The following is a 115,343-nucleotide window of genomic DNA, read 5'->3' on the forward strand; positions in this document are numbered from 1 at the left end:
AAAGGTTTCATCCTATTTTACCTTTTTTGGTCTACCCCCTTGACAATTTGCACTTTTTCTTAACTTGTCACAAATGAGCAGCGGTTTAATCACCGAGTCTTATCTTGCCCAATCGCCCTTATTTAATTTAAATAGCCACCAGATAGAATTTGCATTGTGCGATCGACTTGTGCCATAACTAAGTCAACGGAAAAAAGTAGAAAATTTGTAGCTGCTTGTTGAGCGCGATCGCAAAAATGCGATCGCCACCCAATTTAAACCAGAAAACCCCATTCCATTCTCCCATGAAAATTGCACCAACTCGCATCGCGAATTTTCAACACCAGCGACGCTTTTTAAGTGCGGTAAGTGCTGTTTTAACCAGTAGCTTCATCAGCCAGCTTGTTTGGCCGTTTATCGGAAATCAACCAGCTTTTGCCCAAACATCAGCCTATTGTCAATTATCCCAAGAACAGGTCAATCAAAAAGAAGACTTGCGCCGCGCAGCGCTGTCGGGAAAACGGGAATCTCAGCAAGCATATTTTGCTGTTTTGAACAAACACGCGCGGGAAATAGCAGAATGCCGCCAAAAAACTTGGCCCGAAACCCAAGCAGTTTGGCTGCGTTTGTATCCCTGCGATGTCAGACCCGGAGAACTCGATCGAGTATTGGACAAAGTTGTGAATAAAGGCTACAACCAAGTCTATGTCGAAGTGTTTTACGATGGTCAAGTGCTACTACCAGTCGCAGACAATCCTACGGCTTGGCCTTCTGTTGTGAGAAATCGCGGTTACGAGAAATACGATTTGTTAGAAAAGGCGATCGCCAAAGGCAAACAGCGAGGTTTAAAAGTTTACGCCTGGTTATTTACCATGAACTTTGGCTATAACTATGCTCAGCGTCCCGACAGACAGCAAACCCTCGCTATCAACGGTAAAAATCAGACAAGTTTAACAGTAAGTGAATACGCAGCGATTAACGAGGACTTCGGAGAAGTTCCGGGCAATCAAGCCTTTATCGATCCGTACAACCCACAAGCACGGCAAGACTATACTTTGTTAGTAAATCAAATAGTCAAGCGCAAGCCGCAAGGAATGTTATTCGACTACATTCGCTATCTACGGGGCATCGGACCCGCTTCAGTTGCTACCAAAGTTCAAGACTTGTGGATTTACGGCCCAGCATCGCAGCAAGTTCTTTTGCAGCGCGCTAGCAATCAGCAAGGGCGAGATTTAATTCAGCGATATTTGACTAAGGGATTTATCAATCCTAATGACGTTCAAGCAGTAGTCAAACAGTATCCAACTGAGCGAGAACCTCTTTGGCAGGGCCGAATTCCGCAGGCGATGTCAGTAACAACTCCACCTTCTAGAAGAGAGAATGCCACATCGAGATCAGCCTCAACAACTCCCGCCGCTAACAAGCCAAACCCTGCAACTCCAACATCAAAACCTACCCCGCCACTTCCCGATACTGGCATTCTGCAAAAAGACCTGTGGAAACTGAGCGTTGCTCACGCAGTTCAAGGGATTTTAGATTTTTTGGGAATAGCAATTCAACCAGCTCAAAGGATGGGAATTCCTGTAGGAGCGGTGTTTTTTCCCACTGCAAATCAAGCGATAAATCAAGGGGGATATGATTCAAGATTGCAGCCTTGGGACACCTTTCCGGCTGCTGTGGAATTCCACGCCATGTCTTACGGAAATTGCGGGGATGTAAGCTGCATTGTGCCACAAGTGCAGCGGACAGTGAGTTTAGCGCCTGCGGGAGCAAAAATTATTCCTGCCATTGCTGGAGATTGGGGAAAACCTCTGAAAAATCGGCCGTCTTTGGAGATTCAAATGCGGGCAATTCGCTCGGCGACTCCGCAAATTAATGCGGTGAGTCATTTTGCTTTTGGGTGGCAAGAACCGGAGGATGAAAGGGCACGGCAAACTTGCCGGTTGTAAGGAGATTATTTGTAGAGATGCAGTTCGTGGCGTCTCTACAAGAAAGAATTTGTGCGATAATATTTGAAAATGTTCTTATCTGCTAGGAGTGACATCCAAGTTTTAATAGGACAATACCGAATCATAATAAATATTAATACAAAGGAGTATTCCTTATGGTAGCTCAGCCTGAACCCTACAACCAAGTATCTAACGAAGATACGACGTTTGATGAACTAAATTTTATGCAAGAGGAAGAAGATAACGATGCTGAACTTTATCAAACAGACAAATTGATATACGATCCTGATGAAATTAATATTTTCACCAGAGAACCAACCATCGAGCAACTTCTAAGAAGAATCAATGAGGAAGCTCTTGACTTAGCACCGGACTTTCAGCGCCATGCAAACATCTGGAAAGATGACGCTAAAAGTAGACTGATTGAGTCGCTCCTAATTCGGATTCCATTACCAGCTTTTTATATAGATGCAACTGATGAAGATAAATGGTTAGTTGTGGATGGATTGCAACGGCTATCTGCTCTCAAGCAATTTATGAGCGATAAAACACTTAGGTTATGCGGACTAGAATACTTAACCAATTTAGAAGGTAAAACTTATGATGAAATTGAACGCAGATACCAGCGTCGAATAGAGGAAACTCAGGTTACAGTTTATTTAATTGAAAAAGGTACACCTCCTGAAGTTAAATATAACATTTTTAAACGGATTAATACAGGAGGATTGCCAATGACTCCCCAAGAGCTTCGCCATGCTCTCAACCCCGGTAAGGCAACAAAGTTTTTAGCTAAACTTGCTACATCTAATGAATTCCAGCAAGTTACTAAGCTGAGTAAGTTGCGTAAAATGCGGATGGACGATCGGGAATTTATACTCGGTTTTTTAGCCTTTACGCTTACATCTTATAAAAATTCTCAATCTGAAAAGAGAAATTTATTTTTAAGTAAAGCATTATCTAAGGTTAATAATATGTCTGAACAGGAATTACAAGTAATAGAAAATAATTTTACAAAAGCTATGATTGCTGCATGGCAAATTTTTGGGAAAAATGCCTTTCGTAAAATCTCCCAATACCAAACAAAAATGTTTCCAATAAATAAAGCATTGTTTGAAGTTTGGTCTGTTAATCTCAGTTTACTTAGCGACGAGCAACTTAATATATTGAAGCAGCACAAGGAGCAATTGATTGAAAAATTTAGAAAATATGTAGATAGCGATCGAGAGTTTCTGACTTCTATCTCTCAGGCAGCGGAAAAAATTGAGTACAGATTTAAGATAATTGAAAAAATAATTCAGGAGGTTCTAGCATGATTACTTCGCTGCAATTGCTCAATTTTAAACCTTTTGCAAATCAGTTATTGGAATTTAAAAAGCTCACGCTATTTTCTGGTTTAAACAGCACTGGTAAATCTTCTGTTATGCAATCTCTGTTGCTCCTGCGTCAATCTTATCAACAGGGTTTATTGCCAGAAAAAGGGTTGGCGCTTAATGGCGATTTCGTGAATGTGGGTACTGCTAGAGACGCACTTTTTGAGGGAGCAAAAGAGGACTTAATTGGTTTTGACATTGTTTGGGAAAACAACAGCGAAGGGCTATGGCGTTTCAAATATGACCAAGAGGTAGATGTGTTGAACATTGTCTCGAAACCAGTTACTTCGGAAGTGTATAAATCGAATCTTTTTGGCAATAATTTTCATTACCTTCAGGCAGAACGGCTCGGACCGCGCCCATTTAATGAAATGTCAGATTACCAAGTACGACAGCTCGGTCAACTGGGTATCAAAGGCGAATATGCTGCTCATTTTCTTGCTATTAATGGGCGTGAGGTTATCCCTAATAGTAACCTCAGCCATCCAGAGGTAAAATTCAAAAGGCAAAACCTGGAACAAACCCGTAATAAATCAATGGATTTAATCGACCAAGTTGAAGCATGGATGGGAGAAATTAGTCCGGGTACGCGCCTCAAAATAGACGCCAAATCCGATGTCGATTTGATGAGTTTTCAATATTCCTATGGAGATAGCAATCCTTACCGTGCAACTAATGTGGGATTTGGAATTAGCTACACTTTACCGATTATTGTAGCGGCACTTGCATCAACACCTGGTACAATCATTTTAATTGAAAATCCTGAAGCGCATCTCCATCCAAAAGGACAAGTTAAAATGGGTCGATTATTAGCTTTGGCGGCTAGCGGTGGCGTTCAAGTTGTGATAGAAACTCACAGCGATCATGTTTTAAATGGGATTCGCCTTGCGGTTCACGGGGGCAAAATTGACCCGAAAGATGTTCAGTTGCACTACTTCCACCGTGACAATAAAGAAAAGGAAAGACAAGCTGTGACTGAGGTAATATCGCCAAAAATTGATCGCAACGGACGAATTGATCGCTGGCCGGATGGTTTTTTTGATGAGTGGGACAACAGTTTGGAGATTTTGTTGGAACCTGCGGTGGAAGGAGAATAAGCGATGGATTTGGAGATGGTGTTTAATGAACTGTCCGCGCGAACTCTTGCTCCTGATATTTCTACAGCACAACAATGGATGTCTGAATTGATTAGTACGATGCGTGAAGCTAAACGCTGCGGACTGAAAGGAATCCGCACTCAAGCAGATTTTAATGCTATGTTTCTTGCAGAAAACTATCCTCTTTCTCGTTGGCGCAACGATCCTCAAGTTAATAGAGAAGAGCAGACTTTTCTGAGAACTCTGGCAACTAAAAATCCTTTATCCGTTGATATTCCCGATCTAGATATTAAAATAAAAGTTGAAGCTCCAGATTGTGAGTTGATTTTACAGGGTAGCCAAGCAGAAGGATTTAAAGTTGCTCACTACCTTGAAACATTGGCAATTAGTCTGAATTCAGAATCGCTGTGGAATAGCAGTAGCCTCAATTTAGAACTAATACAAATTGACGACAATGGGGAGCTGATAGAAGAAAGTGTAGAGGTTCTTCATGCTAGTCAGAAAAACCACGTTCTCGAACACGCTGATTGGATTAAGAAACGTCAGCAAACAGCGGTGGTTGATGGTTTGGAGCTTTGGAAACGTCGAGCTGAGTTATTCTCCAGCCTGGAATTTTGCGATCGCGTCAGCCAACAGATAGAAAGCCTTGTCGATCCGAAAATGTTACGACAAGTTGTCAGAAAGTTATTTGAGCTTGATGAATTATCTAAAAGCTGGACAGACGGAGCGCTAAATTTGGATAATCTTCCTAGTAAGGCATCTCCAGAGAGTGAGTCAAGACTTAAGCAGCTTAGAGAGCAACTAAATATTCAGTGTCTTGACGGGAAAAAGCGTATTTTCAGTTTGCACATCCGCATGACACCGGGAGCTTGGCGACTCCATTTCTGCACAGAATTAGGCCCCGGAAAGATAATCATTGGGTATATTGGCCCCAAAATAGAATAATTTACAGCGAATTGTGATCGCAAATCCCCATAAACAGACATCTCACCAAAATTAACTTACTCGAAATTTCATCTGCGTTCCGAAGCGTTCATCGGCAGTTAAAAATCCCAAATCGGCTAAACTTATTAATAACAATAAAACCCTTTATTAATTATAATAATACAAAAACTACAAGCAAGAGATATCAACCTCCGCTATCTAATCGATAACTTCCGCTTGCAGCGAGTTCGCAACAGTGAATTTTTCCGAGAATGGCAAGAAAACTTGCCCGAAGTAACAGACTCAGAAAAACAATTGCTCGATCGCGTCCAAGACATATACTTCAACTTGGTAGACAACCCGCCTGTATTGGAAAATGCAGTCAAGCTAACAATCATCAGCCCAATTTTGTTTATTGCCGGTCTGTATGAGTCCCCTTTTCCAGTCAAAGCCGAAAACTCGATATCCATTCAAGAGGAAGACGAAGGCAGAATCATCGAAGGCAGAATAGATATCCTAAATATGAAAGCAAACTTGTGGGTGACAGTAATTGAATCCAAACAACTTTCGTTTTCAACTGACAAAGCACTTGCCCAATTCCTGGTATATATGCTGGCCGATCCCAATCCTGAAACTCCTACTTTTGGAATGATTGCCACAGGTGCTAACTTCAATTTTGTCAAGTTAGTTAGAGGTGAAACTCCCCAGTATGCCAGATCGGCGGAATTTGTTATTTCCAATCCCGGCAATGAATTGTACCGGGTTTTGCAGATTTTAAAACGCCTGAGTCAACTTCCAGACTAGCAATAAAAGCCATTTTGAGTTATCTTTCAAAGCAGACAATATCTAATATCTCAAATTTCAAACTGGTGCGAGCATGGTAAATTACTCGATAGTCGGCGCTGTGGCAATAGCTTCTGTCTGCTGGGCAGAAATAATACGAGACTTTTATCACGTCGTGTCCCATTATTGGACACCCCTGCAAAAGCTGCACACCTGGCATCACCGCGTTTTCCGCCCGAATTTGACCCCCGTCAGCGAGACAATTTACAAGCAAGCACACTGGCGTCACGACGTGCCCGAAGCTGCGGCGATGATGGTTTTTGGCTTGTTGCTGTGGGTTGTAGCTTATTTTGGGCTGCCGGAATATCACTGGGGCGCAGCAGCGGGTTGTATTTATACTTTAGGCTTTTTGTTGAGCGCGATCGCCCGCGGGTGCGGCATCAAAGGCGCAGACGAATTAACCGACATCACCCACCAACCGGGAGACTTCCTGACTCCCCCTGGCAAGTGGTTAGTTAATAAACCTTATCACTGGCGGCATCACTTCGACAATCAAAATGCTTACTATTGCGGTACTTTCACCTTAATAGATAAACTTATGGGTACAGCACTTTCTCTCAAAGGCAAAACTGTAGCCGTCACCGGTGCATCGGGAACTTTAGGTCGTTCGTTACTCAAACACCTGCACAAAGCTGGTGCAAAAGTCATCGCCCTCACCTCTGGAAATGAGGAAATTACTTTGAATTTAGACGGCGAAAGTTTACCTATAAAAACCGTAACTTGGCAAGCTGGTCAAGAGGCAGACTTAGCCCTATTTTTAGAAAAAATCGATATTCTCGTCATCAATCACGGGATTAATGTACACGGAGAAAGAACAGGAGAGGCGATCGCAAACTCCTACGAAATTAACACTTTTTCCGCGTGGCGGCTGATGGAACTCTTTTTCTTAACAGTCCGCACTAACGAAAACATCGCTTGCAAAGAAGTCTGGATCAACACTTCAGAAGCAGAAGTAATTCCCGCTGTCAGTCCCCTGTACGAACTCAGCAAACGCGCCCTGGGAGATTTAGTCACCCTGCGGCGGCTAGACGCACCCTGCATCGTTCGCAAACTGATTTTAGGGCCGTTTAAAAGCAACTTAAACCCGATCGGCATCCTGTCTCCTGACTGGGTAGCGCAGCAAATTGTCAAACAAGCTAAAGCCGATGCGCGCAATATCATCGTGACAATTAATCCTTTGACTTTTATAGTTTTTCCAGTCAAAGAGTTTTTTGTTTCTCTCTACTTCAAAATTTTCAGCCGGAAAGCGATTTCAGAGATTAAAGCAGCGGCGGTTTCGGAAAAATCTAGCGTTGAATCTAAGATTAATTAATCAACAAGAAACCCGGTTTTTTAGATAAACCGGGTTTCTAACTTGGGATGTAATACCCCTTTGATTCTTTTGTCCCTCTCTGCAGAGACTAAATTTTGTGTACGATCGGTTTCAACAGCCGAGTCTTCTCTAATTACTAACCTCAGCCATTTCAATTACCCGGCCGTCATAATCCTTGACCAAAAAATTCAGCGGCTTTTCCCGGCGAATTTTATAACTAATGCCCCGAGTTTGTACCCTCATCAATAGCTGATCCAAACATTCGCGATCGAAACAAACGTGACGCGGGCGATTTTTTTCCCCTACACCGGCCCCACTAATAATGTGCAGTTGGGTATTTTTCATCAACTGATACCACAAACCCTCGGGACTCCCCATCGTTTGAGAGCTCGTTGCCCTCCCGACATTCGGCGACAAATACAGCGGATCGATACCTGTTGTGCCCAAAGTTTGCTCGTAATTGTAGTAGTAGTGCAGCGGCACTTCTGCTACGGGCAGGTTTAGCATACCTTCATAGAACTCCCTGGCTTGTCCGAGATCGGATACCATTACCGTGTGTACCTTCGGAGCACTGGTGAGAAACATCCACATCGCCCCCGCATAGGCGGCCAGCAGCATCACCATAATCCCTTGAGTCGAAAACAAGCTGTCAAGGGGCAGGGATGGCAAGAAAGAACTCAGGTGTAAAGGGTGAAGTCCAAAAGCAATAAAACTAACTGCTAGAGTCATGAATTATAAGAAAGGGTAAACAACGAAATTTATCAAGATTGCAGTCGCGATCGCCCGCGAGACTTAAACTATTAGCTTAGCCATCTATGTTAGCAAAAACTAGCGGTTAAGCCCTACCCGATGAAAGTCTTTGTATACGGCACACTCAAACCGGGGGAGTCCAACTACCTCCGCTACTGCGAAGGAAAAGTTGTGGATGCTTGCCCCGCGATCGCCCGCGGTCAACTTTTTGCGCTGCCGATCGGCTATCCTGCGATGATGGCCGGAGACGGCACAGTCTGCGGTTTTCTCCTCTGTTTCGCAAACTCGGCTATTTTGGACGATTTAGACCGATTGGAAGACTATCATCCGCTGCGGGAATCGGCACAAAACGAATATCAGCGACAGGAAATCGAAATCTTCGATCGACACCTCAAACCTTTAGGCACGGCTTGGGCTTACTTCATGTTACCCGATCGCGTTCGTTCCCTAGGAGGCATCTGGCTGCCCCACGGCAGGTGGGAAAATCGGTTTTTCACCAAATAAGGGGGTTAATGCCGATGAGCTTAGGAAAGTGCCATTGCAGTGGGCGAAGGCGGCTCGAACCTGTAACCGTAACCCCGAATAGTTTTAATAAACTGCGATCCAGTAGCATCAACTTCAATCATTTTCTTGCGAATCTGACCGATATGTACGCTAACAACTTTCTCTTCTCCTGTGTCGTTGCAGTTCCACCCCCAAATTTTTTCAATTAGCTGTTGGCGACTCCAAGATTGACGGGAATGACTTGCTAAAAAATACAGGATATTAAATTCCAAGGCTGTTAACTTGATAATGCGATCGTTGAGTGTTGCTTCCCGACGCGCCGAATCGATCGCGAATCGATCGAATACAATACGTGATGAAGTGACAGGTCTCATCCGTCTCAACACAACTTCTATACGAATTGCCAACTCTGCCAAACCAAAGGGTTTACAGATATAATCATCAGCACCGGCGGACAGGACTTTAAGTTTATCAGCTTCGTCTGTGCGGCTGCTTAGCATGATCACAAAAACATTAGTACGGCGCTGCATTTCTTGGCAGAGGTGATAGCCTGTAGTATCCGGCAAATTCCAATCGAGAACTACTAGCAGTGGCTTTAATTTCTCAAACAATTCTAAAGCGGTCTCGCCATCTGCTGCCGAATCTACTTGATATTTCTGAGTTAAAAAACGATGAACTAGAGTGCGGATGGATGGGTCATCATCCACAACTAGAATCTTGGGAGCAGTATCAGTAGTCATCACAAAAAAAATATTTTTCTTGTCAGTTGAAACTTGGCAATTACAGTACAGCTTTAGTCAAGCATAAATCCCAGCTCGCTCCAAATAACTGGTAATTCTTCAATTAACTTAGCTTGGAGGTCAAAAGGCTCTCCCATATCCCAAATTTTGACTTCTAGGCGTTCGCTAAATACGGTTATTTCAAGGTTGATCGGAGTTTCAAATGGCAGATTTTTATGAGCGTGACGAACAGCATTTGTAAACCCTTCTATCGTAGCAAGTTTGCACTGCTGCAAAACTGCTTCGGGAATGGGTAGATACTCTAAACTTCTCGACCCACCATAAAACTTGAACAACACTCTTGAGGTCAGTATTGAGTTGAAGGTGAATTGTTTTAATTGGCTGGTTATAAGTTTGACAAGATTGGTAATTTGGTTGCTTTTGCCACCCCAAAATAAAGGCTTTCCACAAGTCAAGTACCCGCTTTAAATAACCAGATTGAGGCGGAGGTTGGGGTGGTATTATACCTGGATGAAAACATTTCACAATTAATAGACAGTTTCGCTCGTCAGAAGTGCGTCTATAGCTTAGCTTATCGGCAATTTTGCTAATAAGTTTTATGCCTATTCCACGGGATGGAATGTCATTTATACTATTTTTCATGTTGCTATCCTTTCTCATTATTTAATAAGTAATTTTTAGAGACACAAGAGAGTGGCATTCTGAAGGGTTAATTTTGCCTGATTTATGCCTGACTTTTCCCGTATGCCCTGCAGTTGTTGTCAGGATCATTTTCTCTTTGTTGCTGGGGTCTTGACAAACTCAGTTTGCGATCGCTAAACTGATCTAAAATTGACATTGACAATTAGAGAAGTAAATTATATAATGACGACCCTCAAAGCCTCTGAGGAGGGATTAGTAAAAATTAAGCAAGCTAGAAGAGAAAGGGGCTCGACAATAGAAGACCCCAAATGGTTAGTAGAAGCTAGTCAAAAATTAGAACCCGATCGAACTTGGACACAGGCAGGCCCTTATGCCGATGGTCTGTCGCTGCCAACTTGGAGGCGTTTTTTACGAGGACAAGAACCCATTAAAGCCAATGCTTTCAAGGCTTTCTGCACGGTTTTGCAGTTGAATTGGGAAGAAATTGTCGATCGTCCTCCACCAGAAAATACGCAGCCATCGAATTTAGACATTGATTCGGTAGTGGAAGAGATCCGGCAAAAATGCCACAGCAAAATCCAACAGCTTTACAGCAAAATGCAACTGTTAGATATTGCACAGCCAGTTGATGTCAGCAAGCTCTACGTTGAAGTCAACATTTTGGAGGAAATTACCAGTTGGCAGCCGGGAGAAATTCGCGATTTATTGAGAGACTTCAACCCAGATGCGGATAACTTTAACCGCTTAGGATTGGGTAAAGTACGCCAGAAACGAGTCCCTGGATTGGATGCAGTGAAATCTCACTCTAAATTGATGGTACTCGGCAAACCTGGTTCCGGTAAAACTACCTTTTTAAAACACATTGCCATTGAGTGCGATCGATCAGAATTTGAAGCAAACAAAATACCGATTTTTATACCTCTAAAAACCTTTGCTGAAATCGCTAATCTTGACTTATTAGAATATATCAGCGATGAATTTGCCAGTTGCGGAGTTGAGGCGCGATCGCAAACTGAATCTGTACTTAGTCAAGGCAGATGTTTAATTTTATTGGACGGCTTAGATGAAGTGCCAGAATCAGATAGCGAGGCAGTCGTCAGACAGATTCGTCAGTTTGTCCAAAAGTATTACAACAATCTGTTTATTATTACCTGTCGAATTGCCGCTTCTAAATACAGATTTCACGACGAAGCCTTTACTTGTGTTGAGGTAGCCGATTTTAATAACAAGCAAATTGCTGCCTTTGCGAGCAATTGGTTTGTGGCATTTTCCCATAATTTGGAGGCAGGAAAAGCTTTAGCATCTCAATTTTTAGAGAAGCTAAAAATGACTAAAAATCAGCAAATTCGAGAACTGGCAGTAACGCCAATTTTACTTAACTTGACTTGTTTAGTATTCCAAGCACAAGCAGATTTTCCATCCTACCGAGCCAAGTTGTATGAAGAAGGACTGGAAATTTTGCTCAGAAAATGGGATGAAACCAGAGGTATTCAACGGGATGAAGTTTATCGAAATTTAAATTTTTCCCACAAGCAACATTTACTTGGTTTTGTAGCCGCTATTACTTTTGAACGGGGCGATTACTTTTTTGACAAAAACACAGTTCAGCAATTGATTGCTGACTATCTAGCTAACTTGCCCGATAGCACAACTGACCCCGTTAAGTTCGAGATACATAGTGAGGCTGTGCTGAAGGCGATTGAGGCACAACATGGATTATTAGTGGAGAGGGCAAGAGGGATTTATTCGTTTTCTCATCTAACATTCCAAGAGTATTTCACTGCTAGACAAATTGTTAAAAATTCCGCTCCCCAAGCTTTGGAAAAACTGGTCAGCAAGCTGACAGAGAAGCGTTGGCGAGAAGTATTGTTCTTAGCAGTTGGAATGTTGCCAAAAGCTGATGACTTGTTACTGTCAATGAAACAGCAAGTTGATGGACTGGTCGCTGAGGACGAGCAGTTGCAGCAGTTCCTCCTGTGGGTAAGAAATAAATCTTTTTCCATTAAGGCTCCCTATAAACCATCAGCTATCCGCGCTTTTTATCTGGGTCGAGAGGTAGAGCGCGTTAGTAACCCTGGTTCTAACTTGAATTTTGACTTAAATTTGATCCGTATTCTTGGTTATGCCATTGACCATACCTTTAAACCACCCCTTGAACTTTTTTTCTTGGACTTTACTTCTTATTATGACAATGAACGTGACTCTGGCTTGGCTACTGAACGCCACTCTGACTTGGCGACTGATATTGTTCTTGATGTTGCAATGTTTTATGCAATTGACCTTAATATTCCCTATACTTATGCTGCTGCATCAGGTCGCAATCTCCTCTCTATCCTCGCCTTTACTCTCAATTTAAATCTGGAACCAGAATTGAAGCAATCTCTGCAAAAACTCAGAAACCAACTATATGATTCAGCATATATAAACAGAATACAGGAGTGGTGGAGAAGCGAGCGGGAGTGGTGGAATGCTAAAGGTCAAGATTGGACTCAGCAATTAATAAATCTGATGATTAAGTATCGCAATATAGGTCACGATTGGCACTTCAGCCAAGAGCAAAAGTCATTGCTGAGAAAGTATTACGATGCTAATAAATTGCTGGTAGAGTGCCTGAATAGCGGTTGTAATGTATCTCCTGCTGTGCGGCAGGAAATTGAGGAGACATTGCTGTTGCCGATCGCAAATCTGCAAAAAACCGATGACAAGTGCGATCGCCCGCTCTAATTCCACTCGCTACCTACTCCGATATCAAGATGCGATCGCCCCACAATTCGTCATTCAAAGCCGGCGAAGTGTCAAAGGATCTATCCACGTTGAAAAACTGGGAAAAATGGCAAAAGCCCCCTTTTTTAGGGAGCTTAGCAACTTCAGTTATGCTCAAAACAGAAATCCTACTGCGCCTTTGGCAATGACTTTTGAGGGGTTGCTACACCAACTTTGGGAATATCCATGATCGGTGCATTCACCCCAAGCATCAAATCGTTGGGATTAACCATCTCCACCAAAGGCTCGTTTAAAGCCATAATCAAACCGTCTGATTCAGCAGGAACGGGCGATCGAGCAAACTGAGGAGCAAACAATTGGCGATCGCCAACGACACCAGACACCACCGCAATCAACAAAGCTGCGATCGCACCTCCACCCAAAATCCAAGTTTGTTTCGGCTTGCGTTCCACCCGCTGCAAAACCTTCGCCGCCAACTCCTCGGCAGATTGTTCCGAAGCAGGCACCGGCAGTGCCTGAAAACTCTGCTGCATCATCAGCAGTCGCGAGTACAAACGCTTCGTAGTGGGGTCATTTGTCAGCCACTCCTCAACTTGCCGGCGTTCTGTCGCCGTCACTTCACCGTCGAGGTAGGCACTTAGCAATTCAAAGCGATCGCGCATCATAGTAGTTACATTGCCCTGGGCATAATTGTTGTTAACTTGAGTTTCAGCGAGTGAATCCCCGACACCTTGCTGATTCTGATTTTTATCGAATTCACAGTTACTATTCATAATTTCAGACTTGCTCTAATTGGGGAATCACGCACTCGCTATTTGAAGGATTTACTGCTTATTTATATTTTAAAAGAGAAGTTTTGATGTCACAGCAAACATCACCAAATCTTCTTAACCCGCCTCTGAAAATACTTTTGCTAATTACCATCGAGATATTTTTGCAATTCCAACTGCAATCTTTGGCGAGCTCTAGCAATTCTCGACTTGACAGTTCCCAGAGAAACTCCGGTCATTTCGGCTATTTCCTCATAGGCTAAACCTTCTATTTCTCTCAAAACAATTGTTGTGCGGAATACTTCCGGCAAATCTGCGATCGCCACCCGCAACTGGTCGTAAAATTCTCTAGTCGTCAAATCTTCATCAGGCCCCGGACTGTCTGCCGGAATTTCCCAATCAACCTCGCCATCTTCCAGAGTACGGGGTACGTCGAGCGACAGCGGAGTTCGCACCCGCTTGCGCTTCCGCAACTCATCGTAAAACAAATTAGTGGCGATGCGGCTGAGCCAGCCCCGAAATTTAACAGGCTCTTGCAAACGGTTAATATTGCGGTAGACCCGAATCCACACTTCCTGAGCCAAGTCTGCTCGGTCTTGCCAGTCAGGGGCCAAGTGATAAAGAACCCTGTCTACGTGGGACTGATACCGCTTCAACAGTTCTGAAAAGGCCGTGGTCTCAGGTCGATTTCCTTCCTGACACCGCAACACCAAGTCATAATTAGAGAGTTTTTCGGCTGGCAATTGCACTCTTTGAACGGTCGCCACAACCGCAGACCAGGACACGGAAATAAAGTCGCTCATCGGTGGAATTGGCTCATCGAACATTCCACACTTTTTGACGCTAGCAGATCCCTATTGGTTCCCGCGCTCGGAAACTGCGATCGGCTTGAGTCATCAAACAGTCAATGACTGCTAACTGCTTACTAATGCCCGACAACCTCGCACGCTCCTATACTAACCCAACTGCTAGAACCGTCAGCCCAATGTTCCTTTTTCCAAATCGGTACATTGTGTTTGAGCGTATCTATGGCGTACTGGCAAGCTGCAAAGGCCTCCCCCCGGTGGGGACAGCCAACAGCCACCAGTACGCTGATTTCGCCCACCTGCAAGTGTCCGACGCGGTGGTGAATAGCGACCCGATTGACATCGGCCCACTGGCGGCGGATTTCAGTAGCAATTTGCTGGAATACTCGCACAGCCATAGGTTCGTAGGCTTGATATTCTAGGGAAACTACAGCTTGACCGTCAGTTTGGTTGCGGACTGTACCGCTCATCATTACCACGGCTCCGTTCGCGGGGTCATCTGCCAAAGCATATATTTCCTCTACAGACAAGGGCGCTAAGGTAATGGCGAAGCTGTCTGATTCATGCCGTTGAGGAATTGTGCCGATCGAAAGTGCAGCGCTAGAGTTCATTGCCAAAGAAGTGGTGCTGGATATGTTAATTGATCTTGACACAAATCAAGTGGCGATCGATTGATCTTGCATCCTTGTCAAGGAGACGGGGTGGCTAATCTTGAGGCTAATCTCGTAGCACGGGCCAGGGCCCGATGCCATCTTCCCGAACTTCTGCACCAGTGCGATCGGCTACACTATGACTGGCCCGAAGCAAATTAAGATTGTGCTTGAAGACGAGCGGGATGCTTGTTCGATCGAATTAACTGCCGATATTGCTGTAGCAATTCAATAAATCCGCACCAAAATAAGTAGTGTCATTCGCAACTCAGTACAAGCAATTTCCAACCCCAATCGATAACTTCGTTCCCTTTTGAATGACACAGTTAAGTTTAATTCTGCCGGGAGTTCTGATCCGCGTCTGCAAAATTTTTAGCAGCCGATGTAAACTTTATTTATTTTTTTGTTCCGGAAAGCTACATCAATGACATGATATACCTGTGCAGGGTTCAGGAACATTAGCCAATACTCGGCAACAGCAAGACCTTAACGCCCTTTTGTGGCTTTTATGAAACATAAGTTAATAATTTGGGCTGTTAATTGAGGTTTTGACCTGAGTCTGCACCAAGAAAGGTTAACAACAATCACGAGGAAACTATGGAAGCACTAGCATTGAGCCACTCTTTTGTTGCTTATGAATCTCCAGAGTCCGAACTCCAGGTCAAGTCGTTAGACCAACTGGGCTTGAAAATTCCTAATTCTGCATGGATAGGCGTTGCAGGTATGGCAGTAGCCCTATCTGTTCTGAGTGTCGGTGGCGAAGCCCAAGCAGGTTGCTACCGCAAACACTGTGGCCATCGCGCTCATCACAGCCGTCACAGCTACGCCGAAGTTGCAACCAACGGCGGCCGACTGAATATCCGCCACCGCCCCGATGGCTGTTCTCATGTCATCGGCAAGTTATACAATGGAGACAATGTGAAATTGACCGGGCGTTACAGATACGGCTGGGCCCAACTCAAAGGTGGCGGCTGGGTGAAAGCCTCGTGGCTTTCCTAACTCTTAACTAGAGCACTTTACATTTCTAGAAAGAGTGTTGATCGTTACCCGGCAAAACCGGGTAACGATTATTTTAAAGAGGCGATCGATCCTGAAAATCATGGAATATCCGAAATTCATGACTAACAACTAACAGCCTAAACTTTACCGCCGCCGATTAGATAAAGTAATGCCATCCTCACCGCCACGCCGCTGGTAACTTGCTGAGAAATCAGGCTAAACTGGGCATCGTCCATCAAGTCTGAACTAATTTCCACGCCACGGTTAACTGGGCCAGGGTGCAACACCTTCACATCCGGCTTGCAGAGTTTGAGCCGATCGCGCGTAATCCCGTACAAAGAATGGTACTCTCGTAAACTCGGCAGCAAATGGTCGCTCATCCGTTCCTTTTGCAGCCGCAAAGTCATCACAAAATCAGCATCGGCCAAAGCAGGTTCAAGCTGCCAATGCAAAAATAACTTGCCTTCCCTACCATCGCCACACTCAGCAAACAACAGCGGTAGCAAAGTCGGCGGCCCGGCCAAATGAACCTCTGCCCCAGAAGCCGTTAAACTCCAAATATTAGACCTAGCAACCCGCGAATGCAAGATATCCCCCACCACAGCAATTTTTTTGCCCGCTAAAAGTTCCAGCCGCGGACGTTCGGTATCTAACAGAGCACAAATAGTAAATAAGTCTAGCAAACCTTGCGATGGGTGTTCGTGCTGGCCGTCTCCTGCATTGAGAACGCTGACTCTCGAACCCAAGCGATCCATTTCCGAAGCAATCGTGCTGGGAACTCCAGCTTGTTCGTGCCGGATTACCATCAAATCCGTTCCCATCGCCAGATAAGTCTTAGCCGTATCCAGAATAGTCTCCCCCTTCGTTAGAGAAGAACTTCCCGGCGTAAAATTTAGCGTATCCGCCGACAGCCGCTTCGCCGCCAACTCAAAACTATTGCGAGTCCGGGTAGAAGGTTCAAAAAATAAATTCGCGACCACTTGACCCTGCAGGGCCGGCACTTTCTTCGTGCGGCGGCCGAGCACCTCCCGAAAACTGGCTGCAGTTTGCAGCACCGTATCGTATTCGTCCGAGGTAAAATCAGCCAGAGTGAGAATGTGTCGCCTTGTCCAAGTCATACAATTTTAGATTTTAGATTTTAGATTTTAGATTTTAGATTGACTCAATCAGGACGGATGATGGGTTTGGAACTTGCTGGTACGCCCGCTCAGCAGTCGCCTTTGAATGTTCGATCGACATTTAGGGGTGGCGATCAACAGTATCCAACAATTTTTGATCGCTTTTGCGGTGAGTAGAGTTATAATCAGTTTATGTAGCTCAGACCCCACTCTCACAGCGAACCCAGCGTCGAAGGTGAAACAGGTGTGGTTTACCCGCAGGAAAGCGGAAATTACGCTTTAGCAGCGAAAGAGCAGTAGTTGCAGTTTCTCCTACGCAAACTCAGCCTTGTCAAGAACAACCCGAACGCAGCCCTTGCATCTACCACTATGTGGAAACAATCGAGGCGGCCAACCTTCCACTGTCAATCGACAGCATATAGCGGGACATTTTAAAGATGATTAATTCTTTGAAGTCGGTCTTGACTCTTCAGTCCTGCTTATAGCCCCTTGTCAAAACGAACTCTGTTAAGATACAAGTTGAATATGTAGCTTCCCGACAAAAATCTACACGTATCTTGGCGAGACTGTTCTTGGCGAAACTGCGGTAAAAAGTGAGAGCTGGGAAGTGGTAATTACACAAGATTTAAACAATTCAAGAGGTATTATGAGCCAGCAGGTTATACAGCCGATGGTTAAGTTCCAGCGTCAGGTGCATTCTCTCGTCACGTCTGACATTATCAAGCCGACAGACAGTATTTGGAAAATTGCTCTGCTTTACGGGGACGAATGGCCGTACTGGAAACAGCAATTGCTAGAGTTTGATTTTTCTATGCAAGACCCCGTGAGCGAGTTGATAGCTGTAGAAGCTTGGGACGAAGAATAACAGAGAAGACGGAGGACTGGGGTGTCGGAGAGAAATTTCGAGGCGATCGGGTAAATTTTCTTTCATAAATTTCCGTTGCTAGCTTCTTCCCTCTTCCCTCTTCCCTTTGCCCTCTTCCTAATGACTTTTGACTTCTATTAAACCGAAGCTGCTAAAGCTCGAGCTAATTGTTGAGCAGTTTGAAAGCGATCCCCAGGCTTAGCTGCCGTGGTTCGTAAAATTGTCTCCCGCAGTTTGGGGGCGATCGTCGGAATATTTTCGAGCTTAAACCCGTAACCTCCAGCTATTTTCCCGTAAAAGTTTTGAGGGCTTTGGGCCGTCAGCAAAAAAATCAAAGTAGGCCCAATAGCATATAAATCCGACTGAGGGAGAGGTTGTCCCCGGTCTTGTTCTGGTGCGGTGTAGCCTTCAACGCCGATCCGAGTCCCTGGAGGAGTGCCGATTTCTTTAACAGCACCAAAATCCAGCACTGTAATGCAATTGTCGCGGTGGCGCACCAGCAAATTAGCAGGTTTAATATCCCGGTGGACGATCGGGGGTTTTTGAGAGTGAATGTAGTCCAAAACTTCACAGGTTTGGATCATCCACTCTATTGCTTGTTGGGGAGCAACAGGCCCGCGGTTGTAGATGCGTTTTTCTAAATCCTCGCCGTGGAGCATTTCCATCACCAAGTATTTTTTGCCCCCTTCTACAAAAAAGTCAAAAAACTGAGGAATTCCCGGATGGTGGAGGGCCTTGAGAGTTTTAGCTTCACGTTCAAACAGTTCTTGAGCTTTGACTATTTGAGCCATATCAGCATTCATTTCCTTGAGGACTACCAGAGAAGCTGCGGGGGAACTTCCGGGTTGTTGAGCTTTCGCTTTATCTCGATCCCAGGCTAAAGTCGTTGTCCCCATACCCCCTTGGCCCAAAGTTCTCAGCACTTGGTAGTGTCGGACAGTGCGATCGACTTTAATCGGTTCGCCGCAGTGGATGCAGAATAAATTCCCCGGCGGGTTTCCCGCGTGGGTACACCTCGGTGCCACGAGATTGACGGTGGGGTTCGCCTCAATCTTGCCACCGACTTCAATAGTAACCACTTGGAAATGCAGAATTGGGCCGCCCCGCGCCAACTGGATCAGGGCACCGTCGGATATCCAACCCTGAGACATGAGAATACCGTTCACCAAAGTGCCATTTGTCCCGGAATTGACTAAGTACCACTGGCTGGATCTCCCGCTATTAACTCTTTGCAATTCCAGATGCTGCCGTGACACTAGAGCATTGGGGATCACAACGTGATTGTCTGGAGAGCGGCCGATGCGAATAATGGATTCGCTCTCGAAACTCCACTGTTGTAGGGGGGTCTGTGTTTCTGGATCTAAAAGAGTCAGCAGCATTTTCGATTGATGTGGTTGAACTCCCTGATGTGGCAGTGAGAGTTGGCAGGAATTTACAGATATGGGGCGTAGCGCTTTGAAAAATTAGAAATTAAAAATTACTTATGAGCTTCACACGTTCGTTTCAGGAAAACTTTATAATATCCTGATTATGATTAAAGATTTCATAAACAATTAAGTTATAAATAGTTTTTTGGGAACAATTATTCATCAAATTTGTGAGGGGCTGATCGCTCCTTAAAACACAGTCGATCGATTTAACACTTGAAATTACAAAAAGTAGGTAAACAATCGCTAAACTTTTACCTAAATTTGCTGTAGCAGCAGGTTTTGATTTACCCCCCACATCTATATGTAGGGCGGGCACTTCCTGCCTAGGCCCAAATTGCCCCGAGAGGGATCGGGTATAAAACTGATTTCGCATCAGCCCGCCTGCTGCCTCACTTCATTTTAGTTTAATTTTTTTTCATGAGACTAACTCTTTCTGTAATACCAATTTCCTAAATTTCTGCTACAGATAGAGCCTCTAAAATGAATTGCCATCCCGTCAAAGAAGCAATGACTTCATTCGCCAACTTGTTTAACTCTTTTTGTAGCGCTGCTCTCAACTCCTCTATGTGTTCAAATCTTAACCATTTTAATTGTTCTTTTACATACCCCCACAGTCTTTCTATTGGATTTACTTCAGGACTGTAGGCGGGCTGAAACAGTAAAATTACATTTTCTGGTATGCTTAGATTTAAAGAGTTATGAAAACCTCCATTATCTACTTGAATTATATGTAAATCAAGAGGATACTTACTGGCAAATAGCTCTAAGAATTTCTCGAAGCACACTGTATCTAAATGCGTAAACTCGTAAAAAAAGCTTTCTCCTGTTAGTGGTTCTACTGCCCCGTACAGCCACAAATAAATAAAATCCCATTGCACTTTTCCGTGCGGTTTTATGCCGCGACCTGTGAGCTTCCTTCTCTGTATTGTATGCAGCCCCATCCGACTTTCATCTTCACTCCAATATCGCACTTTTTCCCACTGCTTTAAAAAACTCTCACTCTGACTCAGACTGCCTTTAATTAGAGATGAGAGTTTTTTTTAAATTCTTCTACTACCCCGGTTTTCTGTTTTTCACTCACCGGACGCGGGACTTTTAATTTTCCTTTGAGCCGATATCTTGCCCACTGGTGTACTGTGCGATATGCCACTTTTACTTCACAGCAACTTGTCAGCCATTGGTGTACTTCTTTGTAGCTACTGAATCCTTCAGATTCTTGTAATTCCTTTGATAATCTCTCTACAGTTTCAGGATTCATTATTCTTGGTCTTCCCGAACGAGGTTTCAGCAATAACAATTCTTCTATTCCCCCCAAGCGATAACTAGACAACCATCTTTGTATTGTAGTACGATGTTTTCCTAACCGCACAGCAGCAGACAATACGCTGTCTACCGTTTGGGTTTTGAGCCAATACAGAACTTGCAGTTTTTCGTGGCGGTGAGCCTCTTTTTCTCTCCTCAAAAGAGCTTTTAGTTCTTCTTCTGTTTCCCGGATCTCAATTTTGACAACTCCTGACATTTTTCCTCCTTCTGTTTGGGTACTAACTTACAAAAATGACCTTTACTAATTGTAGCACTACTTTAGGAAAATGGTATAAGTGAAAGCTCTTTCAGCTATGATGAATCCACTTACTATCAAGCCAGTTTTTTCCGCCGATTCCCAGAACAAACTCTCAAAATTCAAGCTACTGATAAATGGTTTGCCCTCAACAGCTTTTGTGCAATCGTATTGGGGCTGCAATCAGTTTTTGAGCGATCAAACTGAAGCTGTTTCAACACCGGATACCTAATAGCAGAGCGAGCAGTAAAGCCTTGCCCGGAAACGGCAGAAGCTGTTTCCTTTCTTTGCAACAATTGCAGGTTTAACCCACGCGGTCGCGGGGGAAAGCGCCACCTTTGAAAAAGTTGGCAGCATCCAAATTCTAAAATCGAAATGCGCCTACCTGGGCCCGAATGATAATTGCCGTGATATTGTCGTGACCGTTGCGTTTGTTGCCCAGTTCAATCAATTGGGCAACTCCCTGGTCGAGGTCAGCTTGGGGATTGAAAAGGGGTTCGAGAGTGTTCTGCCAGTGAGTTTCCAACAAATCATTATCTGTCAGGCCGTCAGAAGCCAAAATTAATAAGGTATCTTCGCACAAGTCTAAAAACTGCACGTCGGGCTTGAGAAAATTACTGTCTCGCGGGCCGATGGCTTGAGTTAGTTGATAGGCGTCGGGACGGGCATAAGCAGTTTCCGGGTCAACCCCGCGCTTAATTTCGCGCTGACCTACTTCGTGGTCGGAGGTGATTTTTTCTAGGGTTTGTCCCTTTCTCAGTCGGTAGAGGCGGCTGTCGCCGACGTGGGCAACGGCGAATTGGGTGTCTTGAACTAAGACTGCGACTAGAGTTGTACCCATGCGGGCGCTGCCGGAGCGTCCGTCCTTTTGATTGATTTCAAAGATGGCTTTGTTGGCTAGCAGGACTCCTTCGCGGATGGTGTCTGCTGGAGGTAGTTGATTTTCCCAACGGGTTTGAAAGAATTCTCTGAGAGTTTCAGCGGCTAGTTGACTGGCTACTTCTCCGCTGTCGTGTCCGCCCATGCCGTCGCAGAGAATGTAAAGCCCTTTGGTTTGAAAAATGCGACCGAAGGAACTTTCGAGTTTGTTTAGCTGAGTCCAGATGCTGAAGAAGTCTTCGTTGTGGTCGCGGGTGCGGCCAACATCGGTGAGGCCTGCGTCTTCTAAGCTGTAAATCTGGAGTGGCATGGGCTGGGTTAATACTTCGCCAACGTCGGGGGGCGACTCGTCGGGGCTACGGTAATGCCTGCGTGTCGGGGTTGAGCTTGGTGAAGGTGCGGGTTGGAGTTCGAGGGGAACAGTTTCTAGGCGCGATCGCAATTCTTCGATTGTGTTAATCTCGCCTCTGTACATTTGTTGCAGCAGTTCTAGCAAGGCGCCAAACTGAGTGCGATGATCGGACTGGCTAAATATCACCTGCCACAGTTGCCCCAAATCTACCAGTTGCAGGTTGGAGCCGGCGGGTTCGGGATAGAGGTATTGCAGTCGCAAAGAAGCCAAGGAAAACGAAGAGTCGGGGTTGACTCGCAAATTTGTCAGTTCCAACAAGCTTTGCCGACAGCGCCACGGTTCTAGGGCAGCCCAGAGTTCTGTCATTTCGTGCAGCCAGTATAAAATTTGCTGGGTGGAAGTTTCGGGTTGACTCCAGCGTTCTACCAGCAGTGGCCATTGGGAGCAGTCTTCTAGCAGCAGGACTGCCTGTTCGTTGTCTGACCAGCTATCGTGAATGACTGGCAGGTTTTGAGAGAATTGCCACCGCAGTGCCAGATAAGGTTCAGCTATGCCTTGGCAAAGCTCTGCTAAGGCGGAATTGGTTGAATTTTCTCCGCCTGTGATTCCTGCGGTATAGGGGGATGTTCGTCTGGCGACGCTGGCAGAGTTGGCTGCTAGCATGGCTTTGAGGGGTGACATTTCCAGCGGCTGACAGTCCAATACTGTTACTGCTACTGTGTCTGAGCGTTTTCTCGGCGGCACGGTTTCTAGGAGTTGGTAGCGCTGCTGAGTGTCTAAATAAGCTCCGGCTGGCTGGGAAGGGATTAAATATTGTGAATTGGGGATTGGGACTTCTGGAGATGGAGGGGAGGTGTCAGCTATGTTTGGGCTGTGGGGGTTCTCGGTTGCTTCCTGGATTTGTTTAGGCTGTGGTGCGGTTGTAAAATTCTGCTCAGATGGGGTGATTTCGCGCTCTGGTGCTGTAGTAGAGCTTTTTTCTGTTGTTTGAAAGGATGCTGGTGCGATCGCCCCCACGGCTACCACAGCGTCTATTTCGGCGCTGCTGAATTCGGCGACTTCGGTCAGTGGAGAAGTTGGTTCTACGGCTGTTTGGGGTTCGGTTGGGGTGGTGATTTCTGTTTGAATGCTGTCTGTGATTGGTTCAGCAGAGTTTTGGGGCGATGTAGTTTGTGGAACGATGTCTGGTTTTTGCGGAAACTCGGCTGGGGGTAGGGTTGACTCGTCTGGTTCGACTGCTGGAAAATTCGATCGACCGCAGATAATGGCCCGCCATACTTGACCTGTTGCGACGCCGCAATTCTGACATTCTTTGGCGCTAAAAGCGACTTGGGCACCGCATTCGTGGCAAGGTTTGTAAATTAGGGAATTTCCGCATTGTTGACAAAACTTGTTTGGATTGGGATTTTCAAATTGGCAGCGGGGACAGAGAAGCATAGGGGTTTTAAATTGGAGATGGGCGATCGAGTTTGGCGGTGGGGAGTGTTGGGTATTGGGCTGTGAGTTAGAAGTTATGAGTTTTGGGCCTGACTCGCAACGGATAACTCGCATTGCCCTATGCCTTATTTTATCGGGATGAATTCAGAACTAAGATATTTCTTAGAACTGAGATGTTGCCGCCGTGTCAGGAATAGACCTCTTAAGCCAGACCCACAAAAATTTCTCTCGCTTCAGGGGCCCAAAAGCCAGCCCCACCAGTGGTAACAGCGTGTCTAACCCATAAGCAAAGTTATCTCATGAGTGGAACGGGCCGGAGAGTCCGTTCTTAACAATGGTGCAATATCTCAGTTAGAAGGGAATTGCTGGAGAATCTTCTTGGAAAACTGTTTCTCGCGCGATCGACACAATGGTGGAGAGGGGTACTTCACAGAAATATTTCCGCCGGAATTGTTCTTCGGAGACTGCTGCTAGGAATTGCGCTGCAAAACGCGCGGCAATCGGGGAATTTGGCACTGAGAATTGAATGGATTGGCTATCTAATAAGGGTTTGGTGATTTCCTCTGGCGCGTCTTGCTGCTGTGCGGTTTCGGGTTGTCTGGCGATGTGGAAAGCTCGATCGCGGTAATGGATTTGGAAACCGAGATATGTTAAGGTTTTGAACCCGAGTTGCAGGGATGTGTCGCTGATGCCGAGTTTTTGGCGGAGTTGTTGTCGGGTGACGGGTTTGTTGGTGCGGCTGAGGTATTTGGCGATGCCGATTAGCTGTTGGCAGATTTGCTGTGGGGGTACGAGTGGGGGTAATGTATAGGCGATCGCGAGTTTTTTCTGAGTGTACTGTGCTTGCCGAAACCAGATCCGCAGTTCGTCCCAGCTTGCGGGGCATTCTTTGAGGACGATCGAGTTTTCGCGATCGACCTTTTCGGAATTGTAAACTAGATTGTCGATCGGCATTTGAGATTCTAAGTTTGTGCTAGCGCCTAATAACTCTTCATCGTCATTTCTATTGCGCCAGTCTACAATCCAATCTATTTGAATCTGGGAATTTATTTGGTTGTCTTCCGTGCGTTCTTGCACTGACACGAGGCGCACTTCATAGCGCGATTTGTAAGTATTAAAATCGAGTTCAACGGTTACATCGCACCGGCCTTGGGGAACTTCGTTTTGATTGTGTCCCCACCAAATGCCGGGAAATCCCATATCGGTAGATTCATCCCTAATTGTAAATTCTGTTTTAAGATATTCTACTTTTTGCCCTTTCAAATCCTTAATTTTTTGATTCCAGAGATTTTCAAACCAGCAGTTTTCAATCAGCAATTTGGGTGCGGGGTTGCCCATACCGCAGGGTTCGAGCAATTTTAGTTCTTGAAATAAGTCTTTGCCTAATTCGGAGACAGTAATTTTTAAGTCGGCTTGAACGGGGGCTGCTGTTAAACTATCGGTGCTGTATTGTTGTCGCAGTTGCTGATTTACCGCATCTGTAAATAGGGGGATATTTTCAACTGGGAGACTCAATCCGGCGGCGAAGGGATGACCGCCAAATCTGTGCAATAAATGCGCTTGATCTTTGACTAATTGGTAAAGGTCGATTTGATTGGCGGAACGGGCGGAACCCCTGGCAATGTTGGATGGGGAAAGTGTTGGTGATTCTGAATCTAATAAGGAGGTAAATTGCATTTCTGGGGAATTTTCATTAATTTTTTCGCTTCCTTCTGTGCTGAATAAAATCACGGGGCGGCCGTATTCTTGGGCGATTTGTCCCGCTACTAATCCTAATACTCCTACGGGCCATTGCGGGTCGCTGAGGACGATGACGCTAGTAGTTGAGAGGTCGAGTTTGGCTAGTTTGTTGGCGGCATCTTTGGTAACATCTTTTTGTAAAGATTTGCGCCGGGAGTTGGCAATTTCGGTTAAATTTGCTAGTTCTTCGCAGCGTTTTTTGTCGCGGCTGGTGAGGAGTTCTACGCAGAAGCTGGCGTCACCTTGAATGCGGCTGACGGCGTTGATTCGGGGGCCGAGGCCGAAGGAAATGTCGGTTGGGCGATCGCCCGATCTTTTGCACAGTTCGAGCAATTTTGCAACTCCTGGGCGGGTGGGATTTGCGATTTGTTTTTGCAGTTGCTGGATGCCGACTTGTGCTAGGTAGCGACTGTCTCCTGTAAGTTGGACTAAATCGGCAATTAAGCCGATCGCTACTAATTCTAATAAATCTGTGAGCGGGCGCTGCGGAATATCCGGTAATGTGTGATATAATGCTTCAACTAATTTGTAGGCTACTCCAACTCCTGAGAGGTTAAATAGTTGGTGGTTTGGGGGAAAGTAGCGGGGATTGATAATGGCTGTAGCTGGCGGGCGATGGTCAGGTAATGTATGATGGTCGGTGATAATTGTATCGATATTTAAGCTGGTAGCGTATTCGATTTCGGCGATGTTTGTACTGCCAGTATCACAGGTAATAATTAAGCTAATTCCAGATTTTGCTAAGGCATCTATTCCCGCGATATTGAGTCCATGAGATTCGGTTAAGCGGTTGGGAATGTAATAAATTAGTTGGTCGTTTTGAGCAAAAAATTCTCCCAGTCCGTCCCAAAGTACGGAAGTTGAGGTAATGCCGTCGGCGTCGAAATCTCCCCAAATTGCTACTTTTTCGCCGCTGTTTCGTGCTTGCTGGATTCTTTCTATCGCCCAGGTCATTTCTAGTCCGAATTCAAAGGGGCTTGCTGGCTGGTAAAGTTTGGGATTTAAGAAACCGGGTATTTGTTCTGGGTTTTGAATTCCTCTATACCACAGAAGTGCGGCGGCATAGTTTCCGGGGAGTTCTGGTGCGTGGTTCCTGACAGCTTCTATCAGCCAAGCTGGGGGTTGGGGTAAGGGTTGATTTTGCCAGTTGTGAGCGGTTTCTGTCATTCGATTTTAGATTTTAGATTTTTACCACAGATGAATCCGAGGGCTTTTTTGTATGTTAAATAAAACTTAAGCCCGTCACTCGTTCCCCGGCTCTGCCTGGGAACCCATTTCCAGAGGCTCTGCCTCGCTTACGATCGCGAAAATTGGAGGCAGAGCCTCCCTATCTGCGTTACCAGGCAGAGCCTAGTAACGAGTAAAATTTGGGGGGTTTGTTGATATATTAAATAAATATTTCGTCGATTATAGCAAGATTTGGTAGCCAATCCGTGGGAGTTTCTGCCGGAAGATTTGGTGAGGAAGCTTGGGTGTCTGTTGTGCGGTTGCAGCGAGTGGCAAATTGACAGGAATCGCAAAGATTGGAACTAATTTCTACTTGGGGTAAGAATTCGCCGCCTTCGGTATAGCGCTGTCGCCAGTCGGTTAGCTGCTGCAATAGGTCGGTTAAATCTTGTTTTGTGCGATCGTGTTCTGTTTGGTTGTAAGAAAATGTGAGTTTTTGCGGCGGTTCTTCTCCTTGCAGTTGTACGAACCAGTATGTCATGGAAACTTGTTCGGGGGAATAGTCGCTGGTTTCTACTAAGACGTATAAATAAAGGCGAGTTTGCCAACTTTCGGCTATCCATTTTGATTTTTGAGGGCGGGGATAGGTTTTCCAGTCGAGAATTTGGGCTGCGTTTGGTTCTGCTATTAGCAAGTCATAGATAACGGTGAATAGGTAGTCTTGGAAAATTAGGGTGCGGGGGTGTTCGGCTTGGCGGAAAATTCGATCGCTATTTTCTGAATTGGCGAAAAGTTCGGGTGCGGTGTTGATAAATGCTGCCACGCAGCGTCCCAATTCGGGGTCTTGTTGGATGATAAATTCAATGGGAAGTCCGAGTTCTCGCTGCTGCATTAATAGGTGAAAGTGGCTTCCCCATGTGAGTTTTTCTTTTTGTTCTGGGGAGGCGGTGGTGGCGAGTAGTTCGAGGTAGCTGTGTTGGAATTTGCGGGGGCATTCTTCGAGGATTTTGAGTTGGGTTTGGGAGAGTCGGAGCATTTTTTGCGTGTGATGTTGTTGGTTTTTGGTAGGGTTTTGTTATAGTGGTGGGTCGAAGGGCGATCTGGCTTACAGCCAAAATTGTTTATCCCCATCCAATGCACCTGGAGAAATACCTTGTAACCGCCGATAAGCGATGCGGTCAGAACCATATAACGGAACGGGTAAACGTGGCTCTTTAAGCGCTCCATGATGCAATAAAGTAAGTTTAAGTGTTGTTTCTACTAAACTTTCAATTGATACTTCCTGTCCTTCATCAGGAATAACCTTCAAACGTAAGGGATAAGGCAGACCCATCTTCTCATTCTTCACTTCTGTGGTCACCAAAATCACTTCATATGCAGATAGTCGAAGTGCTAGACCTTTTGTGGGTGCTTTTAAAGCTGACTGAGCAAAGTTGTAAAGTCGGGGAACTTGAGACTTGATACATTCCACCAATATAAAATTAGAGCTAATTGCTTTTGCTCGTTCCCGTAAATACTTGACTTCGTTACCACAAAAATGTCCATCCCGGTAAATTAGTACAGTTTTTCTAGTTAGGTCAGCAGCCGGAAGAAACCTCTCTAGTGTTCGTTTATCGATTTCCTCACCCTGTGTCAAAGCATCTTCTAGCCTATAGCGAATAAATTTTCCTTGTCGATCGTAAAGACGTACACTTGCACAAACATTCAAGCTTCCGCTTCCCTTCTTCTTGGGAGTTCTGGAAATATCCAAACCGATGAAATAATCAGCAATCTTTAAAGGTTCAGCTAGAATAAATGGCAAGTTTCCCAGCTTTGCTAAAATCCCTGGAATGACTTGATTGAGAATATTTCCGTGATTTTTAGTATCTTGTACTGTGTCTTCATAAATCACTTGGCTTGCTTTTCCGTGTCGGAGCAACTGCGAAGAAATAAAAGCATAAAAACTGCCGTCTTCGCTATTGTCGGTATTGCGATCCGTCTGAGGTAAAAAAGTCAAAACAATATCAGTGGGAATCACCATTAGTTCATCTATAGCTTGTTCCAATCTAACTTTAGCCTCAGTCTTACTCAAGCCGTCTATCGAAACTATCTTAACTCTACTCTCATCAATCTTTTTGGTATTCTTGTCAATCAAACTGAGGCTTTCAAATTTATACTGTTTGAGACGTTTCTGAACTTCTTCTAAAAAAGACGAGCTGACTTTAAAATTCCCAACTTTTAAAACTGAAATCCGAATCGCTCTTGATATATCACTATACTCATCATGACGGCGATAAACACCACCTTGAGAGAGTCCTTTTAAAACTTCACCTCTCTTACCAATGAATTTATTACCAAACTCCAAAAGTGTTTCTTCAAGCTTGAACTGAATTGGTAGGAATAAGGACTGGTTATCGCGGCTGTTGATACACTTAGCTCCTAAATATAGTCCATAGGTATTTAAAACATTTTCTGCTTTTTGCTTGTAGGAAGTTAAGCATTTTTGTCGCTCTTGATAGGGAATTTTAGTTTCTTTGAGTAAGTCTCCATATTTTACATCAAAGCGAGCGGCAGTTTCCTCTGTGACACAGGGACGCAAAGCAGACATTGCATAGTGATACTCAGTTGGATTTTTGCCAAACTGGACTGCAACAACAACTTGATCGTCTGGTGCTTCTTGAAGTTTTAGTTTGCTCTGTGCACCTGTTGCTTGAGCGATGAGGTCTTGTCTGCGTTCTCCTTCTCCAATCGGGCCTACAATAGCAGTAATTGTAGCAAAACTATTCTTTTCAATATCTCTAACTTTCAAACCTATTAAAAGTTCTTTCGGTTTGTTCCTATATGGATGATTTTCGTAAAATTCATCCAATGTAGTTTGGTAAACGAAGTAGCTGTGAGGTGTTAAAACTAAAGCCGGATATTCACCATCTTGCAATTCAATAGTTTCTGCCCAAAAATTAGCTTCACGCTTGACTTCAACATGATTTTCAGACAAAACAGTATCAGCCGATGAGAACTCTGAACTTCTTTTCAAGATTCTAACAGCTAATTGAGCAAGGATAGGAGCTGTTACCTGCGGTTCGCGTACCCATTGGATAGAGTAGGAGCAATCGCCAATATCTTCTCTCAACTCCTCTTCTATTTCTACCAGTGCCTCTCGCCACTTTTCTTTGCTAGGCATGGGTTGATTAGGTTGACCTAAAACCCAAAAATATTTGTCTTCCCAGATCGCAACTAGCTGATGAGGAAATTCTTGATTAGTAAACTTTTGGCAAAAACGCCAGCTAAATCGGTTGCCAATTTTGCGATCTACTTCTGGAGTCAGTCGAAAGCTGATTAAATTGCCCTGTGAAATCATGAGCGGGAAAATCTCGCTCAAAAAATATGTCGCAGAAGGAGAGACTTGTGGAGGAATATGAATATGAGCAGTCATGCGGCAACCTCTAATATTACAGAAGAAAATTCACAAATTGAGTTAAAGGGACAGTAAGAACAGTTTGAACCAGGATTAGGTGGAAAAATTATTTCGAACTCAGCCGGGTAGTCGCGGTAACGCTTCAAATCTTTTTGATGTCGTTGAGCAATTAGCGACATCTCTATTTTGAAAGCTTGTAGTGTATCAACCGTTGCCCTGAGTGGGTCAGACTGCTTGCCAGTTTCCAAATTATAAAATGAGGCGATAGCTGGCTGAGATGGATAAAGATAACTGGCTGCTAGCAAGTAAAGGTATGCCTGTCGCCGATCGAATTCAGATTTACCTGTTTTGAAATCTAAAATATGTATGGTTCCATCGGGTTCGGCAAAAATGCAGTCAATCGCCGCAAATAAATTAAACAGATAATTCCCCTGCTTCATAATAATTGGTGGGGGAAATCCCTCATCACCTCGGTTCAGTTTAATGATGTTCTTGCCTAAAAGAATCGGGTGCTGGTGGTAATTGCTCAGGATGAGAATGACTCGTTCGTGAACAGGAGTTAACTCTTGGCTTAATTGCAGAATTTCTGCAACTTGCTCTACAGCATCTTTGCGGGAGAATAGTTTAGGGTTTTGATGAAATTCATAAACTCCTTGCTGTGCAAGTATTCCAATTCGTTGAGGTGTGTTGTCTAAATCTTTAACTGCTGCAACTCCAGGTTCTCGCTGTCGTGCCCTAGCAAAACCTCGCTTCATATCGCAGTGGAAGTATTCTTGCCCTACTGGTGGAGCAAACTGTGACCAAAGATTATAGCTGGCAAATGCCCATATTTTGTCCATGAGTTTAGCCCTCTATTTTAGAGGGCTGTTATTGGTTCATTTGGTTAAAATTTCGTGGATGGCGGTTTTTGCTTTGACGGATTTGGAAACCTCAGTTTGGTTCGCCAATTCAAAGGTACGCAAGCCTTCCAGCATTTGTTTGGCGGCTTTCCTCAGATTTGGATTCCGACTTGTCCGTTGAACTTCCTCAAGCAAAACTGGCAGGGGTCTGCCGATTGAGAAGCACAGTTGGTCGGGATTGAAGGGTTGTTTTTTCATGCTGTGACTCCAAAAAGGTCTGTCTCGATCTATTATAGTGTTTATATTGCCCATGTTGACCAATTTAGCCAACACACATACTTTAGACCCTGTTGAAGATAAAGTCAAGATAGATTACAATTTTTCCATGATAAGGGACTACAGCCGTGAGCGAGACGTTTGGCAAGCTGATTCGTCAAGCCCGTAAAGACAAGGAATATAGCCAGCGCGAACTGGCAAAGTTGATCGGTGTGGATTATACCTACCTATCCAAACTGGAAAACGACCACGCTGGGTATCCTCCCAGCGAGGATGTCATTGAGGCGTTAGGGCGTCATTTGGATTTGACCGATCGTACAAATGACCTCAAACGCCTAGCAGGTAGGATTACACCAGATGATGCGAAAGTTTTTGAGGATCTGGTCAAAAAGTATAGGGAAATGCCTGCGTTGCTGCGCCGGATGCGGGATGAGCCAGAATTTGCACAAAAATTACTGCACGAAAACACAAAATTAGAAAGTGAGGAGAGAAAGAGTTGGAAGTAATCAAGCCTTATCGATACCTCCATAAACTAGATATTGAGCGTCAAGCTCAAGATGTTTTAAGAGATGTGCAGACAAAGCGTAAGCGCCCTGTTAAATGGCCTCCTATTGATCCTACTATTGTGGCAGAATCTCTAGACCTAGATGTTGAGTGGTTCGCCATACCTCCAGACGCTCAAGGGTCGATAGCAGCTATGATTTTGCCTTTAGAGCGTAAAATTGTAATTAACGACGCTATTTCACAATTGCGCGGAGGCTTTGGACAATCTACATTAGCCCATGAAGTTGGTCATTGGATGCTTCACATCGATCGACATGCTGTCGGTAATTTTATTGAACGAGCCGATCTAAATATTGAGATTGCTGTCGAACCCTTTTTATGTCGCAGTCTTAGCAGTCAACAAGGGATTGAATGGCAAGCCCAGTACTTCGCTAGTTGTCTGTTAATGCCTAGGGATGTATTGGAACAGAGTCGAAAGGGTCGTAATTTAACAAATTGGAATCATCTTTATCCAATGGCTGGGGAGTTTGGCGTAACAATATCCAATCTGACAAATCGTCTGCAAGACCTTCGCTGGATTTACATTCCCAAGGGTTCTAACCAAATCTATCTTGGTGATACAGGAACTAATGGGTAGAAAAGTTTGTTTTAGTGAATTGCGATCGCCTACCTCTCCCATCCCAAATCCAAAAGTGCGTGAAGCGTAGCTATCCCGTAGGGAATCGCCCTTTGCTTCCCCAAGTGCGATCGATAGCAGTACACAAAAGGCGTTAGTAAGTTTCTTGGCGGGAATGTACTAATGCCTTTTCCATTAAAATTCAAGCATTTATCACAACACTTCTCAATTGTCAATCCTTAACGCTAAGTTTTAACGGTTATCCTATCTGGAGCTTTTATCGGCTATGGATTTGAGGGTTTTAGCAAGTGTTGAATTGTTTGTAAAAGTGATAGATTTTTGATTTTTAGCCGCAGATGAACGCGAATAAACGCGGATGAAAGAAAGATAAATTGAGAATGAGTTAAGTGGCGATCGCACTTGATCGCACATCACAAAATCACTCTTTTGTCAATACAAATACGCTGTCTTTATTCCCCCGTCCAATCCGCAAATCCTTATCCAAATAAGTGATATCCAGCCATCCCTGCTGTTCGCGAGTATCCAGCCCGATATCTACAGCAGCGAACTTTTTCCCCGACTCAATCTCATTGATAAACTTAACCGGAGATTCATAGCCAATCAACCTGCTTAAACCGAAAATCGACCGCTCAAACTTGATCTGCACTCGGCGTTCGGAAGTGGCCTCAAATCTCGCCGCTACACTGACAATTCCTTCCAAATAAGGCAAGCCGTAAAGTTCGCCAATGTTGTAAACTTTAGATTCTTTGACGCGGATAGATTGATAAATTTGACCTAATTTGACCAATGGAAAACTGTCAAGATTCAGCAGTTCGCGACTGGTGGTGTACAATAACCGCCAATCACCATTTAAAAGCTCTGCAGCTTCGACAGGCCGTGATGTGGGGTTGTAATCTTCCAATTGGGCGATCGCACTTAAAATCGCTTGTTGGTCGCTGGGACTCGCCAGCAAACCGCGATTCTTACCAGCAATTATCTCTAATAGTGCAGATTTTCTAAGCATAATTTTTTAAGAAGGAAGAACACTGATTTTGACACGAATACACGGATTAATTATCGAACGTCAGGCAAAAGTCAGACCGCTTTTTTCTTCAGTCTCAAGCGAGAGGGACGAAATTTTGTGTAGTAGCAATTTTAATCGCCGAGTCCGCAGAGTATTAACAACTAATAACTAAGATACCAAATTTCACCAGATAGAGCAGAGTCCGATACAGGGCTGCTAATTCTTGGTCGTTATTGGTATAACGCCTGAGAACTTCTCCAACGCTGACAGCACCCTTTTGCTCGATCGTATCCAATATCTCCATCTGAATGTTAACAGAGATTCTTCTGTCTTGACCGAAGCTGGTAAACCAAATTGTTTGCAACTCTCTCAGAAGTTCTGGTGTGGCGATCGCACCCAGACTCAGCATCATCTCATTGCTTAAACTTCTAGTCGCATAATTACCTAATACCCGAAACGGATCGTCGCCTAGGGGATAAGGCGGCTTCCCGGGTTTTAAAGGTGCTGACTCCGGTGCCGCAAGGCGAATCTCTGCTAATTCCCGCCACAATTGTTCGTAAGCAGCAATTACTACTTTCCAATCATAAATTTCCCTCGCCCTTTGTCTGGCATTTTCCCCCATCCGCTTTCTCAATTCGGGGTTTTCAATTAATTGGCACAACGCCAGGGTGCAAGCATCAATGTCAACTGCTGTGGCGAGGGAAGTGTGACCCATGTAAGTCGGCCAATTTAAGCTGCCGTCAAGATAATTTAGGGCTAAATCTAAACAAGATTCCGGGGGCGGGATGAGTGTGGGAATCCGGAAGCCGTCTATTTCGTGGCGTACAGATTCTTTGTATCCGTTCCAATCGGAGACTATGGCCGGCAGTCCGTTCGCCATGGCTTCTATTGGTGTCAGTCCGAAGGATTCTTGAATGTTGTCGGACAGCGAAATGAAAATGTCGGCCGCCGACCAAATATTTTTTCTAATTGCGGGCTGTCTCCCATCTAAAAAAATAGCATTCACCGAGGGACAAAATATTTGCGCGCTATTTTTAAAGTCGGGTTCTTCTCTCGGATCTTCGATCCAACCGGCTTGAATTAAGTGGATTTTGGCTTTTGTCTGTTGTGAGGCCCGTTCTAGGGCGATGTACATGGGTACCGGATGACCTTTTGCAGAAAAAGTCAATCGACCGACAAATAACACAACAATATCTTCGGGAGAAATGCCGAGTTCTTGTCGAAGTTGGCGGCGACTTTTAACTGCTTCCACACCCTGCGGAAACGCGCTGCAATCGACTCCTAGGGGAATAACGGGGAATTTAACCAAAATTTCCGGTTTACCGCCGTTGCGCTGGGCTAAATATTCAGACCACTCCCTCATAACTCCTTCTACTGCTGTTTTCACGGCTGTAGAGGTGCAGATCAGGGCGTCCCAAGGCTGCATGGGTGCGGTTATCAAATCGCCGATCGCCTCCATGATGTATTTTGTACCGATCGTGTGAGTAACGCCGCAAACGCTGTAGGCCCGCTGATCGACAAATCTGCGCGCCCACACCATCTGCGACAGAACCGGATCGGGTCGGTAAATTGTGCCCGGTTGAGATAGCAAATCCGGTCGTTCCATCGGAATCCAGCGGACTTTCCGAGGTTTTTGCAGCCAAGGTTGGATGTGCGAACAAAACTCCTTAAAGGTTGTTTCGCTATCGGCGCAACAGTAGAGAGATTCAGCGGTTCCGTGTTGGACTAAGCTTTTGAGAAACCCTTCTCCGGCTGAATGACGCCCCAGAAGTTTTTTGCCTCCGGTGTGGTAGCCCTCTTTGTTGTATAAAACCGCTGCCGTTGTATCCATTCTGAGATTTATTGCTTGAGAGTTGACTGAAAAAGCCAGAGGGCATTCGGGCTCAGGCTTTGATGAAAATCCAGGAGACTGTTGTGAATCAACCCCTTGCCGTTAGGGAAGCTTGCACAATAGGATCGCCACCTGTCCCGCGATATCTTAAAGACGATCGTCTTAGATTACAATGCTTACGGCTAAAGAAGGATTGGCAAGAGCGGATTTTAGTGTTATCCTCATGCCCATGCTTGGGGGCGATCGCCTTTTGGGTCTCCCATCTTATCCGATCCGGAACCAAACAGTGCCTGTGGTATAATGCTTTAGCCTTGCTAAATGCCCGATTTGCAAGTGCTTGATCAAATTAGTAGTTCGTCGGCAAAACGTTACCTCACTCGATCGCGTCTTTGTCTTTAAAAACCGATAATCATGTACAACCCATCTCTGCGTCAAATTCCTCGCCACTTACCTGCGGATGTAATTCCATTAAAACAGCAATCTTCTCTTTTAGACTGGTTGGAATCTAACAATCGCCTGTTAGCAAGGGATGTCCAAGAACCCGACTATCTGCACGAAGAAGAAATTTCTGAACTTATGGCAGTTGACGACAGTCCTTACGATGATTTAGAAGAGGAAGTAGAAGAGGATGTGAGTGTAGGCGAAGAATAACGGGTAGAAGGGTGAAGAAATCAACCGGAAACAGGGAAGAAAAACTCAGAGATTTCTCAATCTCCTGTATCGCACCCTATTCCCCATTGTCAATTGCTTATTCTCAAATAGTGTGTGGTGAGGAGTGTTATGGATAACTTTTTGGATGAGAAAATCCCTTTTAGTCTGCCTTTCAAACTTACAGGCAAGAATTTATTCCTGCTGCTGGGTTTGGGGCTCGGCATTTTAGCGATAGGTTTAGATGTAGCAGCGGATAGATTTTTGAATTTACCTGCATCGCTATTTATGCCGCTAGTTGTTTGTGCTTTAGTTGCGTCGGGGTTGGGCTATGCAGTTGTTCCCGTACTCCAGCAACTAAAAGCTGGACAAATAATTCGCGAAGACGGCCCCCAAGCTCATTTAAAAAAGGCGGGAACGCCGACAATGGGAGGCATCTTTTTTATACCGGCGGGGGTAGCAGTCGCTTTACTTTGGTCGAAGTTTAACTCAGATGTTGTTGCCGTATCCGCTTTAACTTTAGCTTACGGTTTCATTGGCTGGATTGATGACTGGCAAATTCTGCGACGTAAGTCGAACAAAGGTATTTCACCTCGGATGAAATTGGCTTTGCAAATAAGTTTTGCTGCTCTATTTTGTCTGTGGCTGATGTTTCATCAACCTGCTATTTCTACGAATGTTGCTTTGCCTTTCGGTTGGGTATTGCCATTAGGTTTGCTGTTCTGGCCAGTGGCTGGTTTTGTGCTAGTTGCCGAAAGCAATGCTACTAATCTTACCGATGGTGTTGACGGCTTGATGGGCGGTTTGGGCGCGATCGCACTTTTGGGACTAGGTGCATCTGTAGCCTCTACTTCGCCAGAATTAATGATTTTTTGCGCTTGCATCAGCGGCAGTTGTTTCGGTTTCTTAGCACACAACCGCAATCCAGCCAGTGTGTTTATGGGCGATACAGGGGCTTTAGCTTTGGGCGGTGCGTTGGGTGCGGTAGCTTTATTAACAAATAGCCTTTGGATATTATTAATTATCAGCGGGATTTTCTTTGTAGAAACGCTGTCAGTAATTGCTCAAGTAGGTTATTACAAAGCTACAAAAGGGCCTGATGGCATCGGCAAGCGTCTGTTAAGAATGGCTCCACTGCACCATCATCTAGAGTTGTGTGGCTGGTTGGAAACTCAGGTTGTGGGAATCTTTTATTTAACTAACGGGGCGTTAGTGTTAATGATTCTGATGTTGACGGGAAACAGTTGAGAACGGATTGCGTGACGGATTGCACAGGGGATGTAAGAGATATTTTCTACTATTTGAAACACACAGGCAAGATGCCTGTTCCACAAGAACTGAATGCAGTTGTGGAACAGGCATCTTGCCTGTTTAAGGCTCAAGCCACACGCTTTTGGGCTGTTCCACATTTCTTAGTCTCTTAGAGAGGGACTTCGTTTCTCTAGTAAGTAGCAGTTTCAACCGCTGAACAATCTGTAATATCCCTAGTTAATGCAATGGAAATCAAAAAAATCAGGGGCAATATTGGGAGAATTTTTGCAACAAGCCTTCTATTGCTGGCTGCTAGCTCAGTTTTTTACTGGAACCTCGTTAAGCTGGGTTATGCTGTTCCAATTCCCTACATTTTAGACGTTTTCTGCTTAAATAACTGTCCGGCTGATGATTTAAATATTTTGCATACCCAATTCGCGCCCGATAATTTATTAAACTACGACAAGCCGCTAATACAAATTTTAGGCGAACCAGATAAGTTAGATAAAAACAGAATTTCCCTCCTAGTTGAAAAATCAAAATACAGGCTGACTGTATACGATAGCAAAAAGCCAGTAAAATCTTATCCTGTAGTATTTGGTGGCAATCCCACAGGTGATAAATTAAAAGCAGGGGATTTGCGGACGCCGGAAGGTATTTTTAGTATTAAAGATATGTACCCTCACGAAAGTTGGTCAAAGTTTCTGTGGCTGGATTATCCAACCAAACAATCTTGGCGCAAATATATAAAAGCTAAGCAAGATGGTACAATTAGGTGGGGCGACAGTGTAGGCAGCGAAATCGGGATTCACGGCGTTCCTCCTAATTCGGATAATATAATAAAATCTCGATCAAACTGGACCTTGGGATGCGTTTCTCTGGAAAATAAGGATGTTGAGGAGTTGTATCAGTTTGTGGAGAAAGGCACAGAAGTAGAAATTATTCGATAAGTTAAGTTGCCATAAAACTTGTTCGTAATAATGACTTTACTCCTAATTGACTCAAAAAACTGGATAGAGGGCTAATGAACAGTGACGACGGGTTTTTACCTCAAGTTTCGGTGGTTGTGCCTGTTTACAACGGCGAGATGGATTTGCCGGAGTTGATTGAGTCCCTGCGATCGCAAACTTATCCGCCACACAGAGTAGAATATCTCTTAGTAGACAACAACAGTCGCGATCGCACTTCAGCAATCATCGAAACAGCAGCTAAGTTGGATCAAATAACCATTCGCCACCTCACCGAAAATCAGATTCAAAGTTCCTACGCCGCCCGAAATAAAGGAATTTGCGCATCCACAGGCGAAATCATTGCATTTACCGATGCAGACTGTCGCCCGGAATCTGACTGGCTGGAAAATTTAGTTAAGCCATTCGTTGACTTAGAAATAGGAATTAGCGCTGGGGAAATACTCGCATTGCCCGGTAAAACTATTTTAGAACAACACGCCGATCGCCAAAATACTTTATCTCAAAAACATACACTCGCTCACCCTTTTTGTCCCTACGGTCAAACCGCCAACTTAGCTGTACGGAGGCTAGTTTTACAACAAATAGGATTATTTCGCCCTTACCTCACCAGCGGCGGCGATGCTGACTTGTGTTGGCGGATTTTGCGGGAAACATCCTATAAAATGTATTTTGCCGAAAATGCGATCGTCCGACACCGCCACCGTTCTACAATAAAACATTTGCAAAGTCAATGGTATCGGTACGGCGAATCTAATAAATATTTGCACGAACTCCACGGTGTCGATTTGATGCGAGAATTCACAACAGGGGAATATTTTTACCGGCTGGCTAGGTGGCTGTTAAAGGAATTTCCGGTTGCTGCTGCCAAAAGTGCGCTCGGCGGAGCCGATCTGGTAGATTTGTTTAATACGCCGATCGGTCTTTTGAATGTTAGGGCAAGGTCCATGGGGCAGCGCCAAGCCCAACTTCCCGAATCAGCTTGGGAGATTGAGCGTTTTTAATATTTTAGACCATAAGCTTTTCACGGGCGGGCAGGATGCCCAACTCCTACTCCCCACAAAAAAATTGAAATATGAGTGGAACAGACATCTTGCCTGTTCTAAATAAGCCTTTCACGGGCAGGCAGGATGCCCCACCCCTACTCCCCACAAAAAAATTGAACTATGAGTAGGAGTGGAACAGGCATCTTGCCTGTTCCTCAAAATTGTGCAAGATGTGCGCTCGACAAATATTCGTTTGTATACAATCCGCCCCTATAAATACCTATAAGTCCAGTTTATTGGTGCATATAGATATGCTGAATGAGAAATATGAAAATTTAACGTAATCCTTAATATAAAATTAATAAGTCGATTCTGAAGCGCTCGGTTTGACGACGGGAACCAACTCAGAGGCAAACCCCCAAATTTTCTTTACTTCTGCCTTCTGGCTTTTCAGTGCTGTCGTCAGCGCATCGGAATTATTCTCAGAATTTTAAATTTTTGTAACCTTTACAGGTAATGCCAATGGCTCAAATCTTACTCCAGACCGTTTGGTTTATACCTTGCTATCCACTCATAGGCGGAGTTCTGTCGATGCTGTGGTTTCCGGCAGTTACCCGCCGCACGGGGCCAAGACCATCCGGTTACGTGAACGCCATATTAACCTTGTTCGCTTTTTTACACGGGGTCATAGCCTTGACAGCTATCTGGAACCAACCGGCGCAACACGAGTTGATTCCCTGGCTGAATGTAGCAGGTTTAGACTTAACCATTCCCGTAGAAATTTCTGCAGTCACCGTCGGGGCGACTGTTTTGATTACCGGACTGAACTTGCTGGCGCAGATTTATGCTTTCGGTTACATGGAAATGGACTGGGGCTGGGCTCGGTTCTTTTCTCTGATGGGGCTGTTTGAAGCTGGGATGTGTGGCTTGGTACTGTGCAATTCCCTGTTCTTCAGCTACATGATTTTGGAAGTTCTGACTTTGGGTACTTACCTGCTAGTCGGGCTGTGGTTCAATCAGTCTTTGGTGGTGACAGGAGCCCGCGACGCTTTCTTAACAAAGCGGGTGGGAGATTTATTCCTGCTGATGGGAGTAGTCGCCATTCTGCCGCTGGCCGGAACTTGGAATTTTGACGAGTTGGCTGTTTGGGCCGAGACTGCAAAGCTTGACCCTACTGTAGCGACACTGCTGACTTTAGCTTTGATTGCCGGCCCCATGGGCAAATGTGCTCAGTTTCCCTTGCACCTGTGGCTAGATGAGGCGATGGAAGGCCCGCTGCCGGCGACAATTTTACGGAACACCGTAGTTGTGGAAACTGGTGCTTGGATTTTGATTAAGTTGCAGCCAGTGATTGCTTTGTCGCCGATCGGACTGAAGACAACTATTATTGTAGGCGCTGCGACAGCGGTTGGTGCTTCATTAATTGCGATCGCCCAAATTGACATCAAGCGCACGCTTTCCTATATAGTCAGCTCTTACATGGGCTTAGTATTTATCGCCGTCGGCACCGGACAAGCCCAGACAGCCCTGACATTGATATTTGCCTACACCTTGGCGATGGGTTTGCTGGTGATGAGCATCGGTTCGGTAGTTTGGAACAGCGTCACTCAGGATGTCCGAGCTCTCGGCGGTTTGTGGGGAAAGCGGCCGATATCGGCCATATCGTTTATTGTCGGTAGCGCGGGATTGGTTGGACTGCCGCCCTTCGGCTGCTTCTGGGCTTTAGAAGACTTCACATCCTGGCTTTGGCAAACTCACCCTTTCTTGTTAGGAATAGTGCTGTTTGTAAACGGCGTCACTGCTTTTGGCTTAGTGCGCGTCTTTGGTTTAGTTTTTGGTGGCAAACCAAAGCAAATGACCGAACGTTCGCCAGAAGTTCACTGGCCTTTCATCTTGCCGATGACTGTTTTAATGGGCTTTACTTTGCACGTTCCGCACGTGCTGGCGACGTGGCAGTTATTGCCTGGGGCGAGTTTTAATTATACCGCCACTGCACTGCTAGTTTTGTCAACGGCGATCGGCATCGGTGCTGGAGCATTTGTTTACCTGAACGAGAAATGGGAAAAACCGGTACGAATTGGTTCTGAAGCTTTGCAAGACTTTTTTGCTTACGACTTTTACACTGCCCAACTTTACCGGGTGACAGTGATATTTGCAGTCGGTTTAGTTGCTCAAGTTATCTCTTGGGTTGATCGCAATATTGTTGACGGATTCGTGAACTTAATCGGTTTTGCCACAGTTTTTGGCGGCCAAAGCCTCAAGTACAACGTTAACGGTCAAACTCAGTTTTATGCCTTGACAATTCTGTTCGGAGTAGCAGTTTTGGGACTGCTAGTAAGCTGGCCGCTGCTAGTTCGCCTGTCGCTGATTGTGGGTGGGTAAAGAAATATAAGCTTGAAGATTTTAGGTGACAGTTTTAATCTAAAATCTTAAAAACAAGAAGTCTTGAACAAAGATTTCTAACTAGATACAACAAGGCAACATCAATGAAATCAAACAACAGACAATTCAATCTTTCCCGGCGCAATTCCCTCAAATTTGTCGCAGGTGCTATTGGTACAGGGATACTCGCAGCACGAGCAGGCGCTGATTTGGCTGCACCCGAACCAGCAATTGCTCAAACTGACTTGACTCCCGATGCAGCTCTGAAACAGTTAATGGACGGCAACCAGCGGTTTGTTGACAGCAAACGCCAAAATCCCCACCAAGACTTTGGGCGTCTCACCGAAGTTGCCAAAACTCAAAAACCCTTTGCTGCTATTCTCGGCTGTGCAGATTCCCGCTTTCCTTCGGAAATTATCTTCGATCAAGGATTGGGAGATTTATTTGTCTGTCGCGTGGCCGGAAATGTTGTTACTCCAGAAGAAACTGGCAGCCTGGAATTTGGCACCCTGGTATTGGGAGCAAAAGTGCTTGTGGTAATCGGGCATAAACGTTGCGGTGCGGTAGACGCAACCATTAAAGGAGCTCAAGTTCCCGGCCAGATTGGCAGTTTGCTCGATGCGATTAAGCCTGCTGTAGAAAGCTCGAAAAACCAAACGGGCGACAAGCTGGAAAATGCTTCAAAAGCCAATGTTGTGCTCCAAGCTAACAAGTTGAAAGCCTCTCCAGTTATCTCTAAGTTAATTGCGGAGAATAAACTGAAAGTTGTTGGTGGGTATTACGATTTAGACACGGGCAGAGTCACTATTCTTTCTGAGTCGTGATGAAATTTGGGATTGATAATTGGGAAAAAGTTTAACATTTAAACTCCCAAATTATCAAAGACAAGAGGCTGCAAAATAGATTGTTCACTCTTCACTCTTCACTTCACACATTATGCTTAGTACCTTGCTCTGGTTGCCCGCGTTGGGCGCTGCGGTAGTCGGGTTCCTGCCCGGAAATATAAATGGGATGCGTCTGCGTTCAATAGCCTCGGCTTTTGCGGCAGCTATTTTCATTTTGAATATCTGGCTGTTGACTCAATTCGATCCAGCCAATTCGGGACTGCAATTTCAAGAATATTTGCCTTGGATTCCGCAATTAGGTTTGAGCTACAACTTGGGCATTGACGGCTTGTCCTTGCCACTGCTGGTTTTAAGTGCTTTGCTGACGCTATTAGTCATTTACGGCACTGGCGAAAAAATGGAGCGACCCCAGCTTTACTACGCTTTGATTTTGCTAATCAATGCTGGTATTGCCGGAGCTTTAATGTCTCAAAATTTGCTGCTGTTTGTACTGTTTTACGAAGTAGAATTAATTCCTTTTTACCTGTTGATTGCGATTTGGGGCGGAAAGCAGCGGGAATACGCTGCCATGAAGTTTTTGATCTACACGGCAGTTTCGGGACTTTTAGTGCTGGCAGCATTCTTGGGTGTGGCTTGGCTGAGCGGGTCTTTAAATTTCGATTACAGTGCGATTACCACTCAAGAATTGCCTAGAAATTTGCAGTTAATCCTGCTAACAATTTTGCTAATTGGGTTGGGAATTAAAATTCCCTTGGTGCCGCTGCACACTTGGCTGCCGGATGCTTACGTCGAAGCTTCGCCAGCAACAGCAATTTTGCTGGGAGGGATTCTGGCGAAGTTGGGAACTTACGGTTTAGTACGGTTCGGCTTGCAGATGTTTCCCGAAACGTGGTCGATTATAGCTCCGGCTTTAGCGATTATCGGGACTGTGAGCGTGATGTACGGGGCTTTGAGCGCGATCGCCCAAAAAGACATCAAGCGCATGGTAGCCTATAGTTCGATCGGACATATGGGCTACATCCTCGTTGCCTGCGCCGCGGGTACGAAGCTGGCATTAATCGGCGCTGTCGGGCAAATGGTAAGCCACGGCTTAATTTTAGCTTTGCTATTTTATTTGGTAGGCATCATCGAAACCAAAGTTGGCACGCGGGATTTGGACGTGCTCAACGGTTTGATGAACCCGATGCGGGGTTTACCCACTGCCAGTTCCCTGTTAGTTTTGGGCGGCATGGCAAGCGCCGGAATTCCGGGTTTGGTGGGTTTTATTGCCGAATTTTTAGTATTTCAAGGCAGTTTCTCGATCTTTCCAATTCCAACTTTGCTCTGCATTTTAGCTTCGGGTTTAACAGCAGTTTACTTTGTGATTCTGCTCAACCGCACCTGTTTTGGGAAGTTGGACAATGCCACGGCTTACTACCCTCCAGTTACGTTTGCTGAAAATATGCCGGCGCTGGTTTTGGCGGGCATCATTTTTGTGTTGGGAATTCAACCTGCTTGGCTACTCAAGTGGAGCGAATCTACTACAAATGCGATCGTTGCTACTCTGCCGACTGACAGAAATACCCAAGTTGCTATTAGCTATCCCCTAGAACACTCGGAGCTGGAAATCGCGTCTACACAAACGAATTCCGCCTCCACCGACTAAAATCTACTCGTTTCCAGGCTCTGCCTGGAAACGCATATCCGGAGGCTATGCCTTCAATTTTCCGGCTCGTAGGCCTGGATATCGGTTCCCAACCTCTAGCCTGGGAACCAGTTAAAGAATCGCAGCTTTTGGCAATAATTCAAAATATTTAGATTCCCTCACTCAAAGGAAGAAACAATGGTACAAACCCCTAATAAACCAGCAACTAAACTACCTCCTTCCAAACACGAATTTGCCGAAATAATTCACAGGCTAGAAGCTGGCGGCGCAATGATTCCAGATACGCCGGAAAATCTGATGCAAATCATCGCTATCTGGAAAGCTTACGCAGTGCCGATGGACTTTTACTGGCGGGATTTGCTTTACATCGCCGAACGAGTATTTTTACACCCGCTTCCTTTCTTTAAATACTTCTTGCCTCAAGAGTATTTAGACTTGCAAAATCACTATGCAGGCGACGGTGCAGATTTGCGGATTTGGCGCGGGACTGGAAGTGTTCACCCGGAACTTTTGGAGTTCATGGAGAAGGGTGAAACTGGTAATATGCCGCGGCTGTTTCACCATTTGTGGCACGATCGCATTAACATGGAATTTGCGGAAGAGTGCATGAGGTCAATGCTTTGGCACCGGGGCTTGTACGTGCCTACCAATCAATTCGATCCTTATTTGGACAGTGACGAATATAAGGCTAATGCCGATCGCGCAATTAAAGCTTACTTCAAAAAAGACCCGTTCATGCTGGCACTGCACAAAGCATTTCCAGAAATGTTTTTAGAACAGTGCCGCCAAATGTCTTATTACAGCAATCTCGGTTTATTCTGGGAAGTCATGGCGCCGGTGTTTTTTGAGGTTTCAGACTTGTACGACGAAGGGAAAGTTACCACAGTCCCGCAGGCGATGGATTTCCTAGTAAATGGCATATTTGCGATCGCCGGACGCCCGATTTACCACCACGTTCAAATCGACGGCGAAACCTACGAAATCATTCCCAAATCTAAGGGTTTCACTTGGCTTTATGAAGCAGCGTTACCTTACGTGGAAGCTGTATTTTATCGCACTTCGCCATTCCGAGGCACCAAATCTTACAACGCTCAAGCTAAGGAAGTTCCTGACGACCAAAAAGACTTCCACTTCGGAGTGCTTTATGCAGACAAATTCCCCGTAGGTACGGCGGGGATTCCGCCGACTTTGCTAGCACAAGATATGCTGCATTTCCTGCCGCCGTATTTGATGGATTTCTACAAACAGCGCTGTCGCGGCGAAGATGATATCCTCAATCAAATTGGGGTGACATTCCAGCGATCGATGTACTGCGTTACTTCGGCGGTGATTCAAGCGTTGCGGACTGCTCTTTTGTATCCTTTAGATGACCCGAATCCAAAGCATTTGAAGGCAAATCGGGCTTTCTTTGAGGCTCAGATCGATCGCTTCTGTCGCCCGGAATACGGTATGAAATATGCTGCGAAGCTCAAGAATATCCAGACTTCGGATTACAGGTAAAGGATGTTTGCCGGAGGCATCTTAGCTTCTAAGTCCGCCAGTCCGTTAGTCCGCCAGGGGTTGAAACCCCTGGCTCAAAGCTCAAGTCGGTTGAAACCGACTGGGAAAAATGAAAGCTTTTTTAAACCGTTTCAAAAGTCCTATAATATTAAGCTACTTGGCATCATAATTATTCCTCTCTCTCTTCTTTTCCTCTGATTTCTCTGCGTTCTCTGCGGTTTAATCATTCCCATACAACCGGAAACGATCTAACCAATAACAAATAACCAATAACTATGGACAGCAACGATCTAGCCAAATATATCGAAGCAAAGGACGGGATTTCCAAACCTTGGCTGTTGGTGCAACTGCGGCTGAAAAAATTGCAAGAAAGGCGATCGGAGATTTCTGCGGAAGAGTATATGACAGAACTTACTGACCTTCACAAAGATTTAATGAATCTGGGGGAATGGTGGCTGGGAATCGAGGATGAGGTTTTCTAGGCGATTTGAAGAATGCTAGGTGCGGGGATGGGTTCACCTTCTTCCTGCCAAGCTTCTAGATACATTTCGAGCACTTCTTCGCCATGTCGGATGGCTTCTTCGCGGGTTTGGCCGTGGGTACAGGGCATGACAACGCGCTCGGCAAACTCTGGAATCGTCACGAGGAAAAGTTGAGCCTCGTCAGACCATTGGACGATCATACTGTATCGGTTCATGAATCTTCCTCCTTTAACTCGTCGAGTTCGGCTAACAATATTGCCAACTGCTTCTCTAAATAGCGTGGCACATCATCTCCGTCTTTGCCTGGAATTGTTAATGTCTTCCCAATCAAAGGGTGCTGCCATCTTTCATGGCTGCCTTTCCGCGTTTTGGCAAATAAATAAAGCCCTCACGGGTAATCTGAGCTTTTAACTCGCGAATTTTTCTAGGCATGGTGATTGTCCATTTTCTACCTCCATTTTCTCACTTAGCCATTTATTTTAATTTTTCCTTTGCCCATTCTCGCAGTTGCTCGTCGGGGCGATCGCACTTTAAAATTTCTCCATCAAATCTTTTTCTTGGGCATAGACATCTCGTAGCTGTTGCAGCGCGGCCCCAGAAATGACCGATTTAACAGTAGCTACCAATTGGCCCCACTCCAGCAAGCTGTCAACTGAAACAGCTTTTTTGAACTTGTAAATGTAGAATTTCGTCCAAAATGCTGGTGATTGCTTGCTTTTCCAGCGTTTGTACCATCTGCCAAAATCTTGAGGTGCGATCGCATTTACTCGAACAATCGGCGGAAAATCGGCGTAGCTGACAAACCGGCTGATGCCTTTGGCGTGCACATACACCATGTAGCGACAGCATTCTATGCGGTAAATCTCGTCTGCTGAGATATTGAACAGGAGTGCAACTGTTTCTTCTGTGACAAATCTCGCCAGCGGATGCAGGATGGGAGATTTGTGAATTATTTTGGAGCAGGCGAAAGTGCTTGATTTTAGCTGGGATGATGCTATCATAGTAAGTCAGACAGCTAGTAACTGTCTATTTAAGTTTTGAAAACGATCGCCCTTTAGTTGTCCAGACCGGGGGGCGATCGGCTTTTTAGATAAATTTATTCTAAGGTGTTATAGCACCCATTGTCAAGCATGGGTTTAGTCAGAATTAAAGTCAGAGAACTAGCAGCAGAGAAAGGTTGGACATTCAAGGAAGTTTCAGAACGTTCTGGAGTGGTATACAACACGGTCAAGCATTATGCTCGCTGTCCAGGGCTGACAACGGTTGACTTTACTTTGCTGCTGAAATTAGCTCGGACTTTTGATGTGATGATTGAGGATTTGGTTGAGGTTTTGGAGGAATAGGTCGATCGACCTTAAGTTGTCTAGACCGGGGGCGATCGCTTTTTCAGATGTAATTATCTTAAAACGCAACTGCATTATTTGTCAAGCATGGGTTTAGTCAGAGTAAAAGTGCGAGAGTTAGCGGCCGAGAGGGGCTGGACATTCAAGGAGGTGGCTGAGCGATCGGGCGTGATCTACAGCACCATAACCAGCTATGCTCGTCGTTCTGAAATATCAATGGTTGACTTTACCGCCCTGTACAAGTTAGCGCGGGCATTTGATGTGATGATTGAGGACTTGGTGGAGATTATTGAGGAATAAGTTGATCGGCCTTTAGTTGTCTAGACCGGGGGCGATCGATTTTTTGTATTTTTTACACTATAGCATGATTAACTGTAGTTATTCAAAGATTATTGTAGTTAATCGGATTGAGGATGATAACATCAAGGAAAGTTATTAATAGTTGATTATTCTTCGTGGCTAAAACTAATACGGCGATAGCGGTCAGTTCCGTGATAAAGGAAGTCATTCAAAAACAAGCCCAAGCGACAAGACTAACTCAGAAGGAAGTCGTGTACTTGGGAATGCTGGCAATTGATGCACTCGATAAGGAAAGCCGCCAAGAGTTGGCTGACAAGGTGCATCAGATGCAGGTGAATGGGGAAATTTGAGGCGATGAGGGCAATTTCCTACGGGATAGCTACGCACGCGCGTACTTCAGGGGAAGTAAGGCAAGGGCGCTCCTATGGAATTCGTCTACTGAAACAAATTCTCATTTTTTTACCAATAAATTGGGGTCTTCTTCTCCTCAACAGGAGCGTTTTCCCATCTAGTATTTGTACCCGTTTCGGCGCTCTTAGCCCCACACAGTCTGCTCAAATCAACTATCGTGCTATCAGAGCGCTGATAAAAACAAAAAGGTCGATCGTTGGATTGAGCTTGGGGTGGAGCAAAAATAGCAGGCATGGAAAAGCGCTCAGAAGACTGCCTTGGCATTGGAGATACTGGAACTTTCATCTCGGTGGTTGGCTCTGACGGTTTTGCACGGGCTGCCTCGGCCGTTACCATTCCTGACAGTAGCAGAAATGCCACCGAAACCAGGAGGAGATGGGAGCGTTTCATATTACTTTTCGACAATCTTGCTTCTGAGACTATTAACAAATGCCAGGACTTCGGCTTTCTCTGATTGATTGACGCTATTTTTATCGAGAGCTTGGGACACATCATTAGCAAAAGCGTTAAATTCATTGTTCGAGAGACCTCCATCCATTCCACTATGGGAAAGCTTCATAGTCCGCCCTGTATAAACACAAGGCCCACCTGCTGCTTGGCAGAATTGATCCACTAACAACTGACGCAGCCTCTGTTGTGAGTTTGTTCCCAAGCCAATAAAGTATTTACCAATTAGTGCGTCATTGAATATGAAAGTTGCTGAATCATCAATGACTTTTGCGATCGCGTTGTAGCCTCCTAACCTAGTGTAGAGAGTTCTTCCTGAAGAACCTTGTGCAATCAGATCTGTAGTTACTTTTTCTGCTGATTCTTGTGCTGACATCACCGGCGTAGAACGAGCGAAACTAGGGCTTAATCTAAAAGTAGTCACAACTATGACTGTGATACAAATTAATGTGAACAACATTGCCAAAGATTTACTGAGTTTCATTGAAAAATTTCCAATTGTGATGGTAATATGGTTAATTGAATCTTCAGCACTAAGTGATTTACAGATACATAGGCTTAAGAAGCAGGAAGCCTAAGTCTAATCTCAACTAAACTTAGTCTTTCACTCTGTGCGATCGTAAAAAGGCGAGGGTAAAGAGCGATCGATCGTCACATCATTTGATAACTTTAGCATCAAATTATCCTACGGTAGATTTTGTAATATTTCTTAGATAAGTCAGCATTTGCTGATTGATTGACTTCACATTGTGTTGGGTATTGTCAAAATGCGGTTAAACAAGTTGCATCGCAGCTAAAAGCTCAGGTTAAAAGTGCTACGATTTAATCGAAGTTGTTAATCTCCGGTTAGTTTTGTGACCAGAACCAGTGCCCCCATTGCAGTCAGCCCCATTATTAAAGAACTTGTGGAGAAAAAGGCGCTAGCAACCTGACTAACGCTGAAAGAAATTATCTCTGTCGGGATGCTGGCAATTGACGAGTTGGACGAAAAACGCTTGCAATAATTGGCTGATAGGGTGCATCAGATGCAGGTGAATGGGGAGATTTGAGGGAGAAGGGCGATCGGGCTTTTGGTAGAGTGAAAAAGCAGATCGACCCTCAAGTCACTTATGCGATCGAGTTGCCCTCTAAAATGGGTTTACGTGCAATGAATCCTGTATGAGCTTTTGGCAAGTTGTACTCACCATAACTACGTAGGATTTGAACTTGAAAACCTATGCTATCGAGTGCTTCAACAATATCTTTTGCCTTGTACAACCGCAAGCAGTGTATTTCATCATCTCGCCTGTAGGTTTCCCCTACTTTACGAAGAGTAATGATGCGGCGAATTAAGGTTTCATTCTCTTGATTTTCTTCCTTCTCAACCAGAACAATCCAATCTTTTCCTTCCGTGAATCCTTTGGTTGTGTTTCCTGCTACAATCTGTCCGGGTTCTGCAATGTCAAAGATGAAAACACCGCCCTCGGTTAAGGCGTAATAAATGCGACGGAAAAATTGCACCAGGTTTTGGCGATCGTTGTCTGCATCAAACAGATAATTCAAACATTCGCCGATCAAGGTGACAGCATTACATGGTGGGATATCAGTTTTAAACAGCGACTCAACTCGAAACTCGCCATCTGGCACTCGGTTTCGGGCAATGGCAATCAAAGACTCAGAAATATCAACTCCCAGAACACGATAACCTGCCTTTCTGAATTCTAGTGCGGATAATCCGCTGCCACAACCCAAGTCAACGACTAAACCTTCTTGTAGCTTGTTTTGGGCCAAGATATTCAATATACCAGGGGCAGATTTGAGAGCATAATCGCTATGCCCAACATCATGAATATATGCGAGGTCTTCCTTATACCACTGTGTCATGACTTCGTTCCAGCAGACTAACTCACAAATTTAGTTGCGATCGCACTTTTATTCCGGCTTGACAAACTCAGCCAACCACTTCGCATTGTCCCGCCGATGAACATTAATCGAACTGCATTTTGCTTCGACCCATCGATCTTATTCCATCCATCCGTTACACAATCCGTTGCCGAACTTCCTTCTGCTATACAAAAAAATCCCCCGCCAGAAGGCAGGGGATTTCATTTAATTACCTAGAAACCAGAGTTCAGAGTTACCCGAATTTCCCGGCTGTCGAGGCAATTACAAAGGCCGCGTAAGTGAGGACGTTGCCCACAGTAAAGTGAACTAAGCCAACCAAACGACCTTGGACGATTGACAAAGCAACAGGCTTGTCTTTCCAGCGAACCAAGTTAGCCAAAGGAGTGCGCTCGTGAGCCCAAACCAAAGTCTCGATCAACTCTTGCCAGTAACCTCTCCAAGAGATCAGGAACATGAAACCAGTTGCCCAAACAAGGTGTCCGAATAAGAACATCCAAGCCCAGACTGACAAGTTGTTAGTACCATACGGGTTGTAACCGTTGATCAACTGAGAAGAATACAGCCAGAGGTAATCGCGGAACCAGCCCATCAGGTAGGTAGAAGACTCATTGAACTGAGCCACATTACCTTGCCAGATGCCCAGGTGCTTCCAGTGCCAGTAGAAAGTTACCCAAGCTAGGGTGTTCAACATCCAGAATACAGACAGGTACATCGCGTCCCAAGCAGAGATGTCGCAAGTACCGCCACGGCCGGGGCCGTCGCAAGGGAAAGCATAACCGAAGTCTTTTTTGTCCGGCATCAGCTTAGAACCGCGTGCATCCAGAGCGCCCTTGACCAAGATCAAGGTGGTGGTGTGCAAGCCTAGTGCGATCGCGTGGTGAACCAAGAAATCGCCAGGTCCGATCGCCAAGAACAGAGAATTAGTACCGCTGTTGATCGCATCCAACCAGCCTGGGAGCCATACGTTGCCGTAGTTAGGCCAAGCGGTAGAAGCAATACTGTCAGGGTTAGACAACAGCACGTCCATGCCGTAGAGAGCTTTGCCGTGAGCAGCTTGGATGAACTGTGCGAACACTGGTTCAATCAAGATTTGCTTTTCAGGAGTTCCGAAAGCGACTACAACGTCATTGTGAACGTACAAGCCGAGAGTGTGGAAGCCCAAGAACAGCGACACCCAGCTCAAGTGAGAGATAATCGCTTCTTTGTGCTGCAACACGCGATCGAGCACGTTGCCTTTGTTTGCTTCAGGATCGTAGTCCCGCACCAAGAAGATAGCTCCGTGGGCGAAAGCGCCGACCATGATGAATCCAGCAATGTACTGGTGGTGGGTGTAAAGCGCAGCCTGAGTCGTGAAGTCCTTACCTATAAAAGCGTAGGGGGGCATCGCGTACATATGCTGTGCTACCAGGGAGGTAATTACGCCCAAAGCAGCGAGGTGAAATGCCAGTTGGAAGTGCAGCGAGTTGTTGTAGGTTTCATACAAGCCTTGGTGAGGCAAGTTGAACTGCCCTTCACTCTTGCCGCCGACCAAACCAGCCTTAGAATCCAACATCTCTTTGATGCTGTGACCGATACCGAAGTTAGTCCGGTACATATGACCGGCAACGATAAACAGAACTGCGATCGCCAAGTGGTGGTGAGCGATATCTGTCAGCCACAGGGATTCTGTTTGAGGGTGGAAGCCACCCAAGAAAGTCAGAATTGCGGTTCCAGCGCCTTCGGAAGTACCGAAGACATGGCTCGCTGCATCTGGATTCTCGGCGTATACGCCCCAGTTACCAGTGAAGAACGGAGCCAAACCGGCCGGGTGAGGCGGGGTAGACAAGAAGTTGTCCCAACCTACGTGCTGTCCGCGAGATTCGGGGATAGCAACGTGAACCATGTGACCAGTCCAAGCCAAAGAGCTGACACCGAACAAACCAGCCAAGTGGTGGTTGAGGCGAGATTCAGCATTTTTGAACCAAGACAAGCTGGGGCGGTACTTGGGCTGGAGGTGCAACCAACCTGCGAACAGGAAGACAGCCGCCAGTAGTAGCAAGAAGATAGCTCCTTGATACAGGTCGGCGTTTGTCCGAATCCCTTGGGTGAACCACCAATGGTAGACACCAGAGTAAGAGATATCCACCGGGTTAGAAGCGCCACCTTGAGTGAAAGCTTCTACAGCAGGAGCGCCGAATTGCGGGTCCCAAATCGCGTGAGCGATCGGGCGGACGTTTAGAGGGTCTTTAATCCACTGTTCAAAGTTACCTTGCCATGCTACGTGGAACAGGCTGCCCGAAGTCCACAAGAAAATGATTGCTAGGTGGCCGAAGTGAGAAGCAAAAATCTTTTGGTAAAGATTTTCTTCGGTCATGCCATCGTGGCTTTCAAAGTCGTGTGCTGTGGCAATCCCGTACCAGATCCGCCGTGTGGTCGGGTCTTGGGCAAGGTCTTGGCTAAATTTTGGAAATTTCGTTGCCATAAGCCTTGATTAATCCTGAATCCTGAACAAAATTGAAGGGATTCGGTTCGGAGTTTGGATTCTCGATTTGAGATTCCTCCCAAATCGAGAATCCAAAACCTAGGGGTAGTTTACCCTACCGAAATGATTCGCGCTAGGAAAAATGCCCACGTAGTGACAATTCCTCCTAGGAGGTAGTGAGCTACACCCACAGCCCGACCCTGAATAATGCTCAGAGCGCGAGGCTGAATCGACGGAGCTACCTTGAGCTTGTTGTGAGCCCAAACAATCGACTCAATCAGTTCTTGCCAGTAGCCACGGCCGCTGAACAGGAACATCAAGCTGAAGGCGAAGACGAAGTGTCCAGCTAGGAACATCAAACCGTAGGCCGACAGTGCCGAACCGTAGGACTGAATCACCTGAGAAGCTTGCGCCCAAAGGAAGTCCCGCAGCCAGCCGTTAATCGTGAGCGCACTTTGTGCGAAGTTGCCACCGGTAATGTGAGAAATTGTGCCGTCTGGCGATACTGTTCCCCACACGTCCGACTGCATTTTCCAGCTAAAGTGGAAAATCACGATCGAGATGCAGTTGTACATCCAGAACAAGCCTAGGAACACGTGATCCCAACCAGAAACTTGGCAGGTGCCGCCACGGCCGGGGCCGTCGCAAGGGAACCGGAAGCCCAAGTTGCCTTTGTCAGGAACCAAGCGAGAACTGCGTGCAAACAACACGCCCTTCAATAGAATCAGGACTGTAACGTGAATGGTGAAAGCGTGGATGTGGTGGACCATGAAATCCGCCGTACCCAACTCGATCGGCATCATCGCTACTTTGCCGGCTACTACTACTGCACCGCCGCCAAAAGCGTGGCTAACGATTTCCGTAGCATTAGGCGCTGTTGTGCCCGGAGCCAAAGCGTGGATGTTTTGCACCCACTGGGCAAATATCGGACGCAACTGAATCCCGGTATCCGAGAACAAATCTTGAGGACGACCGAAAGCGCGCATCGTGTCGTTGTGAACGTACAGACCGAAGCTGTGGAAGCCCAAGAATATACAAACCCAGTTCAGGTGGGAAATGATCGCATCCCGATGCCGGATCACACGATCCAACAAGTTGTTGACATTTCCAGCGGGATCGTAATCCCGAACCATGAAGATTGCTCCGTGAGCGGCTGCTCCAACAATCAGGAATCCGCCAATCCACATGTGGTGGGTGAACAGGGATAGCTGAGTCGGGTAGTCGGTCGCGATGTACGGATACGGAGGCATCGCGTACATGTGTTGGGCGACGATGATGCTCAAAGAGCCCATCAGTGCCAAGTTAATCGACAGTTGCGCGTGCCAAGAATTAGTCAGGATTTCGTAGAGACCTTTGTGACCTTCACCAGTGAAGGGGCCTTTGTGGTTCTCTAGGATTTCTTTCATGCTGTGGCCGATGCCCCAGTTCGTCCGGTACATATGACCAGCGACGATGAATAGCACTGCCAAAGCTAAGTGGTGGTGTGCTGTATCAGTCAGCCACAAACCGCCTGTGGTGGGGTTCAGACCGCCTTTGAAGGTCAGGAAGTCTGTATATGCGCCCCAGTTGAGGGTGAAGAAGGGGGTTAAACCTTTAGCGAAACTCGGGTAGATGTCAGCCATCAAGCCCGGTGTCAAAATCCACTCGTGCGGCAGGGGGATGTCGGCAACTGTTTTGATCAGCTTACCGCCGACTGTCAGCGGTGCACCTGCATCGATCGCGTCCATGCAAGCATTGATCGGCAGAGCCACGTGAATTTGTTGTCCTGCGAAGCCCAAGCACCCGCAGCCTAACAAAACTGCCAAGTGGTGGTTCATCATCGATTCCACGTTCTGGAACCATTCCAGTTTCGGAGCGCGGACGTGATAGTGGAACCAACCGGCAAACAGCATCAAAGCTGCCATTACCAGGGCGCCGATCGCAGTGCAATATAGCTGGTATGAGTTAGTGATGCCGTTGGCGCGCCACAGTTGGAATAGACCAGAGGTGATCTGAATCCCGTGAAAGCCGCCGCCTACATCTGCATTTAAAATTTCTTGACCAAAAATCGGCCAGACCACTTGAGCGCTGGGCTTGATGGCTGTAGGATTTGTCAGCCAAGCTTCGTAATTGGAAAATTTAGCGCCGTGGAAATATGCGCCACTCAACCATACGAAGATTACTGCCAAGTGGCCGAAGTGAGCGCTAAAGATTTTGCGCGAAACGTCTTCTAAGTCACTTGTATGACTGTCAAAGTCGTGAGCGTTAGCGTGGAGGTTCCAAATCCAAGTGGTGGTTTTTGGCCCCTTAGCTAGAGTGCGATCAAAATGACCGGGTTTTGACCACTTCTCGAAAGAAGTTGGAACCGGATTCTTATCGACTACTACCCTAGCTTTTACCTCTCGCTCTGGAGGACTAATGGTCATGAAGACTCTCCTCTCGGTAAGACAAGGAACGAGAACTGAATACTGTACCGGACACTCCCCACGCTTGATTAGGCGGGGGATTCTCGAAAAAGCCGACACTGCACTACACTTTACTCTTTGCAGAGTTAGACGCAGGTGCATCGTCTCCCCAAGCATTTTGCTTCTGTGAAGAAGCCAGTTTCCCAGTGTCGCTAACAATGTGACTGGGTACTGCAAACTCTTCTCTCCAGATGAGCCGCCGATCGCATTCTTGATTCAGACTTGATACGGCTGCTCCTTTTGAGGGAGTTTTATGAATTATAAGCTTGCTAGAGGAGTATTAATCGCTTGTTAACAATACTTAAAAAAGGCTCAATTCTTGATGTAATAACGCCTTTAAATCCCACAGTCCCTCGAAAAAGTCAAGGGGTACTGCCATTAACTTTACAAAACTCAAAGATAAAGTAATTTAGGAATACTCATTTGTAGATATATGTTTGGGAAAAAGGCTGCGGGAATTAAGAGTGGGAGATGATGGGTTGCCCGCTGCTGCCTCAATCCTGCCTCCTAGGAGCCTTTGGAATTCATGAGCTGCAATTCCCCAATACTAAATTCATTTTTGGGCTATAGTTCCCTATGAGAAGGCTTCTAGGAGTATGGTTGCGTGATTGGGATCAATTGGCACAGAACGGTTGCAGGCAGGCTGCTGGCATTGTTTGCAGTAGCAGTATTAATTTTGGGTTTAGCAAGTTGTGGCGCGGGCCATTCCGAATTGCCCAAATCAGGGAACAAGAGCGGCTCAGCTACCGCCCAGGTAAACAAAATCTCAGAGGTTTCTCCCCCAGAAGCCATTCAACAACTGCGTCAGGCTCTAGAAATCTACCAGCCTCAAATTAGTATTTTGAATCCAAAACCTGACGAAGTGCTTCAGGATATAAATGTGTCTGTTCAGTTCCAAGTGAAGGACTTGCCCATTTTCAAAGATGCAAACTTGGGTTTGGGCCCTCATCTGCAAGTTTTATTAGACAACCAACCTTATGCAGCAGTTTACGACATCAACCAATCTTTAACGCTCTCCGACTTAGAACCCGGAACCCATACCCTGCAGGTGTTCGCCGCTCGCCCTTGGGAAGAAAGCTTTAAAAACGAAGGTGCCGCTGCTCAAACCACCTTTCACGTTTTTACCAAAACAGACGACAATAATCCCGATCAAACATTGCCCCTATTAACGTACAACAGCCCCCAAGGCAGCTACGGCGCAGAACCCATCCTGCTCGACTTTTACTTGACAAATGCCCCGCCGCACGAAGTGGCGCAAGAAAATTCCCAAGATGAAATACTCGATTGGAAAATTCGAGCCACAGTCAACGGCGAAAGCTTTGCGATCGACCAGTGGCAACCTATATATCTTAAAGGATTCAAATCAGGGAAAAACTGGGTACAGCTAGAATTAATTGACGAACGCGGAAATATCGTCAAAAACGCCTTTAATAATACAGCCAGACTGATAAATTACCAACCGCTCGGCCAAGACACTCTTTCAAAATTAGTGCGGGGCGAACTAACAACATCAGAAACTCGCGCTATAGTCGATCGCACCTACCAAGCCCCCGAACCGACACCAACCCCAAGCCCGGAACCGACACCGACACCTGCATTAGAAAAAACACCAGTTGTCCCACCCTCACCTGCGGTTCCAGAAACCCCTGTTACCGAACCCAGCTTAGAGCCAACAGTCGCTCCCGAAGTTGCTCCCATTCAAGTAATAGAACCAACACCGACAGCAACCCCCCAACTCGAAGCGCCGAAAGTTGTAGAACCAATTCAAGTAATACAACCGACACCGACAGCAACTCCACAGGTAGAAACCCCCAAAGTTGTTGCTCCAGTTCAAGTAATACAACCGACGCCGACAGCAACTCCACAGTTAGAAACCCCCAAAGTTGTTGCTCCAGTTCAAATAATAGAACCGACACCAACAGCATCTAGCCAACCAAAGAAACAGGAATATAAAGGATACTACAATCGGTTCCGCAACTTCTTGCGTCAAGAACCGCAACCTGCTAATCCTTCAGAGCCACCAACCCTGCCAGAAATAACACAAAAAGCTCCAGTACCAAAAGTAGTCGCTCCCGCGATACCAGAACCGTCTCCCAATCTTGTACCGCCAACGCCACCTGTTGCCGCTGAGACTCCTAGCCAGCCAAACAGCGAATTAGCCCCTCCCGAAACAACCGTTTCCGAACCCGAAAATCAGCCCAAATCCGAACAAAAAGTCGAATTTGCCACCTAACGAAAACTTTCTGCATTCATCTGCGTTGATCCGCGTAAATCTGCCTAGATCGGCGGTCAAAAATAAAAAATTAGGACACTAAAAAATGACCTACCTCGAAACAGCAGCCAAATTCTACAGCGATGTTGCCGAAACACCCCTAATCGGACTTTGCTGCGTCCAAAGCAGTCCCTTGCAATTGCCAGGATTAAAAATTCCCGAACAAATGCAAGAAATGAATTACGGCTGCGGCACAACCGTTCACGCCGCCGAACTTGTCGGCAATCCCTTCGTGCTTTATGTAGGCGTCGGCGGCGGATTGGAAGCACTACAATTTGCATATTTTTCTAGACATAAAGGAGCGGTTATTGCCGTCGATCCGGTTCCAGCAATGCGAGATGCAGCTGCACGAAACTTGCAAATAGCCGCCCACGAAAATGATTGGTTTGATCCGAGTTTTGTAGAAATTTGTGAAGGCGATGCTTTTGCGTTGCCGGTGCCGGATGCTTCTGTAGATGTTGTCGCCCAAAATTGCTTGTTTAATATCTTTGAACCTGCGGATTTAGCTAAAGCATTAAAAGAAACTTATCGGGTGTTAAAACCGGGTGGCAGATTGTTGATGAGCGATCCGATCGCAACTCGCCCCATTCCGCAGCATTTGAAGGAAGACCAACGCTTGCGTGCCCTGTGTTTGTCCGGCGCTTTGACATACGCAGAATACGTTCAACACCTTGTAGACGTTGGTTTTGGGCAAGTCGAAGTGCGGGCGCGCCGTCCTTACCGATTGCTGGACAAACACAATTATCAATTGGATGCGGATTTGCTGTTAGAAAGCCTCGATTCGGTGTCTTTTAAAGTGGAGGTACCGGATGACGGAGCTTGCATTTTCACTGGCAAGACGGCGATTTATACGGGGTCTGAAGATCTCTTTGATGACGGGGCAGGTCACGTTTTGCAGCGGGGAGTTCCGGCGGCGGTGTGCGATAAAACTGCTGGGAAGTTGGGGGGATTGATGCCCGATAAAGTGTTAATTACTGATTCGACGTGGCATTATCACGGCGGCGGTTGCTGTTAGATTTATTTCGGAATAGAGAGGTAGCATTCACCGCAGAGATAGCTGCCTCTTTCAACTCTTTCTACTGATAGTTATCTCGGGACTGTAACTCATAAAAATTATCAGATGAGTTATTGTATGAGTATTTTCGATGTGTTAAATAAGGAGAGCTTCTGGGTGAGTATGAAAAATATTTGTTGCGAAGGACATCAAGAGCGTGAAATTCTAAATCTCAGCCTGTCCTACCGGGTGCATCTCACTTGGGCAAATACATCAAATTGAAAGTTGACAATTGAGATAAGCACAGCGAAGATCAAGGATAGAAGAAACGTTCTCAATATTCCATTGCGATCCCGATAGTTTCACCCTCAGTCCAATTCGTTTAATCGTTGATTCCACTGTTCCAGAACCGATAGAACTTAAAGATTATTCTTTATAGTATCGGTAGTTAACTATTGGGTTGCGATGGAACTCTAAATAATTGCAAAAGGTGTTAAATCCTTTTCTTTTCAACTCTTTAAATAAATTGATAACTTCATTGACTTGACCTGATCACAACAGAAATTCTGCTTGCTTTAATCGTTTCAGTGAACCCCCCGCTTTATAGAGATTTTCTTTCAGATGATACCAATCTAAGATTTCTTGTTTTTGTTCAGGGCCTCCTATTTCTTGAAAGAGGTTCCAAATTCCGGGATGCCCCTCTCCTATACAATATATAGGATGCAGCAATTTTTGGCTATTACTCCAATCAATTAAATCTTGATTGTTTTGAAAAAATGCTCCGCCATAAAAATTATCTAAACATACCGCTTTATAATCTTTCCAATAACAGGGTTCACCATTTTTTTCGTTACGTAGCCTAACTTTTCCTCCATCTAATGTGATTTATTGAACTCCTTGTTTAGATGTAGGTAATTCAAAATCTTGGAGCTTTACCATTCTTTGCAATATACTATGAGCGACTCGGATTCCTGTGAATGTTTCTAAATCTTTTTCTCCTTTTTGATAAGACTCGTTGGCACTGATTATCAGAGCACACTTTTCTATCATTGGACTGAGTTGACTATAAGGCTTAAACCCGAAACATTCCGCCTGATTGTCTGTAATATTCAGCAACCCGACTAATGATTTTACGGTGTGGCGTCTTCCGGTTTTAATTCCTGATCCTGTTGAAAAAAAAAGGTAGCTAGTTCGGACCCTACTTCTTCTAACATTTTCTGATGTAGAGATTTTTCGATACTTTCAAAACTTGAGAGTTCCGTTGGCTCTGTATTTCTGTAAAGAATTTATGCTGCCCCTTTTAAGTATGCTTTTAGCTGCTGTTTATCTTCGGGTGTCATTTTCTTTGCCTCATCGTTTTTTTTACGGTTTTACTAGCTTTTTTATTTTAGCTATTTTTTCAGGGATTTGAAAAACAGAGATGCACCCACAATTAATCATGTCAAGCACATTACCAATCTGACGCAAGAACGATTTTATTTTGGATTATCCAATTCTTTGGCGATCCTTGCCGTAAATATTATCTTCTCTATTGAGCTGCGGTGCCATCTCAATTGAAAAAATTCCCTGACTATCGTGCTACCTGCGGAATGTGGGCTAACAGCTTAGCCCCCAGATTAATTGTATGGAAAGGACAGGGCGCCATGTCCTGACTGTGGGTAATATCAATTATGATGCCACCGGATTTAATATAAAACTAACGCAGAGCGAGATACCCGAATTCTTCAAAAAGTCGGGTATCTGAACCGCAGACTGACAATTTATATCGGCTTTTTAAGCAATGAAAATCAGCGTTCCCTTGCTCATTTCCAAAGTGTCGCCCATTTGCATACCGTTGTGAAAAGCACCCAAAATCACCTCGCTAGTTTTGCCGAAAGCGATCGCCCCGCTAGCATCAATTCCAATTGCGCCAAAATCCCGTTGACGTTCGTCAGCTTCAGTAAAAGAACGCTCAAAAGCAGCTTTTAAACTCAAACCATCCGTTACCCGAATCACAATTCGCGCGGCCAAACACTCGTCCATAATGTGTTCGCCAATCCCCGTACAGCTTACCGCCGCACTTCCAGCGGCGTAATTTCCCGCCGGCATCGCCGAGTCGCTAACCCGCCCAATCCGCTCAAAACCCTTGCCACCAGTCGAAGTCCCAGCAGCCAAGCGTCCATGCACATCCAAAGCTACGACTCCGATCGTACCCACACCCGCCGGTTCGGCAACCACGTCAGCCATTGCTTTACTAAAATTGCCTTGGCGTTCCTGCATCCACTCGTGCAAACGCAAATCCGTCATCGGATCGTAAATCGGCAATTGAAGTTCTCGCAGCAATTCCGCCGAACCAAAATCAGAGAGAACTCGATCGTCCGAATGCTGCAAAAATTGAGCAAGTTCGATCGGATGTTGAACGCGAGAAACATTAATCGCCCCGCTGAAACGCTGCATCAAACCATCCATCAGCGAAGCACTCATCCGAATTTGACCGTCCGACTGCACCACAGAACCAGTACCGGCATTGAATCGCGGGTCATCTTCCAACAATTGGCAGCCCCGCACCACTGCATCTACGGCACTTGCACCGTCTTTCAGCAGCGGATAAACTTCCTCCAAAACATCGTAAAGCGATTTCCGCACCGCCTCAATTCCGCCTTTACTATGTAGAGAACTGCCCGCACCGCCGTGAATAACTAACTTTGGTTGCACTTGTTGCGATGCCATAATTTATAACCTAATAACCTAAAATTTTTCCTTTGCAATCTTAGCTTTGATCGAGCAACTTGCCCTAAATTCTTAATCTTGAGCCGCCAAACGGCGGCGACGACAACGTTCGGAGCAGTATTTGACCTCATCCCAGCAGTCGGCCCATTTTTTGCGCCAAGTAAAAGGTCGATCGCACACCGGGCACATTTTTGTCGGTAAATCAGATTTCGCTCGTTGCTTAGCCATGCTAATTTGGAAAGTAAATTACTAACTCACATCTTGTACCATTTTTAGGAACAGGCTTTCCGGCCTTTCCCACAAGATTCAATTTGTTGTCGAACAAGCCCAAAATTCTGTTTTTAAGGAAATAATTTGCTTGTGGAACAGACATTCTTGATTGCTGAAACCCTTGCTATTATTGCCTCTTCCTTCTTCCGTCTTCCTTCTTCCTTCTTCCTAAATTAAATGCTCGAAACGGCCGACGCCAACATCCGAATAGTCTTAGTCGAACCTGCAGGCCCATTGAATGTCGGTTCTGTTGCCCGCGTCATGAAAAATATGGGTTTGCACCAATTAGTTTTGGTAAATCCCCAATGCGATTATTTAGGGGAAGAAGCCCGACTGATGGCTGTTCGCGCCGCCGACATATTGGAAACTACCAAAGTAGTCGAGAGTTTGCCCGCTGCTTTGGTAGGGTGTGTCAGAGCGATCGCAACTACAGGGGATGATTGTCGATCGTTGCCAACACAACTAGAAGAACCCGCAGATGCCTTGCCTTGGCTCCTTGAAGCCCCCAGTGCCCTCATTTTCGGCCGAGAAGACTGCGGCTTGACCAATGCCGAGTTAAACCGCGCTCAACGCCTGATCCGCATTCCTAGCAGCGATGCCTACACTTCCCTAAATCTCGCCCAAGCTGTCGCTATCTGCTGTTACGAACTATACAAGTCAGTTGTCAGTTGTCAGTTGTCAGTTGTCAGTGGCCAGAAGGAATCGGCTCCCTTGGAAAATTTAGAGGGATATTACCAGCAACTAGAAACTTTGCTGTTAAAAATAGGATATTTGCAGCAGCACACAGCAGCAAGCCGGATGGAAAAATTTCGGCGTTTGTATAACAGAGCCTATCCGACAGTGGATGAAGTCGCCATGCTGCGGGGCGTCCTCCGCCAAACAGAATGGGCAATCAAAACTTACCCACGAGAGACAAATTTTGATACTCTGGATGGGGCGTTGCCGGAAAATCCAACGGATAGCTAGGAGAAATGCTGATAATTGGGGATGTGAGATTGAGGATTTTTTTCACAGAGAACTTTCCTGCCCCCACTTGTCACCTTCCTAACCGGGTTTCTTGACTAAAAACCTCAGCTTTGGGATAATTTGCGAGCAATAAACCGGGTTGCTGATACCATGCAGCGTCTTGGGTAAATCTAAAATCTAAAATCTAAAATTGATTGGCTGGCAAGCTGAAAAATCTTAAACTTGAACTTTACATTAGTGATGAAGGAGTAAGACGTGGCAGAGCGGTTTCCCAAAGGATCGATATTATCGGTGATATCCTCGATATCCTCTCCCAACTCCGGCTCAAAGCAGCCTAAGTCCGGCAAAGCAAGTCAGTCTGGCAACTCGGGCCGCCGCCGCCCTCCGCAACCGCAAAACGGCAATTCAGAAATTAGATCGCCCGAACCTGCGACTTTGCCACCGCAACAGGGCCGCGGCAGCAGAAATGGAGCCAATTCTCCCACATCTTCGGAAGAATTTACTACACAAGACTTTTTATCCGATCCCCGATCGGCAATTAACCCGAGAAAACCCAGAACCAGCAAAACTCCGCAGTCGAAGACTCGCCAACCGCGCAAAAAAGGTCTCGCTGCTGTCGATATGTTCGAGTTTCCGGACCCGAAGCTGGAGCGGGAAAATGTGAGTTCGATCGCCAGCAATCCCAACAGCCAGCTCCCAAAGACCACTCCCCCTGCAACCCGTGGAAGTCGTCCCAGTTCGCCCCCAGTTCGCATTCCAGACACGGTAATCCCCCCAGATGCCAAAAAAACCCCCCTGCCTAAACCGCGCCCACAAGCAAGCCAGAGGCCGGGTAAACGACCAGCATCTGCGAGCGTGCCGCCGTTGGTCTACGCTACTCGCTTGCTGATTTTGGGAGTTGGGATAGCGGTGATTTGCGGGACGCTGCTGTCGGTGGTGAATGCTGTAAGTCGAGCATCGACTGTAGCGGCAGAAGAACAAACCACTACAGGGGAGAACAACCCAGCCGATAGCGCATCTGCTGCACCCGCGACCCCTGAAGCGCTGCAACTGACTCAAGAATTAGGAGCTTTGAAAACCCAAGTTCAGGTTTTAGCAACAGAAAATCCTAGTTTGACAACAGGAATATTTTTAGTCGATTTAGATACTGGAAGCTACCTAAATTTTAATGGCGATACTGCTTTTGCTTCAGCTAGCACGATTAAAGTGCCAATTTTAGTAGCTTTTTTCCAAGCAGTAGATGAGGGCAAAGTGCAGTTAGATCAGATGCTGACGCTGAAGTCCGAACACATAGTTGGCGGTTCTGGGGAGATGCAAGACGACTCTCCGGGTAAGAAGTATTCGGCTTTGGAAGTGGCCGAAAAGATGATTGTTGTCAGCGACAATACAGCGACGAATATGATGATTGAGTTGTTGGGAGGTGCTGAGGTTTTAAATCAGCATTTTGCAAATTGGGGTTTGAGTACCACGGTTCTGCGTAATAATTTGCCAGATTTGGAGGGAACTAATACTACCAGTCCGAAGGATTTGATTAATATCATAGCCCAGATCGATCGGGGTAATTTGGTATCGGTGAAATCGCGCGATCGCATTTTGCAAATCATGCGCCAAACTAAAAATGATTCTTTGCTGCCGAAAGGTTTAGGCGAAGATTCAGTTATTGCTCACAAAACTGGCAACATTGATACAATGCTAGCGGATGCGGGGATGGTGGATTTGCCGAACGGTAAGCGTTATTTGGTGGCGGTGATGGTGAAGCATTCGCCGGAAACCGAGAAGCCTGCTCAAACATTGATTCGGGAGATTTCTCGGATGAGTTACCGCTATTTGAACGGTGGGGAAACGCCAGCAGATTCACAAGTGAAAATTAAAAATTGAAAATTCAACCGGGTTTTTTCGGGCAAGTGTTGTAGACTTTATCAAACTATAAATCAGTTTGTATTATGAAACTAAACATTCGACTTGCTTGTCTGGTAGCGCTCTCAACTTTAGCCGTTGGAGTCTCCCCCACCTTGAGTAATGCTAATCCTGCTCCTGAATATGAGACCGACGGTGTGAGAGCGATCAACAATAATATCGAACTCAATAGAGCAAAAAACTTAGCTCGTCAAGCAGCAGAAAGGGCTAATGGGGGTTTAGGCAACTATCGAGCTGAAGCTTCTATGCACGGTACTTCTAAGGAATCGCCGTTCGTTGACAATGGCGATGGAACTTGGACTTTTACTTTTAAGGGTTCCAAGCCTGGTTCGTCTGTCTTTACTGTAGAAACGGTTGTTACGGTTTCCCAAGATGGGAGGGTGAGAGTCGATTACAACGGGCAAATTCGCGACTCAAACGGAATTTAACAATACTTAGGGCTTACTCACCGGTACTCAAAAACCGGGTTTTTCACGAAATACTTTGTTACAGCCCCAGAAACGGTAAAAAACCCGGTTTCTTGGTGTTGATGCGTCCAGGACTGAACTTGTGAAATAGCGATCGCCCGATTAGAGAAATCATTGATTAAGCTTTCGTCGCGGGTGATCCGCGCAACATTCTTTCGGTACTGAGATCGCGATCGATTTTCTTTGTTAAGCCGAGAGCCGGAGCTGTCTAATAAACGAACGAGCGCCCTCCGGTCACGCTTTCAAGTTGCTTGTTACCGCGTCAGGCAAAATAGAAGCAGATTGATAAGTTTGCTCGTGATAAGTAGTTAGATCTAAAAAAGTGTAATATAAATAGAGATAGACTTTAGTAGATAGAGATTAGCAAAAGCTATGAAACTCAAGCACTTTATCAATCTGCACAAAGGACTAACCTTTCCATTTATTTTGACACTGATGTTCATTTACCAAAATTTTAATTTGGGTGCTTGGGTTTATCTCGCCCTGCACGGTACTTATGGTTTTTTGTGGCTGCTCAAAGACCAGATATATCCAGATAAACAGTGGGAACAAGAAATCTCTGTCGGAACGGGAATATTAGGCTTTGTGTCACTTAGCCTCTATTGGGTAGCACCTTTTATTTTGATTAGCAGTGGCTCACAACCACCTCTGCCGTTAGTGGCAGCAGCAATTTCCCTAAATATCATCGGTGTCTTTCTACACTATAGTAGTGATGCACAGAAGTATTACACCCTTAAGTACCGTTCGGGACTAATAACTGAAGGATTTTTTGCCAGAGCGCGCAATACGAATTACTTAGGAGAAATCCTCATCTACGGATCGTTTGCGATGCTAGTTCAGCACTGGCTACCTTTTTTAATTCTGGCAGCTTTTATTGCTGGTATTTTTATTCCTAACATGATAAAAAAAGATCGTTCACTCGGACGATATCCTGAATTTGCCGACTACAAAACTAGGTCTGGACTTTTACTACCTCAACTATTTGTATCGACAGCTCTCGAACAAAAAAAAGACAGTTTAGAGGAGAAAGTTGGTTAAAAATAGTAATTTAGGGCGTTGCGGAATTACAAATATGAGTTCATGAGGGATAATAAGGCGATTTTTTAGGAAATGCGCTGAATGCATCTCAACTCATATCCGCAAAATAAGATAAAGCTTCTAATAATAAATTTCCCGCCTTTGCAGCACAGCCTTAGCGATTGCCCCCTACCCCTTTGGGAACTTTCACCGTCACGCTTGTAGGCGATTTAAAGCAGTCGGTAGATACTTTTAAACGATCGTTTTTCAAGACACAGAGGCTCAAACCCTTGCCGCACCAGTCCTACAGCCGAAAGATTTGACCCCCTCAAAAAAACACTTACCCATTCACGGAAATTTCAGGAACCAGAAAGCGATTAGACACTCACGACGGCTTCGAGTTCCGCCGCCTCTTTCTCGTTCATCTCATCGAGTTTTTGCCAAACTTGCTGCATCAATTCATCCAATCCAAGTCTACTAACGGCGGAAATCAACAAAACAGGAGCGCCGCTAATTTCTTTCAGTCGGCTGATTAAATTACCGATTTCTTCGCTTTCGAGATCGATCGCATCTACCTTATTAAAAGCCAAAATCTGCGGTCGATCGGCTAAACCACGCCTGTAAGCCTTCAATTCCTCCTGAATTGTGACGTAATTGGCGATCGGATCTTCATCCGTAATATCGATCAAATGCAGCAACAAGCGAGTCCGCTCAATGTGCCGCAAAAACTCGTAACCCAAACCAGCACCTTCGTGCGCTCCTTCAATCAATCCCGGAATGTCTGCAAACACCGTACCGTCGCCGCTGGGTTTTCTGACTACACCCAAATTCGGGACTAAAGTTGTAAACGGATAATCTGCTATCTTGGGGCGAGCCGCAGACAAAGCAGAAATTAAGGTGGATTTGCCAGCATTCGGCATCCCCAGAATTCCCACTTCAGCTAATAGCTTCAATTCCAAACGCAAAAATTTGTGTTCTCCTTCTTTTCCCGGCATCGCATAATCGGGAGCGCGGTTGGAATTGGTCAGAAAACACTTGTTTCCCAAACCGCCTTTGCCGCCTTTGGCAACGCAAAAAGTCTGTCCGGGCGTCACCAAATCTGCCAAGATTGCCTGAGTTTCCGCGTCGTAAACTACTGTACCGCAGGGAACTTCAATTATGCGATCGTCCCCACCGGCACCGGTCATATTTTTCGGCGCGCCTCGCTTCCCGTCATCGGCTTTAAAAATCCGGTTGTACTGAAAATCTAGCAGCGTTTGCAGGCTTTCCACCGCTACCATATACACGGAACCGCCTTTGCCGCCCGTGCCACCAGAGGGGCCACCCGCTGGTACATACTTTTCTCTGCGAAAAGCTACCATACCGTCGCCGCCTTTGCCGGCTGCGACTTGAATATCTGCTCGATCGATAAATTGCATAATTTAGTCAGTAGTCAATAGTCAGTGTCAATAGTCATTACTTATTATGATACCAGATGCAAGTACCATATTCCCCTTTTCCTTTAGTCCGCGTCGGCGGATGGCAGCCAAATTTAGTCGCGATTTACAGTTGCCGGAAAAATATAATTATACCAATTCTGAAAAGTAGTACAGAGCGAGAGATTGTACGCGAGCATCTGTAGAGAAACGGCAGTGCCGTGTCCGGCTCCTAAATCTTTTAATAATCTTTATAATAAGTTGAGGGTTCTACCAAGACTTTTATTGAATTAATATTATAAAATAAGACGGTTCAGTTAATATTTTTTTGTCAGTGGGAGCCAATAGCGAAGCAATCCCAGTCTCTGTTTTTCACAGGGTTTTGTCTCCATGAGTGGCTGATCTGAACCGTATTGTTTTATAAAAGCAGATTTGATATTAGCAGGAATTACCCACAAAAACAGAATCAACAGGGTTTTTCTCAGGTGCGAATAGCTGTTAAAGTATTTTTTTGTACCCAAAATAGGTTTCTACATCATCGCAAATAATCTACTGAAAATTAGCAATGGCTAATTACAGGACTTCGGCCAATACTGATTTAACGTGCTAATTATAGCGGTAAGGTGCTTAGGGGCGCATCCTAGAGATAGAGGTTTTGCGCCCCGGAATGAATTACCAATTAGCAATTACCCATTCCTATTAACAATAGGACGATACATCTTCCTTACATTCATCTGCCAAATAGCAGAGAGCTCGAAAGCGCATCCCGACTAACTGTTCGTAAAGCGGGTTAATCTGGCACATCGCCGGAATGTGGACGATTTTGCGACCAAATAACACGACATCTCGCTCAAACGGACACTGCGGCGGAATAATTTTACAGACAAAGTGTGCCAATTTTGGGTCGTGAATTTCCCAACCGTCCAGCCAGTCTTTTACTGGTTGCAGGACATTTTTGTGGTGAGGTTTAGGTAGCCGAGATGAAAGCGGTGTTCCGACGACGGGGACGACATTCGCATCAAAGACTATTTGGCTGCTGGGTCCCTGCGGATCGCACTTGCTGTCTTCTATGGTGTGTCGCAGAGCTTCGATCGCCTCTACATTGTGCCCCAAAGCTTTGCCAAACTTAGAGATTACCTCGTCTTCGCTGAGCGAGTAGGTACCGTCTGCCAAAGCTACCATGACTGCTGTCCTCAAAAAATCCTCGCCTTTGGCGGTGTCTTCCCCTAACACAGCGGCTAATTCCTCTGGGGCAATAGGTTCAAAACCCGCATCAAAAGATACCGGGTGTAGTTCATCCTGAGTTAGATTTGCAATCATTTTTTGCTCGTCTTCGTCAAAGTTGCCGTCTGCCCAAGCAATTGTCAGCAATCCCCGCAGCCAAGCAGTAATCTCTTCATTGGTGCAGGAAGATTTAGCGTTACTCATTAGCATTTCCACTTGGATGTACCAGTCAATTTGTTCGTTTACAGCCAGTTCAATATTCCCCTCCCAATAATTTTTATTGGTTTTTTGATCGATGGATGATCTATTTGTGGAAGGTTTGTGCCCGAAGATTGCTCCAAACGCTTGTAGTGGATGTGTTAAAAGCATATTTGTTTTTCAGCAGCATCGCTGACTAGCGAGCTAATCTATTGGCTAACCCTATTCCCTAAAAAGTCATCTATCGGGAGGAATAGGTTTGTTGAATTCATCTTAACTCTAGTTGCACCCATCGAGATGACGATCGAGTTTTATGCAAGCCCGATTGCCATTAGCAACCCACTTTTTCGCAAGAAATAAAAGGTTGGCAAGCGTTGGATCTAATCAGACACTGGGTTTGTCACCCAGGGGCGATCGAACTTCGCTCTCTTTACATTTTAATATATATTTTTGTAAATTTTTCTGTGCCGGCAGCACAATACTAACAGCGAGCCGGATTTAAGCTGTTGAAATAAAAATATCTGAGGAAACTGTTACTGCCTGTTAACAGTTGTGATTGCTGTGTCCGTCTAGAAATGACAAAAATTTTTAACTTCGGCGGCACAAAATCCAGCGCAATTCCATTGGCGGGCGTCCGTTTGCCATCGGGAAGACATCTCGACCGGTGGCCCAACTGGGAAACCAGGGCGTCGGTGGCCAGGCTGCTTCCGGCAGGTGGTGGCGTTCATATTCAAACACCAATTCGTCGGATATTTGGACTAAGGGCAACCCTTCCATTGCAGTGGCGAGTTCTTGGGGCGTAAATAAAGTAGACCAGGAGAGTTGGGCAACTTGTCGCACGAGGGCATCCGGCTGGTAGTCGCCAACGGTTAAAAACGTGCTGAACAGCAACAGACCTCCGGAAGACAGGGAATCGCACATTTTAGCGAGGAAAAGCCGTACTTGATCGCTGTCTCGAAAATGTGAGATGACTTCGGCAGCAACTGCCAACTGGTAGCGGGCCGGTTTCATCCGTATTAAGGGATCGAGCACATCGCCTTCAGTCACTGTCACGGGAAGGTTTTCGGCTGTTACAGCAGCTTTCAATTGTTCTGCAAAAGCGGGAGCTAGTTCGATCGCATCTACAGAATAACCCAATCTCGCTAGGGGCAAGGTATTGCGGCCGGTACCAGCCCCCACGTCCAAAATCCGCACTCGATCGGGCGTGCCCAATTTAGCAGCCGTTGTCATCAATTTTGCATCGGGATGAGAGCCGAAAAGCGGAGGTTCTCTGGTGTCTACCCAGCTTTTGTACTGTTCTCCAACTGTTGAGCTAGTAACAATGACTTTGCAAGCTAAACCAGTTTGTGGCGGCTGCACTGATTCGTATTGCAGAATCAGCATCGATGCTGTAGAGGTGCGGTAGCCTTGTTCTAACTTGGTGGCTAAAAGCTTGCTGAGTTCGTCTCTGCGATCTTCGGGCAGGGGTCTGTCGAGAGTGCTAAATAGCTTTTCTATCGACTTGAGATAGTGGCTTAGCATTCCTGGGACGCAGGGGAAAACTAATTCTCCACGAGCGATGATGCGAGTATTAATTTTGTAGAGGATAGCTTGCTGGAGAATGTCGGGATTTACTACCAGCGGTAGCTGTTCTGTCTGGTCGATCGTACTTTCGGCGCCCATAAATTCCGCGAAGAAGTCATTAGTTATTAGTCATTAGTCATAGGGAAGTCTTTTGAGAGTTAACTGTACAATTTAAGAGTACAAAAAAGCCGATTTTAGATTTATTTGGTTTGGTTGCTTAGTCTTTTTAGACTGTAGAAAATCGGATTTGAGAGCTTTATTTTGGATAAATCTCAAATCTCAAATCTCAAATAGACCAAGCCCAAAACCCGAGTAGGTCCCAAAATCGGAGTTAGTATCAATATAAGCTGTAGCGCATTTAAATTGTATGTTTCACGGCGAGGTGGAAAAAGCGTCAAATCCTCTCGCCTTCTCCCCTCTCTCTCCTTCCCCTCGTCAGCCATAACAGGCAATGTATATGGGTAGCAAATTAAAGCTGGGCTTAGTTGCTGCCGGTAAAAGTCACTAGGGGGAATCTTGACTGAGCTTCAGTCATCGGGCGCCGTCTGCCTTCCTCTTGCCAGTAGTTGATTACTTCTGTCGCTTGGTTGAGGATTTCGACGCGATCGTTGTCAGCAATCCAGTGTTTGGCTTCGAGTTCGTTTTTGAGGTCTTCCCACGCATCTTTGCGGGGCCAGAAAAAATAGGATGTCAGCGGGCTAGTTCCTTTGCCGACAACTTGGTCAACGGCGAGGGCAACATTCTCTTCTAGCCAGAGAACTTTTAAGATGAACTTGGACAAGCAAACCTCCAGGGTTCCGATCGAACTTGTTAAAAATTTCTACAATCGCTAAGCGTAGCACACTCTGTTCGATAATTGGTCATCGGCCATGAAAAGTTTTGTGGCGCGGCTGGTTTTAGCGCCACTCAGGGGCTGGGAACAGATAAAATTTGGGTTCTCACCCGCCCTAGGTACAAGGATGATTAAGTTGTGAACAGAGTTATTGTAGTCTTCGACATTGACGGTGTGGTGCGGGATGTGTCCGGTTCTTACCGGCGGGCGATCGCGGATGCGGTGGAGCATTTCACGGCGGGTGCTTTTCGCCCGAATTCTCTCGATATCGACTCTCTGAAGTCTGAGGGAGTGTGGAATAATGACTGGCAGGCGTCTTTTGAGTTAGTTTGCCGTTATTTTGAGGGGATTGGGCGATCGAGAAACGAACTCGCTCTCAACTATGACAAATTAGTGGCTTTTTTCCAAAGTCGCTATCGCGGGCCCGATGAGAAAAATTGGACTGGTTACATTTGTGACGAACCGCTGTTGTTAAGTCCGGCTTACCTGGAAAATTTAACAGTTGGGGGCATTGTGTGGGGCTTTTTTAGCGGGGCGATGCGGGATGAAGCTGCTTATGTTTTGTCTGGGAAACTGAGTTTAAATTCCCCGGTGTTGGTGGCGATGGAAGATGCACCGGGAAAACCCGATCCGGCTGGACTTTTCGCGGCAATTGAACAGTTGGAAACTCTGCACGGTTTAGCAAAAAATTTGCCCGTGATTTACGCGGGAGATACTGTTGCCGATATTTACACGGTTGTGAAGGCGCGGGAAGTGCAACCAAATCGGGTTTGGCTGGGGGCTGGAATTTTGCCTCCTCATGTTTTGGATGATGCTGTGCGCTGTGAGGCGTATGCTGCAGCGCTGAAAACTGCTGGTGCGGCAGCGGTTTTCAAGAATGTCGAAGAGTTGACGGCTGCGCGGATTCGAGAATTAGTCAATTGTTAGTTGTCAGTTGTTAGTTGTCAGTTGTTAGTTGTCGAAATAACAAATAACCAATGATATCGTTTCCGGTTGTCTCGGAATAATAAAATCGAGTCAACAGTCAACAGTCAACAGTCAACTTTGCCTTTGAGATTATTTCAAGTGCAAGAATTTGTCTAAGGCGCTGACTACAACTGGTGGCCAGCGGCGGTTATTGGCAACCCAATCGAGGTCTTTGTAGCGGGAGTCGAGGCCGATGGCTGCTACCCAATTGCTCTCAGCTTCGCCGCGCTTTCCGGCTTCCCAAAGACAGGCGCTGAGGGCGGCTCTCATGTCGGCAAATTGGGGGTATCTGCGGACGATGTTTTTCATGTTGCGAATTGCTTCTTTGGTTTGCCCGTTTTGATAAAGTGCGAGGGCGTGGTTGGCGCGGGCAAAGGCGTATTCGGGGGCTAGTTCAAAGGCTTTGCTGTAGTCGGCAATTGCTTGTTCCCATTTTCCTAAACCTGCTTCGGCGTTGCCTCGGTTGTTGTAGGCTGCTGGATCTTGGGAGTCTAATTCTAGTACATGATTGTAGTCGGCGATGGCTTCTTCCCAGCGTCCTAAACCTTCTAAGGCGGTGCCGCGGTTTAGGTAGGGATCGGGGGCGTCGGGTGCTAGTTCGATCGCTCTTTCGTAGTCGGAAATAGCGGCTTGTAGTTTGTTTTGGCTGACTCTAGAGTTGCCTCGGTTACTCCAAGCGGCGGCTTGTGATGGAAATTTGTCAATGATTTGAGTCCAAAAAGTTTCAGCGGCGGGAAATTTGCCTTCATTTGTAGCTTCAAAAGCTTTTTGAACGAGTTCTCCCAATTCCTGTTGAGGATCGGCGATATCTGTTGGTTGTACTTGTGCGGCAACGGGCGCGATATTTCCCAACCATACTAACCCGGTTACGATTAATACTGTAAAAAATGTGAAAAGTGAGCGAATCATCGTTGTTGGCAGTTTAAACTTTATTAAACATATTATTAACCGAATTTGCCGGGGTTGCTTGGATAAGTTATACCAATTTTTTATGAGGTTGCATAGAATCCGATCCCCCCTAGCCCCCCTTAATAAGGGGGGACAAGATTCTTCTCAAAGTCCCCCTTCTTAAGGGGGATTTAGGGGGATCGAGATATGTGCAACTTCACATTAAATTGGTATTAGGGATAATTTGGTGAAAAAACGCTTGCTAATTTTGGGCGGGACGGGGGATGCTGCGGAACTGGCGGTAAGAGCGTCTCAAATTGCTGAAATAGAGGTGGTATCTTCGCTAGCAGGACGCACTCAACAGCCTTTTACCCCAAAAACGGGTACGGTGCGAATTGGGGGTTTTGGTGGGGCGGCGGGGCTGGCGGGGTTTTTGCTCGATCGCCCGATCGACTTGTTAATTGATGCTACTCATCCTTTTGCGGCTCAGATTTCAGCTAATGCTGCTGTTGCTGCTGCTGAATGTAATGTGCCCTATTTGATGCTGGTGCGTCCAGCTTGGGAGAGGGTGGAGGGCGATCGCTGGATTGAAGTTGCCAGCCACTCGGAGGCTGCAAAGGCTTTATTAGGGCAGTCTCAGCGGGTGTTTCTCACGATTGGTAGGCAGGAATTGGCTGTTTTTGCGGGTTTGGATGCTATTTGGTTTTTGATGCGGGCGATCGATCCTCCGGCACTAAATACTCCTATTCCTAATGGTAAATTGTTATTAGCAAGGGGGCCTTTTTCTTTGGAAGACGAGCGCCAATTACTATTAGAATATCAGATTGATACTATTGTTAGTAAAAACAGCGGGGGCGCTGCTACTTATGCGAAAATTGTTGCGGCTAGGGAACTGGGAATTCTGGTGGTGATGGTGCAGCGGCCGCAGATTCCCGATGTTGAGCAGGTTGCTGATGTTGAAGGGGCGATCGCTTGGTTAGTTAAGCAGTTATCAGGACTTGGGTAACTTCGTGTTCCATTAGCGGAACCATGATTTCTAATGTTCCCTTGCTGTATGAAAGTGGGGATGGGCGACTTTCTCCTAATTCTGTTAGTAGGGTTTCAAACATCGGCCAGGTTATGTCTTTGAGTTAATAGTTGGTTTCCTGGCTGGATGATTATTTGTTTTTGTTTTAGCTGCCTATTTTGACGGTTTTCATTGAGATTTGAAATATAAAATAATTTAAGTTAATAGATTTTAGCAATTCTGCACTTATGCGGAATTGTTGTTAGAGATTAAAAAATATCTGCAGGCTTACTTGCACACCGTCCCTTCATCAGTTCTCATGCCCCCTATGAGAGTTTCCACAATTACACACTGTTTTGTACCGCCGCCAACAGGAGCAACTGTGACATAAAATGAAGTTTTATCTGGATTGCCTAGGTAGTTAAAAGTGATGGAGGGTGCATTAGGTGCATTAGGTGGATTAGGAACAAGTGAAATAGTGCCGGGTTTAATTTCGCCTCCGCTGCTGAAAGTCTCTTGTCGTAACGGTTGTGGTTGTCCTGACGAATTGACGCCAGGTGGAACGGTATCGATCGTAACTGTTGGTGGGTCAGCTACCGGATCGTTTGGAATATAATTGAATGTAACTGTGATATCGCGCTTAGTTCGCTTTGCTTCGCTTTGTGCAAATCGTAAGGATTGGAAAACGCGATCGTTCACTGTGCGAACTCTTTGTCTGTTGATGAATGCCAGCCAGCTTGGAGCGGCGATCGAGCTTAATATACCTATGATTAACGCTATCACCAGCACTTCTAGAAGGGTGAATCCCTCATCACCCTTTCTGAATGCAGCTTTGTTGAAATTATGGCTGGGCTTAGCAGCCGAGTTATGCAAAAGTTTTAATAATATTGGTGGGGTTTTCATGGTACTCTCCTATTGTTTATCAGCGGGCGGCGATGCGGAAATCTGTTTCAGGCATAAGTTAATTTCCTCGCGCACCTAGACCTTGTACTTGCACGCTTGCTGTTGGGAAATATGCTGGGTTATTGGGGTTATAGTCAGCATCGGCTTGAAGGCGGCGCAGACTATTTCCTCTGAGAGTAACTCTGGCTAAATTTCTTTGTGTATCAACACAAGCGTAGAAGCTGTTTATATTTGTTGTTCTATCTGTTACTTTTAGAGTGTCTTCTGAGAGTGGGGATGTTGTAATTCCAGTTTGGGTATTAGGATTCCCCAGAGCGGTCCTACATTCATCCCCTATGAAGGCCGGCTGAGTGCCGTGGTCGATGTAATTAACTAATACATCAGCGCGGTCCCAAGCAACGTTTGGGTTCGTCACCTTTTCCGTTGGCTTACTGATGTCAAAACCTGCCACATTGGGAGCACCTATGTTAAAGGCAAGACTGCGCTTTTGCCCGTCGGGATTTTTTAGATCACCATCAGCAAAGTAGCGGTTTGCTGGAATAGGATCTGTCGATCTAGTAGGATCTCGCAGTCCGTCCTGAATTTGATACCGAACAATACGGGTGGGACACGTACCTCCTGAAGGCTCACACCAAATACCAGGGCCACCTCTAACTTGGTAGTACGCAACTAATGATAAAACATAGGTATCGTTGCACGCACCTGCGCCTTTGAGTGGCGTGTTTTGAGCGCAACTACTTGGTGTATCACCCGGCACTATAGGGAGAGAATTCTTAAGCTGCTGGCGCTTCCAAAATACCAGAATAGGAGTTCCATTTGTTGCAGCCGCAGAGGGGATGAAATTTCCCGCTACGAGTCCGGGGACACCATTTGCACTATTATCGTAAATATAAATAGCTTGGCTCAAATCTTGGGCGATGAAATCAACGGCCGCCTGAAGGTCTTGCTCGGTGTTTGACTTGACTTGTTCCCTCCTGTCGGTATTCAGCATATCGACTACAAAACCGAGCATCGGCGTAATGATTAAAAACGCCATAATTGCTCCGACTAATAGCTCGACCAGAGTCATGCCCTTTTCGGTTTGAGCTAGCTCAGAGCGGTTTCGCTGGTGCTGACTTTTGAGAAGCAACCTGAGTAAATTTTTCATTTTGACTTTTTCCTTGGCCAATTTGTAGGAAACATTGTTGATTAACAAGGATTTTGATTAATTATTTACACGCAGTGGTGCTAATCGCACCCGTTTGAGGATCTGGGATGCGTGAACAAAGCGATCCATAAGAACCCGGTACTGTAGAAGCAGGGATTTCTGTTTTCATTACCACCAAAGGCGCTTTAGGGTCGCCCAGAGCAGAATTAGCTACGGATTGCTGTGTAGTTTTCATCGCGCCCGAAGAAGAAAAAGCATCACCCCGGTAAACCCGCACCGTCAAGGAGTAACCTGTTGTAGTGGGATTGGCGGGGGCGGGATTACTGAGATTTTGCAGAACCCCTTGAACCAACAAGGTTTTGTTACTGTCAGGGTCACAACCCGCACCCAAATCTATACATAAAGTGTTTGCACTTGTTGGAGTATCGGCACTAGATGGAAACCTTGTATCTGGATATTTGATCGCCCCCGTCCTCAGAGCGTCTATGTAAGCTCTCGCCGCCTGCGTGGCGAGTTCGATCCGCCGCGCTTGTACGCGAGTCGCTACTGAGTAAGCCATGACGGGGGCGATCGCAATCATCAGCACCGAAACCACAATCATCGCTACCAATGACTCGATAATCGTGTAGCCGCTGTCTCGTGACTGAGGTAAATTTTGCTGTTGTCTTTGCTTGCTCATAAATTAGGACTCCAGTAATTGCGCGGCGGAATTAGTAAGGGAAACTAGCACATTCTGTGGGGGGAATGGAAGAAGTAGCGGGGCTACCACCGTCTTCCTTGACTCCACACATCAAAGTTTTTACCCACGGGTCGTTTCGAGGAACTTCCCGGAAAAACTCGGCCGGTTGACTGGTGGAAGGAGGAGTGGTGAACTTTTGAGTGAATAAATCAGGCGGCTGAGGTAACAAGCCCACGTCATAACCCCAGTTCCGAGCGGGCGGACTGAAATAGGGAAGATCTCCTGCGCCATCAACGTTATATCTGACGGGAATTCCCAGTGAAGGAGTAGGTGGATTTAACCGATCGAACACACTTACTATCTTATCGGCTGCAGTGGAACCTGAAGGAGTTGCTCCCAGGATTGAGAGATAGGGTGCTGTGTTAAAGGCACTGCGGTTTAGCTGGATAAAAGAACCCTTGATATTAGTAGCAAATTGCCCATTATTCCAGCTTTCCAAGAATCTGGGCAGATTTTGTAAGCCGCCGTTAAAGTCACCGACTGTGCCGTTGAGGTTTTGAGAGGGAGTGTCGCCAGCTGCGATGACGAGATTGAAAGTTGTATTTTCAGCTCGCGCTATCCATCCCGTTTGTCTCGCAGTTTCTGCACCCTGATTGCCGGGTGGAGTAGCTCTCACACTTCGGATCTGCGAGAACGGCAACAACAAGGGCTGGGTTCCCTGTAGTAAAGGTAGGACTGGGGGTTCGGGTGTTGCTCCCGCTATTAAGGCTGGTAGTGGTGTATTGCTACCGTCTCTGGCGTTAGGGGGGACGGTGGTATTTACCATATAGAGGGGGCTGCTATTATTGTAAACTGGCGTGGGTCCACCCACAAACCACAGAGAATTATCTCTGGCTGGAATGGGAGCGGGAGGAGCAGTTCCTGGGGCAACAGGCGCAATAGTAGCCCCTCCCGCGATCGCCAAAGGCTGAGGAGTTGTGGGCGTTAACAACTGATTACTAGCATTTCTTGCAAAAGCGACGCGACGCGGGAATCTTTGTAATGCCGGAAGCGGGGGATCGAATGTTGAACCAGCTTGAAAAGAAGCGCCAGCAGCAGGTGCGACATAAGTCGTCGGCGGCCCCGCCGGGACCGCCTGGAATGCCGTCCGCTCATTGCCGGGTGTTAGATCCACAAACCAGTCAGCATCCCCACACTCAGAAACTGGTAGTTTCTTACAAACTTCCATCAGATACTCTGGCAAACGCCCGCGCCGTTGAACGGGAGTCACAAAGTTGTTGAAGTAAGAACTTGTAATTTGAACGGGGGGAAGAGTGGTGATACTTCTGTAGGTAGCATCTGTCACCGTTATCGGATCTGTTGCTGCCTTTAAATTGCCATTAGTTGAAAACGCCCCGCTGGAAAGTCCGTTAGTGACAAAGTTGTTGTTGAAAAATCCTCTTTGTCTGCGGCGCAGTACGGCCTCAGCACCCGCATTATTTCGCAGGTCAAAATCTCCTTCGTTGCGGAAGCCAAAACGATATTTTGCTGATAGGAGGGTGACAGCATCTGCCAGAACATTGGCCGGTCTCCAGTAGTCCCCACCACATGAGGGGAGCCTAGGGTCGCCCTGACGACAAGCAAAGTTGGAATCGAGGTCATTTTTAGTGCGACCGTAAAAGTTGCTCCAAGTTGAATTTACAGTAGTCTTAAATTCTTCAACTTCGGTAAAAGCTGGCGGTGGCCCACCAACAGGTGCGGGGGGGATACGGCCGTGGGCATTAAATCTGCCTTGGATGTAGACTGGCAAGTTGGATACTAAGGTCAGACCTTTTTCCTTCACTACATCTGCTACGGTAGTTACACCTGTGGGAGTGTTGCCGCCCCGAAATAGAAAATCGCCGTTAATCAGGACAATGCCGTTTGGCTTGCGAGTGGGGTCGAGGGTGGAGTCTGATGGACTGACTCTTTTGCTTGTGGCTTCATCAAGCCCAGTGGCTGGAGTGCCCGATCGATCGCTACGATCTGGCAGGGCGTCGTCCCGGCTGGCGTAGATAATCCCGCTGTTGGGCAGCAACCACTCCCCAGCAACTGGTTTGTCTTTTTCCCCCCGCAGGGCTTTGATATCTAGCTGAGTCGCACGAATTTCTAGGGGTTGCCGTTCTTCTAGGGGCTGATTGTAATTGACTTTTAATCTTGTTGTGTTGGTTAGAGGAACAGGGCCGCTAAGCGTAAACGCTTCGTTAACGTTGGGGGTAGCAACGTTGTCACGTTCGATCGCCTTAATTTCTCTGCCACTCAAAAATGCTACTTCTTGAATTGCTCCGTGGGGAATTAAGTTGGGATTGGGAGTAATCGCGCCGTTGAGAATGTCGAGTGCACAGTATGTTGAGTCGATCGCAGCTTTTTGTGCTAATGTGCGAGCGGTTTCAGGCACTTGCAGGGCTGTTCTCAAGGGCCCGTTGGCAAACCGACCGTCAGGGAAGACTAAGCTGGCTTGTATGTCTAAAACTGGGTCGCCACCCGTCAGCAAGCCGCCAGCACCCACAGTAGAACGGCCGGGTCTGGGTCTTGCTTTGTTGGGGGTGTATGTGATGCCGTTGTTAGAGCCGATGAATGCCTGCTGAGATCCTAGTGTCGCAGCCTGTCTTGCTACGTATGGTGCTGCCCCACCCTGCCCGCTGACATCAGCGGGTAGACCATTACCGACTAGACTCGTAATATTTCTGGCTGTAGAAGCATTGCTGGGGTCGTAGTAACTGCTAACACAGGCATACGGCTTTTGGTCTGGTTGGGCAGTACCAGTAATCGCGTCTGGGTTGTAGCCATTATCTGCGTAATGATAAACAGCCGTTGCTCGCATCCGCAAGTCGCCTTTGGCAAACTTCCGAGCGGTGGTAGCATCTTCAGTAATTCCGGGAAGTGCAGAGGCTGCTGCTGGAGGCAGTACAGTCGGGAACGTTATCCAATTTGCCGCAGCCAAAGTATTGTCGTATACCTGAGAACCCGGTCCCAGCGGCGACATCGGCATAGTATCCGGCCAAACTACGGGGTATTGTTCAACAGCCGTAGTTGCTGGGTCGTTGTAAGTATTTGCGGTACCAGGGGCAGGAACGAAACGTACGGGGCCTGTTTTGCTGGTTCCATCGTTCCATCTGGGGGGTGGCAAGAAGGAGTTAGTGCGATCGTACACGCCACCACTGGTAATTACCCGCAAACCGCCTGTTCCATCAAGGGGATTTCTCGGTGTTTGAGCTGCAGCAGCTTCCCAGAAACCATCTCTAAAGGGCGGAGTGCCAGTACCGGGAGCTTCTCCCCAACCATTACCGCGGTCTGTTGCTCCCACGTCAGCAATCTTCGTCACCTGCGACTTGCGGGTGCGACCAGCCTCTCCACCTGTCCAGGGGGTAGAGCCACCAACATCTTGTGGGTCTGCCGCCCCAACGAATTTGGATTGGGTGTCGTCCCATCGCTGGGCTGGTAAGTTGTTGCCTACTAATACCCTCTCGCCCAAATTTTCTTCGCTTTCAGTAGGTTTTATCTTTTCCGGGTTTCTGGACGGCAGTTTAGTGAGATCGAGCTTAAGCCCTGTCGGCCCGGTGTCACTCCCTACCTGTGCATTCCCAGTGGTAGGAAGACTCCAAGCATCTATGGGTCTGAGACGATCGCCACTTTCTTGAAGGTAAGTAGTGTAAGCTTTTAACGCATTATCGGGTACGTCTAGAGTTTCATCTCCCAGTCGTACTTCTTTGAAAGGCACTTTCCGCAGCCTTTCTTTGAAATAAGATTCCAGTGCATTACGGCGGCTTTGGGGCTGTTGGGTGCTACCGGCTGGGGGATTCACCAATCGATAAACTGAAACTGGATCGTCGGTTTCAGGCTTTGACATTTGCCCCTCTACTAGCGCATTTAACCGCCGGGAGTATGCGTTGCCGTTGTAAAGTACATCAAGGCTGGTATTGGTAGGAGCAGATTGATTTGTGGGGTTAATTAGTATTTCGGGGGTTGCGTCTGGTTGGTCGGCGCTTGCTTGAGCTTTGAAAAGATGTACTACTGCGGGGTTACTATTGGTGTTACCTGCCCAACCATTGACTACGTTACCTGCAACCTGAATTCGGCTATTTTCTTGGTCGTAGAAACAAGAGCCTTTGCTGCTAACTTCAAATAATTTAACGTCTCTTGCATTATTCACCCCCGTTACTAATAAATTGCTATTTGTCAAAATCCGCCCGTTTAAATTCAGAGGAACGCCGGGAGATATGTCTAAGTCGTCTTCATAAACTACCGCGTTGTTGCTGAGGGGAATGCGACTTTGGTCTTGCTGGTATTCTAGTGCGGATATGCTGGAAGTTCCCGTGAAGGCTTTATATTTAGCACCCAAAGCAGCAACTTCTGCATCTTTAATCGGTACGTTTACTGTATAAACATAGAAACTTTTGCTCAGCTTACCGTCTAGCTTGTACCAGCCGGAGTCTCCCACCAACGTAGCGACGTTATCGCCTGCCCCGGCCGCCGCGCAAGCGGGTTCTAAAACTCCCAAAGACATCGGCGGCGTTCTGGCGTCCAGTGGCTTTCTCGCCCTTGCGACTTCTAGAGATGTTGCATCGATAGGAGGATTGCGAAAAAATATTCCGTAGAGGGTAAAAGTGTCAAAAAAGCCGTCGTTATTTGTATCAACTGGATATCTCCAAGCTGTATTGATCGCTTCGCTTTCTACGATTCCGGCTCCGCTATTTTGAACTGGTGGTAATTTAGGATTGTTTGCGTTAGTCAGGCTTGTACCGTTGAGTGGATACTTAAGTATCAAACGCTCCTCGTCACCAAACTTATACAAATCGCTAGTTCCAGTGTTTTCTGACATCATCCGGTACAATTCTGCATCGGAGGGAGTTGATGTCGGTCTTTGCGGATCTTCGTACAGCACGAACTGAATTTTTGCTTTTGCCCGATCGAGCGCCGGAGTCGCGGCCGCCAGCACCTGCTGGCTCACACGCACGTTACGCGCCGTATTAGCCCGATCGAACGATCGCAGCGTAATCGCCACAGTCAACAAAATCACTACCAGCAACACCATCGTCACCGTCGGCAGCACAAACCCCGCCATCGGTAGTCTCGCCCTCCGGCCCATAGCCATCAGGGTTTGCAGCATTGCTCTCATCAGCCGCTTCGCCCCGGATCTGGTAACACCAGCAATCCGCCGCAGCAGGGATACGATAACTTTGGATAATTTGCTCTTAAACATTGACGCCTTCCTGAATAATTTCAGAGATGGTATTGCTGGTAGTTACTGCTCGACAGTACAATCCCATCTTTATTGTTCCCATTTTTTGCAACTTGCATATCAGCCTCTTGCACAAATTTAAATCTGTACCTTGGCTGAAAAATAAAACCCACAAACCCGCAACCAAAATCGCCGCCGATAATATATTTTTCCTCGAAAGATTTGCCCCGCACGAATTAGATCTTCCTAACTCCACTCTAATCTAGTTAAATTGAAATGTCAGTTGCCAGAGCGAGAGTGAATTCGATCACCCAAAAACAGTGATCGGGATCGTATCCGATGTATTTCCCAGTCCTTGTCTCGCGGGCTTTGTTGGTGTGTTCGCGTTGCTAGCGCTTTCAACCACCGGAATCCACAATCACAATCGGCCCATCGAGTGGTTATGCCTGTCAGCGGGATCAAATCTAAATTGGGCGATCGAATTTTCGTAATGCGTCAAAGTGCGATCGAATTTCCGCCATGCGTCAAACTGCGATCGAATTTCCATTTGACCCCCGGCGCACTGTCAGTACAAGTGCCAAATATAAACCTACCACCGCCACCCATGAAACAAACTCCCAAAGCCCCCGACTTTATCATCATCGGCGCCCAAAAAGGCGGCACAACATCCCTGTACAATTACTTAATCCAACATCCCCAAATCGCCCCCGCTGCCCAAAAAGAAATCCATTACTTCGACTTCAACTTCGACAAAAGCCCCGACTGGTACTATGCCCAATTTCCCCAGCCCCAAACAGGCGAAAATCTACTAACCGGAGAAGCCAGCCCCTACTACATCTGTCACCCCCAAGTTCCGCAACGAATCCACGATTTATTTCCCAAAGTTAAAATAATCGCCCTGCTGAGAAACCCAGTAGAACGCGCAATATCCCACTATTATTACTATATCAAAATAGGCTACGAATCCCTATCATTAGAAAGTGCGATCGCCTCCGAACCCGAAAGACTCAAAGGCGAAATAGAAAAACTCATAGCCAACCCAAACTACTACAGTTACGAACACCAACACCACAGTTATCTAACGCGCGGCATTTACGCCGATCAACTCCCAGCCTGGATGAAACTTTTTCCCAAATCACAACTTTTAATCCTCAAAAGCGAAGACTTGTATACCAATCCCTTCAGCACATACAACAGCGTCTTAGAATTTCTAGAATTGCCGCCGCACCAACTACAAACCTACGAAAAATACAACGCCACCCAATATCCCCCCATCAGCGAGACAGTATACGAGCAATTGAGAGCATATTTTCGATCGCACAACCAAAGACTAGCCGAATTGTGCGATCGAGACTTCGGCTGGGATTAACATCATAGTAGGGAAAGGGCAAAGCCCATTGGTTTCAACTTAGGGTAAAATCCATAGTCCGGCAGGGGTTGAATTCCCTGGCGGACTCGCGGACTGGCAGATAGTCGGCTTAAGACGATGACACCAATGGGCCTTGCCCTTTCCCTACATTTGACAAACAATGCTTGACATCCCAGTCTCCCTGTGCTAGCTTGTGCAATAGTATTGTGTTTAATCCACAAATCGCAGCACTTCAGCTATGTTCACAGCCAACAGCTATTTTTATTTTTGGTACAGCCAAGTTCGCCCGGAGTGAATTGGTAATTCACTGTGAACATCCGGGCGAACCGCAGATTAACACCTGCGGTTTTGTTTTTTCTACTTCTTTTCCCAACAACCAATCGAGTACAAGCGAAAACAGCAATGACATTATTCAGTAACTGGTACTACAGCTTTTATTTCTGGCCCAACAAAAGTTCTGGGTAAATTGTCGCGCTGTCTTTTCGCACCAACCCGGAACTCTTAAAAGTGCCGGGTTTTTTGTTGTCAACCACCCACTTAAATTTCCCGGAGAATTCCCTCATGTTAGAAGCCAAACTCGTAACCAAATCTCATCCCGAACACCAAACAATTGTCAAACTCTCAGAAACAGTCTCAGTCGGCGGCCAAGAATTATTAATCATCGGCGGCCCCTGTACCGTCGAAAGTCCTGCACAAATGGAAACAGTCGCCCGCCAACTATCCGCCGCCTCCGTGCAAGCTTTGCGAGGCGGAGTCTACAAACCCCGCACATCTCCCTATGCTTTCCAAGGGATGGGAATTGAGGGACTGGAAATTTTAGCCGATGTCAGCCGGCGTTACGGTATGCCCGTCGTGACAGAGGTAATGTCGATCGCCCAAATCGATCCAGTTGTCACCTATGCTGATATGCTGCAATTAGGCAGTCGGAATATGCAAAACTTCGAGTTACTAAAGGCGATCGGTCAAGCCGGAAAACCAGTCTTACTAAAACGCGGCTTATCAGCCACAATCGAAGAATTTGTGATGGCCGCCGAATACATTCTCAGCCACGGAAATCCTCATGTAGTTCTCTGCGAAAGAGGCATCCGCAGCTTCGACAATTACACCCGGAATGTATTAGATTTAGGTGCAGTCGTAGCGCTGAAACAGTTAACTCATTTGCCAGTAATAGTAGACCCTTCTCACGCAGTCGGCAAGCGAGAATTAGTCGCACCACTAGCCAAAGCAGCGGTTGCTTGCGGTGCAGACGGATTAATTATTGAGTGTCACCCGCAACCAGAAAAATCGGTTTCTGACGCGCGGCAAGCTCTTTCTTTACCAGATATGGTAGATTTAGTTGCGAGTTTGCGGCCTGTAGCCGCCGCCGTTGGGCGCCGCATACCCGAGATTAATGTGCCTTCAGAGGTATTAAGTTTGAAGTGATATGGGTAGGAAATAATCTATAACTTTTAACGTCAAACTCTACAGTCGGTTTTAACCGAATTGAGCTTTGAGGCAGGGGTTTAAACCCCTGCCGAAATCCGGGAAAGCGCGTGTTTCACGAATTTAGATTAAAATAAAAAATAATACTGTCATCTACGAAATTTTGCTTAATTATGGCAATACTACTTAACGTTCCCTCGATCGTCTGTTCTGGCTGCGCTGATACAATTACCAAAGCCATCAAAACTGTTGACTCCGATGCTACTGTCAATGTGGATGTCGCAGCTAAGACTGTTACAGTAGAAGCTCAAGCTTCTGAAGAGTCTATTACACAGGCGGTTGTTGCTACGGGCCACACCGTCCAAGATTGATATTGAGTTTGGTGAGGGCGGGTTTACGAGATTATTGGTCTTAGGCTGAAATTATTGGTAAAAGCCGCCCCTACACAATCTTAAATCCATTATCAATGCCCAATGCCCAAAAGCTTAATCTGCTTCGTCTAAGTGTTCGGCGACTGCTTGGTAAAGTTCAAAAACGTGGCGATCGAGTAAACTATAAAAAACTTGTCTCCCAACCTTGCGGTAACTTACCAACCGCATCGCCCGCAATGCCCGCAACTGGTGCGATACTGCTGACTCGCTCATACTCAACGCAGCAGCCAAGTCACACACGCACAGTTCTTGTTTTGCCAAAACCGACAGCAGCCGCAGCCGATTCGCATCTCCCAAAAGACTGAAAAACTCAGCCATCCGCTGAGCTTTTGCTGTGTTGAGAACCTGTGTTTGGATGTCGCCAGCCCGCGAACAGTCAACTAAGTGCGATGGATCGCACATTGGTGTATCGTTTTGTTGGTGAGGCTGACTTATCGCTCCATTAACAGCAGAGTTGGGTGACATCTTTTCCCGGCTAATTTTAATTCTCATTTTCATTTTAGTGCGATCGGCAAACCTTTTGTAACAAAACTTTTACATTCCCTTGACTAATATCTGAATATGTGTTCAGATATTAATAGAGATACACAACCCCACCAGGAGAAGCTCAAATGACTACTGCCACCCAAACAAAATGTGCCTGTCCTTCATGTTCGTGCGTTGTCAACGCCAGCGAAGCCATTGAAAAAAACGGCAAAACATACTGTTCCAGTGCTTGCGCTGACGGGCACCCCAATGGCCAAGGCTGCGGCCACACAGGCTGCGAGTGCCACAAATAAATATTCCGCTTCAGAAAAGGTTAATCAACAACTGCCAAATATATCTAAAGGGAGATGCCAACAGCGCATTTCCCAATTTTTTTGCTTTTAGGTTAAAGAAAAGTTAAGATAAAGCTAACTTAAGGTTAAGACTGCATTAATAGACTAAATACAGAGCGAAAAAGCACAATTGCTACTTACGCAATACAATAGAAGCAAGTTAGCGCCGCGATACTGAGTACAAATAGTGCTATTAACAGCAGAGACCGAACCAAAAGTTGAATACCAAAAGTTTAATTAGGAGGGGGCAATGAAAGAGCGGGAAGATTTTTTACATCCTCGCAATCGCTACTACGGTGATTTCACGCCAGAAAACTTGGCGTTTAATGCCAACTTGCAGGAGTTTGCTCAAAAAATAACTTATATTTGCTCGCTGGAAACAGGGGGTAAAATTAGCGCTGAGAAAGCCTATAAAGATATTAAGATGCTTTGGAAAGACTTAAAATCCTCTAAGAAGCAATTAGGAATTGGCCAAAAACCCCCCAGTACCGAGGAGCCAAATTCACCTTAAAGTCATCGCTACCAACGCAGCGTTTGCAATCGAAAACCCCTGCGATTGCGAGCGCTGCTTTTTTCTGCGTACCCAGCCAAGGTAAGGTGCTTGCTAGTAGGCAAACTTTAGAAAATTCTATGGTTTGGGATTTGGTGCAGTTTCTCCGGCAAAAGAAGTACAATTGCCACCGAGGCCAGAAATAATCGCGCAAGTATTAGTTTTCAGCATTCCCTGATATGTATCAGCACCCGTGCCGGGGCCGCCCAACTCGTCGCTGTAAAGTTCTTTGTCGGAAATCTCGACATTTGCCTCCCTCGCCACAGTCTCCATCAACTTCGGATTAGTTGTAGTTTCGGCAAAAATTGTCGGCACTCCTGTGCTCTTAATTTCTGAGGACAATGCGGCAATTCTTGCTGCTGTGGGCTGTTCCTCTGTCGTCACACCCTGCAAAGCTCCAGCCATCTCCAAACCGTAAGCATCGGCATAGTAACTCAGAGCATCGTGAGTTGTTACTAACTTCCGTTTTTCTGGTGCAATAGTCGCAATTTGAGCTTTTATCCAAGTATCTATTTTTTGCAACTCATCTGTTAAGGTTGCTGCATTTTTGGCATAAAGTTGAGCATTGGCGGGGGAAACTTTGCTCAATTCATCGCGAATTGTTTCTACCATACGGATGCCATTTTCAGGGTTATGCCAAACGTGAGGGTCAGGGACTTTTTCGCCTTCTGCATGGGGTTGGTTTTCCGCTTTATCTTCACCGTGTTCGTGATCGTCTTTGCCCATCAGCGGTTTGGGAACGGCGAGTTCGTGGACGGCGATTTTGGGTGCGGAATTATTGCTAGATTCAATTAACTTAATGATGCTGGGTTCGTGGTTGTAGCCGCCGTAGAAAATCAGATTTGCTGTTTCAATCGCTTTGCGGTCTTCCGGCTTGGTTTGGTAGGCGTGGGGGTCGTCTCCCGGCTCGATTAGACAGGTGGTGTCGATCGAACTTTGAGCGATTTCTTTAGTTATGTCGCAGATAACGCCAGTTGTGGCGACGACTTTGGGCAAGTTGGCGGCGGGACTCTGTGGCCCCCCATTGCTTGCGTTCTGCCCTCCACTGCACCCAACCAGCCCGCAGCCAATTGCCAAAACAGCCGCACCGCAAAATCTCGCGGTTTTTCCAGGCCAGTTCTTTAACATTTTCACCTTTGGAACGATAATCGTTATTGCTTTTTCGAGTTATCCTATTGTAGTAGCTACGAACAAGAATCGTTCTCAAAAGTTTGAATTATGTTAGAAGTGCAAGACTTAGCTGTCAATTATCGAGGAATTGCAGCCCTCAACAGCGTGAATTTCCATTTAGAATCGGGACAATTAACCGGTGTGTTCGGCCCCAACGGCGCGGGGAAAAGTACGATGGTGAAAGCGATGTTGGGATTGATCCCGGCCTGTCGCGGTTTGGTGAAATATCAGGGGCGGTTGTTGAAGCAACAGTTATCGCGGGTGGCGTATGTGCCGCAGCGATCGCAAATTGACTGGGATTATCCGATTACGGTGTGGAATGCGGTGATGATGGCGCGAACCGTCCAGACTGGTTGGTTTCGCAGTCCCTCGAAGCAGTCGCAAGAATTGGTGAAAGCTGCTTTGCTGCGGGTGGGAATGTGGGATTTGCGCGATCGGCAAATTGGCGAACTGTCTGGCGGACAGCAGCAGCGGATTTTCTTAGCAAGGTCGATCGCCCAACAAGCCGATTTATTCTTCTTCGACGAACCTTTTAACGCGATCGACAAAGCAACCGAAGAAATTATTTTCGATATTTTTGCCGAACTAAAAGCAGAAAATAAAACATTGCTAGTAATCAGCCACGATTTAGGCGAAACTTTAAAACAGTACGACAATTTATTGTTGCTCAACAAGCATTTAATTGCAACTGGTTCCTGCCGGGAAGTGCTCACCGCAGCCAATATTCAAAAAGCCTATGGATACGATTTAACTTTAGTTGCTGCCTAAGCAAAAAAATATTGCTCTTTAAAATTGATTGTGACACGGGCGTCCCGCCTGTGCAGTTCATTGTAGTTGAAAAAATCCTATTATTAACATAATTCAATGTTAAATCTACTAAGTGAGCCACTACAATTCGAGTTCATGCGAAATGCGATCGCCGTCGGCATTTTGCTAGGAATTCTCTGCGCCGTTGTCGGTTCCTATTTAATTGTACAGCAAATGGGAATGATGGTTGACATGATAGCCCATTCGGTATTAGCAGGATTGCCGGTGGCTTTTTCTTTAGGTTTCAATATTTCCATCGGCGCGTTTATATCTGGAATTATCAGCGCTGTGATTATGGCGTGGATTCAATCACAATCTCGTCTAAAGATAGATGCGGTGATGGCATTAATTTTATCTACATTCTTAGCAATTAGCGTCACGCTGATTAGCCTGTTGCGGACAACCAAATTAGACTTAGACGGGTTTTTGTTCGGCAATATCTTGTCAGTTGCACCTGGTGACGTGCAGCAGACTTTTGTCATAACTTTGATTATTTTGGTAGCGGTTAAACTCTTTTACAAAGAATTGCTCTTTTATACTTTTGACCCGCTGGGGGCGCAAGCGTCCGGTTTGCCTGTAAACTGGATTTATTTGGGGATGATTTCGGCGATTACGCTGACGATTGTTGCGAGTTTGCAAACTGTGGGGGCGCTGTTAGTAATTTCTCTGTTAATCGGGCCGGGAATAACGGCGTATTTGTTGGTAAAAGAGCTACATTTAATGATGGGGTTGGGAGCAATGATTGGGATTACAGCTAGCGTGACTGGTATGTATCTCAGCTATTATTTTAATATGCCATCTGGGGCCGCCATTGTATTAGTTATTTTTGGGTTATTTTTAGGGGCTTTGCTGTTCAGTCCCAGTCAAGGAATTTTGACAAGAAAGAGAGGATAACAGTCCAGGAGGCACAGGCTCTATCTGTTGTACGTTTTTTACGCTTACTTACGCAAAAAGTAATTTAACGCCCTACTTATAACAGCTTGCTCAGCCCCAACTCTTTGCCGCGCATAGATTTATGACCAAACCAGCAATTCACCTACACAGCCACCAGCGGCGAGAAACTGACCTTCGGGATGCCATGCGAGACAGGAAAAACCGCCCTCTGCACCTTCTAGAATTTGCAGCAATTGTTCTGCTTCCTCCCACAAACAAACTTGACCGTCTGCGGCTGCCGAAGCCAATAAAAATGTGTTAGGTTGAAACGCGATCGCATTTACAACTTTTTCATGAACTTCTAACCCCCAAGAATCCCAACCGATACTTTCATCAGCGTGTTTTTCCCACACTGAAATACCTTCAGAACTCGCAGCAGCTAACAAAGGCGCACCCAAGGAATTAGTTTTATCCGACCAAGCTAACTGCCGAACCTTCCCGGGAAAACCCTGCATTACCCACGGTTCAAAATTGCCCCATTCATTAACAATTAGAGTATTGTCCATATTGCCGCAAGCTAAATATTCCCCTTGTGGCGACCAAGAAACTGCACCTGTTGCGGAGGGTACTGATAAAATTTCCGGGTCTTCGTCCCAGTCTTCGCCATGCCAAACTTTGACGCCTTTATAGCCGCTAACTGCCAGATATTGAACCATCGGATGCCATGCTAAATCGAGTATAGATGATGACTCGAAATTCAGCGTTACTTCCACAACATTATCCTCAACATTCCATACTTGAACGTAGCGACCCATACTGAAAGCTAACTGGTTGCAGTTGGGACTCCAAGCTAACTTATCAACCCAGACGCGCTGGTTATCCAAATCAGCAATTAATTCCCCAGAATTAACCCGCCAAATTCGTACTTTTCCATCTTGTCCGCCAGCAGCTAGGAATTGACTGTCGCGGGAAAAAGACAAGCAATCGGCTGATTTAGCCGTGGCAGTTTGTAGCGTTTGCAAGGACAATTCATTAAGTGTCCCTACTTTCGCCAGCATCACTTCGCCTGCCGCAGAACAGACTCCTAAAGTTGTGCCATCCCGCGACCAAGTAACAGCAGTTACGTAGTCAGACAGCATGGCTGCGGCGTGAAATTTCAGGGTTTGTTCGCTACTTTTTAAACTAGACACCGACGGAAATCCTCTCGCAATTGATTTTCGTTTAAGTTGCGGCCGATGAATACAAGCTCGTTTTTCGGAGTTTCGGTGGCTTTCCAAGGTCTATCCGGCCGGCCATCAAACACCATGTGTACTCCTTGGAAAACAAATCGCTTGTTGTCTGCGGCAACATTCAAAATTCCTTTTGTCCGAAAGATATTCGGGCCTTGAGTTCGCAACAATTCCTCCATCCAATCGCTGAATTTGTTGCGGTCAATAGCGCCAGATTCTACTATTGCGACGGAAGTAACAGTTTCGTCGTGTTCGTGAGTGTGTTCGCCCAAAAAGTCTGGTTCTATTTCTAAGGCCCGGTTCAAATCAAATGCTTTGATGCCCAACAAAGCATCCATTTCTAATTCAGCGTTGCGGGTACGGTGAATTTTTGCCATTGCATTCATGGCGCGAATTCGCTTTTCTAATTCTGCCAATTCTTCGTCAGTCACTAAATCAGTTTTGTTGAGCAAAACTACATCAGCAAAGGCAATTTGTTCTTGAGCTTCGTCTGCCTCCCAGTGCTGCCAGATGTGTTTGGCATCGACTACCGTGACAACTGCATCTAGCAGCAATTTGCCCCGCATATCTTCGTCTACAAAAAAGGTTTGAATTACGGGTGCGGGGTCGGCTAAACCTGTGGTTTCGATGACTATGTGATCGAATTTGTCTCGCCGCTTCATTAAGTTACCGATAATCCGAATTAAATCGCCTCGGACTGTACAGCAAATGCAGCCGTTGTTCATCTCGAAAATTTCTTCGTCGGCATCAATTATCAGTTGGTTGTCGATGCCGACTTCGCCGAATTCGTTGACGATGACTGCAACTTTTTTGCCGTGTTCCTGTGTTAAAATGCGATTTAGCAGCGTGGTTTTGCCTGCACCTAAATAGCCTGTGAGAACGGTAACAGGAACTGATTCGATCGCCCCAGCACTCACCATACTTGACCTCGATTGTTGTACAATGATAACCATTATCGCTATTGTACACCAGAGCTGCTGGCAACGCCCACAATATTAAAGAATGTTAATAAATTGTTTGTCAGAGCTTGTCGGGGCAAGTTTTACCAATAATATTTGCTGCAATTCAAAATATCGATAAACCCGCCCCTCTCAGATGACAATTAATTGTTAATCATAGCTGCAATTCGATCGCGCTCTAACTCTCGACCGATCAGCACTAATTTGGTTTGGCGGAGTTCAGAAGGTTGCCAAGGACGATCGTAAAAATATTCTATCCGCGAACCCACACCTTGCAACACCATCCTCATCGGTTTCTTGGGAACCGCCACAAACCCTTTAATCCGATAGATTTCCTCCTGCTGCATCAAGGATTGCAGTTTTTTCACCAAAGCTTCCGGTTCAAATTCGCGATCGGCAATAAAGAAAGTCGAGTTAATATCATCATCGTGTTCGTGTTCCTCCTCAGTGTCGTGGTGACTGGGGCGAGACTCCAAATCATCCTCAACCGCCGCATTAAATCCCATTAACACATCTGGGTTAATTTCGCCCGCTTTGCAGGGCACAATTTTTACACTCGGACGTAACTCTTGCTGCAACCAGCTTTGGACTTTCTTGTGAGTTTCCGCATCTACGCGATCGACCTTCGTTAAAAGTACCATATCGGCACAGGCTAACTGGTCTTCAAACAATTCCTCGATCGGAGTTTCGTGATCTAAACTAGAATCAGCCTGCCGCTGTGCCATCAAAGCATCGATATCACCGACAAAAGTACCGCTAGCAACAGCTTCGCAATCGACAACAGCAACAACACCGTCTACCGTAGCACCCGTGCGAATTTCCGGCCAGCGAAAAGCTTGAATCAAAGGTTTAGGAAGTGCGAGGCCAGAAGTCTCAATTAAGATACAATCAATTTGTTCTCTGCGCTTCAACAATTCCTGCATAGTCGGCAAGAATTCCTCTTGAACAGTGCAGCAAAGACAACCATTTGTTAGTTCTACAATATTGCTGCTAACATTTTCTTCTTCGTCGCAAACTTGGCAATCGCGCAGCAGTTCTCCGTCAATTCCGATTTCCCCAAATTCGTTAACCAGAACAGCAATGCGGCGACCTTGATTATTTTGCAATAAGTGACGAATTAAGGTAGTTTTGCCGCTACCGAGAAAACCAGTGATGACAGTAACAGGAATTTTGTGCATTGATAATTTTGTGCTTATTTGGTGATGGGATATCTCGTTCCCAGGCTCGGCCTGGGAATGCTAATCTAGAGGCTCTGCCTCGCTGGAATAAAGGAGCGCTTTTAACACGAGACCGAGCCTCTGGCTATGCACTCCCAGGCCGAGAATGTAGGTGACAACTTAAGACGGAAACCTACAATAAAAGTCGCTTTTAGGCGAAGTCTAGATCCCCCTAAATCCCCCTTAAGAAGGGGGACTTTGAGAATATTTCTTGTCCCCCCCTTATTAAGGGGGGTTAGGGGGGATCTAGATTTCGATAAAAACCAGAGATACGGTCGGTTTGACGTTAAGTTGTCACCAATGGGCAGAGCATGGTAACGAGAAATGCTCTAATTTCCCAGCGGTGGAATCTTCGCTAAAACGCCTTTTTTCAGAGCTTGAGGACGCTCAGACCAAGGCAACAAACCGTCTGGTTTAGCATAGTATTGACCCGCGCATTCGAGTACCGCCTCGACGCTTTCCGACTCATTTGCTGGTAAATCGCCAAACAGATAAGTGTACTTTCCAACAGCAGCAAAAGACACCGCACAAGAGTGACTGCAAGCACTCATGCACTCCACCTCTTGAATCTCAAACTTATCAGAAAACTCCCAATCTTTAGCGAGTTGCGACAAAATTTCCATAAATTGTTGGCCGCCGCTTTTGCCTTCGCGCTTGCCGTTTTTCCAAACACTAGCGCAAGCAGTGCAAACAAACAGACTGTGCTTGGTGCGTACAGCCGTGTTAATTCCATCCATCATCCGTACCTCGCAGATGCGTTCAAAAGTGAGTTAGATATCGGCGGGCATTCTGACTTTAGAAACAACAAGCGTTTCATTACAGTTGCGGGACAGCGCCGGACTTGCACCGAACTTTCCCCGTTTCCTCTAGCGGCTGCTCCTCGCTAGAACCGATCGCGAAATCAAATCCTATCACACTTGCCGCCTTTTTTCAAAAAAGTTATGTTAGTAATATCGATCGTTTCCTTCGTAGTAAGGACTTTAGTCCTTATAAGATAACGGCTTCAGGACTAAAGTCCTTACTACCAACCATAGTAATTACCTATGAACGCTTTTCCTGACTTTTCCCAACATGGCTATCAAATAAGTCGCGAACTCGGATACAACAGTTTGGGCGGCCGCGTCACATATCTCGCCACAAAAATTAACACAAAAAAATCCGTTGTAATTAAGCAATTTCAATTTGCCCAATTAGGTGCTAGCTGGGCAGAATACGAAGCTTACGAACAAGAAATTAAAGTTTTGCAAAATCTGGATTTTCCGGGCATTCCCCGCTATCTCGATTCTTTTCAAACTGACAGCGGTTTCTGCATGGTGCAGGAATACAAAAATGCCGAATCTGCTGTCGCGCGGACTTTTTCGCCGCCGGATATCAAACAAATTGCGATCGCAACTTTAGAGATTTTAGTTTACCTGCAAGCTCAGAAACCGCCGATAATTCACCGCGACATCAAACCGGAAAACTTGTTAATCGACGAACAGTTAAATGTTTACTTAGTAGACTTCGGTTTTGCGCGGTTAGGAGGTGGAAATATCGCCGCCAGCAGCGTTGTCAAAGGTACGATGGGATTTATGCCACCGGAGCAAATGTTCAACCGGGAATTAACCAAAGCCTCGGATCTTTACGGCTTGGGGATAACGCTGATTTGTTTGTTAACTGGGACAAAATCTGCGGATGTCGGTAATTTAATTGATGCTAATTATGGCATTCATTTTCGGCATTTAGTACCGCCGTTGCAGCAAGGTTGGATGAATTGGCTGGAAAGGATGGTAGCGCCGAGAATTCAAGATAGATATCAGTCGGCGGCTGATGCTTTAACTGCGCTAGAATCTTTGGATGTCAGCAGCTTGCCGAAAGTGAGAATTGAGCGCGATCGCATTCAATTCACCGCCGCCGAATATGGAGAAATCTTAACACACACTATTGCCATTAGCAACCCAATTCCCGATACAATACTTTGTGGCAGGTGGGAAGTCGCGCCGCATCCGAACGATCCGCCCCACACGCCCTACGACCACTCTTGGATCTCCTTTGAACCGCAGGCATTTGAAAGCAATGATATCGAGTGCACAATCGTAGTCGATACGAGCAAATTGCTGGCAAGTCAAACTTACAACCGCCAAATCATCTTGCGCGCAAATTCTGAACCCGAAACTCATACAATAGAATTGCAAGCTACAACAGCCCCGCTGCCCGTACTGCAAAAAACTAATTTTTTGTCGGTATTTAGGCTGACTTTTAGGTGCTGTTTGATCTTAGCAACTTTTATGTGCTGTTTGCTGTTAACATTTGGGATACTTGGCTTGATTGAGATTTTTACTTACCACCTGAAGGTTGACTTTTTTTGGTATTCTGGGACTACTCCTATCATGCTTCCCATCAGTTTGACGAGTGGCTTATTGGGATTTTTAGTCGCCGAAATCGCCATTACCGCCAAATTAAACAAATATGATTTTAATTGGTTTCTAGCTTTATGTGGAGGGTTAATAGGATTGATATTTTATAATGTTATTAGCAGCATATTAACCAGTCTTCTTTTTGATATCGCGAAGGGTACGATCGATTATAAATTAATGAGTTTTGTGTATGCTGGGTCAGTGCTGGTTTCGCTCGCAGTAACTTTACTTGGAGCCTTAATACTAGGAGGAAGGATTACGAATGTTACGATCGAAAATGTTACGATAGTAGCAGTTATTATGCTGCTTTTATCATTTTCCTTGTATGCTAATATCTTTATAGTCTTCTTGATTCTAGCCCTGGCATCCCTGATTTACAAGATCGTCAATTCGGTATTTAACAAGCTGATTGACCAGCAGATAGCCAGACAAATTCTTGAAGTAGATGCTACCCAAAGAGCTTTTCTTACTGCCGGATTTTGTATGAGTTTGTCAGTAGCATTTATAAACTTTTTAAAGTTAAAATCTAACTTAGAAGGGGTTGAACCCAGAGAAATATTAGTTGTAGGAGGAACGATAATGACATCTCTAGCGGTCACTGGAATTCCGTTAATTGACTCGCTCGTTTTTAAACAAAAAAGAATACTTGCCAACTATCGCAAATCCCGACCAAATTTAATTAAACCGTAAAAACTTGTTCGCAGCAAGGACTTTCAACCTCAATGACTGAAGTCCTCACTAAAAACCTTACCAAACATTAAGAGTCTGCATTCCTGCCTGTTGTTGGCGGATTGTTTCGAGAGTTGGCTTTAAATCCAACTCTTAAAAACCTCGCTATTAACTCTCACAACTCTCAACCACTAACTATAGCACTCCTAAATCATTTGTGTAATTATTGTAGGGGCAAACCCCCCGTGGTTGCCCCATAAGGCCGGGGTAGGCACGGGGGCACTACCCCTACATCTTTTTACGACTCATTTAGGATTGCTATATCAACTATCAACTATTTACCTATGAATGCTTTTCCTGACTTTTCTAACTACGGCTATCAAGTAACTCGCGAACTCGGACACAATCGCGCTGGCGGTAGAGTTACTTATCTCGCTACCGAAATTAATACCAAACGTTCCGTCGCCGTCAAACAATTTCAATTTGCCCAAACAGGCGCTAATTGGGCTCAATATCAAGCGTGCGAACAAGAAATTCAGATTTTGCGAGAACTCGACTATCCTAGCATTCCCCGCTATTTAGATTCCTTCCCAACTGCATCGGGTTTCTGCATGGTGCAAGAATACAAAAATGCCCCTTCCTTGGCAAATTCTAACCACTGGAAGCCCGAACAAATCAAGCAAATTGCTATCTCTGTTTTAGAAATACTCAAATACCTGCAAAATCGGGTTCCGCCAGTCATCCACAGAGATTTAAAACCCGAAAATATCTTAGTAAATGACCGGATGAATGTCAGCCTTGTCGATTTCGGATTTGCTAGAATCGGCGGGGGAGAAGTGGCGGCCAGCAGCGTTGTTAAAGGCACTTTGGGCTTTATGCCGCCAGAACAAATGTTCAATCGGCAGCTAACAGTTGCATCGGATTTATACAGTCTCGGCGCGACGCTAATTTGCTTGCTAATCGGCATCAATTCTACCGAAGTTGGCAGTTTGATGGACGATACCGGGCGGATTAATTTTAAACATCGCTTGCCGCAGCTAACTCCAGAATTTCTTGACTGGCTGCAAAAAATGGTGGAACCTAATTTCAAACACCGCTATCCTTCGGCGGATGCTGCCCTCAATGCTTTGATTCCCCTAGAGGTAGTTCAGCAGCGTAACAAGTCAAAACTCGCACTGATATCAGTGGGATTATTAACAGCAATTGCTGCTATTTTTATTCCTTTGCTTGGAAAATTTCCCGAACCTCAAACAGCAGCCGATCTCAAACCAGTAATCAACGCAAAAAAGTTAAATCCTCAGACTCAAGTGATGTTAACTGACGAACTAGAATCGACAAAAACTATAGATTTTTGGTCTTTGAAGCAAAACAAAAAAGTCTATTTTGCTGTAAGTGCTGCTAACTTGCCAGAAGGAAAATATAGAGGTTATTGTAAGGTTGTCAACTCTCAAGGAGACTTTGTTGCCCAGAGTCAATCTTATTTAAAAACGACGGGCGATCGATTAAATACTTGGTGCTGGTACCATTTTCAAAAAGATGACAAACCTGGCAATTGGCAGTTTAAATTTTACTTAGACGGTCAAAAAGTGACGCAAAAGAGTTTCAAGGTCTTACCTTAACCTCGTTGTTCACGGGTGGCCGTCCACCTGTTCCCGGCGATAACGTTGTTCCTGGCGGGCAGTGAATTTTTTTGCCGTCAAAAGTTGGCGGACTCCAAGTTTCTGCATAACTTGCGTTCTCCCGATCGCTCTCGCATGTAGCATCAAAAATTCTTATTAGATTGCTACCCTTTTTTTTGTAAGCAAATACTGCGCCAGTGTAGGATTTCCCAGGGTTCCTATCAGTAGGTTTGGCGATCGCGATCGCGCTTTCAAATTGTGCTGGTTCGCGGTGATTGTGCAAAGTTTGAACCGGGCCCATTGATGAGACGATCGTGTAATTATAGTTTTTGGTCTGTATCTGTCCTTCAATTGTCCAACCCAATTTTGCAAAGGAATCGCTAAATTGACCGTATTCTTCATAGTAAGCTGACTGCCGGTGATTGATTGATGAAATATATTGTAGGGCTTCATAACCCCTTGACGGGGACGGGGGGAGGACAATCGTATTGAGTTTGACATCGTAACATGACGCCATGATGCCAGCCACAAGCGCGCTGTAAATTGCAATCCTCGGCAGCAAACTGGATACTGGCAATCTCGATTTTTTACTGGCTTTAGCTACATTGACTGACATTTTTTTAAGCTGCCATAAAGTAAATTTGCCAAGCTTGTAGGGTGCGCCACAAGCACCCTACAAACTATAAATTATGCAGTTTCGTGTTGTTTGTGCCATGCGGGATGCCACAGCAATTCGGCAGTCGATCGCTTCTCGACCATTTCAGGAGTAATCATACAATTAGCCACATCCTTGCGAGAAGGCAACTCGTACATGACATCCAGCATTAACTCTTCTAAAATGCTGCGGAGAGCTCTCGCGCCGGTTTTGCGACGATAGGCCTCCTGGGCGATCGCCCGCAGCGCTTCGGGCTGGAATTCCAATTCCACGCTGTCCATCTTCAACAGCTTTTGATACTGCTTCACCAGCGCATTCCGGGGCTCGGTCAATATCTGCATCAAAGCCGCCTCATCCAGAGGCGAAATCACTGTCACCACCGGTATCCGCCCCACAAACTCAGGAATCAAACCAAACTTGACTAAATCGTCCGGCTGTACCTGCTGCAAAATATCAGCGGCCCGCTTGTCTTTCGCCGGCAAAGTCGAGTTGCTGTCGCTTTCCGTTGGCTGAATAAAGCCCAAGGATTTTTTACCCAAACGCTGTTCAACTATTTTTTCCAAACCGACAAAAGCACCGCCACAAATAAATAGAATTTTGCTAGTGTCAACTTGAATAAAATCTTGGTAAGGATGTTTGCGACCGCCTTGCGGGGGAACATTAACTACCGTTCCTTCCAACATTTTTAGCAGCGCTTGCTGAACTCCTTCTCCCGATACATCCCTCGTGATCGAAGTATTTTCGCTTTTGCGAGCAATCTTGTCAATTTCATCAATATAAATAATGCCCCGCTGCGCCGATTCGACATCAAAATCGGACATTTGCAACAGCCGCAGCAAGATATTTTCTACATCGTCGCCGACATATCCAGCTTCTGTCAGCGTCGTCGCATCCGCTACCGCAAACGGCACTTCGAGCATTTGCGCCAAACTTTGGGCTAACAAGGTTTTGCCACAACCTGTGGGGCCCACTAGCAGGATGTTGGATTTTTGCAATTCTACATCGCTGTCAGGGGAAGACTTGTCGCTATCTTTAGCTTGGTCAACGCTCAAGCGCTTGTAGTGGTTATAAACTGCTACAGAAAGGACTTTTTTTGCTGAATGTTGGCCGATGACGTGGTTGTCTAAATGCTGCTTAATCTCTGTTGGTTTCGGAATTTGAGCTAAAACGATTTTCGATTTATTCGATCGACCCGGGCGCCGCGTTCCTTGTCCCTGAGACTCTCGCACCTCTGATTGGGGAATCTGTTGACCAATTGTTTTACTGGAGTCAAAGAACTCCTCCTCTAAAATTTCATTGCACAGTTCCACGCATTCATCGCAAATGTAGACGCCGGGCCCAGCTATTAACTTGCGGACGTACTCTTGCGACTTGCCGCAAAAGGAGCATCTGAGATGGGAGTCATATTTTGACATATTTGCCTCTTAATTTACGGTTGCGGTTGCTTGTTTCGACTGGGGAAGTTGCCGCGGGAGCGACCTTAGCTTTGCCCTAGAAGGGTTTCCCGATCGGACACCCAAGCCAGTCAAGCTTCGCGATCTCTATTTCTAAGTTAACACTTTTGAGGCTTTAGTCATTAGTCATGAGTCATTCGAGCAAATTTGAATTTTTCATTTTCACTTGAAAATAAAGTGGCGCGGGCTTACCATTTTTTGTATTCCAAAAATTTTCCCGACATAATTATTTTCACTCGATCGCCTTTTGGGTCTGCTTCTTTCTCGACATCCAAACTAAAGTCGATCGCGCTCATAATCCCGTCACCAAATTTTTCGTGAATCACTGCTTTGAGTGGCATCCCGTAAACTTGCATAATTTCATAGAAACGATAAATCAGGGGGTCAACCGGAACCGAGGGTTCCAAAGAACCTTTTAACGGAGGTTCACAGAGAACCGCAGCCGTCTCGCTATCTAGTCCTAAAGCCGAGACAATTTTCTCGGCTTCATCTTGTGATGCGGTAGCTTGACGGTAAATAAGCGCGGCAATCCAAACTTCGTCGCGCCCTAAAACTTTTTCCAAATCTGCAAAACTAATTCCCTTAGCTTTTTTAGCCGCCAAAAGCTTTTCTGTAATTCCTGAAATTGCCATTAAATATTCTCCCTTTCACTTCTGTGTCAGATGTGAAATATGTCTCACATTTTGGTGATTTTGTCAATACTAAGTTGAGAAAAAAATCGAATTGATAGCTCGCAACTTCAGCAAAAGTTGGTCTCCTTAACCCCCGCAACTCATACAATTTGAGATTTGAGATTTGAGATGTTAGATTGGCAATGACTGATGACTACCAGGGTTGAGAGCTAGTCAACAGTTGCATTCTTTATTCCAACTGGTATCACAACCGATAAATCCTAAAATAAGTCATAACTGCCCTGTGGCAATGGTACAGTTGGCAGTATATGTAATAAAAGTTACACACGCAAAGGCCTTCGGCATTCGGCAAACGGCTGAATTTTGATCGTGCTAGCCTGAAGCTCAATCCTCGCTCACGCAGCCAAAGCGCCTTTACCACTCAAAACAGGCAATTGACAAAAGTATGGAGATTCAGACCAAAGATTACACGATACAGTACGATCGCGCTACGCAAACAGTCACCTGTAGTGGCTCGTTCCGACTCAGCCAGGTGGAAGAATACGCACCCATCGTCGATCTGCTCAACGAAGTGGCTGACTCCTGCCCAAACACGGTGACTCTAGACTTGCGAAAGCTAGAATTTTTAAATAGTTCTGGAATTAATATTTTCTCAAAATTTGTGATCAAAGTGCGCCAGCAAAAAAATATTCAAATCGCCATCAAAGGTTCTAAACAGATCCCCTGGCAGATAAAATCCCTGAAAAACTTGCAGCGGCTGATGCCTTCCTTGCACTTAGAATTGGAATAATAACGAAAAAGGTAAACAGGAATCCCCGGCTAAGTGCGAGAACCAGGATGAGGGTGGCTGAAGTTAATCGGAATAAGTCATAGTTAAACTAGCACAAAACCATAAAAATCTTCAGAACCGACTAAAAATTACCAATTTTCAATTGCTATGCAGGAAGAACCATCGACAGAACAGCTACTTTTCGACGTTCAGCGGCTGAGTGCGGAACTTGAAAACTTGAAGCGCGAAAAGGTTGACCTAGAACTTTTGCTGGAGACTACCACCGAACATTCAGATACGATGGAAGCTCACTTGCTGAGCAAAGCTCAGTTGGCGCTGCGTTCAAGCGAAGAGCAGTTTCGGGCGATCGCCTCGGCAACTCCCGTGCCGATATTAGTTTCTCGCCTCTGTGACGGCTTAATTATGTATGCGAACGCTCAATTGGCTTCTCTCCTGAACATACCCCTAGAAAAATTGATCGGCTGCAGCACTCCAGACTTTTACTTCAACCCCGCCGATCGCCCAAAGATACTTGAGGCACTTGCTAAAGAGGGATACCTCCAAAACTACGAAATCCACTGCAAAAAATCAGACGGCACCGCTTTCTGGGCGATGATCTCGGTTCAGTCGCTGGTGTTTAACGGGCAGCAGACGGCATTGTGCGCCTTGTACGACCTCACCCAGCGCAAGGAAGCAGAACAAACCCTCCAAGAGAGCGAAAAGCGTCTCCGCCGCCAGAGTTTGGCTTTGTTGCAGCTAGGTAGGCAGAGGACTCTCAACAGCGGTGCGCTGAATGTGGGAATTCGGGAAATTACCGAGGCTGCTGCCCGGACTTTGGATGTGGAAAAAGTCAGCGTCTGGCTTTACAACCATGGAAGATTTGGAACTCGGTACCCCAGCGATCAGCTAAATTTTACCGAGAGAGTTCTCGCCCAGAACCAAACAGAGCCACTCGATACAGAGGCCGCTGCCCCAGAGCAACACGAGGGGGTGAATCATTCTAAGTTTAAAATGCCCAACCTCAAATTAGTTTGTCTTGACGTGTACGATCGCACCCAGGAGAATCATTTGAGCCGGGAGTGCATATCGGCAAGCGATTTAAATTTATCAATTTTAGATGTTGAAGGCGACGCACCGGGCGAAAATGTGCGATCGGACAATGGTTTAGAACCTACGACAAAGACTCAAAACTCTCTACAAACAAATTTGTCCCACTCATCTTCCCTAGCCGAACATTCCGCTGTGCTGCCAAATGCCAGCAAGCCCAATTCATCCATATTAAATGTAGCAATTAGGCTCGGTGGGCAGATCGTGGGCATCCTCTCTCTCGAACATATCGGCGCGCCCCGCCAGTGGGCTCTGGAGGAACGCACCTTCGCTGATTCTTTGGCAAATTTGGTAGCGCTGGCGATCGAAGGATTTGAGCGCCAGCGGGCTCAGGAAGCACTCTCCAAAGCCAAAGCCCAGCTAGAAATGACCGTCGATCAGCGCACCGCTCAACTCACCGCCGCCAATAAACTGCTCCGCATCGAAATTGCCGAGCGCAAAAGAGCCGAAATAGCCTTGCAAGAAGCCTTACACAAAGCTGAAGCAGCTTCGAGAGCTAAAAGCACTTTTTTAGCCAATATGAGCCACGAGCTGCGGACGCCGCTCAACGCGATTATCGGTTACAGCGAAATGCTACAAGAAGAAGCACGAGAATCGGGACTCGAAGAGATCATTCCCGATACCCAAAAAATTTATAACGCTGGCAAACACTTGCTGACTTTAATTAACGATATTCTCGACCTTTCTAAGATAGAAGCTGGTCGGATGGAGCTTTATTTAGAAAAATTTGACCTCAGTAATTTAATAGAAGAAGTCGTTGCAACTTTGCACCCTTTGGTCGAAAAAAATCACAATCAATTGCAAGTTTCTTGCTCTGAAAATTTGGGAGTGATGTATGCAGATTTGACTAAAGTCCGGCAAATTCTGTTTAATTTGCTCTCAAATGCCCTGAAGTTTACCGAAGGTGGAACGGTGCTGTTGAGCGCGACTCGCGAACCAGCCGGCGACACCGATTGGGTTTATTTGCAGGTATCTGATACGGGGATTGGAATGTCGGCAGAACAGCAGCAGGGTTTGTTTCAACCTTTTATTCAAGGGGACGCTTCGACTACTCGCAAGTACGGTGGCACCGGTTTAGGATTGGCCATTAGTCGCTTGTTTTGCCAGATGATGGGCGGCGATATCACTGTTGAGAGTGTGTTGGATGTTGGCTCTACTTTTACTGTTCATTTAAAGACAAAAGTTGATATTAGTTAGAAGCAAATTGGGCAACTAGCAATGTAGGGGATGTAACGGATTTAATGGGTGGGGGTTTTGCCAGGAATTGTGTAGGGGATTTAACGGATGGCAAAAGATGGAATAATTCCCCCATTACCCATTCTCCCATTACCAATTACCCATTACCCATTACCCATTCCCTTTTTTATTGTGACACCGATCGCGATCGACCTCTGTTTTCGATCACACAGTAGCATTTTTTTTCAGCCTAGAATACCTATATTATTCCAAGATTGTCCTGCAGGCACGATAGGGGGCCTCGCTGCATTCACAAGTCCCACCTCAACCTAATTAAGGCGGTGGGGGGTTGCTTCCAGAAAGGCAATTTGGTAAAAGTAATGCTATGGTCGCGAAGCAGTAGAAGGCAAAATTTAACAGGAAATCAGGAAGTTTCTAAAGTCTCTGGACGCAGAAACACAATTCTGCTTTTTGCCTTCATACTGCTTCTACGGGCGAGATAGCACTGCTGCTGAAAGCAATGCACAATTTCTCAGAATCAAAGGAGTGCATCTACATGATTAAACCTTGCAGTCAACCGCTAAAAATAAACCCTTTTACTTGTTATCGCGATCCGGCTACAGGCAGGTGGACTACTGTAGTTACAAGTGTTCCAAACACTTGCGAAACAGACTCTAGTTTAAAAGCAGAAGCCGAAGGCGAAAACGAAGGTAAAGCAGAAAGGATCGTTTCTGCTTCGCCTGCTGTCTCGGTGTCGAAAAAAGTCCTTTCTTTCTCCCTGCCTCCATTTAAACACCGTGCCAAAAAATCTGCTGTTAGTGTCAGCAGGTAGATATCGCAGGGGTCTAATCTAGTTTCCACGGTTAGTCCCCGACGATCGTCAAACCAAACAAAACAAACTTATCCATAGCTTAAACTGTCAAAAAGCGATATACTGGCAGCAAACTTTCTCCTTCAATATCCGTGAAGTATTTGCTCGATCGCTGCCTCCACTTTGTATGGACAGACCGACCAATTCGCCAGCGGGGAACAGTCATCATTGCTATTCCCATGATTTTTCTGTTTGCTTCGCTGCTAGCAATTGCAGCCCTCCGGGATAGTGCCCTACAGATAAGAAAGCGAGCAGATACTAATAAGGCATTACTTCAGGAAACTAACCGCATGATAACCCTGGTGGTGGATGCGGAAACGAGCGTTAGGGGTTATGGCTTGACAAAGCGCCGCGAATTTCTATCACCCTACTTAGAAGCAAAGAAGAGTTTGCCTCCGCTACTGGCTAAACTCAACGTTTTGGTTCAAGAAAACAAACTGCAAGCTCAGCGATTTGAAGAAATTAAAAAAAGTACCGAACAGCATATAAATTTCTTGCAAAACACTTTGAATAAGCTGGACAGTTCGGCAATAAGGATGCAGTCGCCGGAAATAATTGAGGTGTTCACTCAAGGCAAATTGAGGAGGGAGAACCTGCGCGCAAAAATTAATGTGTTTGCTAATGCCGGCGAAGCCTACCAGAAAAGTCTAGATCGGCAATTAGGGGAGTTAGTAGATTTCATTAATTTTGTGCAAGTTGCGGGTTTACTTTCCGGCTGTTTGGGTGCAGGGGCTTCCTGGTATTTATTTGATAGTTTAGAGAAGGAATTGAGCAAGCGGGAAGCGGGCTTGGAAGAAAGTAAAAGTCGCATTCAAGCTGTGGTAGACAATGCGGCTGACGGTATTATTACTTTGGACGCACAGGGAAATATTGAGTCTTTTAATAGGGCAGCAGAAAAGATTTTTGGCGAGAAAGCCGATCGAATAATGGGATCTAACCTGCGGCGGCTGATAGCTCAACCGCTGCCGCACAGCAGTGTGGGGGATTATTCGATCGAATATTTTGTGTTACATCCAGATACTAGGCTGAAGACTTACCAGCAAGAAACAGTTGGAATTCGACACGACGGAACGAAGTTCCCGATGGAGTTGGCTGTCAGCGAAATGCGTCTGGCAAATCAACACTTGTTTATTGCGATTTGCCGCGATGCCCGAGGACGAAAACAAGCCGAAGAAACTCTGCGAAAGCAAGCGCAAATGCTGGATTTGGCAAATGATACGATCGCGGTCCTAGACTTGAATGGGGTAATTTCTTATTGGAATTTAGGGGCGAAGTGGCTCTACGGGTGGCGGAAGTCGCAAGCAATAGGAAAAAATATTCACAAGCTTTTACAAACAGAATGGGCCCAACCTTTTGAGGTAATTCAAAAAGTATTTTTCGAGAAGGGTTCTTGGCAAGGAGAACTGGTGCGAACTAAGAAAGACGGGACAAAAATAACGGTGGCAAGCCGCTGGACTTTGCAGTACGACAAGCAAGATCAACCAGTGGCTATTTTGGAAATCAGCAACGATATTAGCGATCGCAAACGCTCAGAAATTGCTTTAGCCGAAAGCGCGCAGCGGTTTCGCGCTACTTTTGAGCAGGCGGCAGTAGGCATGGTTCAAGCGACTGTGGAAGGCAAATTTCTCTTAGTCAATCAAAAACTTTGCGAAATTTTGGGCTACAGCCGGCAAGAATTGGTGGAGAAAAGATTTCAGGATATTACTTGGCCTGGAGATTTGGCAAGCGAACTGGAACTTTTGCGCCAATTGTTAGCAGCAGAAATTGAAAATTTCTCTGTGGAAAAGCGCTACATCCGCAAAGACGGAGAGTTGGTGTGGGCAAACTTAACGGTTTCGCTGCTGCGAGAACAAAATGGCACTCCATTTCTGATGAGTGTGATTGAAGATATTAGAGAACGCAAACAAGCTGAGGAATCGCTGCGGTTGCGCGCTCAAGAATTGAGGTTGACAGCCCAAAATCTAGCTCAAACGACGAATAGTTTAAGAAAGCGGAATCAAGAATTAGACCAGTTTGCTTATGTAGTTTCTCACGATTTGAAAGCGCCACTCAGGGCGATCGCCAATCTCAGCAGTTGGATAGAAGAAGACCTCAGCGAGTCGATGACAGAGGAGACTCTGCACCAAATGAACCTGCTGCGCGGCAGAGTTCACAGGATGGAAGGTTTGATTGAGGGATTACTGCAATATTCGCGCGTCGGACGGATTCAAGTGCCTTCAGAAATGGTAAAAGTTGAGAAGTTATTAGCAGAAATTATTGATTCGTTGGCGCCGCCGTCTGGATTTGAGGTGAAAGTTGAACCGGGAATGCCAACTTTTGTGACCGAAAAATTGCTGCTACAGCAGGTTTTTTCTAATTTAATTAGCAACGCAATTAAGCATAACCGAGCTGAATCGGGTCATGTAAAAATATCGGTTAAAGAGTTAGATGATTTTTACGAGTTTTCTGTAGAAGATGACGGGCCGGGGATTGATCCTCAATATCACGATAAAGTTTTTGTGATTTTTCAGACCTTGGAAGCTCGCGATAAAGTTGAAAATACTGGGATTGGTTTGTCGCTGGTGAAAAAAATTGTCGAAGGTCAAGGGGGCAGTATTTCCCTCGAATCTGCTGAAGGTGAGGGAGCAACTTTTCGGTTTACTTGGCCGAAGCAACCTATTAGCCAAGACGGAAAATAACACTACTCACGGCGATCCAAAGAGTAAATGTAGGGTGCACCCGGACTACCAAGAACCAGATAGCGAGTGTTTAAACTGGATCACAACGGATTTCGATGATAAATCCATCAGGATCGTAAAAGTAAATGCCGCGTCCTGTAGCGCGAGTGACGGGGCCGCTGTCGATCGCAATTTGATTTGACTTTAGCACTTCCAGAGCGCGATCGAACAAAGCCGGATCGATGTCGAAGGCTAAGTGGTTGGCGCGGGTAAAAGCTTTCTCCGGGTCTGGGTTTGGCGGTTCTAAGTCTGGCTGCCAAAATAAGTCAATAACAGTGCCGTCTGGGGTGACGAAATTAGCAACTTTACCAGCCGCTACCATTTCTGTTAAAGTTGCGGGAATTTCTGCACCTGTTAGTTCGTGGAGGCCGAGAATTGTACCGTAGAAGTGCCGGGAAGCTTTCATGTCGCGCACGTTTAAAGCGATATGGTGAACGCGGCGCAAATTCCCCGGCGCGAGGACAATTTTGACGTTGTTTTCGGTAGTTTGCATGATTGTCAATTGCGAATGTTCAAATTGAATGCAGTTTGATTTATTCAGAGGGTGCCCTGTAAAATAAGCATTTTAAGTTGGTAGTGAGGACTACTGCCATCCGATTTCTAGGATAACTGAAGTCCTCACTACCAAAACTTTTATTCGAGTTGTGCGATCGCACATCATATCGATTAGTATTATTTTTCTTTAGGAAACGATGCCATGCCTACAAATAGCATTGCCAGACCCCCTGCCAGAATTGCGAAGGCAAGTACACCTACAACTAAATCTAATCCCGATGTATTTTCCATTAAATTAAACTGTTCTCCAATTAAATACAATCATCGGTATTTTTTCATGGTTGAGTGCTTGCACACAATGGGGAATATCAGAAGAAAAAATTAGCTCTCAATTTATTAGAAAAAAAGCCTATTAATTTCTTCCGTCTTCCCTAAACATCCATCCGTTAAATCAGTTAAATCCTGTACACAGCTTAGTTGCCGAACTTCTTATTTTGCCAATTCTCGCTCAATAGCAGCGATTAGTTCTGGCGAATCGGGGCCAACACTGCTGCGGAATCTGGCCACCACTTCACCCTGTTTGCTAACTAAGAATTTCTCAAAATTCCAGGAAACCTCACCCTTGGGCTCGACTGCACTCGTAAGCTTAGCGTATAGCGGGTGCTGCTGAGTACCTTTAGCGCGTACTTTGTCAAATAATTCAAAGCTGACGCCGTATTTGGTAGTACAGAAATTGACGATTTCTGGATTACTTCCGGGTTCTTGGCCTCCGAAGTCGTTGCAGGGAAATCCTAAAACACGGAGTCCAGCCGCGCTGTACTTCTGGCTCAATTCTTCGAGTCCTTTGTATTGAGGTGTATAGCCACATTTGGAAGCTACATTAACTATCAAGAGTACCTTGCCAGCGTACTCTCCTAGCTGCTTGTCTTCGCCTGCGATCGTTGTTACTTTAATGTCGGAGATTGTGCTGGGCATTTTCAAATACTTTTAAATTTGACCACCACAATTTTACCGCAAGTCCGTACAATTTTGTCTAGAGGTCGATCGCTAAAAATTTCAATATCCCGATCGGGGCGGGTTGAGGCATCTCGCGCTTATATTATAGATATGGGTGAATCCGCCCCTACAAAAATGACGGTTAATTTACCGAACATGATGTTAGTAGATGGCGGTGAACTTTCTCCCGATCAGGGATCGCCACAGTCCGCTCTTAGATTTAAGTTTCTCGCTAATAGCTAAAATCTACACGGAAAAGGACGAATATTTTAACTTTCTGAGTGGTGTTCGGTCATCCATTTTTGGTAAGTATCCTCAAGTTGCTTGTCTTCGAGAACGAGTTCGAGGCGGACTTTGACGCAACCGTGACGGGGTTGAGAGGCGATCGAATTTAAGATTTTGCTAGCTTTCTGCACAGAGGTAAATTCAGCCTTAACTGTCGGTTCATGGCGATCGCTCTTAATCTCGGTCAAATCTATACCGGTGATGTGTCCTTCGCCTAAATCTATTTCTGCCAACACCTTCGGATCGTCGCCGACTTGTTCGACAATCAGCTTTTCCCACTGGATGGGTACTTGTACCATCCGAGTTTCAATTTCTTTTCGCACTATGACTTCGCCGACTTTGCGCTTGCTGCGATTGATCACCAATCGTTCTTCTAGCAGGCGAATTACTTCTTGATCGACAATATCCAAGTTTTCCTCATCCTGATCTGTCTCCCAATTTGCATCTGTGCGATCGGCATCTGTTAGATTTGACATAACTGTTGAGGGATTTGTTAACTCACTGTTGCTAAATTCACTATCCGGTTCAGAGGCATTTTCTAAATATGGATGCCCGCCATTTGCCGAAACTACTGGCAGCAGATCGACTTGATCCGAATTAATAGTTACAAACAGCGCCTTTTGGTGATAATCGACTTTTTTGAGCAGCTTAACACTTAATAAAAAAATGCGGGCGTTTTCGCTGCCTAGCCCAGCCACCACAAAGTTTAACTTACCGTTAGCATCAAAATATACATCTTTAACTTTGCCTACCAAGTGACCTTGGTTGTCTTTCACGGTAAAACTTTTTAGCTTAGTTCTGACTTTTTCAGGTACCCGGTTGAGACGGGTTATTGATTTGGCAGTTGCTATCTTTTCTGCTGATGCTTGACCGTTCATTTTTTAAACTTTCCTGCTTAGAGATTTTTCTTATGAATTGGTAAGGGGAAATTGGTAAAGGCGGGGAAAGTGCATAAACGTTGCCAAAACTAGACAAGTTTTGTACCCCCCCGCCCCTCACATAGGAATTGCGCGATAACTACCAATCCAATCAAACCTGCGCGGTGACAGAATTATGTCCTTAAGGCGCAATTCCTATGCAATAGCTGTTGCGGTTGGTTTAGATCTTGTTATTTTTATTATCTACAACCGCAGTTCCATCAGTCTTAACGTCTAATTCTTCACGACGCAAGGTTTCTTCGCCCTCAACCGTGCTGCGAACAACTTCTTTTCTGACGTTGACTTCTTCCCGGACAAAAGCTTCCTTGTGAATGTCAGCCGTTTCTTCGTAGACTTCCATGCGTGCAACTTCCCCTGATTGGAAGTCAGCCTCACCGACTGAAACTACTCGACCCGCTTCTACCGGGGTTACTCGATCGATTACAACTCGTTCTTTTTCAATGGGTACTGAAGCTCGCGCTGTTTCAGTTTCCACGCGCTTGCCCACTGCTACTTCGCCTGTTTTTGCGCGGTGTTTGTTGGCAATCAAGCGTTCTTCATAAAGCTTGAGATTTTGGTGCTGCTGTTCGTTGGTTTCGTAGAGAGGGCGGTCGATATCGTAGTTGTAGCTGCTACGATCGTAGCTAGCAGGAGTTGCAGTGGCAGCGGCAGTTCCTTGATTGCGGTAGACGCCTCTTACCTGTTCTTCGCGATCGTAATCTACTGCTTCTAAATCATTGTAAGCAGGCAATTGTTCTGCTTGAGCTTTGTTGCGAAGGCCTGTGGCGTGGACGCGACGGGCTCCGTAGTCGAAGCGGGCCGAGCCGATTGGCAGCAATACTTTTTTGCCAAAAATCCAAATACCGGTATCAATTACCAGATAGCGGAAACGACCAGTGTCATCAACCAAAGCATCATAAACTGTGCCTACTTTTTCATCAGAGTCGCCAGCATAAACATCAAATCCCTTGATGTCGTCTCCAGCAAAGATTTCTTCCTGATAGTTAGGGTAAAATTCTGCTAATCTTTGAAGTGCCATGTGTTTTTTCCTCTTTGCTCTACTTAAATTAATAGTAGAAATTAATTCGCCAACTTCCCTCTCCCTAAAGTCAGAAGTGTATAATTTAGGTTGTTTAATACTATAGGAATACTACGGCATCTCTGCTTCTGTGCTAGCGCGCTCAGCTATTTTAAAGATTGTAAAACTCTACAATCGTCAATCTTATAACAAGTATTAAAACTCAAAGCCAACCGTAGGAACACGGCATTGCTGTGTCCTCCTCCCTCTGCAGGAGACTCCTTTGTGGTGTGCCTATTGTTAATAATTGTTAAGTAGGTGGTGACAAATCAGCATTACATAGTAATAGACAAAAATTAAAGCCCCTCATCTTGCAGGAGAGGGGCTTCGGGAAAGTTAGAAATTTTAAGTTCAGAGTTGATTGAATTGAGTTCTGATAGCTTCTATCCGACTGCGGTTAACTCCCAAATCCGACTGTCCCAGACGCGAAGCCGATCGCACATGGATGACTTTTGCTTCATCATCTACCAAAAATTCAACGTCATCAACAAACCCCATCAAAGCACTGGTGAACTCCGCATACAGGTAATTATCAGTTGCCGTGATAATTTTAGTTTTTCCATAGGACTCGATCACTCCTTTGAGCTTTACCATAGCTTCCGCAGCGGACGAAGTGTATGCCAAAGGCTCAATTTTGTGTTCGGCATCTTGACTGAAGCTGCTGACGCAGTTGGGGGAACTCGGGCACGCTGCGAGTTTTCCTGACTGAATCCCGATATTGGCAGGTCTTGTTCCAGCAAACATTGTTTTTTCTCCGGGTATAGCGATAAAAGTAGCGATCGACAGTACCGCTACTGCTAGTAGTGATATTAAAATAACCACGACTTTTTTCCATGCTGTCGGCGATTTTGTTTCAACTGTTTGCAAAGGATTAGCCCTCCTGAAAGTATAAATGCGGTCTACTTTTCATATTAATTGAAATTAACATCAAAAAATTAAAAAGATTTATTTTGTTCTTCAATTAACCAGTAAGTCAGCATTCTTCCTTTACCTTTAATCGGGATATGACCCCGTTCTTCCAAAACAAACTGCTCTTTCAAACGCTCGTAAGTCGCCGCCGTCACTTGAATTTTACCAGGCAATCCGTTAGATTCCATGCGTGAAGCAACATTAACAGTATCACCCCACAAATCATAGCTAAATTTACTAATCCCAATAATGCCAGCCACCACCGAACCGCTGTGAATTCCGAGCCTCAATTGAAAATTTTCTCCCATTTTGGCATTAAACCTCCTCAAAGCTGCCTGCATCTCCAAAGCTAAAAGTGCGATCGCCTCAGAGTGATCCTCCCGTGGCGTCGGCAAACCCCCAACCACCATGTAAGCATCCCCAATCGTCTTAATCTTTTCCAACCCGTGCAATTCAGACAACCTATCGAACTCCGAGAAAATCCCGTTCAAAATTTCTACCAACTGCGTTGGACTTTTGTGAGCAGAAAACTGCGTAAAACCCACCAAATCAGCAAACAAGACGCTTACCTCATCAAAATGATCCGCTATCAACTTTTGCTCTTTTTGTAAGCGATCCGCAATAGGTTTAGGTAAAATATTCAGCAGCAATTTCTCTGTTTGTGCTTGCTGCACTTTCAGCGCTGCTTCAGCTTGTTTCCGCTGAATCAACGAACCAAGCTGCGTAGCAACCGCGCTCACTAATTCTAACAAGCGTGGCTGACATTTCAGAACTTTTTCGCGATAAAAAATCAAAATAGCTAACACTTGATTGTCCGCTACAATTGGCACCCCAAAAGCCGCTTTCAATCCCAAACTTACTGCAATTTCCGCTCGTAAAAAAACTTGTTGCGGTGCAGTAGAAACATCATCGATCCATTCAGACTGCTGCGACTGCCAAATCCTACCTGGGAGTCCCACACCGGGAGCAAAAATTAACTGCCAACTTGTTTGTCGGAATTGAGCAAAACTCAAGTCACTAACGTACCTGCCTGTAGCGCATTTTAAAAACCCCTCACTACAAGGAATCCAAGCTTCGCCCAGATTCCATTCAATAGTTTTGCAAATTAAACCTAAAATCAAATCTATAGCAGAGTCAAAATCCTCAGACTTGCTAATAGCTTGAGTAGCCTCCAGCAGCAATCTTGTTTCCATTTCCACCTGGTGGCGTTCAGCGATTTCCTGGTGCAACTGGATATTTTGAGCGGTCAATTTTTGATTTTTTTCTTGCAATTGCATTTGCAAGGAACGCACAGTAAGTTGATTGCTCACTCGCGCCAATACTTCTTTCACCTGAAAAGGTTTTGTGATATAATCGGCTCCGCCGACTTCAAAAGCTTTGGCCTTATTTATTCCTTCTTCTAGCGCGCTGAGAAAAATGATGGGAATTTCCCTGAGTTTCGCTTGTGATTTTAATTTTTTACATAGTTCGTAGCCGTCAATATCCGGCATCATAATATCGAGTAAAATCAAATCGGGTGGGCTGGATTGAATTGCATCTAACGCCGAAAAACCATTAGTAACCGGTCGAACTTTATAGCCATTTTTTTGCAAAATTCTAATCAACAAACGCAGATTATCTGGCGTATCGTCAACTACTAAAATATCTGCTTGAGCGTTTTCAGTTTGTTCCGCCTTCATCTGCATTATCTGATTCCTCCGCCTCGGCAATTAAATTGAGAATTTTCTGGTAATCAAAATTATCGAGATGACCCTGGAGGATTTCCGCAAATTCAGGATGAGGCTCCCTTATTTCGTCTATTGTCCTGACAATTAAGTCAAAATCAGCACTGCGGATTACCTGCTTCATGTTGTCTACCCATTCTGCGGGAAGTGTAGGTAAATAAGCAAGCGCAGCATTAGGGAGGTAGCCAGATAAATTATTTCGATCGCCTATTGAGATAAAGTCCCTTGAGTTAGAGTAGAGATACTTCACCCCCAAATGTTTGTTGATGGCATCAAATATATCTGTTTTGCGGAAAGGTTTGCTAATAAAATCGTCGCAGCCGATCAATAAAGCAAACGCTTGCCTCCCTTCAATTGTACTAGCTGTCAAAGCAATAATCTTTGGAATCGGAGAGTCGGGATGGGAAATATTCATTTCCCCCTCTTGCTCTCTCTGCTTGATTCTAGCCTTAATTTGTTTAGTAGCTTCGTAGCCGTCCATCACTGGCATTCGCACATCCATCAAAATTAAGTGGGGATGCCAATTTTCCCACATTTCTATTGCTTCCTGGCCGTTGGTGGCTTGTTCCACCCGGAAACCTAAAGGAGAAAGCATTTTAACTAAAAGTTGGCGGTTGTCTTCGCGATCGTCCACAATTAAAATCCGGTAGCACGGTTGATTGGGTTCCAACCCACTAACTTCGCGGTTAATTTCCGGATCGGGAAGCTCAGCAGCATAAACTGCACCGACTGGAATTTCAAATTTAAAAGTAGTGCCGAGTTCCAGTTGACTTTCTACGACAATTTCTCCTCCCATCAGGCGGACAAATTGACGGCTGATCTTCAATCCTAAACCCGTGCCTTTCTGATTTTTTTTACCGGAAGCGGTTTGCACAAACGCCTTAAAAATATTGCCCAATTCTTCGGGAGCAATGCCAACTCCTGTATCTTCTATTTCAAATAGAAGGAAAAAACCCGGCACAGTTGAATAATCAGCCTCATCGCTCCATTCAACCTTGGCAAAATCACTGCTCGCTCTCGAAAATTCCCGAATACTTCTTGTGGTATCAAAGCAAGCTGTGGGACTATCCAATAAATCCAGAAATCCCGATTTTTCTAACTTGATCACTCTTAAGATGATTTCGCCTGTTTGGGTAAACTTAATCGCATTACTCAGAAGATTAATCAGCACTTGTCGCAGTTTAATATCATCGGTTCGCACGTACTGAGGAACATCAGCATCGCGCTGGAAATGCAACTGCAATTCTTGATTATGTACTCGCAGTTGAAACATATCTTGCAAATCGTCAAGCAAGCGGTAGAGGTCGAAGTTTTTCGGGTTGAGTGTCATCCGTCCCGCTTCGATTTTTGACAAGTCTAACACTTCATTTATCAAGCTCAGCAAGTGTTCGCCACTACGGCGAATAATTCTCATATTTTCTCGGTTTTCGACAGTCAGATCCGGGCTGGGTTCCATGACTTGTGCAAAGCCGAGTATAGAATTGAGAGGGGTGCGTAACTCGTGGCTCATATTGGCAATAAACGTGCTTTTAGCTTTGTTTGCTGCTTCAGCAGCTAAGGCGGCTTGTTGCAGTTGTTCTGTGCGTTCGTCAATTTTGGCTTCTAAGGTGTGGTGGTATTCTGCTAGTATTTTTTCGGCTTGTTTGCGATCGCTAATATCTTGAAAAGCTGCGATCGCATAAACAATATTTCCGCTAGCGTCAAAAATCGGCGTGGTATTGATCTCGATCGCAATTCTTTTGCCATCTTGACGGAGTTCTACATCGTCAACCTTGACAGATTCTCCTTTCAGTGCACGCAAAATTGGCAGATTATCCGGGGGGTAAAGCTCATCAGTATTGGCAACATAAAGTTGATAAGTGGCAGCTAATTGTTCCGCAGTGCTTTCCGGGATAGTGTTTGCACCCAGCAAATCCCGCGCTGTTTGGTTGAAATAGGCGATCGAACCATCGGGATGATAAACAGATACCCCCACGGGCAAAGCTTCTAAAAATTGACTCAGGCGACTTTCACTCGCAGACAGCGCCTCATTTACTAGCTTTAACTCATCGTTTACTTCTTGGCGCTTATGAATTTCATCTGTTAACTTTTGATCTTGCAAATAACTGTGAACAGCTTCTACTACCGTTAATTTTAAGTCTTCATTTTGCCAAGGTTTAGGGATATAACGGTACAATTTAGCATACTTAATAGCATTACTCAGGGCTTCCAAATCTGCTTGCCCCGTTAGCATAATGGTCAGCGTCTCCGGCGAGCTTTCGTGAATTTTTCTAAGCAGCTCATCCCCTTTAATATCCGGCATGATATAAT

Annotated in this window: 101 protein-coding genes, 1 pseudogene and 1 riboswitch (1 of these 103 running past the window's edge); of the genes and pseudogenes, 48 read left to right on the forward strand and 54 right to left on the reverse strand. The window is 45.7% G+C overall.

Annotation, left to right across the window (positions count from 1 at the left end):
• Window positions 1-284: 284 nt before the first annotated feature.
• The 6 genes from QUA25_RS08475 to QUA25_RS08500 all read left to right on the forward strand — a co-directional run bounded on the left by QUA25_RS08475 (window position 285) and on the right by QUA25_RS08500 (window position 7,474).
• Window positions 285-1,928, forward strand: coding sequence for a family 10 glycosylhydrolase (locus QUA25_RS08475; protein ID WP_333037008.1), 1,644 nt, complete (start codon window positions 285-287; stop codon window positions 1,926-1,928).
• A gap of 155 nt (window positions 1,929-2,083) precedes the next feature.
• Window positions 2,084-3,241 (forward strand): DUF262 domain-containing protein, encoded by a 1,158-nt coding sequence (locus QUA25_RS08480; protein WP_333037009.1) that lies wholly within the window; start codon window positions 2,084-2,086, stop codon window positions 3,239-3,241.
• Complete coding sequence (locus QUA25_RS08485) at window positions 3,238-4,395, forward strand: DUF3696 domain-containing protein (protein ID WP_333037010.1); 1,158 nt, start codon at window positions 3,238-3,240, stop codon at window positions 4,393-4,395. The genes QUA25_RS08480 and QUA25_RS08485 overlap by 4 nt, the downstream gene beginning before the upstream one ends.
• A gap of 3 nt (window positions 4,396-4,398) precedes the next feature.
• The gene (locus QUA25_RS08490) at window positions 4,399-5,340 is read left to right on the forward strand and encodes a hypothetical protein (RefSeq protein ID WP_333037011.1); all 942 of its coding nucleotides are present in this window, start codon (window positions 4,399-4,401) and stop codon (window positions 5,338-5,340) included.
• A 216-nt stretch (window positions 5,341-5,556) separates the two neighbouring features.
• The gene (locus tag QUA25_RS08495; RefSeq protein ID WP_445242203.1) at window positions 5,557-6,123 is read left to right on the forward strand and encodes a restriction endonuclease subunit R; all 567 of its coding nucleotides are present in this window, start codon (window positions 5,557-5,559) and stop codon (window positions 6,121-6,123) included.
• A 73-nt stretch (window positions 6,124-6,196) separates the two neighbouring features.
• Entirely contained in the window at window positions 6,197-7,474 is a 1,278-nt protein-coding gene (locus QUA25_RS08500; RefSeq protein ID WP_333037012.1) for a bifunctional sterol desaturase/short chain dehydrogenase, read from the forward strand.
• 129 nt (window positions 7,475-7,603) lie between these two features.
• On the opposite strand, the gene QUA25_RS08505 is transcribed toward QUA25_RS08500, so the two are convergent.
• On the reverse strand, window positions 7,604-8,203 hold the full coding sequence (locus QUA25_RS08505; RefSeq protein WP_333037013.1) for a glyoxalase-like domain protein: 600 nt from the start codon (window positions 8,201-8,203) through the stop codon (window positions 7,604-7,606).
• A 120-nt stretch (window positions 8,204-8,323) separates the two neighbouring features.
• Here QUA25_RS08505 and QUA25_RS08510 point away from each other — a divergent pair, with 120 nt between their 5' ends.
• Entirely contained in the window at window positions 8,324-8,728 is a 405-nt protein-coding gene (locus QUA25_RS08510; RefSeq protein WP_333037014.1) for a gamma-glutamylcyclotransferase, read from the forward strand.
• A gap of 20 nt (window positions 8,729-8,748) precedes the next feature.
• Here the strand turns inward: QUA25_RS08510 and QUA25_RS08515 are convergent, their stop codons facing one another.
• Window positions 8,749-9,468, reverse strand: coding sequence for a response regulator transcription factor (locus tag QUA25_RS08515; protein WP_333037015.1), 720 nt, complete (start codon window positions 9,466-9,468; stop codon window positions 8,749-8,751).
• A gap of 53 nt (window positions 9,469-9,521) precedes the next feature.
• A complete protein-coding gene (locus QUA25_RS08520; protein WP_333037016.1) occupies window positions 9,522-9,803 on the reverse strand; it encodes an ATP-binding protein in 282 nt (93 codons plus the stop codon).
• Window positions 9,804-10,332: 529 nt separating this feature from the next.
• Between QUA25_RS08520 and QUA25_RS08525 the strand changes: the two genes are divergently transcribed.
• A complete protein-coding gene (locus QUA25_RS08525) occupies window positions 10,333-12,834 on the forward strand; it encodes an NACHT domain-containing NTPase (protein ID WP_333037017.1) in 2,502 nt (833 codons plus the stop codon).
• Window positions 12,835-13,001: 167 nt separating this feature from the next.
• Here QUA25_RS08525 and QUA25_RS08530 read toward each other — a convergent pair whose 3' ends face one another.
• The 3 genes from QUA25_RS08530 to QUA25_RS08540 form a co-directional block, all read right to left on the reverse strand.
• Window positions 13,002-13,607, reverse strand: a complete 606-nt coding sequence (locus QUA25_RS08530) for a zf-HC2 domain-containing protein (protein ID WP_333037018.1) — start codon at window positions 13,605-13,607, stop codon at window positions 13,002-13,004.
• 140 nt (window positions 13,608-13,747) lie between these two features.
• A complete protein-coding gene (locus tag QUA25_RS08535; RefSeq protein WP_041622468.1) occupies window positions 13,748-14,407 on the reverse strand; it encodes a sigma-70 family RNA polymerase sigma factor in 660 nt (219 codons plus the stop codon).
• A 122-nt stretch (window positions 14,408-14,529) separates the two neighbouring features.
• Window positions 14,530-15,021, reverse strand: coding sequence for a molybdopterin synthase catalytic subunit (locus QUA25_RS08540; RefSeq protein WP_190659969.1), 492 nt, complete (start codon window positions 15,019-15,021; stop codon window positions 14,530-14,532).
• A 636-nt stretch (window positions 15,022-15,657) separates the two neighbouring features.
• On the opposite strand from QUA25_RS08540, the gene QUA25_RS08545 reads away from it, so the two are divergent.
• Entirely contained in the window at window positions 15,658-16,059 is a 402-nt protein-coding gene (locus QUA25_RS08545) for an SH3 domain-containing protein (RefSeq protein WP_333037020.1), read from the forward strand.
• Window positions 16,060-16,196: 137 nt separating this feature from the next.
• On the opposite strand, the gene QUA25_RS08550 is transcribed toward QUA25_RS08545, so the two are convergent.
• Window positions 16,197-17,177 (reverse strand): aspartate carbamoyltransferase catalytic subunit, encoded by a 981-nt coding sequence (locus QUA25_RS08550; protein ID WP_333037021.1) that lies wholly within the window; start codon window positions 17,175-17,177, stop codon window positions 16,197-16,199.
• A gap of 39 nt (window positions 17,178-17,216) precedes the next feature.
• Here QUA25_RS08550 and QUA25_RS08555 point away from each other — a divergent pair, with 39 nt between their 5' ends.
• Window positions 17,217-17,354 (forward strand): hypothetical protein, encoded by a 138-nt coding sequence (locus QUA25_RS08555; protein WP_333037022.1) that lies wholly within the window; start codon window positions 17,217-17,219, stop codon window positions 17,352-17,354.
• A gap of 469 nt (window positions 17,355-17,823) precedes the next feature.
• Entirely contained in the window at window positions 17,824-18,042 is a 219-nt protein-coding gene (locus tag QUA25_RS08560; protein ID WP_006631282.1) for a DUF4327 family protein, read from the forward strand.
• Between the two features lie 137 nt (window positions 18,043-18,179).
• Here the strand turns inward: QUA25_RS08560 and QUA25_RS08565 are convergent, their stop codons facing one another.
• The 9 genes from QUA25_RS08565 to QUA25_RS08605 all read right to left on the reverse strand — a co-directional run bounded on the left by QUA25_RS08565 (window position 18,180) and on the right by QUA25_RS08605 (window position 31,096).
• The gene (locus tag QUA25_RS08565) at window positions 18,180-19,421 is read right to left on the reverse strand and encodes a protein kinase domain-containing protein (protein WP_333037023.1); all 1,242 of its coding nucleotides are present in this window, start codon (window positions 19,419-19,421) and stop codon (window positions 18,180-18,182) included.
• Between the two features lie 500 nt (window positions 19,422-19,921).
• On the reverse strand, window positions 19,922-20,443 hold the full coding sequence (locus tag QUA25_RS08570) for an IS630 family transposase (protein WP_333037024.1): 522 nt from the start codon (window positions 20,441-20,443) through the stop codon (window positions 19,922-19,924).
• 50 nt (window positions 20,444-20,493) lie between these two features.
• Window positions 20,494-20,991, reverse strand: a complete 498-nt coding sequence (locus QUA25_RS08575) for a helix-turn-helix domain-containing protein (RefSeq protein ID WP_333037026.1) — start codon at window positions 20,989-20,991, stop codon at window positions 20,494-20,496.
• Between the two features lie 403 nt (window positions 20,992-21,394).
• Entirely contained in the window at window positions 21,395-23,698 is a 2,304-nt protein-coding gene (locus tag QUA25_RS08580; protein ID WP_333037027.1) for a serine/threonine phosphatase, read from the reverse strand.
• A 351-nt stretch (window positions 23,699-24,049) separates the two neighbouring features.
• Complete coding sequence (locus tag QUA25_RS08585) at window positions 24,050-26,605, reverse strand: DHH family phosphoesterase (protein WP_333037028.1); 2,556 nt, start codon at window positions 26,603-26,605, stop codon at window positions 24,050-24,052.
• A gap of 220 nt (window positions 26,606-26,825) precedes the next feature.
• Window positions 26,826-27,641, reverse strand: coding sequence for a PD-(D/E)XK nuclease family protein (locus QUA25_RS08590; RefSeq protein ID WP_333037030.1), 816 nt, complete (start codon window positions 27,639-27,641; stop codon window positions 26,826-26,828).
• Between the two features lie 69 nt (window positions 27,642-27,710).
• Window positions 27,711-30,017 carry a Piwi domain-containing protein gene (locus QUA25_RS08595; RefSeq protein ID WP_333037031.1) on the reverse strand — a complete coding sequence of 769 codons (2,307 nt, stop codon included), beginning with the start codon at window positions 30,015-30,017 and terminating at the stop codon, window positions 27,711-27,713.
• Window positions 30,014-30,838 carry a PD-(D/E)XK nuclease family protein gene (locus QUA25_RS08600; RefSeq protein WP_333037033.1) on the reverse strand — a complete coding sequence of 275 codons (825 nt, stop codon included), beginning with the start codon at window positions 30,836-30,838 and terminating at the stop codon, window positions 30,014-30,016. Before QUA25_RS08600 ends, QUA25_RS08595 begins: the two co-directional genes overlap by 4 nt.
• A gap of 36 nt (window positions 30,839-30,874) precedes the next feature.
• Entirely contained in the window at window positions 30,875-31,096 is a 222-nt protein-coding gene (locus tag QUA25_RS08605) for a hypothetical protein (RefSeq protein ID WP_333037034.1), read from the reverse strand.
• Window positions 31,097-31,242: 146 nt separating this feature from the next.
• Here QUA25_RS08605 and QUA25_RS08610 point away from each other — a divergent pair, with 146 nt between their 5' ends.
• The gene (locus tag QUA25_RS08610; RefSeq protein WP_333037035.1) at window positions 31,243-31,620 is read left to right on the forward strand and encodes a helix-turn-helix transcriptional regulator; all 378 of its coding nucleotides are present in this window, start codon (window positions 31,243-31,245) and stop codon (window positions 31,618-31,620) included.
• Window positions 31,611-32,255: an ImmA/IrrE family metallo-endopeptidase gene (locus tag QUA25_RS08615; RefSeq protein ID WP_333037036.1), complete on the forward strand. Its 645-nt coding sequence runs from the start codon at window positions 31,611-31,613 to the stop codon at window positions 32,253-32,255. Before QUA25_RS08610 ends, QUA25_RS08615 begins: the two co-directional genes overlap by 10 nt.
• Before the next feature lie 418 nt (window positions 32,256-32,673).
• Here QUA25_RS08615 and QUA25_RS08620 read toward each other — a convergent pair whose 3' ends face one another.
• On the reverse strand, window positions 32,674-33,258 hold the full coding sequence (locus tag QUA25_RS08620; RefSeq protein WP_333037037.1) for a PAP/fibrillin family protein: 585 nt from the start codon (window positions 33,256-33,258) through the stop codon (window positions 32,674-32,676).
• Window positions 33,259-33,412: 154 nt separating this feature from the next.
• On the reverse strand, window positions 33,413-35,089 hold the full coding sequence (locus tag QUA25_RS08625; RefSeq protein ID WP_333037038.1) for a glycosyltransferase family 4 protein: 1,677 nt from the start codon (window positions 35,087-35,089) through the stop codon (window positions 33,413-33,415).
• 411 nt (window positions 35,090-35,500) lie between these two features.
• Between QUA25_RS08625 and QUA25_RS08630 the strand changes: the two genes are divergently transcribed.
• The 9 genes from QUA25_RS08630 to QUA25_RS08670 all read left to right on the forward strand — a co-directional run bounded on the left by QUA25_RS08630 (window position 35,501) and on the right by QUA25_RS08670 (window position 45,796).
• Entirely contained in the window at window positions 35,501-35,740 is a 240-nt protein-coding gene (locus tag QUA25_RS08630; protein WP_006631296.1) for a DUF3134 domain-containing protein, read from the forward strand.
• A 129-nt stretch (window positions 35,741-35,869) separates the two neighbouring features.
• The gene (gene mraY, locus QUA25_RS08635) at window positions 35,870-36,985 is read left to right on the forward strand and encodes a phospho-N-acetylmuramoyl-pentapeptide-transferase (protein ID WP_333037041.1); all 1,116 of its coding nucleotides are present in this window, start codon (window positions 35,870-35,872) and stop codon (window positions 36,983-36,985) included.
• A gap of 248 nt (window positions 36,986-37,233) precedes the next feature.
• Complete coding sequence (locus QUA25_RS08640; RefSeq protein ID WP_333037044.1) at window positions 37,234-37,938, forward strand: L,D-transpeptidase; 705 nt, start codon at window positions 37,234-37,236, stop codon at window positions 37,936-37,938.
• A gap of 74 nt (window positions 37,939-38,012) precedes the next feature.
• Window positions 38,013-38,960 carry a glycosyltransferase gene (locus QUA25_RS08645; protein WP_333037047.1) on the forward strand — a complete coding sequence of 316 codons (948 nt, stop codon included), beginning with the start codon at window positions 38,013-38,015 and terminating at the stop codon, window positions 38,958-38,960.
• Between the two features lie 504 nt (window positions 38,961-39,464).
• On the forward strand, window positions 39,465-41,324 hold the full coding sequence (locus QUA25_RS08650; RefSeq protein ID WP_333037048.1) for an NAD(P)H-quinone oxidoreductase subunit F: 1,860 nt from the start codon (window positions 39,465-39,467) through the stop codon (window positions 41,322-41,324).
• Window positions 41,325-41,428: 104 nt separating this feature from the next.
• Window positions 41,429-42,148 carry a carbonic anhydrase gene (locus QUA25_RS08655; protein WP_333037049.1) on the forward strand — a complete coding sequence of 240 codons (720 nt, stop codon included), beginning with the start codon at window positions 41,429-41,431 and terminating at the stop codon, window positions 42,146-42,148.
• Window positions 42,149-42,260: 112 nt separating this feature from the next.
• A complete protein-coding gene (locus QUA25_RS08660) occupies window positions 42,261-43,814 on the forward strand; it encodes an NADH-quinone oxidoreductase subunit M (RefSeq protein ID WP_333037050.1) in 1,554 nt (517 codons plus the stop codon).
• Window positions 43,815-43,991: 177 nt separating this feature from the next.
• Window positions 43,992-45,314, forward strand: coding sequence for a CO2 hydration protein (locus QUA25_RS08665; RefSeq protein WP_333037051.1), 1,323 nt, complete (start codon window positions 43,992-43,994; stop codon window positions 45,312-45,314).
• 275 nt (window positions 45,315-45,589) lie between these two features.
• Window positions 45,590-45,796, forward strand: a complete 207-nt coding sequence (locus tag QUA25_RS08670) for a hypothetical protein (protein ID WP_333037052.1) — start codon at window positions 45,590-45,592, stop codon at window positions 45,794-45,796.
• On the opposite strand, the gene QUA25_RS08675 is transcribed toward QUA25_RS08670, so the two are convergent.
• The 3 genes from QUA25_RS08675 to QUA25_RS08685 all read right to left on the reverse strand — a co-directional run bounded on the left by QUA25_RS08675 (window position 45,793) and on the right by QUA25_RS08685 (window position 46,797).
• Window positions 45,793-46,011 carry a type II toxin-antitoxin system HicB family antitoxin gene (locus tag QUA25_RS08675; RefSeq protein ID WP_333037053.1) on the reverse strand — a complete coding sequence of 73 codons (219 nt, stop codon included), beginning with the start codon at window positions 46,009-46,011 and terminating at the stop codon, window positions 45,793-45,795. The two genes, QUA25_RS08670 and QUA25_RS08675, sit on opposite strands and share 4 nt — an antisense overlap.
• Window positions 46,008-46,127 (reverse strand): hypothetical protein, encoded by a 120-nt coding sequence (locus tag QUA25_RS08680; protein ID WP_333037054.1) that lies wholly within the window; start codon window positions 46,125-46,127, stop codon window positions 46,008-46,010. The genes QUA25_RS08675 and QUA25_RS08680 overlap by 4 nt, the downstream gene beginning before the upstream one ends.
• Before the next feature lie 199 nt (window positions 46,128-46,326).
• Window positions 46,327-46,797, reverse strand: a complete 471-nt coding sequence (locus tag QUA25_RS08685; protein WP_333037055.1) for a hypothetical protein — start codon at window positions 46,795-46,797, stop codon at window positions 46,327-46,329.
• Window positions 46,798-46,926: 129 nt separating this feature from the next.
• Between QUA25_RS08685 and QUA25_RS08690 the strand changes: the two genes are divergently transcribed.
• The 3 genes from QUA25_RS08690 (at window position 46,927) to QUA25_RS08700 (ending at window position 47,789) form a co-directional block, all read left to right on the forward strand.
• A complete protein-coding gene (locus QUA25_RS08690) occupies window positions 46,927-47,139 on the forward strand; it encodes a helix-turn-helix domain-containing protein (protein ID WP_006631306.1) in 213 nt (70 codons plus the stop codon).
• Between the two features lie 87 nt (window positions 47,140-47,226).
• A complete protein-coding gene (locus tag QUA25_RS08695) occupies window positions 47,227-47,439 on the forward strand; it encodes a helix-turn-helix domain-containing protein (protein ID WP_006631308.1) in 213 nt (70 codons plus the stop codon).
• A 191-nt stretch (window positions 47,440-47,630) separates the two neighbouring features.
• A complete protein-coding gene (locus QUA25_RS08700; protein ID WP_333037056.1) occupies window positions 47,631-47,789 on the forward strand; it encodes a hypothetical protein in 159 nt (52 codons plus the stop codon).
• Window positions 47,790-47,898: 109 nt separating this feature from the next.
• Here the strand turns inward: QUA25_RS08700 and QUA25_RS08705 are convergent, their stop codons facing one another.
• The 5 genes from QUA25_RS08705 to psaA form a co-directional block, all read right to left on the reverse strand.
• Window positions 47,899-48,240 carry a hypothetical protein gene (locus QUA25_RS08705; RefSeq protein WP_333037057.1) on the reverse strand — a complete coding sequence of 114 codons (342 nt, stop codon included), beginning with the start codon at window positions 48,238-48,240 and terminating at the stop codon, window positions 47,899-47,901.
• Between the two features lies 1 nt (window position 48,241).
• Entirely contained in the window at window positions 48,242-48,781 is a 540-nt protein-coding gene (locus QUA25_RS08710) for a group 1 truncated hemoglobin (protein WP_333037059.1), read from the reverse strand.
• 623 nt (window positions 48,782-49,404) lie between these two features.
• Window positions 49,405-50,160, reverse strand: coding sequence for a class I SAM-dependent methyltransferase (locus tag QUA25_RS08715; protein WP_333037060.1), 756 nt, complete (start codon window positions 50,158-50,160; stop codon window positions 49,405-49,407).
• Between the two features lie 253 nt (window positions 50,161-50,413).
• A complete protein-coding gene (gene psaB / locus QUA25_RS08720; protein WP_333037061.1) occupies window positions 50,414-52,642 on the reverse strand; it encodes a photosystem I core protein PsaB in 2,229 nt (742 codons plus the stop codon).
• Window positions 52,643-52,752: 110 nt separating this feature from the next.
• Window positions 52,753-55,047 (reverse strand): photosystem I core protein PsaA, encoded by a 2,295-nt coding sequence (psaA, locus tag QUA25_RS08725; protein ID WP_333037062.1) that lies wholly within the window; start codon window positions 55,045-55,047, stop codon window positions 52,753-52,755.
• 643 nt (window positions 55,048-55,690) lie between these two features.
• On the opposite strand from psaA, the gene QUA25_RS08730 reads away from it, so the two are divergent.
• Entirely contained in the window at window positions 55,691-57,319 is a 1,629-nt protein-coding gene (locus QUA25_RS08730; protein WP_333037063.1) for a hypothetical protein, read from the forward strand.
• A gap of 85 nt (window positions 57,320-57,404) precedes the next feature.
• Window positions 57,405-58,373, forward strand: coding sequence for an arsenosugar biosynthesis arsenite methyltransferase ArsM (gene arsM / locus QUA25_RS08735; RefSeq protein ID WP_333037064.1), 969 nt, complete (start codon window positions 57,405-57,407; stop codon window positions 58,371-58,373).
• A gap of 252 nt (window positions 58,374-58,625) precedes the next feature.
• Here the strand turns inward: arsM and QUA25_RS08740 are convergent.
• The 3 genes and pseudogenes from QUA25_RS08740 to QUA25_RS08750 all read right to left on the reverse strand — a co-directional run bounded on the left by QUA25_RS08740 (window position 58,626) and on the right by QUA25_RS08750 (window position 61,289).
• Window positions 58,626-59,638 (reverse strand): annotated as a pseudogene (locus tag QUA25_RS08740) (ISKra4 family transposase).
• A gap of 487 nt (window positions 59,639-60,125) precedes the next feature.
• A complete protein-coding gene (locus QUA25_RS08745) occupies window positions 60,126-61,061 on the reverse strand; it encodes an isoaspartyl peptidase/L-asparaginase (RefSeq protein ID WP_333037065.1) in 936 nt (311 codons plus the stop codon).
• A gap of 72 nt (window positions 61,062-61,133) precedes the next feature.
• Window positions 61,134-61,289 (reverse strand): DUF2256 domain-containing protein, encoded by a 156-nt coding sequence (locus tag QUA25_RS08750; protein ID WP_333037066.1) that lies wholly within the window; start codon window positions 61,287-61,289, stop codon window positions 61,134-61,136.
• Window positions 61,290-61,508: 219 nt separating this feature from the next.
• Here QUA25_RS08750 and QUA25_RS08755 point away from each other — a divergent pair, with 219 nt between their 5' ends.
• The 4 genes from QUA25_RS08755 (at window position 61,509) to QUA25_RS08770 (ending at window position 65,719) form a co-directional block, all read left to right on the forward strand.
• A complete protein-coding gene (locus QUA25_RS08755) occupies window positions 61,509-62,297 on the forward strand; it encodes an RNA methyltransferase (protein WP_333037067.1) in 789 nt (262 codons plus the stop codon).
• A 291-nt stretch (window positions 62,298-62,588) separates the two neighbouring features.
• Window positions 62,589-64,175: a serine hydrolase gene (locus tag QUA25_RS08760; RefSeq protein WP_333037068.1), complete on the forward strand. Its 1,587-nt coding sequence runs from the start codon at window positions 62,589-62,591 to the stop codon at window positions 64,173-64,175.
• A gap of 65 nt (window positions 64,176-64,240) precedes the next feature.
• Window positions 64,241-64,642 (forward strand): hypothetical protein, encoded by a 402-nt coding sequence (locus tag QUA25_RS08765; RefSeq protein ID WP_333037070.1) that lies wholly within the window; start codon window positions 64,241-64,243, stop codon window positions 64,640-64,642.
• A 498-nt stretch (window positions 64,643-65,140) separates the two neighbouring features.
• Window positions 65,141-65,719 (forward strand): DUF1295 domain-containing protein, encoded by a 579-nt coding sequence (locus QUA25_RS08770; RefSeq protein WP_333037071.1) that lies wholly within the window; start codon window positions 65,141-65,143, stop codon window positions 65,717-65,719.
• A gap of 356 nt (window positions 65,720-66,075) precedes the next feature.
• Here QUA25_RS08770 and obgE read toward each other — a convergent pair whose 3' ends face one another.
• The 4 genes from obgE to QUA25_RS08790 form a co-directional block, all read right to left on the reverse strand.
• On the reverse strand, window positions 66,076-67,116 hold the full coding sequence (obgE, locus tag QUA25_RS08775; RefSeq protein ID WP_333037073.1) for a GTPase ObgE: 1,041 nt from the start codon (window positions 67,114-67,116) through the stop codon (window positions 66,076-66,078).
• 696 nt (window positions 67,117-67,812) lie between these two features.
• Complete coding sequence (locus tag QUA25_RS08780; RefSeq protein ID WP_333037124.1) at window positions 67,813-68,547, reverse strand: Mo-dependent nitrogenase C-terminal domain-containing protein; 735 nt, start codon at window positions 68,545-68,547, stop codon at window positions 67,813-67,815.
• Between the two features lie 576 nt (window positions 68,548-69,123).
• Window positions 69,124-70,197, reverse strand: coding sequence for a class I SAM-dependent methyltransferase (locus tag QUA25_RS08785; RefSeq protein WP_333037075.1), 1,074 nt, complete (start codon window positions 70,195-70,197; stop codon window positions 69,124-69,126).
• 382 nt (window positions 70,198-70,579) lie between these two features.
• Window positions 70,580-70,891: a 30S ribosomal protein PSRP-3 gene (locus QUA25_RS08790; protein ID WP_333037125.1), complete on the reverse strand. Its 312-nt coding sequence runs from the start codon at window positions 70,889-70,891 to the stop codon at window positions 70,580-70,582.
• A 177-nt stretch (window positions 70,892-71,068) separates the two neighbouring features.
• On the opposite strand from QUA25_RS08790, the gene QUA25_RS08795 reads away from it, so the two are divergent.
• The gene (locus tag QUA25_RS08795; protein ID WP_333037076.1) at window positions 71,069-71,857 is read left to right on the forward strand and encodes a TIGR01548 family HAD-type hydrolase; all 789 of its coding nucleotides are present in this window, start codon (window positions 71,069-71,071) and stop codon (window positions 71,855-71,857) included.
• 129 nt (window positions 71,858-71,986) lie between these two features.
• Here QUA25_RS08795 and QUA25_RS08800 read toward each other — a convergent pair whose 3' ends face one another.
• Window positions 71,987-72,805, reverse strand: a complete 819-nt coding sequence (locus QUA25_RS08800) for a tetratricopeptide repeat protein (protein WP_333037077.1) — start codon at window positions 72,803-72,805, stop codon at window positions 71,987-71,989.
• A 226-nt stretch (window positions 72,806-73,031) separates the two neighbouring features.
• On the opposite strand from QUA25_RS08800, the gene QUA25_RS08805 reads away from it, so the two are divergent.
• Window positions 73,032-73,790 carry a cobalt-precorrin-6A reductase gene (locus QUA25_RS08805; RefSeq protein ID WP_333037078.1) on the forward strand — a complete coding sequence of 253 codons (759 nt, stop codon included), beginning with the start codon at window positions 73,032-73,034 and terminating at the stop codon, window positions 73,788-73,790.
• Between the two features lie 288 nt (window positions 73,791-74,078).
• Here the strand turns inward: QUA25_RS08805 and QUA25_RS08810 are convergent, their stop codons facing one another.
• The 4 genes from QUA25_RS08810 to hpsA all read right to left on the reverse strand — a co-directional run bounded on the left by QUA25_RS08810 (window position 74,079) and on the right by hpsA (window position 81,740).
• On the reverse strand, window positions 74,079-74,693 hold the full coding sequence (locus tag QUA25_RS08810) for a GspH/FimT family pseudopilin (protein ID WP_333037079.1): 615 nt from the start codon (window positions 74,691-74,693) through the stop codon (window positions 74,079-74,081).
• Window positions 74,694-74,751: 58 nt separating this feature from the next.
• A complete protein-coding gene (hpsC, locus tag QUA25_RS08815) occupies window positions 74,752-75,840 on the reverse strand; it encodes a hormogonium polysaccharide secretion pseudopilin HpsC (protein ID WP_333037080.1) in 1,089 nt (362 codons plus the stop codon).
• A 61-nt stretch (window positions 75,841-75,901) separates the two neighbouring features.
• The gene (locus QUA25_RS08820; protein WP_333037082.1) at window positions 75,902-76,519 is read right to left on the reverse strand and encodes a prepilin-type N-terminal cleavage/methylation domain-containing protein; all 618 of its coding nucleotides are present in this window, start codon (window positions 76,517-76,519) and stop codon (window positions 75,902-75,904) included.
• 31 nt (window positions 76,520-76,550) lie between these two features.
• On the reverse strand, window positions 76,551-81,740 hold the full coding sequence (gene hpsA / locus QUA25_RS08825) for a hormogonium polysaccharide biosynthesis protein HpsA (protein WP_333037083.1): 5,190 nt from the start codon (window positions 81,738-81,740) through the stop codon (window positions 76,551-76,553).
• 421 nt (window positions 81,741-82,161) lie between these two features.
• Between hpsA and QUA25_RS08830 the strand changes: the two genes are divergently transcribed.
• From QUA25_RS08830 to QUA25_RS08845, 4 genes are all read left to right on the forward strand, one after another.
• Window positions 82,162-83,088 carry a sulfotransferase domain-containing protein gene (locus QUA25_RS08830; RefSeq protein ID WP_333037084.1) on the forward strand — a complete coding sequence of 309 codons (927 nt, stop codon included), beginning with the start codon at window positions 82,162-82,164 and terminating at the stop codon, window positions 83,086-83,088.
• A gap of 206 nt (window positions 83,089-83,294) precedes the next feature.
• Window positions 83,295-83,507, forward strand: a complete 213-nt coding sequence (locus QUA25_RS08835) for a hypothetical protein (protein ID WP_333037085.1) — start codon at window positions 83,295-83,297, stop codon at window positions 83,505-83,507.
• Between the two features lie 142 nt (window positions 83,508-83,649).
• Window positions 83,650-84,510 (forward strand): 3-deoxy-7-phosphoheptulonate synthase, encoded by an 861-nt coding sequence (gene aroF / locus QUA25_RS08840; RefSeq protein WP_333037086.1) that lies wholly within the window; start codon window positions 83,650-83,652, stop codon window positions 84,508-84,510.
• Between the two features lie 173 nt (window positions 84,511-84,683).
• Window positions 84,684-84,881 (forward strand): heavy-metal-associated domain-containing protein, encoded by a 198-nt coding sequence (locus tag QUA25_RS08845; RefSeq protein WP_333037087.1) that lies wholly within the window; start codon window positions 84,684-84,686, stop codon window positions 84,879-84,881.
• Window positions 84,882-84,995: 114 nt separating this feature from the next.
• Here the strand turns inward: QUA25_RS08845 and QUA25_RS08850 are convergent, their stop codons facing one another.
• A complete protein-coding gene (locus QUA25_RS08850) occupies window positions 84,996-85,406 on the reverse strand; it encodes a metalloregulator ArsR/SmtB family transcription factor (RefSeq protein WP_333037088.1) in 411 nt (136 codons plus the stop codon).
• 146 nt (window positions 85,407-85,552) lie between these two features.
• On the opposite strand from QUA25_RS08850, the gene QUA25_RS08855 reads away from it, so the two are divergent.
• Complete coding sequence (locus QUA25_RS08855; protein WP_333037089.1) at window positions 85,553-85,720, forward strand: metallothionein; 168 nt, start codon at window positions 85,553-85,555, stop codon at window positions 85,718-85,720.
• Between the two features lie 289 nt (window positions 85,721-86,009).
• Window positions 86,010-86,270 (forward strand): DUF7219 family protein, encoded by a 261-nt coding sequence (locus QUA25_RS08860; RefSeq protein WP_333037090.1) that lies wholly within the window; start codon window positions 86,010-86,012, stop codon window positions 86,268-86,270.
• 117 nt (window positions 86,271-86,387) lie between these two features.
• On the opposite strand, the gene QUA25_RS08865 is transcribed toward QUA25_RS08860, so the two are convergent.
• Complete coding sequence (locus QUA25_RS08865) at window positions 86,388-87,437, reverse strand: metal ABC transporter solute-binding protein, Zn/Mn family (protein WP_333037091.1); 1,050 nt, start codon at window positions 87,435-87,437, stop codon at window positions 86,388-86,390.
• 90 nt (window positions 87,438-87,527) lie between these two features.
• Here QUA25_RS08865 and QUA25_RS08870 point away from each other — a divergent pair, with 90 nt between their 5' ends.
• Window positions 87,528-88,247, forward strand: a complete 720-nt coding sequence (locus QUA25_RS08870; protein WP_333037093.1) for a metal ABC transporter ATP-binding protein — start codon at window positions 87,528-87,530, stop codon at window positions 88,245-88,247.
• Window positions 88,248-88,343: 96 nt separating this feature from the next.
• Window positions 88,344-89,180 carry a metal ABC transporter permease gene (locus tag QUA25_RS08875; RefSeq protein ID WP_333037094.1) on the forward strand — a complete coding sequence of 279 codons (837 nt, stop codon included), beginning with the start codon at window positions 88,344-88,346 and terminating at the stop codon, window positions 89,178-89,180.
• 119 nt (window positions 89,181-89,299) lie between these two features.
• On the opposite strand, the gene QUA25_RS08880 is transcribed toward QUA25_RS08875, so the two are convergent.
• The 4 genes from QUA25_RS08880 to QUA25_RS08895 form a co-directional block, all read right to left on the reverse strand.
• Complete coding sequence (locus QUA25_RS08880; protein ID WP_333037095.1) at window positions 89,300-90,349, reverse strand: WD40 repeat domain-containing protein; 1,050 nt, start codon at window positions 90,347-90,349, stop codon at window positions 89,300-89,302.
• The gene (locus tag QUA25_RS08885) at window positions 90,337-91,308 is read right to left on the reverse strand and encodes a GTP-binding protein (RefSeq protein ID WP_333037127.1); all 972 of its coding nucleotides are present in this window, start codon (window positions 91,306-91,308) and stop codon (window positions 90,337-90,339) included. Before QUA25_RS08885 ends, QUA25_RS08880 begins: the two co-directional genes overlap by 13 nt.
• A gap of 182 nt (window positions 91,309-91,490) precedes the next feature.
• Window positions 91,491-92,525: a cobalamin biosynthesis protein CobW gene (gene cobW, locus QUA25_RS08890; protein WP_333037096.1), complete on the reverse strand. Its 1,035-nt coding sequence runs from the start codon at window positions 92,523-92,525 to the stop codon at window positions 91,491-91,493.
• Window positions 92,526-92,893: 368 nt separating this feature from the next.
• Window positions 92,894-93,304, reverse strand: coding sequence for a DUF1636 domain-containing protein (locus tag QUA25_RS08895; protein ID WP_333037097.1), 411 nt, complete (start codon window positions 93,302-93,304; stop codon window positions 92,894-92,896).
• 22 nt (window positions 93,305-93,326) lie between these two features.
• Window positions 93,327-93,473: riboswitch (cobalamin riboswitch) on the reverse strand.
• 134 nt (window positions 93,474-93,607) lie between these two features.
• Between QUA25_RS08895 and QUA25_RS08900 the strand changes: the two genes are divergently transcribed.
• Entirely contained in the window at window positions 93,608-95,650 is a 2,043-nt protein-coding gene (locus QUA25_RS08900; protein ID WP_333037098.1) for a serine/threonine-protein kinase, read from the forward strand.
• 323 nt (window positions 95,651-95,973) lie between these two features.
• Complete coding sequence (locus tag QUA25_RS08905) at window positions 95,974-97,248, forward strand: protein kinase domain-containing protein (protein WP_333037099.1); 1,275 nt, start codon at window positions 95,974-95,976, stop codon at window positions 97,246-97,248.
• On the opposite strand, the gene QUA25_RS08910 is transcribed toward QUA25_RS08905, so the two are convergent.
• The 3 genes from QUA25_RS08910 to cynS all read right to left on the reverse strand — a co-directional run bounded on the left by QUA25_RS08910 (window position 97,232) and on the right by cynS (window position 99,989).
• The gene (locus QUA25_RS08910; protein WP_333037101.1) at window positions 97,232-97,864 is read right to left on the reverse strand and encodes a type IV pilin-like G/H family protein; all 633 of its coding nucleotides are present in this window, start codon (window positions 97,862-97,864) and stop codon (window positions 97,232-97,234) included. The genes QUA25_RS08905 and QUA25_RS08910 overlap by 17 nt on opposite strands.
• 71 nt (window positions 97,865-97,935) lie before the next feature.
• Window positions 97,936-99,318 carry an ATP-dependent protease ATP-binding subunit ClpX gene (gene clpX / locus QUA25_RS08915; protein ID WP_333037102.1) on the reverse strand — a complete coding sequence of 461 codons (1,383 nt, stop codon included), beginning with the start codon at window positions 99,316-99,318 and terminating at the stop codon, window positions 97,936-97,938.
• Window positions 99,319-99,545: 227 nt separating this feature from the next.
• Complete coding sequence (cynS, locus tag QUA25_RS08920; RefSeq protein WP_333037104.1) at window positions 99,546-99,989, reverse strand: cyanase; 444 nt, start codon at window positions 99,987-99,989, stop codon at window positions 99,546-99,548.
• 445 nt (window positions 99,990-100,434) lie between these two features.
• Between cynS and QUA25_RS08925 the strand changes: the two genes are divergently transcribed.
• The 4 genes from QUA25_RS08925 to QUA25_RS08940 all read left to right on the forward strand — a co-directional run bounded on the left by QUA25_RS08925 (window position 100,435) and on the right by QUA25_RS08940 (window position 106,590).
• Window positions 100,435-100,779, forward strand: a complete 345-nt coding sequence (locus tag QUA25_RS08925) for a slr1659 superfamily regulator (protein ID WP_333037105.1) — start codon at window positions 100,435-100,437, stop codon at window positions 100,777-100,779.
• Between the two features lie 147 nt (window positions 100,780-100,926).
• Window positions 100,927-103,062 carry an ATP-binding protein gene (locus QUA25_RS08930; RefSeq protein WP_333037106.1) on the forward strand — a complete coding sequence of 712 codons (2,136 nt, stop codon included), beginning with the start codon at window positions 100,927-100,929 and terminating at the stop codon, window positions 103,060-103,062.
• A gap of 535 nt (window positions 103,063-103,597) precedes the next feature.
• Window positions 103,598-103,873: a hypothetical protein gene (locus tag QUA25_RS08935; RefSeq protein WP_333037107.1), complete on the forward strand. Its 276-nt coding sequence runs from the start codon at window positions 103,598-103,600 to the stop codon at window positions 103,871-103,873.
• A 131-nt stretch (window positions 103,874-104,004) separates the two neighbouring features.
• A complete protein-coding gene (locus QUA25_RS08940; RefSeq protein ID WP_333037109.1) occupies window positions 104,005-106,590 on the forward strand; it encodes a PAS domain S-box protein in 2,586 nt (861 codons plus the stop codon).
• 70 nt (window positions 106,591-106,660) lie between these two features.
• On the opposite strand, the gene QUA25_RS08945 is transcribed toward QUA25_RS08940, so the two are convergent.
• Together QUA25_RS08945 and QUA25_RS08950 are read right to left on the reverse strand one after the other, a co-directional pair.
• On the reverse strand, window positions 106,661-107,122 hold the full coding sequence (locus QUA25_RS08945; RefSeq protein WP_333037110.1) for a VOC family protein: 462 nt from the start codon (window positions 107,120-107,122) through the stop codon (window positions 106,661-106,663).
• 491 nt (window positions 107,123-107,613) lie between these two features.
• Window positions 107,614-108,099: a glutathione peroxidase gene (locus tag QUA25_RS08950; protein WP_333037111.1), complete on the reverse strand. Its 486-nt coding sequence runs from the start codon at window positions 108,097-108,099 to the stop codon at window positions 107,614-107,616.
• 18 nt (window positions 108,100-108,117) lie between these two features.
• Between QUA25_RS08950 and QUA25_RS08955 the strand changes: the two genes are divergently transcribed.
• On the forward strand, window positions 108,118-108,363 hold the full coding sequence (locus QUA25_RS08955) for a hypothetical protein (RefSeq protein ID WP_333037112.1): 246 nt from the start codon (window positions 108,118-108,120) through the stop codon (window positions 108,361-108,363).
• Window positions 108,364-108,389: 26 nt separating this feature from the next.
• Here QUA25_RS08955 and QUA25_RS08960 read toward each other — a convergent pair whose 3' ends face one another.
• From QUA25_RS08960 to QUA25_RS08980, 5 genes are all read right to left on the reverse strand, one after another.
• Window positions 108,390-109,283, reverse strand: a complete 894-nt coding sequence (locus QUA25_RS08960; protein ID WP_333037113.1) for a DUF2382 domain-containing protein — start codon at window positions 109,281-109,283, stop codon at window positions 108,390-108,392.
• Window positions 109,284-109,503: 220 nt separating this feature from the next.
• Window positions 109,504-110,361, reverse strand: a complete 858-nt coding sequence (locus QUA25_RS08965; RefSeq protein ID WP_333037114.1) for a DUF2382 domain-containing protein — start codon at window positions 110,359-110,361, stop codon at window positions 109,504-109,506.
• 390 nt (window positions 110,362-110,751) lie between these two features.
• Window positions 110,752-111,267 (reverse strand): DUF1499 domain-containing protein, encoded by a 516-nt coding sequence (locus QUA25_RS08970; RefSeq protein WP_333037115.1) that lies wholly within the window; start codon window positions 111,265-111,267, stop codon window positions 110,752-110,754.
• Window positions 111,268-111,335: 68 nt separating this feature from the next.
• Window positions 111,336-112,994 carry an adenylate/guanylate cyclase domain-containing protein gene (locus QUA25_RS08975; protein WP_333037116.1) on the reverse strand — a complete coding sequence of 553 codons (1,659 nt, stop codon included), beginning with the start codon at window positions 112,992-112,994 and terminating at the stop codon, window positions 111,336-111,338.
• A protein-coding gene (locus QUA25_RS08980) for a response regulator (RefSeq protein WP_333037117.1) crosses the window boundary here: on the reverse strand, window positions 112,969-115,343 show its 3' portion. Its footprint extends 184 nt past the window's final position; only the last 2,375 of its 2,559 coding nucleotides appear in the window; its start codon lies off the right edge, out of view; the stop codon is at window positions 112,969-112,971. Before QUA25_RS08980 ends, QUA25_RS08975 begins: the two co-directional genes overlap by 26 nt.

Source organism: Microcoleus sp. Pol17C6 (assembly GCF_036701145.1).
In the GTDB taxonomy this organism is placed as follows: domain Bacteria; phylum Cyanobacteriota; class Cyanobacteriia; order Cyanobacteriales; family Microcoleaceae; genus Microcoleus.

Excerpts from the sequence above, each read along its gene's own strand:
- QUA25_RS08475 (WP_333037008.1), top strand. The coding sequence starts at position 285 with ATGAAAATTGCACCAACTCGCATCGCGAATTTTCAACACCAGCGACGC.
- QUA25_RS08480 (WP_333037009.1), top strand. The coding sequence starts at position 2,084 with ATGGTAGCTCAGCCTGAACCCTACAACCAAGTATCTAACGAAGATACG.
- QUA25_RS08485 (WP_333037010.1), top strand. The coding sequence starts at position 3,238 with ATGATTACTTCGCTGCAATTGCTCAATTTTAAACCTTTTGCAAATCAG.
- QUA25_RS08490 (WP_333037011.1), top strand. The coding sequence starts at position 4,399 with ATGGATTTGGAGATGGTGTTTAATGAACTGTCCGCGCGAACTCTTGCT.
- QUA25_RS08500 (WP_333037012.1), top strand. The coding sequence starts at position 6,197 with ATGGTAAATTACTCGATAGTCGGCGCTGTGGCAATAGCTTCTGTCTGC.
- QUA25_RS08505 (WP_333037013.1), bottom strand. The coding sequence starts at position 8,203 with ATGACTCTAGCAGTTAGTTTTATTGCTTTTGGACTTCACCCTTTACAC.
- QUA25_RS08510 (WP_333037014.1), top strand. The coding sequence starts at position 8,324 with ATGAAAGTCTTTGTATACGGCACACTCAAACCGGGGGAGTCCAACTAC.
- QUA25_RS08515 (WP_333037015.1), bottom strand. The coding sequence starts at position 9,468 with ATGACTACTGATACTGCTCCCAAGATTCTAGTTGTGGATGATGACCCA.
- QUA25_RS08525 (WP_333037017.1), top strand. The coding sequence starts at position 10,333 with ATGACGACCCTCAAAGCCTCTGAGGAGGGATTAGTAAAAATTAAGCAA.
- QUA25_RS08530 (WP_333037018.1), bottom strand. The coding sequence starts at position 13,607 with ATGAATAGTAACTGTGAATTCGATAAAAATCAGAATCAGCAAGGTGTC.
- QUA25_RS08535 (WP_041622468.1), bottom strand. The coding sequence starts at position 14,407 with ATGAGCGACTTTATTTCCGTGTCCTGGTCTGCGGTTGTGGCGACCGTT.
- QUA25_RS08540 (WP_190659969.1), bottom strand. The coding sequence starts at position 15,021 with ATGAACTCTAGCGCTGCACTTTCGATCGGCACAATTCCTCAACGGCAT.
- QUA25_RS08545 (WP_333037020.1), top strand. The coding sequence starts at position 15,658 with ATGGAAGCACTAGCATTGAGCCACTCTTTTGTTGCTTATGAATCTCCA.
- QUA25_RS08550 (WP_333037021.1), bottom strand. The coding sequence starts at position 17,177 with ATGACTTGGACAAGGCGACACATTCTCACTCTGGCTGATTTTACCTCG.
- QUA25_RS08560 (WP_006631282.1), top strand. The coding sequence starts at position 17,824 with ATGAGCCAGCAGGTTATACAGCCGATGGTTAAGTTCCAGCGTCAGGTG.
- QUA25_RS08565 (WP_333037023.1), bottom strand. The coding sequence starts at position 19,421 with ATGCTGCTGACTCTTTTAGATCCAGAAACACAGACCCCCCTACAACAG.
- QUA25_RS08575 (WP_333037026.1), bottom strand. The coding sequence starts at position 20,991 with ATGTCAGGAGTTGTCAAAATTGAGATCCGGGAAACAGAAGAAGAACTA.
- QUA25_RS08580 (WP_333037027.1), bottom strand. The coding sequence starts at position 23,698 with ATGCTTCTCTGTCCCCGCTGCCAATTTGAAAATCCCAATCCAAACAAG.
- QUA25_RS08585 (WP_333037028.1), bottom strand. The coding sequence starts at position 26,605 with ATGACAGAAACCGCTCACAACTGGCAAAATCAACCCTTACCCCAACCC.
- QUA25_RS08590 (WP_333037030.1), bottom strand. The coding sequence starts at position 27,641 with ATGCTCCGACTCTCCCAAACCCAACTCAAAATCCTCGAAGAATGCCCC.
- QUA25_RS08595 (WP_333037031.1), bottom strand. The coding sequence starts at position 30,017 with ATGACTGCTCATATTCATATTCCTCCACAAGTCTCTCCTTCTGCGACA.
- QUA25_RS08600 (WP_333037033.1), bottom strand. The coding sequence starts at position 30,838 with ATGGACAAAATATGGGCATTTGCCAGCTATAATCTTTGGTCACAGTTT.
- QUA25_RS08605 (WP_333037034.1), bottom strand. The coding sequence starts at position 31,096 with ATGAAAAAACAACCCTTCAATCCCGACCAACTGTGCTTCTCAATCGGC.
- QUA25_RS08620 (WP_333037037.1), bottom strand. The coding sequence starts at position 33,258 with ATGCTTAGAAAATCTGCACTATTAGAGATAATTGCTGGTAAGAATCGC.
- QUA25_RS08625 (WP_333037038.1), bottom strand. The coding sequence starts at position 35,089 with ATGGATACAACGGCAGCGGTTTTATACAACAAAGAGGGCTACCACACC.
- QUA25_RS08630 (WP_006631296.1), top strand. The coding sequence starts at position 35,501 with ATGTACAACCCATCTCTGCGTCAAATTCCTCGCCACTTACCTGCGGAT.
- mraY (WP_333037041.1), top strand. The coding sequence starts at position 35,870 with ATGGATAACTTTTTGGATGAGAAAATCCCTTTTAGTCTGCCTTTCAAA.
- QUA25_RS08640 (WP_333037044.1), top strand. The coding sequence starts at position 37,234 with ATGGAAATCAAAAAAATCAGGGGCAATATTGGGAGAATTTTTGCAACA.
- QUA25_RS08645 (WP_333037047.1), top strand. The coding sequence starts at position 38,013 with ATGAACAGTGACGACGGGTTTTTACCTCAAGTTTCGGTGGTTGTGCCT.
- QUA25_RS08650 (WP_333037048.1), top strand. The coding sequence starts at position 39,465 with ATGGCTCAAATCTTACTCCAGACCGTTTGGTTTATACCTTGCTATCCA.
- QUA25_RS08655 (WP_333037049.1), top strand. The coding sequence starts at position 41,429 with ATGAAATCAAACAACAGACAATTCAATCTTTCCCGGCGCAATTCCCTC.
- QUA25_RS08660 (WP_333037050.1), top strand. The coding sequence starts at position 42,261 with ATGCTTAGTACCTTGCTCTGGTTGCCCGCGTTGGGCGCTGCGGTAGTC.
- QUA25_RS08665 (WP_333037051.1), top strand. The coding sequence starts at position 43,992 with ATGGTACAAACCCCTAATAAACCAGCAACTAAACTACCTCCTTCCAAA.
- QUA25_RS08670 (WP_333037052.1), top strand. The coding sequence starts at position 45,590 with ATGGACAGCAACGATCTAGCCAAATATATCGAAGCAAAGGACGGGATT.
- QUA25_RS08675 (WP_333037053.1), bottom strand. The coding sequence starts at position 46,011 with ATGAACCGATACAGTATGATCGTCCAATGGTCTGACGAGGCTCAACTT.
- QUA25_RS08685 (WP_333037055.1), bottom strand. The coding sequence starts at position 46,797 with ATGATAGCATCATCCCAGCTAAAATCAAGCACTTTCGCCTGCTCCAAA.
- QUA25_RS08690 (WP_006631306.1), top strand. The coding sequence starts at position 46,927 with ATGGGTTTAGTCAGAATTAAAGTCAGAGAACTAGCAGCAGAGAAAGGT.
- QUA25_RS08695 (WP_006631308.1), top strand. The coding sequence starts at position 47,227 with ATGGGTTTAGTCAGAGTAAAAGTGCGAGAGTTAGCGGCCGAGAGGGGC.
- QUA25_RS08705 (WP_333037057.1), bottom strand. The coding sequence starts at position 48,240 with ATGAAACGCTCCCATCTCCTCCTGGTTTCGGTGGCATTTCTGCTACTG.
- QUA25_RS08710 (WP_333037059.1), bottom strand. The coding sequence starts at position 48,781 with ATGAAACTCAGTAAATCTTTGGCAATGTTGTTCACATTAATTTGTATC.
- QUA25_RS08715 (WP_333037060.1), bottom strand. The coding sequence starts at position 50,160 with ATGACACAGTGGTATAAGGAAGACCTCGCATATATTCATGATGTTGGG.
- psaB (WP_333037061.1), bottom strand. The coding sequence starts at position 52,642 with ATGGCAACGAAATTTCCAAAATTTAGCCAAGACCTTGCCCAAGACCCG.
- psaA (WP_333037062.1), bottom strand. The coding sequence starts at position 55,047 with ATGACCATTAGTCCTCCAGAGCGAGAGGTAAAAGCTAGGGTAGTAGTC.
- arsM (WP_333037064.1), top strand. The coding sequence starts at position 57,405 with ATGACCTACCTCGAAACAGCAGCCAAATTCTACAGCGATGTTGCCGAA.
- QUA25_RS08745 (WP_333037065.1), bottom strand. The coding sequence starts at position 61,061 with ATGGCATCGCAACAAGTGCAACCAAAGTTAGTTATTCACGGCGGTGCG.
- QUA25_RS08750 (WP_333037066.1), bottom strand. The coding sequence starts at position 61,289 with ATGGCTAAGCAACGAGCGAAATCTGATTTACCGACAAAAATGTGCCCG.
- QUA25_RS08755 (WP_333037067.1), top strand. The coding sequence starts at position 61,509 with ATGCTCGAAACGGCCGACGCCAACATCCGAATAGTCTTAGTCGAACCT.
- QUA25_RS08765 (WP_333037070.1), top strand. The coding sequence starts at position 64,241 with ATGAAACTAAACATTCGACTTGCTTGTCTGGTAGCGCTCTCAACTTTA.
- obgE (WP_333037073.1), bottom strand. The coding sequence starts at position 67,116 with ATGCAATTTATCGATCGAGCAGATATTCAAGTCGCAGCCGGCAAAGGC.
- QUA25_RS08780 (WP_333037124.1), bottom strand. The coding sequence starts at position 68,547 with ATGCTAATGAGTAACGCTAAATCTTCCTGCACCAATGAAGAGATTACT.
- QUA25_RS08785 (WP_333037075.1), bottom strand. The coding sequence starts at position 70,197 with ATGGGCGCCGAAAGTACGATCGACCAGACAGAACAGCTACCGCTGGTA.
- QUA25_RS08800 (WP_333037077.1), bottom strand. The coding sequence starts at position 72,805 with ATGATTCGCTCACTTTTCACATTTTTTACAGTATTAATCGTAACCGGG.
- QUA25_RS08810 (WP_333037079.1), bottom strand. The coding sequence starts at position 74,693 with ATGAAAACCCCACCAATATTATTAAAACTTTTGCATAACTCGGCTGCT.
- hpsC (WP_333037080.1), bottom strand. The coding sequence starts at position 75,840 with ATGAAAAATTTACTCAGGTTGCTTCTCAAAAGTCAGCACCAGCGAAAC.
- QUA25_RS08820 (WP_333037082.1), bottom strand. The coding sequence starts at position 76,519 with ATGAGCAAGCAAAGACAACAGCAAAATTTACCTCAGTCACGAGACAGC.
- hpsA (WP_333037083.1), bottom strand. The coding sequence starts at position 81,740 with ATGTTTAAGAGCAAATTATCCAAAGTTATCGTATCCCTGCTGCGGCGG.
- QUA25_RS08830 (WP_333037084.1), top strand. The coding sequence starts at position 82,162 with ATGCCTGTCAGCGGGATCAAATCTAAATTGGGCGATCGAATTTTCGTA.
- aroF (WP_333037086.1), top strand. The coding sequence starts at position 83,650 with ATGTTAGAAGCCAAACTCGTAACCAAATCTCATCCCGAACACCAAACA.
- QUA25_RS08845 (WP_333037087.1), top strand. The coding sequence starts at position 84,684 with ATGGCAATACTACTTAACGTTCCCTCGATCGTCTGTTCTGGCTGCGCT.
- QUA25_RS08850 (WP_333037088.1), bottom strand. The coding sequence starts at position 85,406 with ATGTCACCCAACTCTGCTGTTAATGGAGCGATAAGTCAGCCTCACCAA.
- QUA25_RS08855 (WP_333037089.1), top strand. The coding sequence starts at position 85,553 with ATGACTACTGCCACCCAAACAAAATGTGCCTGTCCTTCATGTTCGTGC.
- QUA25_RS08860 (WP_333037090.1), top strand. The coding sequence starts at position 86,010 with ATGAAAGAGCGGGAAGATTTTTTACATCCTCGCAATCGCTACTACGGT.
- QUA25_RS08865 (WP_333037091.1), bottom strand. The coding sequence starts at position 87,437 with ATGTTAAAGAACTGGCCTGGAAAAACCGCGAGATTTTGCGGTGCGGCT.
- QUA25_RS08870 (WP_333037093.1), top strand. The coding sequence starts at position 87,528 with ATGTTAGAAGTGCAAGACTTAGCTGTCAATTATCGAGGAATTGCAGCC.
- QUA25_RS08875 (WP_333037094.1), top strand. The coding sequence starts at position 88,344 with ATGTTAAATCTACTAAGTGAGCCACTACAATTCGAGTTCATGCGAAAT.
- QUA25_RS08885 (WP_333037127.1), bottom strand. The coding sequence starts at position 91,308 with ATGGTGAGTGCTGGGGCGATCGAATCAGTTCCTGTTACCGTTCTCACA.
- cobW (WP_333037096.1), bottom strand. The coding sequence starts at position 92,525 with ATGCACAAAATTCCTGTTACTGTCATCACTGGTTTTCTCGGTAGCGGC.
- QUA25_RS08895 (WP_333037097.1), bottom strand. The coding sequence starts at position 93,304 with ATGATGGATGGAATTAACACGGCTGTACGCACCAAGCACAGTCTGTTT.
- QUA25_RS08900 (WP_333037098.1), top strand. The coding sequence starts at position 93,608 with ATGAACGCTTTTCCTGACTTTTCCCAACATGGCTATCAAATAAGTCGC.
- QUA25_RS08905 (WP_333037099.1), top strand. The coding sequence starts at position 95,974 with ATGAATGCTTTTCCTGACTTTTCTAACTACGGCTATCAAGTAACTCGC.
- QUA25_RS08910 (WP_333037101.1), bottom strand. The coding sequence starts at position 97,864 with ATGTCAGTCAATGTAGCTAAAGCCAGTAAAAAATCGAGATTGCCAGTA.
- clpX (WP_333037102.1), bottom strand. The coding sequence starts at position 99,318 with ATGTCAAAATATGACTCCCATCTCAGATGCTCCTTTTGCGGCAAGTCG.
- cynS (WP_333037104.1), bottom strand. The coding sequence starts at position 99,989 with ATGGCAATTTCAGGAATTACAGAAAAGCTTTTGGCGGCTAAAAAAGCT.
- QUA25_RS08925 (WP_333037105.1), top strand. The coding sequence starts at position 100,435 with ATGGAGATTCAGACCAAAGATTACACGATACAGTACGATCGCGCTACG.
- QUA25_RS08930 (WP_333037106.1), top strand. The coding sequence starts at position 100,927 with ATGCAGGAAGAACCATCGACAGAACAGCTACTTTTCGACGTTCAGCGG.
- QUA25_RS08935 (WP_333037107.1), top strand. The coding sequence starts at position 103,598 with ATGATTAAACCTTGCAGTCAACCGCTAAAAATAAACCCTTTTACTTGT.
- QUA25_RS08945 (WP_333037110.1), bottom strand. The coding sequence starts at position 107,122 with ATGCAAACTACCGAAAACAACGTCAAAATTGTCCTCGCGCCGGGGAAT.
- QUA25_RS08950 (WP_333037111.1), bottom strand. The coding sequence starts at position 108,099 with ATGCCCAGCACAATCTCCGACATTAAAGTAACAACGATCGCAGGCGAA.
- QUA25_RS08960 (WP_333037113.1), bottom strand. The coding sequence starts at position 109,283 with ATGAACGGTCAAGCATCAGCAGAAAAGATAGCAACTGCCAAATCAATA.
- QUA25_RS08965 (WP_333037114.1), bottom strand. The coding sequence starts at position 110,361 with ATGGCACTTCAAAGATTAGCAGAATTTTACCCTAACTATCAGGAAGAA.
- QUA25_RS08975 (WP_333037116.1), bottom strand. The coding sequence starts at position 112,994 with ATGCAGATGAAGGCGGAACAAACTGAAAACGCTCAAGCAGATATTTTA.